This is a genomic window from Affinundibacterium amnicola, from assembly GCF_014284275.1.
Classification (GTDB): domain Bacteria; phylum Pseudomonadota; class Gammaproteobacteria; order Burkholderiales; family Burkholderiaceae_D; genus Undibacterium; species Undibacterium amnicola.
Window position 1 is genome coordinate 114324 of the sequence record NZ_JACOFU010000006.1, and the last position, 115343, is coordinate 229666.

At 45.4% G+C, this 115343-nt stretch carries 96 protein-coding genes, 1 tRNA gene and 1 riboswitch (1 of these 98 only partly in view); of the genes, 49 read left to right on the forward strand and 48 right to left on the reverse strand.

The window, feature by feature from the left end; translation table 11 throughout:
* Nucleotides 1-266: 266 nt before the first annotated feature.
* The 3 genes from H8K33_RS14720 to H8K33_RS14730 all read left to right on the forward strand — a co-directional run bounded on the left by H8K33_RS14720 (nucleotide 267) and on the right by H8K33_RS14730 (nucleotide 3055).
* A complete protein-coding gene (locus H8K33_RS14720; RefSeq protein WP_186891809.1) occupies nucleotides 267-503 on the forward strand; it encodes a type II toxin-antitoxin system Phd/YefM family antitoxin in 237 nt (78 codons plus the stop codon).
* Nucleotides 503-880: a type II toxin-antitoxin system VapC family toxin gene (locus H8K33_RS14725; protein WP_186891810.1), complete on the forward strand. Its 378-nt coding sequence runs from the start codon at nucleotides 503-505 to the stop codon at nucleotides 878-880. Before H8K33_RS14720 ends, H8K33_RS14725 begins: the two co-directional genes overlap by 1 nt.
* Nucleotides 881-1078: 198 nt before the next feature.
* Nucleotides 1079-3055 (forward strand): AAA family ATPase, encoded by a 1977-nt coding sequence (locus H8K33_RS14730; protein ID WP_186891811.1) that lies wholly within the window; start codon nucleotides 1079-1081, stop codon nucleotides 3053-3055.
* Nucleotides 3056-3286: 231 nt separating this feature from the next.
* Here the strand turns inward: H8K33_RS14730 and H8K33_RS14735 are convergent, their stop codons facing one another.
* Nucleotides 3287-6106, reverse strand: a complete 2820-nt coding sequence (locus H8K33_RS14735) for a valine--tRNA ligase (RefSeq protein ID WP_186891812.1) — start codon at nucleotides 6104-6106, stop codon at nucleotides 3287-3289.
* Nucleotides 6107-6651: 545 nt separating this feature from the next.
* On the opposite strand from H8K33_RS14735, the gene H8K33_RS14740 reads away from it, so the two are divergent.
* From H8K33_RS14740 to H8K33_RS14790, 11 genes are all read left to right on the forward strand, one after another.
* Nucleotides 6652-8811: a tetratricopeptide repeat-containing diguanylate cyclase gene (locus tag H8K33_RS14740; protein ID WP_186891813.1), complete on the forward strand. Its 2160-nt coding sequence runs from the start codon at nucleotides 6652-6654 to the stop codon at nucleotides 8809-8811.
* A gap of 71 nt (nucleotides 8812-8882) precedes the next feature.
* Nucleotides 8883-8984: riboswitch (TPP riboswitch) on the forward strand.
* A gap of 84 nt (nucleotides 8985-9068) precedes the next feature.
* Nucleotides 9069-10982 (forward strand): phosphomethylpyrimidine synthase ThiC, encoded by a 1914-nt coding sequence (gene thiC / locus H8K33_RS14745; protein ID WP_186891814.1) that lies wholly within the window; start codon nucleotides 9069-9071, stop codon nucleotides 10980-10982.
* Between the two features lie 20 nt (nucleotides 10983-11002).
* Nucleotides 11003-11203 carry a sulfur carrier protein ThiS gene (gene thiS, locus H8K33_RS14750; protein ID WP_186891815.1) on the forward strand — a complete coding sequence of 67 codons (201 nt, stop codon included), beginning with the start codon at nucleotides 11003-11005 and terminating at the stop codon, nucleotides 11201-11203.
* Nucleotides 11204-11208: 5 nt separating this feature from the next.
* Complete coding sequence (locus tag H8K33_RS14755; RefSeq protein WP_186891816.1) at nucleotides 11209-11574, forward strand: endonuclease domain-containing protein; 366 nt, start codon at nucleotides 11209-11211, stop codon at nucleotides 11572-11574.
* Nucleotides 11575-11741: 167 nt separating this feature from the next.
* Nucleotides 11742-12530 (forward strand): thiazole synthase, encoded by a 789-nt coding sequence (locus H8K33_RS14760; RefSeq protein WP_186891817.1) that lies wholly within the window; start codon nucleotides 11742-11744, stop codon nucleotides 12528-12530.
* On the forward strand, nucleotides 12530-13378 hold the full coding sequence (gene thiD, locus H8K33_RS14765) for a bifunctional hydroxymethylpyrimidine kinase/phosphomethylpyrimidine kinase (RefSeq protein ID WP_186891818.1): 849 nt from the start codon (nucleotides 12530-12532) through the stop codon (nucleotides 13376-13378). The genes H8K33_RS14760 and thiD overlap by 1 nt, the downstream gene beginning before the upstream one ends.
* Nucleotides 13375-14013: a thiamine phosphate synthase gene (thiE, locus tag H8K33_RS14770; protein ID WP_246443637.1), complete on the forward strand. Its 639-nt coding sequence runs from the start codon at nucleotides 13375-13377 to the stop codon at nucleotides 14011-14013. Before thiD ends, thiE begins: the two co-directional genes overlap by 4 nt.
* 178 nt (nucleotides 14014-14191) lie before the next feature.
* Nucleotides 14192-15067, forward strand: coding sequence for a response regulator (locus H8K33_RS14775; RefSeq protein WP_186891819.1), 876 nt, complete (start codon nucleotides 14192-14194; stop codon nucleotides 15065-15067).
* A gap of 332 nt (nucleotides 15068-15399) precedes the next feature.
* Entirely contained in the window at nucleotides 15400-16515 is a 1116-nt protein-coding gene (locus H8K33_RS14780; protein WP_186891820.1) for an aromatic ring-hydroxylating oxygenase subunit alpha, read from the forward strand.
* A 91-nt stretch (nucleotides 16516-16606) separates the two neighbouring features.
* Nucleotides 16607-17536: a DMT family transporter gene (locus H8K33_RS14785; protein WP_186891821.1), complete on the forward strand. Its 930-nt coding sequence runs from the start codon at nucleotides 16607-16609 to the stop codon at nucleotides 17534-17536.
* A 6-nt stretch (nucleotides 17537-17542) separates the two neighbouring features.
* Nucleotides 17543-18409, forward strand: a complete 867-nt coding sequence (locus H8K33_RS14790; RefSeq protein WP_246443639.1) for a sulfurtransferase — start codon at nucleotides 17543-17545, stop codon at nucleotides 18407-18409.
* A gap of 76 nt (nucleotides 18410-18485) precedes the next feature.
* Here H8K33_RS14790 and H8K33_RS14795 read toward each other — a convergent pair whose 3' ends face one another.
* Both H8K33_RS14795 and H8K33_RS14800 read right to left on the reverse strand, forming a co-directional pair.
* Nucleotides 18486-19274 carry a ZIP family metal transporter gene (locus H8K33_RS14795; protein ID WP_222613441.1) on the reverse strand — a complete coding sequence of 263 codons (789 nt, stop codon included), beginning with the start codon at nucleotides 19272-19274 and terminating at the stop codon, nucleotides 18486-18488.
* Nucleotides 19275-19381: 107 nt separating this feature from the next.
* Entirely contained in the window at nucleotides 19382-19855 is a 474-nt protein-coding gene (locus tag H8K33_RS14800; protein WP_186891823.1) for a DUF4124 domain-containing protein, read from the reverse strand.
* Nucleotides 19856-19934: 79 nt separating this feature from the next.
* On the opposite strand from H8K33_RS14800, the gene H8K33_RS14805 reads away from it, so the two are divergent.
* Nucleotides 19935-20438 (forward strand): hypothetical protein, encoded by a 504-nt coding sequence (locus H8K33_RS14805; RefSeq protein WP_186891824.1) that lies wholly within the window; start codon nucleotides 19935-19937, stop codon nucleotides 20436-20438.
* A gap of 14 nt (nucleotides 20439-20452) precedes the next feature.
* On the opposite strand, the gene H8K33_RS14810 is transcribed toward H8K33_RS14805, so the two are convergent.
* The 3 genes from H8K33_RS14810 to H8K33_RS14820 are packed head-to-tail and all read right to left on the reverse strand — an operon-like array spanning nucleotide 20453 to nucleotide 23164.
* Entirely contained in the window at nucleotides 20453-20935 is a 483-nt protein-coding gene (locus H8K33_RS14810) for a glutathione peroxidase (RefSeq protein WP_186891825.1), read from the reverse strand.
* Nucleotides 20932-22068: a PilT/PilU family type 4a pilus ATPase gene (locus tag H8K33_RS14815; protein ID WP_186891826.1), complete on the reverse strand. Its 1137-nt coding sequence runs from the start codon at nucleotides 22066-22068 to the stop codon at nucleotides 20932-20934. The genes H8K33_RS14810 and H8K33_RS14815 overlap by 4 nt, the downstream gene beginning before the upstream one ends.
* Before the next feature lie 52 nt (nucleotides 22069-22120).
* Nucleotides 22121-23164, reverse strand: coding sequence for a type IV pilus twitching motility protein PilT (locus H8K33_RS14820; protein WP_186891827.1), 1044 nt, complete (start codon nucleotides 23162-23164; stop codon nucleotides 22121-22123).
* A gap of 126 nt (nucleotides 23165-23290) precedes the next feature.
* On the opposite strand from H8K33_RS14820, the gene H8K33_RS14825 reads away from it, so the two are divergent.
* The 3 genes from H8K33_RS14825 (at nucleotide 23291) to H8K33_RS14835 (ending at nucleotide 25745) form a co-directional block, all read left to right on the forward strand.
* On the forward strand, nucleotides 23291-24007 hold the full coding sequence (locus H8K33_RS14825) for a YggS family pyridoxal phosphate-dependent enzyme (protein ID WP_186891828.1): 717 nt from the start codon (nucleotides 23291-23293) through the stop codon (nucleotides 24005-24007).
* Nucleotides 23997-24821 carry a pyrroline-5-carboxylate reductase gene (gene proC, locus H8K33_RS14830; protein WP_186891829.1) on the forward strand — a complete coding sequence of 275 codons (825 nt, stop codon included), beginning with the start codon at nucleotides 23997-23999 and terminating at the stop codon, nucleotides 24819-24821. The genes H8K33_RS14825 and proC overlap by 11 nt, the downstream gene beginning before the upstream one ends.
* A 69-nt stretch (nucleotides 24822-24890) precedes the next feature.
* Nucleotides 24891-25745, forward strand: a complete 855-nt coding sequence (locus H8K33_RS14835) for a PA4780 family RIO1-like protein kinase (protein ID WP_186891830.1) — start codon at nucleotides 24891-24893, stop codon at nucleotides 25743-25745.
* A 19-nt stretch (nucleotides 25746-25764) separates the two neighbouring features.
* On the opposite strand, the gene H8K33_RS14840 is transcribed toward H8K33_RS14835, so the two are convergent.
* From H8K33_RS14840 to H8K33_RS14870, 7 genes are all read right to left on the reverse strand, one after another.
* Nucleotides 25765-26115 carry a YqjK family protein gene (locus tag H8K33_RS14840; RefSeq protein WP_186891831.1) on the reverse strand — a complete coding sequence of 117 codons (351 nt, stop codon included), beginning with the start codon at nucleotides 26113-26115 and terminating at the stop codon, nucleotides 25765-25767.
* 3 nt (nucleotides 26116-26118) lie between these two features.
* Nucleotides 26119-26556, reverse strand: a complete 438-nt coding sequence (locus H8K33_RS14845; RefSeq protein WP_186891832.1) for a phage holin family protein — start codon at nucleotides 26554-26556, stop codon at nucleotides 26119-26121.
* A gap of 5 nt (nucleotides 26557-26561) precedes the next feature.
* Nucleotides 26562-26873, reverse strand: coding sequence for an ElaB/YgaM/YqjD family protein (locus H8K33_RS14850; protein WP_186891833.1), 312 nt, complete (start codon nucleotides 26871-26873; stop codon nucleotides 26562-26564).
* Nucleotides 26874-27063: 190 nt separating this feature from the next.
* Nucleotides 27064-27930, reverse strand: a complete 867-nt coding sequence (ubiA, locus tag H8K33_RS14855; protein ID WP_186891834.1) for a 4-hydroxybenzoate octaprenyltransferase — start codon at nucleotides 27928-27930, stop codon at nucleotides 27064-27066.
* 81 nt (nucleotides 27931-28011) lie between these two features.
* The gene (locus tag H8K33_RS14860; RefSeq protein WP_186891835.1) at nucleotides 28012-28956 is read right to left on the reverse strand and encodes a hydrogen peroxide-inducible genes activator; all 945 of its coding nucleotides are present in this window, start codon (nucleotides 28954-28956) and stop codon (nucleotides 28012-28014) included.
* Between the two features lie 295 nt (nucleotides 28957-29251).
* The gene (locus H8K33_RS14865; RefSeq protein WP_186891836.1) at nucleotides 29252-30010 is read right to left on the reverse strand and encodes a LytR/AlgR family response regulator transcription factor; all 759 of its coding nucleotides are present in this window, start codon (nucleotides 30008-30010) and stop codon (nucleotides 29252-29254) included.
* A gap of 10 nt (nucleotides 30011-30020) precedes the next feature.
* Nucleotides 30021-31349, reverse strand: a complete 1329-nt coding sequence (locus H8K33_RS14870) for a sensor histidine kinase (RefSeq protein WP_186891837.1) — start codon at nucleotides 31347-31349, stop codon at nucleotides 30021-30023.
* A gap of 358 nt (nucleotides 31350-31707) precedes the next feature.
* Between H8K33_RS14870 and H8K33_RS14875 the strand changes: the two genes are divergently transcribed.
* Nucleotides 31708-32601, forward strand: a complete 894-nt coding sequence (locus tag H8K33_RS14875) for an ABC transporter ATP-binding protein (RefSeq protein WP_186891838.1) — start codon at nucleotides 31708-31710, stop codon at nucleotides 32599-32601.
* Between the two features lie 10 nt (nucleotides 32602-32611).
* Nucleotides 32612-36202: an ABC transporter permease/M1 family aminopeptidase gene (locus tag H8K33_RS14880; protein WP_186891839.1), complete on the forward strand. Its 3591-nt coding sequence runs from the start codon at nucleotides 32612-32614 to the stop codon at nucleotides 36200-36202.
* A 59-nt stretch (nucleotides 36203-36261) separates the two neighbouring features.
* Here the strand turns inward: H8K33_RS14880 and H8K33_RS14885 are convergent, their stop codons facing one another.
* A complete protein-coding gene (locus tag H8K33_RS14885) occupies nucleotides 36262-36753 on the reverse strand; it encodes a GNAT family N-acetyltransferase (RefSeq protein WP_186891840.1) in 492 nt (163 codons plus the stop codon).
* 157 nt (nucleotides 36754-36910) lie between these two features.
* Entirely contained in the window at nucleotides 36911-37423 is a 513-nt protein-coding gene (locus H8K33_RS14890) for a peptidylprolyl isomerase (protein ID WP_186891841.1), read from the reverse strand.
* Between the two features lie 473 nt (nucleotides 37424-37896).
* On the opposite strand from H8K33_RS14890, the gene H8K33_RS14895 reads away from it, so the two are divergent.
* From H8K33_RS14895 to H8K33_RS14905, 3 genes are all read left to right on the forward strand, one after another.
* Nucleotides 37897-39255, forward strand: coding sequence for a DUF3422 family protein (locus tag H8K33_RS14895; RefSeq protein ID WP_186891842.1), 1359 nt, complete (start codon nucleotides 37897-37899; stop codon nucleotides 39253-39255).
* Nucleotides 39256-39457: 202 nt separating this feature from the next.
* Complete coding sequence (locus H8K33_RS14900) at nucleotides 39458-40393, forward strand: histone deacetylase family protein (RefSeq protein WP_186891843.1); 936 nt, start codon at nucleotides 39458-39460, stop codon at nucleotides 40391-40393.
* 161 nt (nucleotides 40394-40554) lie between these two features.
* Nucleotides 40555-43233, forward strand: a complete 2679-nt coding sequence (locus H8K33_RS14905; RefSeq protein WP_186891844.1) for a bifunctional acetate--CoA ligase family protein/GNAT family N-acetyltransferase — start codon at nucleotides 40555-40557, stop codon at nucleotides 43231-43233.
* A 22-nt stretch (nucleotides 43234-43255) separates the two neighbouring features.
* Here the strand turns inward: H8K33_RS14905 and H8K33_RS14910 are convergent, their stop codons facing one another.
* The gene (locus tag H8K33_RS14910) at nucleotides 43256-44026 is read right to left on the reverse strand and encodes a helix-turn-helix domain-containing protein (protein ID WP_186891845.1); all 771 of its coding nucleotides are present in this window, start codon (nucleotides 44024-44026) and stop codon (nucleotides 43256-43258) included.
* Between the two features lie 104 nt (nucleotides 44027-44130).
* On the opposite strand from H8K33_RS14910, the gene msrA reads away from it, so the two are divergent.
* A complete protein-coding gene (gene msrA / locus H8K33_RS14915) occupies nucleotides 44131-44838 on the forward strand; it encodes a peptide-methionine (S)-S-oxide reductase MsrA (protein WP_222613436.1) in 708 nt (235 codons plus the stop codon).
* Between the two features lie 109 nt (nucleotides 44839-44947).
* On the opposite strand, the gene pdxH is transcribed toward msrA, so the two are convergent.
* Entirely contained in the window at nucleotides 44948-45583 is a 636-nt protein-coding gene (pdxH, locus tag H8K33_RS14920; RefSeq protein ID WP_186891846.1) for a pyridoxamine 5'-phosphate oxidase, read from the reverse strand.
* Nucleotides 45584-45666: 83 nt separating this feature from the next.
* Nucleotides 45667-46203 carry a hemerythrin domain-containing protein gene (locus tag H8K33_RS14925; RefSeq protein ID WP_186891847.1) on the reverse strand — a complete coding sequence of 179 codons (537 nt, stop codon included), beginning with the start codon at nucleotides 46201-46203 and terminating at the stop codon, nucleotides 45667-45669.
* A gap of 209 nt (nucleotides 46204-46412) precedes the next feature.
* On the opposite strand from H8K33_RS14925, the gene tcdA reads away from it, so the two are divergent.
* Nucleotides 46413-47231: a tRNA cyclic N6-threonylcarbamoyladenosine(37) synthase TcdA gene (tcdA, locus tag H8K33_RS14930; RefSeq protein ID WP_186891848.1), complete on the forward strand. Its 819-nt coding sequence runs from the start codon at nucleotides 46413-46415 to the stop codon at nucleotides 47229-47231.
* A 106-nt stretch (nucleotides 47232-47337) separates the two neighbouring features.
* Here tcdA and H8K33_RS14935 read toward each other — a convergent pair whose 3' ends face one another.
* From H8K33_RS14935 to H8K33_RS14960, 6 genes are all read right to left on the reverse strand, one after another.
* Nucleotides 47338-48237, reverse strand: coding sequence for a DMT family transporter (locus H8K33_RS14935; RefSeq protein WP_186891849.1), 900 nt, complete (start codon nucleotides 48235-48237; stop codon nucleotides 47338-47340).
* Nucleotides 48238-48505: 268 nt separating this feature from the next.
* Entirely contained in the window at nucleotides 48506-49372 is an 867-nt protein-coding gene (locus H8K33_RS14940) for a metallophosphoesterase family protein (RefSeq protein WP_246443641.1), read from the reverse strand.
* Between the two features lie 165 nt (nucleotides 49373-49537).
* A complete protein-coding gene (locus tag H8K33_RS14945) occupies nucleotides 49538-49747 on the reverse strand; it encodes a hypothetical protein (RefSeq protein ID WP_186891850.1) in 210 nt (69 codons plus the stop codon).
* 199 nt (nucleotides 49748-49946) lie between these two features.
* On the reverse strand, nucleotides 49947-52757 hold the full coding sequence (locus H8K33_RS14950; RefSeq protein ID WP_186891851.1) for an insulinase family protein: 2811 nt from the start codon (nucleotides 52755-52757) through the stop codon (nucleotides 49947-49949).
* A 212-nt stretch (nucleotides 52758-52969) separates the two neighbouring features.
* The gene (locus tag H8K33_RS14955) at nucleotides 52970-53677 is read right to left on the reverse strand and encodes an SOS response-associated peptidase (RefSeq protein WP_186891852.1); all 708 of its coding nucleotides are present in this window, start codon (nucleotides 53675-53677) and stop codon (nucleotides 52970-52972) included.
* Between the two features lie 49 nt (nucleotides 53678-53726).
* Nucleotides 53727-54311, reverse strand: coding sequence for a 5-formyltetrahydrofolate cyclo-ligase (locus H8K33_RS14960; protein WP_186891853.1), 585 nt, complete (start codon nucleotides 54309-54311; stop codon nucleotides 53727-53729).
* A 33-nt stretch (nucleotides 54312-54344) separates the two neighbouring features.
* On the opposite strand from H8K33_RS14960, the gene H8K33_RS14965 reads away from it, so the two are divergent.
* The 5 genes from H8K33_RS14965 to H8K33_RS14985 all read left to right on the forward strand — a co-directional run bounded on the left by H8K33_RS14965 (nucleotide 54345) and on the right by H8K33_RS14985 (nucleotide 60414).
* Complete coding sequence (locus H8K33_RS14965; protein WP_186891854.1) at nucleotides 54345-56396, forward strand: lytic transglycosylase domain-containing protein; 2052 nt, start codon at nucleotides 54345-54347, stop codon at nucleotides 56394-56396.
* Nucleotides 56397-56405: 9 nt separating this feature from the next.
* Nucleotides 56406-57125 carry a glutathione S-transferase family protein gene (locus tag H8K33_RS14970; RefSeq protein WP_390318593.1) on the forward strand — a complete coding sequence of 240 codons (720 nt, stop codon included), beginning with the start codon at nucleotides 56406-56408 and terminating at the stop codon, nucleotides 57123-57125.
* An 18-nt stretch (nucleotides 57126-57143) separates the two neighbouring features.
* Nucleotides 57144-58379: a multifunctional CCA addition/repair protein gene (locus tag H8K33_RS14975; protein ID WP_186891855.1), complete on the forward strand. Its 1236-nt coding sequence runs from the start codon at nucleotides 57144-57146 to the stop codon at nucleotides 58377-58379.
* Nucleotides 58380-58510: 131 nt separating this feature from the next.
* The gene (locus H8K33_RS14980; RefSeq protein WP_222613437.1) at nucleotides 58511-59338 is read left to right on the forward strand and encodes a hypothetical protein; all 828 of its coding nucleotides are present in this window, start codon (nucleotides 58511-58513) and stop codon (nucleotides 59336-59338) included.
* Between the two features lie 59 nt (nucleotides 59339-59397).
* Nucleotides 59398-60414, forward strand: a complete 1017-nt coding sequence (locus H8K33_RS14985; RefSeq protein ID WP_186891857.1) for a PstS family phosphate ABC transporter substrate-binding protein — start codon at nucleotides 59398-59400, stop codon at nucleotides 60412-60414.
* 71 nt (nucleotides 60415-60485) lie between these two features.
* Here H8K33_RS14985 and H8K33_RS14990 read toward each other — a convergent pair whose 3' ends face one another.
* Nucleotides 60486-60986 carry an Lrp/AsnC family transcriptional regulator gene (locus H8K33_RS14990; RefSeq protein ID WP_186891858.1) on the reverse strand — a complete coding sequence of 167 codons (501 nt, stop codon included), beginning with the start codon at nucleotides 60984-60986 and terminating at the stop codon, nucleotides 60486-60488.
* A 206-nt stretch (nucleotides 60987-61192) separates the two neighbouring features.
* Here H8K33_RS14990 and hppD point away from each other — a divergent pair, with 206 nt between their 5' ends.
* From hppD to H8K33_RS15005, 3 genes are all read left to right on the forward strand, one after another.
* Nucleotides 61193-62311 carry a 4-hydroxyphenylpyruvate dioxygenase gene (hppD, locus tag H8K33_RS14995; protein ID WP_186891859.1) on the forward strand — a complete coding sequence of 373 codons (1119 nt, stop codon included), beginning with the start codon at nucleotides 61193-61195 and terminating at the stop codon, nucleotides 62309-62311.
* A 73-nt stretch (nucleotides 62312-62384) separates the two neighbouring features.
* On the forward strand, nucleotides 62385-63269 hold the full coding sequence (phhA, locus tag H8K33_RS15000; RefSeq protein WP_186891860.1) for a phenylalanine 4-monooxygenase: 885 nt from the start codon (nucleotides 62385-62387) through the stop codon (nucleotides 63267-63269).
* A 196-nt stretch (nucleotides 63270-63465) separates the two neighbouring features.
* Nucleotides 63466-64260: a type IV pili methyl-accepting chemotaxis transducer N-terminal domain-containing protein gene (locus tag H8K33_RS15005; RefSeq protein WP_186891861.1), complete on the forward strand. Its 795-nt coding sequence runs from the start codon at nucleotides 63466-63468 to the stop codon at nucleotides 64258-64260.
* A gap of 92 nt (nucleotides 64261-64352) precedes the next feature.
* On the opposite strand, the gene H8K33_RS15010 is transcribed toward H8K33_RS15005, so the two are convergent.
* The gene (locus H8K33_RS15010; RefSeq protein WP_186891862.1) at nucleotides 64353-65249 is read right to left on the reverse strand and encodes an LpxL/LpxP family acyltransferase; all 897 of its coding nucleotides are present in this window, start codon (nucleotides 65247-65249) and stop codon (nucleotides 64353-64355) included.
* Nucleotides 65246-66106 carry a lysophospholipid acyltransferase family protein gene (locus H8K33_RS15015; RefSeq protein WP_186891863.1) on the reverse strand — a complete coding sequence of 287 codons (861 nt, stop codon included), beginning with the start codon at nucleotides 66104-66106 and terminating at the stop codon, nucleotides 65246-65248. Before H8K33_RS15015 ends, H8K33_RS15010 begins: the two co-directional genes overlap by 4 nt.
* 314 nt (nucleotides 66107-66420) lie before the next feature.
* Between H8K33_RS15015 and metK the strand changes: the two genes are divergently transcribed.
* The 5 genes from metK (at nucleotide 66421) to H8K33_RS15040 (ending at nucleotide 74399) form a co-directional block, all read left to right on the forward strand.
* The gene (gene metK, locus H8K33_RS15020) at nucleotides 66421-67599 is read left to right on the forward strand and encodes a methionine adenosyltransferase (protein ID WP_186891864.1); all 1179 of its coding nucleotides are present in this window, start codon (nucleotides 66421-66423) and stop codon (nucleotides 67597-67599) included.
* Between the two features lie 19 nt (nucleotides 67600-67618).
* Nucleotides 67619-68563, forward strand: a complete 945-nt coding sequence (locus tag H8K33_RS15025; RefSeq protein ID WP_246443644.1) for a M14 family zinc carboxypeptidase — start codon at nucleotides 67619-67621, stop codon at nucleotides 68561-68563.
* Between the two features lie 145 nt (nucleotides 68564-68708).
* Nucleotides 68709-70793 carry a prolyl oligopeptidase family serine peptidase gene (locus tag H8K33_RS15030; RefSeq protein WP_186891865.1) on the forward strand — a complete coding sequence of 695 codons (2085 nt, stop codon included), beginning with the start codon at nucleotides 68709-68711 and terminating at the stop codon, nucleotides 70791-70793.
* A 98-nt stretch (nucleotides 70794-70891) separates the two neighbouring features.
* Nucleotides 70892-72643: an ABC transporter ATP-binding protein gene (locus tag H8K33_RS15035; RefSeq protein WP_186891866.1), complete on the forward strand. Its 1752-nt coding sequence runs from the start codon at nucleotides 70892-70894 to the stop codon at nucleotides 72641-72643.
* Nucleotides 72633-74399: an ABC transporter ATP-binding protein gene (locus H8K33_RS15040; RefSeq protein ID WP_186891867.1), complete on the forward strand. Its 1767-nt coding sequence runs from the start codon at nucleotides 72633-72635 to the stop codon at nucleotides 74397-74399. The genes H8K33_RS15035 and H8K33_RS15040 overlap by 11 nt, the downstream gene beginning before the upstream one ends.
* 22 nt (nucleotides 74400-74421) lie before the next feature.
* On the opposite strand, the gene H8K33_RS15045 is transcribed toward H8K33_RS15040, so the two are convergent.
* Nucleotides 74422-74967, reverse strand: coding sequence for a hypothetical protein (locus H8K33_RS15045; protein WP_186891868.1), 546 nt, complete (start codon nucleotides 74965-74967; stop codon nucleotides 74422-74424).
* 368 nt (nucleotides 74968-75335) lie between these two features.
* On the opposite strand from H8K33_RS15045, the gene H8K33_RS15050 reads away from it, so the two are divergent.
* Complete coding sequence (locus H8K33_RS15050; protein ID WP_186891869.1) at nucleotides 75336-77579, forward strand: penicillin-binding protein 1A; 2244 nt, start codon at nucleotides 75336-75338, stop codon at nucleotides 77577-77579.
* Nucleotides 77580-77748: 169 nt separating this feature from the next.
* Here the strand turns inward: H8K33_RS15050 and H8K33_RS15055 are convergent, their stop codons facing one another.
* Both H8K33_RS15055 and H8K33_RS15060 read right to left on the reverse strand, forming a co-directional pair.
* On the reverse strand, nucleotides 77749-78354 hold the full coding sequence (locus tag H8K33_RS15055; RefSeq protein WP_186891870.1) for a DUF2242 domain-containing protein: 606 nt from the start codon (nucleotides 78352-78354) through the stop codon (nucleotides 77749-77751).
* A 130-nt stretch (nucleotides 78355-78484) separates the two neighbouring features.
* Nucleotides 78485-79549, reverse strand: coding sequence for a 3-deoxy-7-phosphoheptulonate synthase (locus H8K33_RS15060; RefSeq protein WP_186891871.1), 1065 nt, complete (start codon nucleotides 79547-79549; stop codon nucleotides 78485-78487).
* Between the two features lie 314 nt (nucleotides 79550-79863).
* Between H8K33_RS15060 and H8K33_RS15065 the strand changes: the two genes are divergently transcribed.
* Nucleotides 79864-80382: a GIY-YIG nuclease family protein gene (locus tag H8K33_RS15065; protein ID WP_222613438.1), complete on the forward strand. Its 519-nt coding sequence runs from the start codon at nucleotides 79864-79866 to the stop codon at nucleotides 80380-80382.
* Nucleotides 80383-80443: 61 nt separating this feature from the next.
* Here H8K33_RS15065 and H8K33_RS15070 read toward each other — a convergent pair whose 3' ends face one another.
* From H8K33_RS15070 to H8K33_RS20195, 5 genes are all read right to left on the reverse strand, one after another.
* Entirely contained in the window at nucleotides 80444-82180 is a 1737-nt protein-coding gene (locus H8K33_RS15070) for a CocE/NonD family hydrolase (RefSeq protein ID WP_186891873.1), read from the reverse strand.
* 110 nt (nucleotides 82181-82290) lie between these two features.
* Nucleotides 82291-83418, reverse strand: coding sequence for a S41 family peptidase (locus H8K33_RS15075; RefSeq protein WP_186891874.1), 1128 nt, complete (start codon nucleotides 83416-83418; stop codon nucleotides 82291-82293).
* An 82-nt stretch (nucleotides 83419-83500) separates the two neighbouring features.
* Nucleotides 83501-83902: a hypothetical protein gene (locus H8K33_RS15080; protein ID WP_186891875.1), complete on the reverse strand. Its 402-nt coding sequence runs from the start codon at nucleotides 83900-83902 to the stop codon at nucleotides 83501-83503.
* Between the two features lie 157 nt (nucleotides 83903-84059).
* Nucleotides 84060-84785: a response regulator gene (locus H8K33_RS15085; protein WP_186891876.1), complete on the reverse strand. Its 726-nt coding sequence runs from the start codon at nucleotides 84783-84785 to the stop codon at nucleotides 84060-84062.
* Nucleotides 84786-84830: 45 nt separating this feature from the next.
* Complete coding sequence (locus tag H8K33_RS20195) at nucleotides 84831-86447, reverse strand: ATP-binding protein (protein ID WP_186891877.1); 1617 nt, start codon at nucleotides 86445-86447, stop codon at nucleotides 84831-84833.
* A gap of 264 nt (nucleotides 86448-86711) precedes the next feature.
* On the opposite strand from H8K33_RS20195, the gene H8K33_RS15095 reads away from it, so the two are divergent.
* Nucleotides 86712-88457 (forward strand): cation:proton antiporter domain-containing protein, encoded by a 1746-nt coding sequence (locus H8K33_RS15095; protein ID WP_186891878.1) that lies wholly within the window; start codon nucleotides 86712-86714, stop codon nucleotides 88455-88457.
* A 74-nt stretch (nucleotides 88458-88531) separates the two neighbouring features.
* On the opposite strand, the gene H8K33_RS15100 is transcribed toward H8K33_RS15095, so the two are convergent.
* Together H8K33_RS15100 and ggt are read right to left on the reverse strand one after the other, a co-directional pair.
* The gene (locus H8K33_RS15100) at nucleotides 88532-89323 is read right to left on the reverse strand and encodes an oxygen-binding di-iron domain-containing protein (protein ID WP_343043833.1); all 792 of its coding nucleotides are present in this window, start codon (nucleotides 89321-89323) and stop codon (nucleotides 88532-88534) included.
* 223 nt (nucleotides 89324-89546) lie between these two features.
* On the reverse strand, nucleotides 89547-91334 hold the full coding sequence (ggt, locus tag H8K33_RS15105; RefSeq protein WP_186891879.1) for a gamma-glutamyltransferase: 1788 nt from the start codon (nucleotides 91332-91334) through the stop codon (nucleotides 89547-89549).
* Between the two features lie 262 nt (nucleotides 91335-91596).
* On the opposite strand from ggt, the gene H8K33_RS15110 reads away from it, so the two are divergent.
* Nucleotides 91597-94032 carry a GspE/PulE family protein gene (locus tag H8K33_RS15110; RefSeq protein ID WP_186891880.1) on the forward strand — a complete coding sequence of 812 codons (2436 nt, stop codon included), beginning with the start codon at nucleotides 91597-91599 and terminating at the stop codon, nucleotides 94030-94032.
* A 216-nt stretch (nucleotides 94033-94248) separates the two neighbouring features.
* On the opposite strand, the gene H8K33_RS15115 is transcribed toward H8K33_RS15110, so the two are convergent.
* The 6 genes from H8K33_RS15115 to H8K33_RS15140 form a co-directional block, all read right to left on the reverse strand.
* Entirely contained in the window at nucleotides 94249-94836 is a 588-nt protein-coding gene (locus tag H8K33_RS15115; RefSeq protein ID WP_186891881.1) for a 50S ribosomal protein L25/general stress protein Ctc, read from the reverse strand.
* 145 nt (nucleotides 94837-94981) lie between these two features.
* Complete coding sequence (locus H8K33_RS15120; RefSeq protein WP_186891882.1) at nucleotides 94982-95938, reverse strand: ribose-phosphate pyrophosphokinase; 957 nt, start codon at nucleotides 95936-95938, stop codon at nucleotides 94982-94984.
* Nucleotides 95939-96097: 159 nt separating this feature from the next.
* Nucleotides 96098-96174: transfer RNA gene (locus H8K33_RS15125), tRNA-Gln, on the reverse strand.
* 101 nt (nucleotides 96175-96275) lie between these two features.
* On the reverse strand, nucleotides 96276-97145 hold the full coding sequence (ispE, locus tag H8K33_RS15130) for a 4-(cytidine 5'-diphospho)-2-C-methyl-D-erythritol kinase (RefSeq protein WP_186891883.1): 870 nt from the start codon (nucleotides 97143-97145) through the stop codon (nucleotides 96276-96278).
* A gap of 7 nt (nucleotides 97146-97152) precedes the next feature.
* Entirely contained in the window at nucleotides 97153-97791 is a 639-nt protein-coding gene (gene lolB / locus H8K33_RS15135; RefSeq protein WP_186891884.1) for a lipoprotein insertase outer membrane protein LolB, read from the reverse strand.
* A gap of 66 nt (nucleotides 97792-97857) precedes the next feature.
* Nucleotides 97858-99693 carry a tetratricopeptide repeat protein gene (locus H8K33_RS15140; RefSeq protein ID WP_186891885.1) on the reverse strand — a complete coding sequence of 612 codons (1836 nt, stop codon included), beginning with the start codon at nucleotides 99691-99693 and terminating at the stop codon, nucleotides 97858-97860.
* A 152-nt stretch (nucleotides 99694-99845) separates the two neighbouring features.
* Here H8K33_RS15140 and mutM point away from each other — a divergent pair, with 152 nt between their 5' ends.
* From mutM to H8K33_RS15175, 7 genes are all read left to right on the forward strand, one after another.
* Nucleotides 99846-100667, forward strand: coding sequence for a bifunctional DNA-formamidopyrimidine glycosylase/DNA-(apurinic or apyrimidinic site) lyase (gene mutM / locus H8K33_RS15145; RefSeq protein WP_186891886.1), 822 nt, complete (start codon nucleotides 99846-99848; stop codon nucleotides 100665-100667).
* A gap of 81 nt (nucleotides 100668-100748) precedes the next feature.
* On the forward strand, nucleotides 100749-102674 hold the full coding sequence (locus H8K33_RS15150) for a dynamin family protein (RefSeq protein WP_186891887.1): 1926 nt from the start codon (nucleotides 100749-100751) through the stop codon (nucleotides 102672-102674).
* 119 nt (nucleotides 102675-102793) lie between these two features.
* The gene (locus tag H8K33_RS15155; protein WP_186891888.1) at nucleotides 102794-103906 is read left to right on the forward strand and encodes a WD40/YVTN/BNR-like repeat-containing protein; all 1113 of its coding nucleotides are present in this window, start codon (nucleotides 102794-102796) and stop codon (nucleotides 103904-103906) included.
* 100 nt (nucleotides 103907-104006) lie between these two features.
* Nucleotides 104007-105191 (forward strand): A/G-specific adenine glycosylase, encoded by a 1185-nt coding sequence (gene mutY / locus H8K33_RS15160; RefSeq protein ID WP_186891889.1) that lies wholly within the window; start codon nucleotides 104007-104009, stop codon nucleotides 105189-105191.
* 347 nt (nucleotides 105192-105538) lie between these two features.
* Nucleotides 105539-107005 (forward strand): alpha/beta hydrolase, encoded by a 1467-nt coding sequence (locus H8K33_RS15165; RefSeq protein ID WP_186891890.1) that lies wholly within the window; start codon nucleotides 105539-105541, stop codon nucleotides 107003-107005.
* Between the two features lies 1 nt (nucleotide 107006).
* On the forward strand, nucleotides 107007-107837 hold the full coding sequence (locus H8K33_RS15170; RefSeq protein ID WP_186891891.1) for an ABC transporter ATP-binding protein: 831 nt from the start codon (nucleotides 107007-107009) through the stop codon (nucleotides 107835-107837).
* Nucleotides 107834-108997 (forward strand): ABC transporter permease, encoded by a 1164-nt coding sequence (locus H8K33_RS15175; RefSeq protein WP_186891892.1) that lies wholly within the window; start codon nucleotides 107834-107836, stop codon nucleotides 108995-108997. The genes H8K33_RS15170 and H8K33_RS15175 overlap by 4 nt, the downstream gene beginning before the upstream one ends.
* 107 nt (nucleotides 108998-109104) lie before the next feature.
* Here H8K33_RS15175 and rapZ read toward each other — a convergent pair whose 3' ends face one another.
* The 5 genes from rapZ to queF form a co-directional block, all read right to left on the reverse strand.
* Nucleotides 109105-109968, reverse strand: coding sequence for an RNase adapter RapZ (gene rapZ, locus H8K33_RS15180; RefSeq protein WP_186891893.1), 864 nt, complete (start codon nucleotides 109966-109968; stop codon nucleotides 109105-109107).
* A gap of 6 nt (nucleotides 109969-109974) precedes the next feature.
* The gene (gene hprK / locus H8K33_RS15185; RefSeq protein ID WP_186891894.1) at nucleotides 109975-110919 is read right to left on the reverse strand and encodes an HPr(Ser) kinase/phosphatase; all 945 of its coding nucleotides are present in this window, start codon (nucleotides 110917-110919) and stop codon (nucleotides 109975-109977) included.
* A gap of 316 nt (nucleotides 110920-111235) precedes the next feature.
* Nucleotides 111236-111700 (reverse strand): PTS sugar transporter subunit IIA, encoded by a 465-nt coding sequence (locus H8K33_RS15190; RefSeq protein ID WP_186891895.1) that lies wholly within the window; start codon nucleotides 111698-111700, stop codon nucleotides 111236-111238.
* A gap of 173 nt (nucleotides 111701-111873) precedes the next feature.
* Entirely contained in the window at nucleotides 111874-114531 is a 2658-nt protein-coding gene (locus tag H8K33_RS15195) for a sensor domain-containing phosphodiesterase (RefSeq protein WP_222613439.1), read from the reverse strand.
* 392 nt (nucleotides 114532-114923) lie between these two features.
* Nucleotides 114924-115343 carry the final stretch of an NADPH-dependent 7-cyano-7-deazaguanine reductase QueF gene (gene queF, locus H8K33_RS15200; RefSeq protein ID WP_186891897.1) on the reverse strand. The gene runs 441 nt beyond the window's last position, so only the last 420 of its 861 coding nucleotides appear in the window; the start codon falls outside the window, past its right edge; it ends in the stop codon at nucleotides 114924-114926.

Genomic DNA, 115343 nt, shown 5'->3' on the forward strand with positions numbered 1-115343 from the left:
TGCGTAGGGTGTGAGGCGAAGCCGTATTACACCGTCCGATGGTATTTTGAAAAACGGCAAAACAATTTATTTGCATGTCTAACATATCAAAAGAAATGATATATGGCCATGATCAACGTTCATGCAGCGCAATACGCCTGCGGCTATTGGCGCCCAACGAAAAGTATACGCCTTACCTGACTGCGCTCGTCAATAAAGGCAATCACTTGCTTTTCAAATTTGCATGGACTAAACTGGACTAACTTTAAGTTCTAAAGAGGTACACCATGCAAGTCATCAATATTCACGATGCAAAAACACAGTTTTCCAAGCTAGTCGAAGCAGTTTCCCAAGGTGATGAAATTGTGATTGCGCGCGCGGGTAAGCCTGCTGCGAGATTGGTTCCAATTAACGCTAAAAAAACTGTTCGTCAGCCTGGCGCCTTGAAGGGGAAATTGCAGATTGCGGACGACTTCGATGCCCCGTTGCCCAGTGATATTCAATCGGCATTTGAAGGTGATTAATGAAATTACTCATTGATACCCATGTCTATCTTTGGTGGCTACAAGATAGTCCCAAACTTTCCGAAAAAGCCCGCACACAAATTCAAGATGCCAATGAGGTTTATGTCAGTAGCGCATCCATTTGGGAAGCAACGATTAAGGCATCGATTGGTAAGTTAAGTGTGGATGTTGATCAGCTCGTCGCAGAGATCAGCAGAAGCGGCTTTCAAGAATTGCCGATCACAGCAGCGCACGCCGCCACGGTCGCGGGTTTGCCTGACATTCATAAAGATCCCTTTGATCGCATTTTGATTGCGCAAGCGATGAGTGAGCCACTTCGATTTTTGACGGCGGATGCGATCTTGAGTGGGTATTCGGAATTGGTGGAGATTGTTTAGTGTGTAGGGCGGGTGCAACCCGCGCGGTAGAGAGGTCAATCAACTATGTACATAGGATAGGCGGCGCGGGTTGCACCCGCCCTACAATGCTGTCTTGCATAGTTATCACAAATGTTGGATGGTAATAGTCTGATCTTATTGTTCTGTAATAATTTAACTCCACAAAACGAACAGTTCGCGCTAGGAGAAATAATTTTCATGAAAATAACTAAGTTGTATTTACGAAATTTCGGGCCTATCTCGAATGTCACTATTGAACCAAGATTTTCGGATGATGGTCACCCGATTCCAATTGCGATAGTTGGACAAAATGGCGCTGGGAAATCATTGGCGTTATCAGTGATATTAGATGCAATGACGGAAGCAAGGCGATCTTCTTTTTCGGAAATACAAGAGATTGAAGCAAATCAGTTTTTGAAAAATTCGTCTCAGAACTATGTTCAACACGCCTCAGCCTATAGCCATACAAGTGTAACGATTTCAGTAGGAGATGGCGAAATCGTATTCAACGAAGTTGTATCGAGAATTCCACCTAGTGAATTTTTGACTAAAAATTTAATTCCCTCGCTCTTGACTGTCTTGCAAGGTAGTGAGTTCGCAAATTCCGGGTTCTTTAAAAATATTTCAGTAGGTGAACATCAGAAGGTTCACATAAGAGGCTCGGAATTTTTGTACTTTCCTTACTTTCGTTACGAGTCCCCTTACTGGATGAATGAAACAGCGAAGGTTAATTTCGTGAAGGATCAAAATCATTACGGAAAATCAAAGCTAAACCCTATTCGCACAAATATTATTGAAGAAACGAAGCGGTGGATTCTGAACGTCCTCCTAGATAGGGAATTGTATGAAAAGAAAATAGAAACGCCGATTTACGGCACTAGCTCGTATCCATACTTCCAAGGATACGCTGGTCCAAATACTCAGTTATTCAGCCTCGTGAATGAGATTGTTTCAACTATGCTTATCGCAAAGAATTCCCAGATCAGTTCCGCGAGAATCGGGATCGGCCCCAAAGGAAATCGAGAGATAACAGTTTTTGCGACCAAGAAGGGCAAACAAGAGGAAATAGTAGCGCCTGATATTTCTCAAATGTCTTCTGGAGAGTTAATGACACTTGGATTGGCGACAGAAATAATTCGAGCGTACGAGATCGTTAAAGGTGCACCTCCGCAAAGCTTGAATGACGTCACAGGAATTGTTCTTGTAGATGAAATTGACCTACATCTGCATGTTAGTTTTCAAAAAGAGGTGCTTCCAAAAATAATTAGAAAATTTCCTAACGTACAATTTATATTTTCAACGCACTCGCCATTTTTTCTTCTCGGGATGGCGGATAGCGGCGAATTAGATATATACAATTTTCCGATAGGTTGTAAGATTGCGCCTCACGAGTTTGATGAATTTCAATCCAGTTATGATCTATTTATTAGCGAAAACGATCAGTTTCGAAAACGATACGAAGAACTTAAAAATATGTCTCAGTCTGAGACCAAACCTCTGATAATTACGGAGGGGAAAACTGATTGGAAGCATCTTAAGTTCGCACTTAAAACGCTCGCGTCGAGGGGGCAGTTCGAATCGATTGATATTGACTTCTTCGAGTATGAAAATGAAGTCAATATGGGAGACACACGACTCAGCCAAATGTGCGAGCACATGGCCACACTTCCCCAAAAACGAAAAATGATATTTGTATTCGATCGAGATAATCCGACGATTACAAAATCGATGTCCGGTGCGCCGAACGCCTTCAAGGATTGGGGTAATAATGTCTACTCGGTTTGCTTGCCTATTCCTAAGCATCGCTCTGAATATAAGAATTTGAGTATCGAGCTGTACTATACCGACGACACACTGCGTACGGTCGACCCCGCCTCAGGGAAGCGCTTGTGGTTTTCGAACGAAATAGAAATAATAACACGACCGACTACAGGACAAAGAATCTATCGAGCACAAGATTTCCCCAATGTAGATGACGAGCTGGCGAAAAAAGTATTTGATCAGCCAGCGGATCAAATAGTTGATGGTGATGGGAATACTGTTGGCCTGTCTAAATCAGCCTTCACTGAAGTAATCACGAACACTCCGTATGAAACTAACGCCATCGATTTGACAGCATTCGCTGTTTTTTTTGAGGTCATAAAAAATTTATGCGATATATCGGCAGCTACCTAGCTGAGGTATTGGACTCTAAAAACAACCATGTGGGCACGTTTTTTGTGCCCACGAAGATTTGGAAAACCTAGAGAGTGATTGTCTTGTGGTTTATGCTTTTCACCTTTATCGACCATTACGTGTGGGCACGATGAAACTGCGCACACCCTAGGAATTTTCTCGGTCCAAAAAAAAAGCGCTTCGAAAAAATCGAAGCGCTTTTTGCATTTACAACTCAACCAAAAAATCAAATCACCCCAATTTCGCAAACGACTCCTGCATCTTACTCAAAGTCGCAGAGAAGCCAGCAACGCGTTCTTTCTCTTGCTCGACAACGGCAGCTGGAGCACGTGCCACAAAACTTTCGTTGCTGAGTTTGGCTTGTGCTTTGTTGATTTCGGCTTCGAGTTTTGCCATTTCTTTCGAGAGGCGTTCGCGTTCTGCGGCGACGTCGATTTCTACTTTCAACATCAGCTTGGTTTCACCGACGATGGAGACAGGTGCTGGTGAGTCTGGTAAGACATCGACGATCTGCACCTCAGACAATTTCGCTAAGGCTGCCATGTAAGGTGCGTAACTTTCCATGCGTGCTTTGTCTTCTGCGTTTGCTGGTTGTAGCAACAACGGCACGCGTACTGCTGGCGATAATTGCATTTCACCACGCAAGTTACGGCATGCATCGATGGCGGCTTTGAGGCCTGTCATCCAATGTTCTGCGGCTTCGTCGATCGCTTCTGCATTCACCAACGGGTAAGCTTGCATCATGATGGAGTCGCCCGCCGGATTCAGCGTTTTGCCTGCCAATGGGGCGACGGTTTGCCACAAGGCTTCGGTGACGAATGGGATCACTGGGTGTGCCATGCGTAAGGTGACTTCTAATACGCGTAACAAGGTGCGACGAGTGGCGCGTTGTTGCGCTTCGTTGCCTTGTTGTACTTGGACTTTCGCCACTTCCAAATACCAATCGCAGTATTCATCCCACACGAATTTGTAGATGGCGGATGCGATGTTGTCGAAGCGGTAGTCGGCAAAACCTTTTTCTAGCTCTGCTTCAGTGCGTTGCAGCGTCGAGATGATCCATTTATCGGCTTGTGAATAATCGAGATCATTGTCTGTTGCTGTACCTGTGAAACCGCAATCCTGACCTTCGGTATTCATTAGTACAAAGCGCGTCGCGTTCCAGAGTTTATTGCAGAAATTACGGTAACCATCGCAGCGACCTAAATCGAAATTGATGTTGCGACCGAGGGAAGCGTAGCTTGCCATCGTGAAGCGCAAAGCATCTGTGCCGTAAGCTGGAATGCCATCAGCGAATTCTTTGCGCGTTGCTTTGTCGATGCTGGTCGCTTGTTTTGGGTTCATCAAACCAACTGTACGTTTCGCTGCCAAGTCATCGACGCTGATACCGTCGATCAAGTCGATAGGGTCGAGCGTATTGCCTTTGGACTTAGACATTTTTTGGCCGCTAGAATCGCGCACCAAGCCGTGTACATAGACGGTGTGGAAAGGCACCTTGCCTGTGAAGTGCGCGGTCATCATGACCATACGCGCTACCCAGAAGAAGATGATGTCAAAGCCTGTGACCAATACAGAAGATGGCAGGAACAGTTTGCTATCGACTGTTAATTCTGGCCAGCCCATAGTTGAGAATGGAACAAGGGCAGAAGAGAACCAAGTGTCGAGCACGTCGTTGTCACGGTTCAAGGCGCCAGTGTAGCCAGCGGCTGCTGCCTTGGCTTGCGCTTCAGCTTCATCGCGGGCGACGAAGATTTCTCCGTTATCGCCATACCATGCTGGGATTTGATGACCCCACCACAATTGGCGAGAGATACACCAATCTTGAATATTATTCAGCCATTGGTTGTAAGTCGTGCTCCAGTTTTCTGGTACGAATTTCACTTCACCATTCGCCACTTTTTCTAGCGCGACTTCGGCAATCGATTTGCCTGGGAAGTGGGTGCCTTCAGGTGCTGGTTTGCTCATGGCCATAAACCATTGATCCGTCAACATCGGTTCGATCACGACGTTCGTACGGTCGCCACGTGGCACCATGAGTTTATGTGGCTTAACGGATTCGAGCAAACCTTGCGCATCGAGATCGGCGACCATTTGCTTACGTGCGACGAAGCGGTCCATACCTTGGTAAGCGGCTGGTCCGTTCTCATTAATCTTCGCATCTAAAGTTAATATGCTGATCAATGCTAAACTGTGACGTTGGCCAACGGCGTAATCGTTGAAGTCATGTGCTGGTGTGATCTTCACACAGCCAGTGCCGAATTCTTTGTCGACATAGCTATCAGCGATCACAGGAATCTCGCGATCCGTCAAAGGCAATTTCAACATCTTGCCAACAAAAGCGGTGTAGCGCTCGTCGGTTGGATCAACCGCAACGGCGACGTCACCGAGCAAGGTTTCCGGACGTGTCGTCGCGACTGTTAGGTGACCGCTACCATCCGCGAATGGATAACGGATATGCCACATGGAGCCATCTTCTTCTTCGGACACCACTTCCAAATCGGACACCGCTGTGCCCAAGACTGGATCCCAGTTCACCAAACGTTTACCGCGATAGATCAAACCTTGTTCTACCAAACGTACAAACACTTCTGTGACCACTTTTGAGCGTTCTGCATCCATCGTGAAGTATTCGCGATTCCAATCGGCAGATGCGCCCATACGACGCATTTGACCCGTAATCGTGGAACCAGATTTTTCTTTCCATTCCCAGACTTTTTCTAAGAATTTTTCGCGACCTAAATCGTGGCGAGAAATTTTTTGTGCATCGAGTTGGCGTTCCACCACGATTTGCGTTGCGATACCGGCGTGATCGGTGCCTGGTACCCATGCCGTGTTATGGCCGCGCATACGGTAGTAACGCGTCAAGCCATCCATAATGGTTTGGTTAAACGCATGGCCCATGTGCAAAGTGCCAGTGACGTTGGGTGGTGGCAGTTGGATACTAAATGAAGGTTTGGATTCATCGGTAGACGCGGCGAAGTATCCGCGCTTTTCCCATTCGGTGCGCCAAAAGGATTCGATGTTGGCGGGTTCAAAAGACTTAGCTAATTCCATGATATGTGCAAACTCTCAGTTAGTACGAACGCAAGCCATGAAGAAGATGCCTAGGTTCGGATATTGGTATGGCGAAACCCTTGATTATAAATGAGTGTGTCGTGTTACCAGAAATAATCGCGCTGATTTTCTACTGCTGATGGGGCAATTTCTTGCTGGTGGTGTTGAATTGTGTGTTTTGTTTAGGTCAACACGCCCTAGTAGAAGATATTTTGCGATGAAGGATGTTGGAGATGGTTTTGAGCTGGAATATGCGTTTGATATGCGTTTGAAATAGGGAGTAAGTAATTTAAAAAGCAATATTGAAAATGGCTCTGAAAAAACTGTTAAAAATAGTTTAATAAGCAGCAGAAGTCGTGTAATCCCTCTAAATCTGTCGCATATTCGAGAGTGTCTAACAAAAAAAAGCAATGATGCTTTTGGGAAAATGCTAGCATAGATGCCTCTGCACATTAGAAAAACAGACAGGCAAACTGCGCCAGGTTCTTTGACCGCGAATGCATTTTTCGTGCGCACAAAAGTAACGTGATCGAGGTGATAAACGCATGAAACACTTTTTCCATCTATCTGCTGCACTCAGCAACAGACAATTAAGTGTTTTTAGTGGCTTAAAACATTACGTTTTATGGCAAATTTTTGCGATTATCGTATTGATGAGTCTGTCTTTCGCAGCGAAGGCTGACCAAGCCGGCGATCAAGCGATCATGCAAGAGCTTGATACGATACAAACTTTGTCCGATCGAAATAATGAAGAGGGTTTGCGTCAATTATTAGCGTTTAAGAACAAACTTCCAGCAGATACTTCGCCTGCAATTCGTCTCGAAATTTTATCCGTGTTGAGTAATTTGTATTTTGATGCGGGCAATACGAAACTGGGCAAGCAAACTATCAAAGAGTTGGAAGATCTTGCTAAACAGGTCAAGCTAAAAGATGCCTTATTAATTTTAGAGATTTACGAAGCCTATGATATTTTTGAAAAATCAGGTTTCGCAACCGCTGTTGCTCATTTAGAGAAGTTGGCCGATGTTGTTGCCAATAGTAACAACGTCAATGCACAGTTTCGTTATCGCGCCACCTTAGCGGGTTTTTATAGCAGTAACTTCCGCTTTGATCAGGCGCTCAAGCAGTATTTGGATATGCTCAAATTGAGCGATCAGCTTCCGCGTCGGCAAGTGCAGGCCAAAATGGCGACCTGGGGATTAATTTCAGGTTTATATCTGCAAATGAAAGATCCTGAAAAGGCCTTAACTGCCACGACCGAGGCGCTCTCGGTTTCTTCGGCCAGCCTTGCTCCAAAAGCTTTTGTTGAGATCTCGATTTCTCGTGGGGTTGCATTGAGCAGTCTGAAACGCAATGACGAAGCATTGAAAGAATATGAAAATGCTTTGAGAGTTGCGCAAGAAGAAAAGCTGCCATATTTTGTCGCGTTGGCTTTGTTCAATATCGCAGACCAATACCTGATTAAAAAAGATTTCAAGCGCGCAGAATCGTATGCCCGTGACGCGATGACAAAGTCAGAGGCCATGGAAGACAATTGGGGGATTGCTGGTGCTAAAGTTAATCTTGGGTTGGCGCTGGGCTATCAAGGCAAGACCAAGCCAGGTGGCGATTTGGTCAAAGAAAGTATCGCTTTTTTTGATAAGAATCACGCGAAGTCCGACGTGGAAATGATTATTGGTGAGCTCTCGCAGATGTACGAAGCGGCTGGCTTATATAAAGAAGCTTTGGAACAAGTGCGTCAGCAACAAAAGCTCAGTGACGAGATTTTTCAATCCGATCGCGCCAAAGCAGTTGCCGCTTTGCAGGAAGAATTTGATAGCGAACAAAGAAAACGGCAGATCGAGATTTTGGCGAAAGACAATGCCTTAAAAGATGCGGATATTAAAAACCACCGCTTGCAACATATGGTCGCTTTGCTTGCTTCGTTGGTCGGCATACTTGCAGGATGTTTTATCTATATGCTGTATCGTCGTAGCAAAAAGTTGAATGAGCAATTGCAAGAAGTGAATTCGCAGTTGGAATTCCATGCCGTACGCGATGCTTTAACTGGCTTACATAATCGTCGTTCATTTATTAATTTGATGGTGAACCGCACTGGACGGGTTGAGAATGAACGTCGAGAAGGTTCTTATCGGAATCCTGATTGCATGGTGTTGATGGATATCGATCACTTCAAAAATATCAATGATACTTGGGGGCACGCGGTTGGTGACGTCGTTTTAAAAGAGGTAGCTGCACGCTTGAAAGCTGTGGTGCGTGATGAAGATATGGTGATGCGGTGGGGTGGGGAAGAATTCTTAATTTATTCACCGAAATCTAATCCTGAACAAATTACGAGCTTGGTAGAACGTGTGTTACGTACCATAGGCGAAAAGCCATTTACACATGAGGCTTTGGTCATTCCTGTTACCGTTACCGCTGGATTCATTTCTGTGCCATTCTCAGATGTGCCAGAGGAGTTTTGTGATTGGGAACGTGCATTGCAAATTGCCGACATGGCTTTGTATCTGGGCAAAACACATGGTCGAAATCGCGCCTACGGCTTGGCGCGATTATTGGTGTCGCATGAAGATGCCCTGCCAACTTTAACTCATGATTTGGCTGCCGCGATCAAAGATAATATGGTGGAAATTATCGAGGTTCTCGGGCCGTTACAAGATTTGGCACCAATCACTGTGAGCGGCTATCAAGCTGCTACGCAATAAAAACGAAGTATTTGGTAATTTAATTCAATCGCAGATATAATGCGGCGGCAATATTACTATTGCTAATGATTTTTAAACGCTAGGGGTCCTGACAAGTTTGTTTTTGTCGGGTGAGAAATACCCTTGAACCTGATCTGGATAATGCCAGCGAAGGGAAGCAGCCAAAGCCGTGATGCCATCTGAATGTAAGGTGTGCCATCGCTCAAATTGGAAACTCCTTTGCTGGCTCCGCGCCATCAATAAAGCAAAGGAGCCAAATGAACGCCAACCCACAATTTTTGTCCGCTACCGCCAAGGTCGACGAAGCCGCCATTCAAGCCTTACCAAATTCTCGCAAAATCTACGTTTCTGGCAGTCGTCCTGACATTCGCGTGCCTATGCGTGAAATCTCGCAAGCCGATACACCTGCGATGTTTGGTGCAGAAAAAAATCCCCCGATTTACGTCTACGATACTTCAGGTCCCTACACCGACCCTGATGTGAAAATTGATATCCGCTCAGGTTTAGCGTCTGTGCGTGGCGCTTGGATAGCAGAACGCAATGACACTGAAGAATTAGCTGGACCAAGTTCAGAATATGGCATCGAACGCTTGCACGATCCTAAGCTGCACGAGCTGCGCTTTAATCTGCAACGCAAACCACGTCGCGCACTGCAAGGCAAAAACGTCACGCAAATGCATTACGCTAGACAAGGCATCGTCACACCAGAAATGGAATATGTAGCGATCCGTGAAAATATGCGCCGCCAAGAGTATTTGGAAAACCTGAAAAATTCCGGTCCTATGGGCGAAAAACTCGCAACCATGATGGGGCGTCAGCATCCGGGACAATCTTTCGGGGCTTCGATTCCCGCAACGATTACGCCAGAATTTGTACGCGATGAAATTGCCCGTGGCCGCGCCATTATTCCTGCGAATATCAATCATCCGGAAGTCGAACCGATGATTATCGGCCGCAATTTTTTAGTCAAAATCAATGCGAATATTGGGAACTCCGCCGTGACTTCCTCCATCGGTGAAGAAGTCGAAAAGATGACTTGGGCGATACGTTGGGGTGGCGATAATGTGATGGATTTGTCGACCGGAAAACACATCCACGAAACCCGCGAATGGATCATCCGTAACTCACCGGTGCCTATCGGTACTGTACCGATTTATCAGGCATTGGAAAAAGTAAATGGCAAGGCGGAAGATCTGACTTGGGAAATTTTCCGTGATACTTTGATCGAACAAGCGGAGCAAGGCGTGGATTACTTCACGATTCATGCTGGCGTGCGTTTGCAGTACGTACCCATGACGGCGAAACGCATGACCGGTATCGTTTCACGCGGTGGTTCCATCATGGCGAAATGGTGTCTCGCGCATCACAAAGAAAGTTTCTTATACGAGCATTTCGAAGATATCTGTCAAATTATGAAGGCCTACGACGTGTCCTTCTCCTTAGGCGATGGTTTGCGCCCGGGTTCCATTTACGATGCGAATGATGAAGCACAGTTGGGTGAATTGAAAACCTTGGGTGAGCTCACCCAGATTGCCTGGAAGCACGATGTACAAGTGATGATAGAAGGTCCAGGCCATGTTCCTATGCATCTGATTAAAGAGAATATGGATCTGCAATTAGAACAATGTCATGAAGCACCGTTCTATACGCTGGGACCACTCACGACCGACATCGCACCGGGTTACGACCACATCACTTCTGGTATCGGTGCTGCGCAAATCGGATGGTATGGCACGGCGATGTTGTGTTACGTCACGCCGAAAGAGCATCTGGGTTTGCCGAATAAAGTGGACGTGAAAGACGGCATCATTACGTACAAAATCGCAGCTCATGCCGCCGATCTGGCGAAGGGGCATCCGGGCGCACAAATTCGCGATAACGCCTTGTCGAAAGCGCGCTTTGAATTCCGTTGGGAAGATCAATTTAATATTGGCTTAGATCCAGACAAAGCGCGTGAATTCCATGACGAAACTTTGCCTAAAGATTCCGCTAAAGTCGCGCATTTTTGTTCCATGTGCGGCCCGCATTTCTGTTCTATGAAAATCACGCAAGAAGTACGCGATTATGCAGCGACGCAAGGTATTAGCGAAATCGACGCTTTGAAAAAAGGCATGGAAGTCAAAGCAATTGAGTTTGTGAAATCCGGCGCAGAAATCTATAAAAAATCTTAGGTGCTGCGATGGAAATTGTGATGAAAATTCAGCTCAATGGCGAGCCACGTGTTTTGTCTTCAGCCATCGATTTACATAGCCTGATTACTGAACTGCAATTAGGTAATCAGGCGATTGCTGTTGCCGTCAATCGTCAAGTGATACGTCGCGCGGAGTGGCAACAACACACGCTGCAAGCTGGCGATCAGGTGGATGTGGTGAGGGCGATTGGTGGTGGGTAAATTTCATGCGCAATTCCTCTAATTCACAAATCACGATAAATGCACGTTTGCTGCGTAAAGGTATGACAGATATCGAACGTCTGTTGTGGTCGCGATTGCGTGGTGAACAATTAGGCGTCAAGTTTCGACGACAACATCCATTGTTGAATTTTGTCTTGGATTTTGTCTGTCCTGAGTTGAAGTTAGTTGTTGAATTAGATGGTTCTCAACATGCTGATGCACAAAGTTACGATGATTACCGAACGAAGTGTTTGCACGATGCTGGTTATGTGGTTTTACGATTTTGGAATAATCAGGTGATTGAGGAGTTGGAGAATGTGCTGGAAGAGATCTATCGACAGGTGCAGTTGAGGAAGAGAGAATTTGAATAGTTGAGAGAAACCCATCCCCACCCTAACCCTCCCCTTGAAGGGGAGGGGATATCCGTCGCGCTGAATTTTCTTAGAACCGGAATACTCCTTCCCCTTCAAGGGGAAGGTTGGGATGGGGATGGGTTTTAGTCAGATGAATTATTGAACATAAATCAGAATAGAAAACCATGACAACACAAATAGACAGCCTGACCATAGCAGGCAAAACCTACAAATCACGCCTCTTAGTAGGCAGCGGAAAATACAAAGACCTAGACCAAACCAAACTCGCCACCGAAGCGAGCGGTGCAGAAATCATCACGGTCGCGATTCGTCGCGTGAACATAGGACAAGACCCCAACGCGCCAAGTTTGCTTGATGTCGTACCGATGTCGAAATACACTATCCTGCCCAACACCGCAGGTTGCTATAACGCGAAAGATGCGATCTACACTTTACAATTAGGTCGCGAATTACTCGGTGGTCATAAGCTGTGCAAGCTCGAAGTTTTGGGTGACGAAAAAACTTTATTCCCGAATATGCCTGAGACTTTGGAGGCTGCGAAAGTCTTGGTCAAAGATGGTTTTGATGTGATGGTGTATTGCAGCGATGATCCTATTCAAGCGCGTATGTTGGAAGATATAGGATGTGTCGCGGTGATGCCACTTGCATCCTTGATCGGTTCCGGTATGGGTATTTTGAATCCATGGAATCTTTCACTGATTATCGAACAGGCGAATGTACCTATCATCGTCGATGCAGGAGTCGGTACAGCATCCGATGCTGCAATTGCGATGGAGCTTGGTTGTGATGGCGTGTTGATGAATACCGCGATTGCCGGAGCGCGTGATCCGATTCGTATGGCACGTGCTATGGGCTTAGCCGTTGAAGCTGGACGTGAAGCCTTTTTGGCTGGGCGGATTCCGAAAAAGTTTGCAGCATCTCCCTCTTCGCCCATGGCGGGGCGTGTGATCTAATGCGCGAACGTCGTCAACGGCCTTGTGTGCTGGTGTTTGCCGGGCACGATCCTAGCGGTGGTGCTGGCATACAAGCAGATATCGAAGCAATTTCTGCCCAAGGCGCACACGCCTTGCCTATCGTGACGGCGCTGACCGTGCAAGATAATAATCGCGTGCAGGCAGTGTATCCGGTTGATGCGGGTGTGATGGGCGAACAGTTCGAGATGTTGCTGGACCGAATTCCGATTGCTGCGATTAAGCTTGGTATCGTTGGCTCAATCGAGAACGCGCAGTTGATTGCGCAATGCGTGAATCGTTTGCAAGCGCGCCAGCCAGCGATACCTGTCATTGTTGATCCGGTCTTGGGAAGTGGTGGTGGTGACGCTCTATCGATTCAAGATGCGCTGCTAGCAGTTCAACCTGTCTTGCATTGTGCTACCTTGATTACGCCGAATCTTCCAGAGCTAGGACGCTTGGTGAGTGGAACTGATTCTGATGATGTCAAAGCAAAAAAACTCACAGCGCAATTTGCTTGCGATGTGCTACTCAAAGGTGGGCATGGTGCGACGCGTGAGTTTATGTCTGAAGTGATTAATCACTGGTTTGAATGGCAGCAGGAGCAGCAGGTGGCTAGCCTTGCCAGATCTTGGATTTGGCCACGGATCTCTGATGCGTTTCATGGCACTGGTTGTACGTTGGCGGCGGCAATTGCAGCACGGTTGGCGTTGGGAGAAAGCGTGGGAACTAGTTTGACGGTAGCGCAATCTTATGTGCAACGATGCTTAGAGCAAGCTTATGTCGTTGCTCCAGGACAGTTAATTCCGGCAAGGTATTTTGGTAAAACACTAAACAAGGAAATCGTATGAGTGCAAGCAAGCAAGAGTTGCGAGTGTTGCGAGGTTTGTATCTGGTGACACCAAATTGGGATGATACGCAACGCTTATTAGACGTGACCGAAAGTGCGTTGGCTGCTGGTGTTAGTTTGTTGCAGTACCGGCATAAGACGGCGAATATTGAATTGCGTTATGCGCAGGCGAGTGCTTTACAAAGTTTGTGTAAGAAGTATGCGGTGCCGTTCATCATCAATGATTTCGTTAACCTAAGTTTGCAGTTGAATGCAGATGGCGTGCATGTGGGTGGTAGTGATGTATCCGTTGCGCAAGCGCGAGCGTCTTTAGGTGCGGATAAGATCGTCGGTGCATCTTGCTATGGTGACTTAGGATTAGCGCATCTGGCGCAATTGCAAGGCGCTAGCTACATGGCATTCGGCGGCTTCTATCCATCTGCGGTTAAGCAATATCCTGTTACAACTTGTCCTAGTATTGTTGACGCAGCAAATGCGCAATTGACTTTGCCACAAGTGGTTATTGGTGGCATGACAGTGGATCTGGCGCGTCCTTTGGTAGCTCGCGGTGCACATATGGTGGCGGCGATCAGTAGCGTGTACAACGCGAATAAACCAGCGCAAGTTGTTAAAGATTTTATTGCCCTATTTCAATAATTAAATATATCCATTCATATCCAAAGCGATTGCGTGTTGTGTAATTTTCTCAAATAGAGAGTAGGTGATTAATTCTCCTGATAAACACGGTGTTTTATGACGCTTTTCACTTATGCTCGTGTGCTTTATTGTATGATCGAAACACTGATAGTCAAAAATCGAAACCAGGTATTAAGTAATGACTCAATCCTCTTCCATGGTCGCAGCTTCGAAAGCTAGTCGTCGTTTTATATTAGAAATGCGTGGTTTTTCGAATGCTGAGAAAAGCATGCTGACTTCCACTTTTCGCCTCACTAGTCGTCGCGATATGTGCTACGTTGAAGCTGGTGAAAGTGATGGACGTGCAGATATTTATTTGATTAATGCCGATAATCCAGAAGCGATAGAAGAACTATTAAGCCGCGACATTGGGGTGCCTAACGCCCATTCGCCAGCAGTGGTGATCGGCAGAACACCGATAGAAACACCATGGCCATTTGTCAGCAAACCTATCCATTGGATGCGTTTGTTTGAGAATCTGGATAGTGAAATGCAGCGCGCTTTATTGCACCGTAGCGCACGCGGTGCTTTGTCTGATCAATGGGATGGCGCGACGATGCGCCGTTCCAGCGATCAAAAGAGCATTGCGGTCGACGCGATCATTGAAACGCCTGCGCGTGAAACGGTGCTTGTTGTCGATGATAGTGCGACAGTGCGTGCTTTTATGCGGATCAAATTGTCGCCCTTTCAGTTTGATGTCGATTTTGCTGAAACCGGTGAACAAGCGATAGAAAAAGCGAGCGCCAAAGCCGACGATAAAGCATACAACTGTATTTTCCTCGACATCATGATGCCCGGGATTGATGGTTATGAAGTATGTAAGCGGATTAAAGCCAATAACAAAACTAAATCTTCCGCTGTTGTCATGTTGACGAGTAAGTCTTCCATCATTGATAAGCTGCGTGCAAATTGGTCGGGTTGTGATGCATTTTTGAGTAAACCCGTGGCCGAAGATGATTTATTGGCGACAATTGCTAAATTCTTACCGAGCGTACGTGATTCTGCTAAGTTATAGCTGAAAGCTGAATTTAATCCGACGATTTTCCAAAATGGACTCCATGACTTATTCGCAATTTGTCATGGAAAAATTCTCTAAATCATCCAACTTGCTCTGCCAGCTTATTTTAGATTTACGCTGGTAAGACCCGCCCAGAAAAATATTTCTCAAGTAAAAACAAGACCTTAGAAATGCTTTCGGGTATAATCCCGCGTTCTGTCCAAAATTTCCTCATCAAGTGCCTATTGTTGTCTCTTGTTTGAATTTTCGACGCTGCATGATCGCTCGAAAAAAGGTATTTGTGGATTCTTTCTCTCTTAGGTTGGTGCAAATTAATTTGGGGGGTGGGGATGTCCGATCTGGCTTCTTTGTCTACATTAGCGCGTTCTGACGCGCAACTTCCGGTGCATGTTTATTTTGATCAAGCCTTGTTAGCGCGCGAGATCAAACAATTATTTCAATCTGGCCCACGCTATGTCGGTCACGAGTTGATGGTTCCTAACGTCGGCGATTACGCGACGCTCGCTTCTGAAAATGAAGGGCGTATGCTGGTGCGTGGCAAAGATGGAATCGAATTACTCTCGAATGTTTGTCGTCATCGTCAGGCTTTAATGTTTGGCGGTCCCGGCACGACCGGCCGCGGTAATACGAATCACATCGTCTGTCCTTTACATCGCTGGACCTATGATTTGAAAGGCGAGCTGATAGGCGCGCCACATTTCAAAGATACGCCTTGCCTGAATCTGTCACGTACACCCATTCAAAATTGGAACGGTTTGCTGTTTGAACAAAATGGCTACAACGTGATGGAGAAAATGGGAACCTTATCCGTGACTAAGGATTTGGATTTTACTGGTTACATGCTTGATCACGTTGAAGTGCATGAATGCGATTACAACTGGAAAACTTTCATTGAAGTTTATCTGGAAGACTATCACGTTGAGCCTTTTCATCCTGGCCTCGGGAGTTTCGTCACTTGCGATGATTTGAAATGGGAATTCGGCGAAGACTACAGCGTGCAAACCGTCGGTGTGCATAAAGGCTTGTTGAAGTCTGGCTCGACCAAATATCAGGCGTGGCAAGAGCAAGTCTTGAAATTCCGTGGTGGCGAGCCGCCAAAATATGGCGCAATTTGGCTGACTTTGTATCCGAACATTATGGTGGAATGGTATCCGCACGTGTTGGTGGTATCGACTTTGTGGCCAACCGCAACTGGTAAAACCAAGAATGTGGTGGAGTTTTACTATCCAGAAGAAATCGTTTTGTTTGAGCGTGAATTCATCGAAGCGGAACGTGCCGCGTATATGGAAACCTGTATCGAAGATGATGAGATCGGTGCACGCATGGATGCAGGACGTAAAATTTTACTGGATCGCGGCGAGAATGAAGTAGGCCCTTACCAGTCGCCGATGGAAGACGGCATGCAGCACTTCCATGAATGGTATCGACGTAAGATGACGTTCTAAGTAATGCAAACATGGGGAAGCAATGCTTCCCCATACTTTTTTCTGTGGATCATTTGTCAAAACAAATAACAAATTAAGTTAAAGAAGATTTATGCAAGCTCTCTGGATGTTGGTCGCGACCTTCTTATTTTCTCTGATGGGTGTCTGCGTTAAGCTCGCTTCTGAAACCTATAACACTGCCGAGATCGTGACTTATCGCGGTGCTATTGGTGTGATTGGGATTTACTTGTTAATGCGCTGGCAAAACGGCAGCTTGCGTAGCAGCATGATCAAGGGCCACATCTGGCGCGGAGTTTTTGGCGTGACCTCTTTGTGGTTATGGTTCTATTCGATTTCTAAGCTTCCACTATCTTTGTCTGTGACGCTCAGTTATATGTCATCGATTTGGGTGGCGTTGATTTTGTTTGCGACTTCTTGGTGGAAAAATCGCGGCAAAGATGTCGTGCATTTGCCACCGCATTTGGTATGGTCGATTTTGTTGGGATTCGTCGGTGTCGTCATGTTGTTGCGGCCGACTATTCGTGTCGATCAATTGCCCGATAGCTTAATCGCATTGTGTTCGGGTTTTATTGCGGCACTCGCTTATATTCAGGTGCGTCAAATGGGCGTGGCGGGCGAACCTGAATATCGCGTGGTGTTTTATTTTTCCTTGGTCTGTACCGCACTGGGTTTGATTGGGCAATTTTGGCATTTCAATACTTTCTCCGAGTCACAGTTAGCCGCGCATGTGAATCATCAATTATTGAACCCCAAAGGAATTGCGCTTCTGCTTGGAGTAGGTATCTTCGCCATGATTGCGCAGTTAGCAATGACACGATCCTATCGCTTGGGAAATCCTTTGGTGGCGGCGAATTTGCAATACGTAGGAATTGTGTTCACCAGCGCTTTGGATGTCATGATTTGGAAGCTGAGTTTGAGCTGGATCAGTTGGTTAGGAATTGCAGTTATTTTATCTAGCGGTATGATAGCGTCTTCGTTCAATAGTAATTCTGGTACTGATAATTCCAGTAAAGACAATTAAGGGAAAATGATGTTTACTACTTTGATCAATGCAGAGCAGCTAGTTGAACAACGCACCAAGCATCACACTGTGATCATCGATTGTCGCCATGATTTGATGGATCCACTTGCCGGCAAAAAAGCTTACGATGCTGGCCATTTCGAGGGCGCTGTCTTCGCTAATCTGGATACTGATTTGTCTGGTTCTAAATTCGATGAGCATGGCATATTTTTAGGACGGCATCCATTACCCAAGACAGAAGATTTACTCGCTGCTTTGCGTCGGTTTGGTATCAACGATGATACGCAAGTGGTCGCTTACGATGCGCATGGCGGAATGTTTGCTGCACGTCTATGGTGGTTGTTGCGTTCAATTGGCCACGCGCAAGTTGCAGTTTTAGATGGCGGCATCGCTGCTTGGACCGCAGGTGGGCAGACTTTGCACACCGAAGCTGTTAGTCCTATTTCAGGAAATATCGAGGTGAAAAGCAGTTTGACGAAACAGGTCAACGTGCAAACGGTTCTGCAAAATCTGCAAGCTGAAGCTGGTACGCAATTACAAGTGATTGATGCGCGAGCCGCGGATCGTTTCCGCGGTGAAAATGAAACGATCGACCCTGTCGGTGGGCATATTCCTGGTGCGAAGAATCGTTTTTTTAAAGACAATTTGCAAGCCGATGGTCAATTCAAATCTGCACAAGCACTGCGTGAAGAGTGGTTGGCTTTGATCGATGCGCCATCTAATGCGATCATGCAATGTGGGTCTGGCGTGACTGCCTGCCACAATTTACTCGCATTAGAAGTGGCTGGATTGCGTGGTGCAGCTTTATATCCTGGCTCGTGGAGTGAGTGGTGTTCTGATGCTAGCCGTCCAGTCGCGACTGGCAGTGTTTGATGTTGGTGGCAATGGCAATTGATGATAAGTTTAATTGCCTGACTATTTCTTCAACTTGACGACGGCAAGTGCTACTTTAATGTTGATGCTGGGTGACGAATAAGACCAAGAGCACACCGCAACTGACCAAGATGATTTGCGGTATGGTTTCTTTCAAGCTTGCGCGACGCTGCATTTGCGGCATTAAATCGCTGACCGCGATATAGATGAATCCAGAAGACGCCAGTACTAATACATAAGGGATTAAAGAGCTGGCTTTCTCTAAGGTGTAGTAGCCAACAACGCCACCGAGTACCGCCATCAAACTACACAACAGATTATAAATATACGCACGTCTGCGTGAAAAACCTGCATTAAGTAAAACGATGAAGTCGCCCACTTCTTGCGGGATTTCATGCGCAATAATCGCTAATGCAGTGACCACACCCAAGCTAGGGTCGGCTAAAAATGCAGCCGCGATTAAGATACCATCGGTGAAGTTATGCATGCCATCGCCAATTAAAATCATCCAACCAGCTTTGCCTGCTTCATGGGCATCATGTCCATGTTCATGATGATGACCATCGCCTTCGTGATGATGTGAATGACGTAGGATCGCAAATTTTTCTAATAAGAAGAAAGCCAACAAGCCGCCCAATAAGCAGGCAAACAGCGAACGTGGATCGGTGCCTGACTCAAACGCACTAGGTAAGGCATGCAATAAAGAAGTCGAGAGCATAATCCCTACCGACAAGCTCACCATGCGGTCGACTAATCTGGACAGCAAGGAAAACGAAAAGATTGCGGCAAAGCTGATACTCAGTACGCCAGCAATTGCGGTCGTTAATATGATGGAGGTAAGCGTGGAGTGAATTTTGAGCCTCAGAGCGGGAAGGGTGCAACTAAGTTGCAATTAGACCACAAATCGAGAGATTCTGCAATTTGTGATGCCTTCAGGCTAGCTTGTAAGCCCATCACAATCTAGTAAGAAAGTTAATCTTCTCGACAGCCTTTGAGTTTTTCATTGATTTTTTTTATCTCTTCTTGCCGCTTGTCGTCTTCCATGAAAATCGGTTCGCCTTGTTGATTTTCGCCAATGATCAAAGGCAAGCCATTTTCTAAGGTGATCAAACGCTTCCTATTTTGATAGCATTTTTCCCCATCGGCTCTTTGCTTGTCGCGTGCTAAAGCTGCCTGATCTTCTTTTTGTTTTTGTCTTTCTTTGAATTCGATTTCTTTTGCCCATAAACTTTGGGTCGGTTTTTTCGTCGTGGGCTGAGTACCCAGGCCGTTTGATACCGGAGTGACTTCTACTTCTTTTACGATCGTGCTGCCAATCGGACAGCGACTGGCCATAATCTTGCGACCTTGTGCATCTTTGCATTCATAAATCTGGGCTTGTGCTAGCTGTGTTAGTCCGCACAATACGATGCTCGCCAGCATATATTTTTTATATTTGAGGTACATAGGGTATTCTCTCGTCAGATATGAATTGCCATGTTAGCAGGCGATGAAAAGCCAGCGTTTCTTGTTTTTGGAATTGAATATGAATGATAGTCTGAAATACCAACAAGTGATGTGTGATTTTATTGAGAATTTAGGAATCTCGGTGATTCATAAGCGCCTGACGCATGAGACTTTTTTACCCGGCTTAGATTTAGGGCCGAATTGCATTTATCTTGATCCCGAAAAGCTGTTATATCCGGGCGATCTATTGCATGAAGCGGGGCATTTAGCGGTAACGACAGCCGCGCAGCGAGTAGCTGTTGGCAGTGATGCACTAGAACTGCCTTGGCCCACAGATGGCGAAGAAATTGCTGCGGTCTTATGGTCGTATGCGGCAGCCCGTCACCTAGGCGTTCCGCTCGATGTGGTGTTTCACCCCAATGGCTATAAAAATGATGCGAATTGGCTTATTGATAGCTTTAGACAAGGTCAATTTGTCGGCTTGCCTCTATTGCAGTGGATGGGTTTATGTTTTGATGAAAGCAACGCTGCCTTGCATCAAACGCAGCCATTTCCGGTGATGCAAAAATGGCTGCGTGATTAGTGAGCGTTGATAATCTAAGGTTTTAATAACTGCAAAATATCTTCGCGGATTTCTAATGGCGTGGTTTGCGGTGCATAGCGTTTGAAGACGCTTCCATCACGTTGAATCAGAAATTTTGTGAAATTCCACTTGATCATTTCGGTGCCCATCACGCCAGGCGCATGACTTTTTAGATATTGAAATAAGGGATGCGCATTGTCACCATTCACATCGACTTTTTCAAACATCGGAAAGCTCACACCATAGTTTTTCTCACAGAAAGCGCCGATGTCATTGGCATCACCGGGCTCTTGCTGACCAAATTGATTGCAGGGAAATCCTAATACGCTGAAACCCTGTGCCTGAAATTCTTTATAGAGCGCTTCCAAACCCTTGTATTGCGGCGTATAGCCGCAATCACTGGCGGTATTGACGACTAGCACGACTTGTCCTGCATACTCCATTAGATCAGCATTGTCGCCATTCAGACGTTTGGCATGAAATCCTAGTGCGCTCATACGATGCCCAGATGTTGTGTGCCAGCTGAAAGATCTCGATTGCTGGCATCTTTGCCACGCAGTTTAATCGCTAAACGTAACTCATTGACTGAGTCGGCATTGCGTAAAGCATCTTCATAAGTGATCAAATCAGCTTCGTGCAAATCGAACAGCGATTTATCAAAGGTAATCATGCCGAGTTCTTCAGATTTCTTCATGATCTCTTTGATTTCATGCACATCTCCCTTAAAAATCAAATCCGAAATCAATGGTGTATTGAGCATAATTTCAATCGCCGCAATTCGGCCTTTTTTACCGCGCAAGGGCACCAAACGCTGTGAAATCACGGCTTTTAAGTTCAAAGATAGATCCATCAATAATTGCGGACGACGTTCTTCGGGGAAGAAGTTAATCATACGATCCAAAGCTTGATTCGCACTATTCGCATGCAGTGTGGCTAAGCACAAGTGACCGGTTTCAGCAAAGGCAATTGCCAGATCCATCGTTTCGCGTGAACGGATTTCACCAATCTGAATCACATCAGGTGCCTGACGTAGGGTATTTTTTAAAGCGACTTCCCAATCATCGGTGTCGATACCAATTTCACGTTGTGTAATGATGCAATTGCCATGTGGGTGCACATACTCAATCGGGTCTTCAATGGTGATGATGTGACCGTAACTATTCGCGTTACGATGACCGACCATTGCCGCCAAAGTGGTCGATTTACCAGAACCAGTTGCGCCGACCATGATCACCAAGCCGCGTTTAGTCATGCCGATTTCTTTGAGTTGATTCGGTAGACCTAACTCTTCAAACGTAGGAATCGCTGAGGTAATCGTCCGCAACACCATGCCAACCCGACCTTGTTGTAAAAAGGCGGAAACACGGAAACGTCCCAGCCCCGGTGGGTTGATTGCGAAGTTACATTCTTTCGTCGATTCAAATTCAGATGCTTGTCTATCGTTCATGATAGCGCGTGCTAAATCGACGGTATGCGCTGGTGATAACACTTGATTTGAGACGGGTGTTACCTTGCCATCAATTTTGAAAGCTGGTGGGAATTCAGCGGTAATAAAAAGATCTGAACCATTTTTGCTCAACATCAGTTTGAGCAAATCGTTCATAAACTTGGTGGCCTGGTCGCGTTCCATGAAACTTCCTTTTTCGATGTTTATTTATTGTGAATTGATTTTTGGGGCGGCATCAGCCAGGGAAGTTTTCCGGGATTTTCGCAGCTGCTCGGGCCGTCGCAGCTGAAATAACGTTACGGCGTAATAAATCCGATAAATTTTGATCCAATGTTTGCATGCCAACATTACTACCTGTTTGAATCGCAGAATACATTTGAGCGATTTTCGCTTCACGAATTAAGTTACGAATCGCAGGAGTACCCACCATAATTTCATGAGCAGCTACGCGACCAGAGCCGTCTTTGGTTTTTAATAAAGTTTGCGAAATAACAGCCTGTAAGGATTCGGATAACATAGACCTCACCATTTCTTTTTCTTCCGCCGGGAAAACGTCAACAATACGATCAATGGTTTTTGCGGCAGAGGAGGTATGGAGCGTTCCAAATACTAAGTGACCTGTTTCTGCGGCAGTTAATGCCAGTCGAATAGTTTCCAAATCACGTAATTCACCAACCAGAATCACGTCTGGATCTTCACGCAAAGCAGAGCGTAAAGCATTTGAAAAAGAATGTGTGTGTGGACCAACTTCACGTTGATTAATCAGACATTTTTTAGAGTCATGGACAAATTCAATTGGATCCTCAACGGTTAGAATATGTCCGTACTCACTTTCATTGACGTGATTTACCATGCCAGCCAATGTAGTTGATTTACCGGAGCCAGTCGGTCCGGTTACCAGCACTAAGCCACGTGCTTTTAGTGCAAATTCAGCAAAGCACTTCGGCGCATTGAGTTGTTCCAGTGTCAGAATCTTTGATGGAATGGTACGCATAACCGCTGCGGCGCCACGTTCTTGATTAAACGCGTTAACACGGAAACGCGCCAGACCCGGAATCGCGAAAGAAAAGTCACACTCCAGATTTTCTTCAAAATGTTTGCGCTGACCATCATTCATGATGTCGTAAATCAGCGCATGCACATCTTTGTGTTCTAATGGCGGTAAATTAATCCGGCGCACATCGCCGTGTACGCGGATCATTGGCGGTAGGCCGGAAGATAGATGCAAATCGGATGCGTTATTCTTAACTGAGAATGCGAGAAGTTCTGAGATATCCATTTATAATCCGATACGAAATAATTGAAGGTGTGTTGATGTTGTTGTGTGAATCATGCAATCCACATACCTGAGTGATTCATTTGACTGCTGCCTGATATTCTTTAATGCTGTTTTACGTCCTTGATTATGTCCTCAATCCCCCAAAACTTGCAAGCCGTGCATGAGGCAATTGCACTAAGTGCAGCTCGCTATGACAGGAATCCAACTGAAATTGCCTTATTGGCAGTATCTAAAACCTTTGGTGCAGAACAGGTACTACAAGCCTGGCAGGCTGGACAGCGTGCATTTGGTGAAAATTATGTGCAAGAAGGTGTCGATAAAATTGCAGAAGTTCGACGCTTGTTAGCAGATGATGGCGGCGCTGAACAATTAGTCTGGCATTTTATCGGACCAATTCAAAGCAATAAAACACGTCAGATTGCGGAAAATTTCTCATGGGTGCATTCGATCGACAGAGAAAAAATCGCAACACGTTTATCTGAGCAACGTCCGTCAAGCGCGGGAAAGTTACAAGTCTGTTTGCAAGTGAATATCAGCGGTGAAGCGAGTAAGAGTGGCGTGACGCCAGATCAAGTGGACTCATTGGCAAAACATGTCGTTCAGTTGCCGAATTTATGTTTGCGTGGTCTGATGTGCGTGCCAGAGGCAAGCGAAGACGAAGCTGTGCAAAGACAGGCATTTCGTCAGTTAGCGGTGTTGCAGCGACAATTACAGACACAAGGAATTGCGGTGGATACTTTGTCGATGGGGATGAGCGCGGATATGCAGGCGGCAATCGCGGAAGGCAGCACCATAGTTCGAATTGGCAGTGCAATTTTTGGGAAGCGAGATTATGCAGTCTAGTTTGCGAATAGCTTTTATCGGTGGCGGCAATATGGCCAGTGCCATGATCAGTGGTTTGGTCAAACAAGTCGCATCACCTGCACAGATTTATGTGATTGATGTCAATGCAGAAAATTTGCAAAATCTGTCTGATCGTTATCGGGTCAGTACCAGCAGTGTAATGGATGCGCGATTGCTAGAGATGGATGTCATTGTGCTGGCAGTGAAGCCACAGCAATTGCATGCGGTGGCTGCGAGTTTGCGTGTTTTTGTAAAAACGCAGTTGATTTTGTCCGTGGCAGCAGGCATTCGAGCCGCTGATTTGTCACGCTGGTTAGGCGGTCATAGCAAGATTGTCAGGGCGATGCCTAATACTCCCGCTATGATCGGTCTTGGCATGACAGGACTGTATGCCATGGATGCAGTGATAGACGAAGAACGGAAATTGGCAGAGACGATGATGCAAGCCGTCGGCGACAGTTTGTGGGTTGATAATGAATCGATGATAGATGCCGTGACTGCGGTATCTGGTAGCGGTCCGGCATATGTATTTTATTTTATCGAAGCAATGCAAGAAGCTGCGATGCAACTGGGTTTTGACGCAAGCCAGGCGCGCCAATTAGCCTTATCCACCTTCAACGGTGCAGCGCAGCTAGCGAAACAATCAGAAGAGCCAGTGTCAAGCTTACGTGAACGCGTCACGTCGAAAGGCGGAACAACTTATGCTGCCTTGTGTAGTATGGACGATAGCGCAGTTAAAGCCGCGATTCATCAAGCAGTACAAGCTGCAGCGCTACGCGGTAAAGAATTGGGTGACGAGTTTGGACGACATTAATTGGCGACGATGCCGTGCTCTTAGAATGACCCGCATCAACGACCTTACCACAGCAAGGATTTGCAGCTTATGAAAACACCTAAGCGCTTACAGCCCTTAGTCGATGAAGGAATGATCGATGAAGTCTTGCGTCAATTGATGAGTGGCAAAGAGGCGACCGTCTTTGTAGTGCGTTGCGGTGATCAGATACGCTGCGCCAAAATGTATAAAGAAGCTGGACAGCGTAGCTTCAAACAGGCCGCTGCTTATCAAGAAGGGCGCACGGTGAAAAACAGCCGACAAGCGCGTGCTATGCAAAAAGGTTCTAAGTATGGTCGCAAGATGCAGGAAGAGGTTTGGCAAAATGCCGAGGTTGATGCGCTGTATAAATTAGCCGATGCTGGGGTGCGAGTGCCAACACCGTACATCTGTTTTGAAGGCGTCTTGCTGATGGATCTGGTCAGTACGGCTGATGGTCAAGTCGCACCGCGTTTGAATGATGTTAGTCTGAGTTATGCGCAAGCTTTGGTGTACCACGAAGAGTTGATTCAGCAAGTGGTTTTGATGTTATGTGCTGGCATTATTCATGGTGACTTATCTGAATTCAATATTCTTTTGAATGAACAAGGCCCAGTGATTATTGACTTGCCACAAGCAATTAATGCTGCTGGCAATATGGGTGCGGCAGCCATGTTGTACCGTGATGTGGATAATCTGAAAAACTACTTTAGTCAGTTCGCGCCAGAGTTAGCTAAGACGCAGTATGGTAAAGAAATCTGGAATCTTTACGTCGCAGGTTTATTACGACCTGATACCGTGTTGACTGGCATCGTGGCGGAAGACAAACGTCCTGTGGATGTGGGCGCGGTGATAGAAGAAATCGAATTGGCCCGCATGGAAGCAGAGGAAGAAGCGCAACGACGTTTGGCGAATTCTACTTTGTAGTAGATTCGATTGCATCCTACTATTGTGGTTCATTAGTGCCAGTTTTCCAACGTCGCAGCAATGGAATTAAGGGCATCAGCACTGGTGCAAGTCTGAGCCATAAACGCCAACTGGATACGCCAGTTTTCAATAACCACAAAATACGTTTGGGTTTGATGATCGTGAGCCCGGCAGCCAGTGCTGCGATTAAGATCGGTGATGCGCGAAGTGCTTTTGCGGTGCGCAGGCCAAGTTCGATGAATCGCAAATCATGCTGTAATTGTGCGCTTTGCCAAATCAGTTCTTGCCTTTGCTGATGACAACGCTCAACTAATGCCAAGCGTTTGGCTTGTAACTGTTGCTGACGGTTGCCTAGAGCAATTTTTGGCATCGCTTAAAAGCCCTCGTTATCTTCAGCAGACTTGTTTCTCTTGGACGCAGCTTGAATAGAATCCTGTGCTAGGTTTGCTGAGCTTTGGCGTAGCGTTTGCAAATCGTTTTGTAGCTCGTTCAAACTTGCGCTGAATAAGCGTGGTTTGTTTTTTATCGCTGATTTAAGATAAAGCACGATAGACAAAGTGGCGACTCCAAATAGCGCGATCAAACCACATAAAGCCAATTCACGGTGGCTATCCCAAAACAGAATCAGCACCAATAGAATGATGAGTAAGATGCTCACGATACCGCAAAACAGGACAAGCAAAGATAGAAGAAGATAGCCAGCATAGCGGCCAAATTCTTCTTCGATTTCGACCGAGGCCAATTCTAATCGCGTGTGTAGCGTCTCAATTAGACTGGTACCCAGTCGAACGATGGAATCCGTGATTGCCATCTGGTTTATTTATTTCTGGCGATGAGTAAGCCTACCAATAAGCCGACACCAGCAGCGATCCCCGCCGTTTTCCAAGGGTTATCATGGACATAGGCATCGGTGGCGTGCGCCGCGTCTTTGGTTTTTTGTACGACGACTTCTTCAATCCGGTGGATTTCTTGTTTGGCGTTTTTCAAGGTCGCTTCGAGTTTATCTTTGGCACTTTGAAAACCATCACCCGCTTGTTGTTCTGAATTCTTAATCAGTTCTTCGGCGTCTTTCAGAACTTGTGTGAGTTCGCGCATCAGGTTGGCTTTGTGTTGATCGGCTGAATTCATGGTATTTCCCTTTTTCAAAATGAGCTAACAAAGAACATAGAGTAGAACAAGAACAAAGTACATCGAAAATCAGTCTAGAACTAAAAGCAGGTTTTGTTTTGCGTTAGCGCAAAATAGTGGCATTTATATTGATATTGATGGCGACATTGATTGTGAAATTGAATAGGAACAAGCTAGGCGATGATTTCACTTAGCGCATTAAGTAGTCAATGACAATACCAGAGAAAACCGCCGCGCCCAACCAATTATTATGACGGAAGGCAGCAAAGCATTTTGCCCGGTCACGCTCTTTGATTAAGCTGTAGTGATAAATTGCGATTAATCCAGCAAGCACAACGCCAATGATAAACGGCCAGCTTAATCCAAATTGTAGACCGCAGATGAGAATAAGCAATAAAGAAATGAGGTAGCTGAGCATGATTGCCAGCACATCCCAGTTCCCGAAAGTGATGGCCGAGGTTTTAATGCCGATTTTTAAATCATCTTCCCTATCCACCATTGCATACTCAGTGTCATAGGCAATTGCCCAAAATACATTGGCGACTAAGAGCCACCATGCCTGAGTTGGAATCGCATCATTCACGGTAGCAAAGGCCATTGGTATGCCGAAGCCGAAAGCGATTCCAAGGTAAGCTTGCGGGATGGCAAAAAAACGTTTGAAATAGGGATAAGAAGCCGCCACGATCACTGCGACTACTGATAATTGTTTGGTCAGCGCATTGAGTGGCAAAATCAGTGCGAAAGATAGCAGTGCCAAGACTACGGCTAGCATGACTGCTTCCCATGATTTGATCTTGCCGCTGGTGAGTGGACGTTCTGCCGTGCGCTGCACATGCTTGTCGAAATCGCGATCTGCGTAATCATTGATTGCGCAACCAGCCGAACGCATCAAGGCGGTACCTAAACAGAAAATCACTAAATGCTGCCATGATGGCTGACCGTCAGACGCGATCCATAATGCGCTTAGTGTTGGCCATAGCAATAGCAAAATGCCGATAGGTTTATCCAAACGTACCAGTTTGAAATAGAGGGCTAAACGAGTGGTGAAGAAATTCATGAGATGCGCAGGTTCATAGACTTATGAAGAATGCGCATTATAGAGTTATTCTGGAACAGTCGGTGCGTGCGAGTAGGTGCTTTATTGCGCGACCGCGTCAACATCTAGCATGGTTACCCCGGCTAAATTACAGTCTAAGACTGCTTGCCGGATGGCTTCAATTGCTGCATGGCGCGTAAAGCTCTTGCGCCAGGCAATGACCACGCGACGATCTGGAGCGCGGTTGCTGAAAGGAACATAGCGCAACATGCTGTCTTTTGCGTGCAAATCCGAGACGGATGCCATGGGGAGGACGGTGATCCCGATTCCAGACGCGACCATGTGGCGTATAGTTTCTAGTGACGATCCTTCAAAAGTGCGGGCAATGCCATCGCTAGCAGTGGAAAAACGCGCCATCTCTGGGCAAACCTCCAAAACCTGGTCTCGGAAGCAATGACCACTGCCAAGTAATAACATGGTTTCGGATTTTAATTCTTCTGCAGAGACAGATGAGCGATTTGCCCACGGATGGTCTTTTGGCATGGCAACTACAAAAGGCTCATCATATAAGGGCTGCACCATCATCCCGTGATCTGGCAAAGGCAGAGCCATAATCGCTGCATCAAGCTCACCTTGACGTAATAATTCCATCAATTTGACGGTAAAATTTTCCTGCAAGATCAGTGGCATTTGCGGCACTTTAGCGATCATGCTTTTTACTAAGCCAGGTAACAGATAAGGACCGATCGTGTAAATAATACCAAGTCGGAAAGGGCCGTTTAAGGGATCCTTGTTTTGCTTCGCGATTTCCTTGATTACTGCGGTTTGTTCTAACACGCGCTCTGCCTGTGCGACGATCTGTGCACCTAAAGGCGTGGTAGAAACTTCTGTACCACCACGTTCGAATATGGTCACGCCTAATTCATCTTCGAGTTTTTTAATTGCTACAGATAATGTTGGCTGAGCGACAAAACAAGCCTCCGCCGCGTGTCCAAAATGCTTTTGGCGGGCAACTGCAACAATGTATTTTAATTCGGTGAGTGTCATGTAATCAGTGTGGCACAGACTGAGGCTTTAGTCAGTAGGTGCTTTTGCATTTTTTTAGAAAAAATTAAAAATATTGCCTAAGCGTTTTTTAGGCTTTTGATTCGCAACTCATCGGCATAGTAGCTGATACATCATTAAAGTGGCCTCTGTACAAGCTACTGCGCGGCCGAATATTGAATCTTTGACCGCTCATGACAGTTGTGTAGCGGTCTCTTCAATGGAGAAGTGTATTGAAAATCAATTGTTCTTGAGTTAACTCGTCTATTTTTTAGTTCACATTTCCTCTCAATCCTACTCACATACCCTTGAAGCGCCAAGCATAAGTTTGGCTAACTTTCAGTTGCTCTGCATGGTTTTTTAACTCGACCAGAATATTTCCCATCTCATCGCGACGCGCGCGGGCGATTGCATGTGGATTCACCATCGTGCTGCGATGAATTTGCCAAAATTGATCTGGTGCTAAACCTTTTTGTAACTCTTTGATGGAGGTGCGAATATGGCCTTCATCATCGGCGCTGACCACGCGGGTGTAGCGCAAATCGGATTCGAAGAATAAGACTTCCTCAATCGGAAATAGCTTGATGGTATTGCCAGAGCTGGCGCTAATCCAACGTATTTTTTCGGTTTCTTGTGGCGCCCGCAGTCGTTGATCTAATGCCGCCATCACTTGGATTAAATCTTTTGGCGTGGTACCAGCGCTGAGTTGTTCCTTGATGCGCAAAACTGTGTGCTGCAAACGTTCCTCTGTGATTGGTTTGAGCAAGTAATCAATTGCACCGAGTTTAAACGCTTCAATCGCATGATTGTCGTATGCGGTCGTAAACACAACCCGGCATTTGCCATCACTGGCACGGGCAACATCAAGACCACTTAATTCTGGCATACGGATATCTAAGAAGGCGATATCGGCTTGCAGCTTGGCAATCGCATCTAAGGCATCGCCGCCATCTTCGCAAGTGGCGATTATTTCGAGCTCAGGCCAGACCAGTTGTAACATGCGTTGCAGATCTAAGCGTTGCAGGTCTTCGTCGTCGGCAATAATGGCAGTTGGCATGCGAGTTCTCTCAAATTGTATTGTTTGGCTCAGACGAATATTTGTCGTAGCGACTGATTGGTAATAATATGCGCGCTTCTATGCCACCTTCTTCACGCATGCTTAATTCAAGACTAGCATCGCCAGCATATAAATGTTTTAGTCGCTCGCGGATATTACTTAATCCTATGCCGGAGCCAGAATTGCTGTGACCAAAACCGACACCATTGTCTTCCACACTTAAACACAATTGCTCAGTATTGGCTTGATCAGGCGTATTGATTTTTCTCGCCCTGACGGTAATTTGCACCGCCCCTTTTTTAGGTTCTATGCCATGTTTCACCGCATTTTCGACTAGGCTGATCAACATTAATGGCGGTACCGCACAATCCAATAATTCTGTTGGACATTCCACGTTAAAACTTAAACGTGGAATTCGCATGTGAATGACGCCTAAATAGGCACGTACAGAATCAAATTGATTGCCTACACTGGTTAACATTAAGTTGCCATCGCTGCGCATTTGCGGGATGGTCGAACGTAGATAATCGACCAAATGGTCAATGATAGCGACGCCGCGTGCCGGATCACTGAGCATCGCCGCGCGTACGCCTGACAATGTATTGAATAAAAAGTGTGGTTCGACTTGGCTGGCGAGAACCGATAAGCGCATCTGCGCTTGATTGCGTTCGTTTTTATATTGATCGAGTTTTTCTTGTGTACTGGCCTCTTCGAGTTCTCGACTTTGCTTAAGATAAGTGCGAAAGTCGAGTACGCCGCCCCACCAACTTAATAATACAATCCACAGCATGATATTGGCGATATTGACATCGTGCTCCTGTTCATCTGTGATAATTATTCCCATTTTTACCTCATTGCTTTTGCTGAGCTCATGAAGTTTTTCCTTGGTTTCAGGACTGGTTTTTTTCATTTTTTTGTCGACTAATCGATCTGCTGACTCGACAATCACGAGTGAAAGGGCAATGCCTAAGATAAGGCCAGTGGCAATACCTAACATTTCATTTTTCTTTTGCCACTGCCTCTTTTTGACTTGTGTTGCGAGCCAGCGTCCTCCTAGTAAATTCAAGGCGATTCCTAAATAGAGCACAAGAAACATCAGGAAAGGTCTTTCCGCTTCGGGAGACTGTATTTTCTCGTTCGCAACGATGACCGAAATGACTAGCATGATCAATGCCAATACGCCCAAGGGCGCAGTAAAACCCAGCGCACGATAGCGGAACCAAGTTTGACTAAAAACTGGGTAATGCTGCGCCTTCACCGACCAGCTACCAAGCTTGTCGATCAATTTTCCAGGTAAGGGCTGGTCAGATGTGACCGGTTTTTTTTCTAAGCTTGACATAGAAGTAGGTGCAGGTTGGTTCAACATAATGCAATGTGCAGGAAGAACTTGCACTATTCCAGTTTTTAGAGGTAGCCGGAGGATTTGCGATGGAGCGGATAAAACGAGACATCAGTTTACAGTTTTCGGTCATGAAAGCGAAAGTAGTTTGGTGTAAATGCAACCTGTATGCAAGTGGATGAGAAGCACGTAAACCTACTTCATGTCGGATTTCTGGCTTTGATGCCTAAATTTGCCTACTTGATCGCATTTGAAATGATTTGTGCCGATGTCATGTATATTTTGTACGGTATGTCATAGAAAAATTATCCTCGCTACATTATTGATTATTGAAGTCTTACACGAAGGAGCTTACCTCATGCTGTCGATTAAAAATTTAAATAAAACTTACGCCAATGGCGTGCATGCAACGAATAATGTGAATTTGGAAATCCCGAATGGATTATTTGGTTTATTAGGCCCTAATGGCGCGGGTAAATCGTCCTTGATGCGAACTATAGCGACTTTGCAAGAACCTGATAGCGGCTCGATTCACTTTAATGGTTTGGACGTCTTAAAAAATAAAGAAGAACTTCGACGTCAATTGGGCTACCTTCCACAAGACTTTGGTGTTTACCCAAAAGTATCCGCAGAAGATTTATTGAATCATTTCGCTGTCTTGAAAGGCATTACCAATAAAGCTGACCGTAAACAATCGGTTGAAGGCTTACTACGTCAAACGAATTTGTGGGATGCGCGCAAGCGTGCTCTGGGAACCTACTCTGGTGGTATGCGTCAACGTTTTGGCATTGCGCAAGCTCTGTTGGGATCACCAAAGTTGGTGATCGTAGACGAGCCAACAGCAGGACTTGATCCCGATGAGCGTAATCGCTTTCTGAATTTGTTGTCGGAAATTGGTGAACAGGTAGTCGTGATTTTGTCTACTCACATCGTTGAAGATGTTACTGACCTATGTCCACGTATGGCGATGATCGCGAAAGGCCAGGTCTTGGTACAAGGTGAGCCGCAGGTAGCGATTGATTCACTGCAAAACAAAGTTTGGCGTTGCAGTGTCAGTAAAGAAGCGCTGCCAACTTATCAAGAAAAGTTCACAGTACTGACGACCCGTCTGGTTGCTGGCAAACCGCAAATCAATGTGTATTCAGAAACCCAGCCGGACGACGGCTTCCGTCAAGTGGAAGCGAACTTAGAAGACGTGTATTTCCTGCAATTACGCAAATCACAAAATAGCGCTCCTGCGCTTGCTGTTTAAGGAGCCTGCTATGTGGTTAGAATTCTTTAAGTTTGACTTACGTTTTCAACTTAAGCAGCCATTGCTGTGGGTGATTGCTTTAATCTTTGGCGCACTCGCATTCGGTGCGGCTAGCAGTGATGCGATTACCGTCGGTGGTGCCGTAGGCAATGTAAATCGTAATGCCCCAACGGTAATTGCACAGTTTCTCGGCGTGTTTAGTGTGCTATCGATGTTCGTCGTTACCATCTTTATCGCTGGTGCCGTCTTGCGCGATGCTGAAATTGGTATCTCAGATATGTTGTTCGCGACACCGATGCGCAAACATGATTATTTGATTGGTCGATTCGTCGCTGGCTTGGTTGCTTGCTTGGTGATTTTCCTGTTTGTGATTTTGGGTCTTCTGGTTGGTCCCTATATGCCTTGGGTGGACACCGCCCGAGTCGGTGCATTCACGCTGAAGCCCTTTGTTTGGGGATTGATGGTTTTCGTCATTCCTAATCTTTTATTTATCGGCGCTTTGTTGATGTTATTGGCAGCAACAACCCGTTCTATGATGATGGTGTATGTTGGTGTGATCGGCTTCTTTGTGCTGTGGCTTGTTGCTGGCGCTTTTACTCGTGACATTAGTAATGAATGGAGCGCAGTTTTGCTGGATCCATTTGGTCTACGTGCGTATGGCCGTATGGTTCGTTATTTTTCGACCGCTGAATCGAATTCTATTTTGCCAGCACTTGACGGCTATTTGTTGGCGAATCGCCTGTTGTGGACAACCATTGGGCTAACGATGTTTGCGTCGACATTAGTCCTATTTAAACCACAACGCGCCGGTACCGGACGTCGTTGGTTTGGTAAAGCAAAAATGGAGATTGCGAGCCAAGCGCCAACACCGCAATTGGCCAAAGTGAGTTTGCCAAAAGTTTCACAAGACAGTGGCACTGCAACAGCTTGGAAGCAGTTCTGGAGTGTTTTGAAATTTGACGTGCATGCAGTGTTTAAGAGTGTGCCGTTTCTGGTCATGCTGTTGTTCGGTTTGGTGAATTTTTTCGGTAGCGCTAGCCAATCGGGTGCGATGTTTGGTACCACGGTGTATCCAGTCACTACCAATATGCTGTCGATTATGGCAGGCAGCTTCAATTTTATGTTGATTATCATCGTCACCTTCTATGCAGGTGAACTGATTTTCAAAGAGCGTCAAGTCAAAATCGCTGATGTGGTTGACGCCATGCCCGTACCGAATTGGGTCCCTTTGCTGGCAAAATCTGCTGCTTTGATTGCTGTGATTTTAAGCTTCTTGAGTGCAGGAGCAATCGCTGGAATACTCATGCAGATGATTAAGGGCGGTGCTCCTATCGAATTGTCCTTGTATGTGAAAGGCGTTTTGCTCGGTGCCAGTGGCTTTATTTTATTGGGTTTACTCGCCTTAGTCCTTCAAGTACTAACGAACAATAAGTTTATTGGCTATTTGATGATGATCTTGGTATTGATTTCCCAAATCGTTTTCGGCACTCTGGATCTTGATCACAATTTATATAATTTTGCTGGCAGTTCGGCGACACCGTATTCGGATATGAATGGCTATGGTCATTTTTTAAATGGTTGGTCTTGGTTCACCTTGTATTGGAGTTTATTCACCGTTGCTTTGCTGATTTTGGCACAGGCATTCTGGGTGCGCGGTTTGTCACAAGAGTGGCGTATTCGTGCACGGCTGGCGATGTCGAAACTCAATAGCAAAGCTGGCCTTGCTTTGGCGCTGAGTATGATGGCCTTTGCGCTCACTGGTGGCTGGATTTTCTACAACACTAATGTATTGAATCAGTATCAGACCAAGACGGCGGCTTTGGATGAAACTGCTGAGTACGAGAAAAACTACAAACAATACAAACACTTTCCACATCCACGTTTGACCGATGTGAAAGCGAATGTTGACATCTATCCAGAGCAACGCAAAGTCCTTATCAATGGGCATTATGTATTGCAGAATAAATCGGCATTGCCACAAGATACTTTGCTTGTTCAGATAAACACCTCGGTAAAAACGGAATGGAAGAATTTACCTGCACATGAGCTTGTCTTGGATGATAAAAAATTGGGCTTTAGTGTTCTCAAACTCAAACAAGCGCTCGCCGCTGGTGAGAGTATAGCGCTGGATTTTGTTACGACTGTTGAGAATCCAGGATTTACCAATAGCGGAGCTGCAAACACGGTCAATCTGAACGGAACTTTTTTTAATGATCGTGCGTTTTTTCCACAGTTCGGTTATGCCTCCAATTTGGAATTACGCGACCGTAATGAACGTAGAAAGCGTGGCTTAGGTGAGCCAGAACGTATGCCGAAACTGGAAGATGAATCGGCGCGTGCTTACCATGCTTTAGGTAGTGAAGCGGATTGGATAAATTTTGAGACCACGATATCAACTAGCTCGGATCAAATCGCGGTAGCACCAGGCTATTTGCAGAAAACTTGGGATGATAATGGACGTCGTTACTTCCACTATAAAATGGATAGACCGATGATGCCATTCTTCGCCTTCTTATCTGCTCGCTGGGAAGTGAAAAAGGGTGATTGGAAAGGTATTCCGATTGAGATTTATTATGACAAGAAGCATACCTACAATATTGACCGCATGATTGAAAGTACAAAGAAATCTTTGGATTACTTTACCGCTAATTTCACCCCATATCAGCATCAACAAGTGCGAATTTTAGAGTTCCCGAGCTATGCGAGTTTTGCACAATCGTTTGCGAATACGATACCGTATTCTGAAGCGATTGGTTTCATTGCCGATTTGCGCGATAAGGATGATATTGACTATGTATTTTATGTGACTGCACATGAAATGGCGCATCAATGGTGGGGGCATCAGGTGATCGGTGCGAATATGCAAGGTTCGACTGTATTGATGGAATCCTTATCGCAATACTTCGCTCTGATGGTGATGGAAAAGGAATACGGACAGGATAAAATGCGTCGTTTCTTGAAGTATGAATTAGATGCCTATTTGCGCGGTCGTGGTGGTGAGTTGATTGAAGAATTGCCATTAGCACGCGTGGAAGGACAGCAATACATTCACTATCGAAAAGGCAGTTTGATTTTCTATCGCTTGCGTGATGAAATTGGCGAGGATGCTCTGAACCGTGCTTTGAAACGCTTCTTGCAAGATAAGGCGTATCAACAAGCACCGTACACGACGACCAAGGAGTTATTGACTTACATTCGTGAAGAAGCGCCGCAAGAAAAACATGCTTTGATCACGGATATGTTTGAAAAGATTGTGTTCTACGACAATCGCGTGACCGAAGCAAAAGCAGTGAAGCGCGCCGATGGTCAATGGGATGTGACGATGAAATTACATCTGGCAAAAATTGAGGTCGATGGCAAAGGTAAAGAAACGCCACGAGTTTATGATGAGCCAGTGGAAATCGCGATTTTCTCTCGTGCTGCAGGCGCTAAGGAAAAGGATGAAAAAGTTCTCTTTATAGAAAAACGCGTATTGCAGGGTAATACACCGAGCATCACGATGACGGTGAAAGACAAACCATTTGAGATTGGTGTTGATCCTTACAATAAATTGATCGATAGAGTTTCTAAAGACAACCGTAAGGAAATCAGTATTGAGTAGCGTAAAAATGCATTGATCGATACTACCGCTAATCAGTTTTGGTTAGCGGTTTTTTTTATTTATTCAGCCAAGCATTTATACATCACCAATGCATCCACATAGCCTAGTTGCGGGTGGAGAAATGCTTGCGGTAAACGACCAACGGTGGCGAAACCTAATTTTGTCCAGAGTTGCACAGCGACTTGATTGCTGGCAACGACAAAGTTAAATTGCATCGCTTGATACCCGTACTGTTTAGCGATTTCTTGCGAATGCTCACACATCAATCGCGCCAAGCCAAGACCACGTGCTTTCGGACTGACCATGTAGCCACAATTACATACATGTTTTCCACCGCCAGTTTGATTCGTTTTGATAAAGTAGCTGCCTAAAATCTCGCCATTGTCTTCTGCAACAAAAGTTTGTCTTGGGGTCTCCATCCACAGCTGAAAGGCTTGCTGTTGATCAGTGTCTTGTGGATAGGTATAGGTTTCACCAGCGGCCACAATGGTATGAAAGATCGGCCAGATTTGTTCGAAGTCTGAGGGTGTGGCAGGACGTATTTGAATCATAGCGAAAAGGCTCAATGATACGTGCAGCGGCAAGCTGCGGAGGTTGGTATCAGTGTGCGCATTTGAAGACGATCACACTGATTTTACTGACTACATTTCACTGATTACATGCAGTGAAATGCATTCAGTGAAATGCCGTCAGAAAGGATGCAATAAATTAAGCGCGAGAATCTAAAACTTCATTCCACTTCGCCAGCAATTCGGCTTGCTGTGCCAGCAGTTCAGTTGCGTCGCCTTCGATCGTCAATTTCTCAATCACATCACCGCGCACGATACTATTGACGACTTTTTGATCGTCCGCACTCACTACAACACCAAACACAGTATGTTTGCCGTTCAAATGTGGCGTTGCGCCGTGGGTGATGAAGAATTGGCTACCGTTGGTACCTGGACCCGCATTAGCCATAGACAAAATGCCTGCTTTGTCATGACGCAATTCGCTGTTGCATTCATCTTTAAAACGATAGCCAGGACCGCCCATGCCGGTACCGTCAGGGCAACCACCTTGGATCATGAAGTCATTGATTACGCGGTGAAAATTCAATCCGTCGTAGTAGCCACGTTGTGCCAGATTGACAAAGCTTGCACAGGTAACTGGAGTTTGATCTGCGAACAGATTCAAGTTAATCGTACCTTTATTGGTTTGCATGATGGCTTTGAGTTGAGTCATAGTTTCCTCTTGTTGATGAACATTAAACAAGGCTGAGCATGATCGTCAGCCAGACAGGGCTGCATTTTACCAGTACATCGTGTTTACTACGCCCACAAGTTTTGTGAAGCAGATTGATGGTATTAATCATGGAGCTACTCATAGTGATACTGCTAGTGGACGGCTTCTTTGCTACAATCAACGATGCATAGAGATTTGCGCATTTCTATTTACCGTATAGAAGTGTCCGCCTTTCTCAGGCTTATTATCTCCGGCTTATCAAAGCCAAAACGGTGATTCAAGGTTCCCACAAAGACGGCTTAGACTTTTGTTTTCCTAAGCAGACTCCCGCTTATTTTGTACGCAGAATTCGCAAGCTCATGCATGCACATATTGATACATTCTTTGTACATTCATTTGAGTACTTGTTCGTATGCCGTAATTTTCGGCAGTCGTTTTAAAAATCTTATTGATCACTTCTTGCGATATTAGCTATGCACTTTTTTGAATTAAATCATCATGCTCGGATTTCTTTAGCAGCAGAAATCCATTCGCGTCCGTTCTTAAATTTGAATGCGCCGGAGCTATTGACGCATCTGGCGGTTTATCCCGATTTTCAGTCCAACCAAGACTTGTCAATACAAGTCCAGCAGCATGATTTGTTGTTTGCCTTATGCCGCCATTTTGGTGTGAGTCCACCAGCCGTGGAAGCGAAGTATTTCTATTTTGATTTTGGTCCTTTCCGTTTGAAGTGGGAATGTCACACCGAATTTGCAACCTACACCTTTGCGCAGCACGCGGACGCTGGTTTGAGTTTGGAACAGGCTTTTAGTCAGATGCCGATCGCGCGGATTCCTGAAGCTTGGTTGCATCGCCTGCAAGGTAAATTGTTGGTAGCAGCACATTTGGTGTTGGATAACCGGCGTTTGCCAGTGAATGAATTCGTGCATGAGGTTCAGCATCTGTTTAAAGGCCATACGCTGGCGGGCAGCAGGGTCATGCAAGGTGGTGAATTCTGGTCCGATTTTGTGGTGCATGCAGATGGCTTTAGTCGTTTTGTCATTCGCGATGTTGATATGCGTGCACAGCAAGCAGGGCGATTAGCGCAACGTATTTTTGAGATTGAAACCTATCGTATGATGGCCTTGTTGGGTTTGCCAATTGCCCAAGCGACCACACCGCAACTGAATGCGATTGAAAGTGAGTTGGTTGATTTGGCGACCGCGATGGTGGCATCCGATCATGCCTTGAATGAATTGAATCTGGATAAAGATACAGATTCTGAGCGGCACTTATTAGAAAAAATTACCCACCTGGCCGCACGGATTGAGAAATTATCGCTAGAAAATAATTATCGCTTTTCTGCTTCGAAGGCGTATTTTGGATTGGTACACGCACGAATAGAAGAATTGCGTGAACAACGCGTTGAAGGCTTGCCCATGGTGGCAGAGTTTATGGATAGACGCTTAACACCTGCGATGAATACTTGTGATGCAGTCGCGAATCGACAAGAGGCATTGGCGCGAAGAATTGCGAATTCGAATGACTTATTACGTACGCGGGTTGGAATCGTGCAGGAAATGCAAAATAGAAAAATCTTGCAATCTTTGAACGCGCGCGCAGCTCAGCAATTGCATTTGCAGCAGGCAGTGGAGGGTTTGTCTGTTGCAGCGATTTCATATTACGTGATCGGTTTATTTGGTTATGTGGCGAAAGCCGCCAAAGAATTTGGCTGGATCGCCCACACAGAAAGTGCGGTTGGCGTTGCGGTGCCCTTGGTACTGGCGAGTGTCTGGTTAGGATTGCGTCATATGCATCGCCGTTTACATGCGAAGCGCATAGAGAAAGATTAGGTTAAAGCCGTTGTTTTTTTCATTCGCGTATTCACCTGCCACCGTCTCGACCAGCGCATGCCTTCTGATTTGCAACAGAACTTCCTAGCTTGGCTTTGATACAGCGCAAACCATGCTGGCTATTGCTTTACTGCCAGCATGCATCGGTCTAGAATCAGTTAGTCTATTTCTTCATCTCATATCTCATATTTGGAGCAAACACTTGTTAGCCGCCTATATTACCCATATCGATTGTCAAAAACACGAGATGGGGAATCATCATCCCGAATGCCCCGAACGTTTGGGAGCGGTGAATGATCAACTGTTGATCAAAGGTTTACTCGATTACATGGAGCAATTGGACGCACCTTTGGCAACCCAAGAGCAGTTAGCGAGAGCGCATAGTCCTAGTTATCTGAATGAATTTGCAGAAATAGCGCAACAGGTTCCTGAAAATCGGCACGTACAGATTGATCCTGATACCAGCATTAATGAATTCTCATATCAAGCGGCCTTACGTGCCGCTGGCGCTGCGGTGTTGGCGGCTAACTTGGTGGCATCAGGCCAGGCACCCGTCGCATTTTGTAATATTCGCCCGCCAGGGCACCATGCAGAGCGCAGTAATGCCGGTGGATTCTGTTTTTTTAATAATGTGGCGGTTGGTATTCGGCATGCTATCGCTCATCATGGAATAGAACGGATCGCCTTAATTGATTTTGATGTCCATCATGGTAATGGCAGTGAAGATATTTTGTTTGATGATCCCCATGTGTTGATGTGTTCTATTTTCGAAAAAAATCTCTACCCATTTTGCGGTGATGTTCCGATGGGCGCCAATATGGTGAACGTAGGTTTACCGACGCGTTCTGGAAGCGAAGCATTTCGTCAGGCCGTGAGCGAGGTGTGGATGCCAGCTTTAGAAAAATTTCAGCCAGAAATGATTTTTATATCAGCTGGATTTGACGCGCATCGTGAAGACGATATGGGTAATCTGGCACTGGTCGAAGCCGATTATGAATGGGTCACAAAACAAATCGTCATGATCGCGCAACGTTATTCACATGGTCGCATCGTTTCATGTTTAGAAGGTGGCTATGATTTATCGTCCTTAGGTCGAAGTGTTGCTGCACATGTGCGCGTGTTGATCGGCGCTGATTAATCTGCGGATTCTTGGGCAAATTATTTAGCGTATTCATTTTGAATGCTGATTGTTTAGTTAGATGCATAGAGTGAATTGCGTGTTGCTAAATGAGCCTGCCCATATCGCTGATGAATTGAGAATTTTGGTATCAATATGATTTTCCTGAAAATGAGAAAACTATGAACAAGCATTATTTGACATCCTTGTTTTCCCCTCGCTCAGTAGTCGTGTTTGCGGGTGATTTACATGCGCCTGAATTACAGACCTCAGTGACGCGAGTATTTTTGCAGCATTTAGAAAGCAAGGATTTTCAGGGAAGCGTTACTTATCTTGATAGTCGGGTAAAAGGCACCTTAGGCGACTTAGCAACCTCACGTGCTGATTTGGCGATTTTGGCTTTGCCGAATCAAGAGCTGAGCGCTGCGTTAGAGGTGGTTGGCCGAATTCAATGCCGTGCTGCTTTGATTTTATCGATTGGTGTGGATGCTGCTTTGGCAAAGAATTTACATAAAATCGCCAAGCAACACGGGATCTCTTTACTGGGGCCAAATAGCTTAGGATTTCAACGCCCCAAGGCCCATTTGAACGCGAGTGCGCTGGGTAAATTGGCACAGCCAGGTTCCTTGGCAGTCGTTTCGCAGTCTGGCGCCTTGACTAGTTCGATTTTGGATTGGGCTGCGAAGAACGGCGTCGGTTTTTCCGCCGTGGTTTCACTGGGCGTAAATACCGCAGTGGATTTGGCACAGGTGCTGGATTTTTTAGCCGACGACGCAGCGACGCAAACCATTGTGGTGTATATCGAAGGGATAAAAAATGCCCGACGCTTCATGAGCTCACTGCGTGCTGCTGCGAATTCTAAGCCCGTGATTGTTTTAAAGTCTGGACGTAAGCCCGATGGCTCAAAAGCGGCTCTAACGCATTCTGGCAACATCGTCGGTAGTGATGCGATTTTCGATGCGGCACTTCAACGCGCTGGTGCTGTGCGCGTGCATTCCATGGTGCAGTTGTTTGCTGCGGCTAAGTGTTTATCGGCGCGCTATTTACCCGTTGGACGGCGTTTGGCGATTATTTCGAATGGCGGTGGCCCAGCGGTACTGGCAGCAGATTTTGTCAATGAAGTCAGTTTAGAGATGGCAAAATTGCCCGCTGAGGTGGTGAAAAATTTGTACAAAAAGATCTCGCCATATGCTGCGCTGGATGAGTTGATCGATCTATCTCAGGATGCGAATGCGGAGCATTATCGTGCGGCAGTGACTGCGTGTGCACACTGCAACGAAGTGGATGGCATTTTGGTGATCTTGTCACCCATTGCTGGTGTTGATACAGGCGCAATCGCCCAGGTTTTGGCAGACTTGCAGGCAACAGTTGGAAAGCCCTTGATCAGCTGCTGGATGGGTGATGAAAAAGTCACGGCCGCGCGCACGATTTTGTTTAAGGCGGGCATTCCTAGTTTCAGAACACCGGAAGCTGCGGTGGACGCGTTCAATCATGTATCCTTGTTTCATCGCAATCAGCAATTATTACGTCAAGTACCACCACCGCTTTCTCAATTAGCCAAGCCCGATTTGGAAGGCGCACGTATTTTGATTGAAAGCGTGTTGGCTGAACGTCGTAAAGTATTGACGGAGATGGAATCAAAAGCGCTGCTTTCTGCCTTCCACATTCCAGTGACCAAAACCATGTTAGCCCGTAGTTCGACCGAGGCAATGTTGGTGGCGAATCAACTTGGTTATCCTGTTGCTTTGAAAATCGATTCTGCAGATATTTCCCATAAATCGGATGTGCAAGGTGTGTTGCTAAACGTCAGTAATGCGACAGGTGTACGAGACGGCTGGCAAAACATGTTGCAACGCGTTGGACAGTTACGCCCAGAGGCAAAGATCAATGGCGTGACTGTGCAAAATATGTCAGGTAAGCCAGAAGGCCGTGAGTTGTTTATTGGTGTTTCGACAGATGAATTATTTGGCCCGGTTATTTCGTTTGGTGCAGGTGGCGTGATGATAGAGTTAATTGCGGATCGCGCTATTGAATTACCACCGCTGAATCAATTCTTGGCACATCGGCTGATTGATCGTGTCCGCTGTGTAGAAATGCTGGGGCCGTGGCGAGGCACACCACCAGTGCATCGTGAGGCACTGGAGCAAATTTTGCTGCGCGTTTCTGAAATGGTCTGCGCTTTGCCACAACTACGTGAGATGGATATTAATCCCCTGATCGTGGACCAATATGGCGCTTTAGCTGTCGATGCGCGGGTTGTGGTCGATCATTCACCCGCAGAGCCAGGTAACTATGAACATCTGGCGATTTCTCCCTATCCATCGGATAAAGAAACTGAATGGCCGTTGCGTGATGGACGTATGTACATAGTCAGACCCTTGCATCCACATGACGCCGAAATGCTGCAAGACTTAGTACGTCGATTGTCGCCGGAAAGTCGTTACTTCCGATTTGTCTCGTCGATGCGGGAACTTTCTGATCGCATGTTGGCAAAATTTACTTTGATCGATTACGACAGAGAAATGGCCTTGGTCGCCATTTACAATCAACGCCAACCACAAGCCGATGGGAGCTTTATTGAGACCGAGAGAATTATTGGTGTTTCGCGTTATGTCACGAATCCAGATAAAAGCACTTGCGAGTTTTCATTACTCATCGCGGATGATTTTGCGGGGCAGGGCTTGGGAACCCGTCTGATGCAATCGATTATCGAAGTTGCACGTAGTCGTGGCTTGGCCTACATCGAAGGTTTAGTGTTGACGAATAATGCGAATATGTTAAAGCTGATGCGTAGTTTGGAATTTGACGTGAAGTCCTATCCAGAAGATCCTGATTTCCGTTTATGCGTCAAAGCGCTGTAGTCGCTAAGGCTTATTGAGCGTCTTACTTTTTCTGTTTTTGTGCATAGTATTGTGCAATGTATTCAGGACGTATTAATTGTTGAAAATAAGCTGGAATCCATGGGCGCGCAGAGAGCATAAAGCTCATCCTGTGTTTTTCTTCAAACGGCAAATTGGCATCAGCATGGTGTTGATCTGAAATATCACGTGCCAATTGCCGCATGCGGGTCAACAAAATCGCGCTCGATTGTTTGGATAACATGACGGTAATGAACTGCATCATGTCATGTTTTCCATCAAAGCTGGCGTCAAGATAATCTGCGAACGATTCTCGACGGTGCAGCTGTTGAATTGGGCCATTTGGAATCCAACGAAAGATACGCGACAATAAAAGCTTGATGCGATTATTTGGCATCAATTCGATAATGCCTAAATGATCAAGGCGCAGCAGATAAGCAATCACCTCGGTTTCACTGATCGCATAGATGTCGACAATTTGTTGCAAGGTCAGATAATTCATCGCCGATACCGCGACGATAAACTTTTTCGGATCGCTGATTAATTCTTCTTCCTGCTCGTAACTGAGTTCATCAATTAAGGATTCCTCATAGCTGCGCGAAGTTAGTTCGTGCAAACTGATTTGTGCCGCGTCTAGTATTTGATCAAGACGATGCAAGCTCAAATTCTTGGATGCAAACATGCGTTTAACACTGGATTCTGATACCCCAATTTTCTGGGCTAATTCTAAATAAGTAATACGACGGGACTTGAGTTCACGTTTCAGAACGTCGATCAGGGTGGAAGCTTTTGTCATAATATTAAATCGCTTGCATAAAAGTATCGAAAAATGATACAGCAAGCTACAAATTCTGCAACTTTCTGATTAGCAGTTGTCGGTATTCGCTACTTACATTGATAATGCGTGGCGATTTTTCGCTGTCAGGCCGCGCATCCATTGCTCAAGCTACGTGGTTTATGCGTTCTTGCCTGATGCAAAAAATCAGTAACAGCAAAATACGAGCTTTTTGCAAGATCCCACTGCAGCTCAATAATAAAATCAATGACAAGATTCAAACAAACGCGAGGATGACAGGCATGGCTTTGGAAACTACAACTTTAGGCGGTGGTCGTTTTTGGGATTTAGAAGCGGTGTTTCAACAATTGAGGGGCGTTAAAACTGTTCAATGTGGTTATGCAGGGGGACATGCAGAATCCCCCAATTATGAAGCAGTTTGTGGCGGGGACACCGGACATGCTGAAGTTGTCAGAGTCCAATTTGATAATGAGATTCTGTCATTTGAAGAAATCCTTGAAGTGTTTTTCAAGATACATGATCCCTACTCACCCGCTAATGTCGGCGGACAGTTAGCCTCGCCGTTGCGCTCGGTCATTTATGTACATACGTACGAACAAAGAACAATTGCACATGAGGCTGTGAAAAGATTTGGACGCTTTGCACACGCGATGGTGATGACAGAAATCGCCATCTGCCCAGAGTTCTTTCCTGCCGAGCCAGAACATCAGAATTTCTATCGCAATCACAAAGACGACACTTATTGCACAGAATTTATTCTGCCAAAAATCATGCGTTCTCGTGAGATTTTTAAGAAGAAACTGGCAGCTTGATTGACCGCTGATGTACTTTAGAAAAAAGTACAGACTGATTGAAACAAAGGCTTGGACTACATGAGTAATCCAAGCCTTTTGTATTAGGGCTACAAAATAAGGCTACAAATTAGGGCTGCAAACGTGAAATTACCCAAGTATCGTCGGCTTGACGTGTGTAGGCAATTCGGTCATGTAAGCGCGAACTGCGACCTTGCCAGAATTCGATAAAATCGGGAACTAAACGATAACCACCCCAATGCTCGGGACGAGGTGGGTTATCGCCAAACTTTGCAACGACTTCTGCGAGCTTATCTTCTAACTGCTGACGGTTGGCAACTGGCTGGCTTTGACTTGAGGCGCATGCACTTTGTCGACTACCAAGCGGGCGGCTATGAAAATACGCATCATTATCTTCTTCTGAGATCTTGTGAATCTTGCCTTCTATGCGCACCTGACGCTCAAGTGCCGTCCAAAAGAATAATAGCGCTGCATGGCGGTTTTGAGATAATTCTTGTCCCTTGCGGCTATCGTAATTGGTAAACCATGAAAAGCCGCGCGAATCAAACTCTTTGATTAATACAATGCGTGAAGACGGTCTGCCTTCGGCATTGACTGTCGATAAACTCATCGCATTGGCTTCTGCCACTTCGGCTTTTAAAGCTTGTTCAAACCAATGGGCAAATTGTGTGAATGGATCGTGAGCGACATCGCTTTCAGCGAGGCTGGCGAGTTGATAATCTTTTCTGAGGCTGGCAATTGACATACTTCTTCCTTGAAATTGAAACTTCGTCTTGAACAGAGCAAAGTCTAAAATAAATTGACTTGTTCGTCAGCGCTTCTAGGCCATCACACGGCATTGATACCGCGTCGTGCCTGCATCGCTTGACCTAATTTATGCATTTGACCAGGATTAAATAAACGCATCGCCATCGGTGCGATCTGCGTTTCTTCTATTTGCATGTGTTCTTGATAGATTGCTTGAAATTCGCTCACGTCATTCGCATTCAATGCAGACGAACTTCCGTTGGCGATGCCGCTTAATTGACCTTCCAAGCGACGCCATTGATCTGCCATTTGCTGGTGTTGCTGCAAGATTTTCGGCAGCGTATTCGCGAGTAATTCCGCATCTTCGCCTTGTGCGGTTTGTTTCAGCTCAGGCAGTAAATCGATTTCTTCATCATCGTGATGCAGGGGAGCCGCATTCTGGAAATATTTTAAAACCGCCAGAACTGCTTTTTGTGCTTCAGCATCTGCGCCATTTTTTTCTAAATGCGGTAATAATTTTTCTAAAGTGGCTAATTGTTTACGAATCCGATCATGGCAATGCTTGAGAACTGCCAAGGGCTGATCGAAGCCAGGGGCGCTTGCAAATAGAATATCCATGATAAGTTTTATTTTAGTAAAGATTAGACGAACAAACAGTAAGGAAAATTATCCACCATTCTAGCGAACCGCGCTCAATTCTCGCTAGCCAAACTTGCGTAAGATCAAGTCAAAAATGCTTAATTGGCGTGAAGCTTGTAAAATAGCGCCAACTCCAGCCTCGATGGCTAATTGACACCTCCCATTAAAGATACAAAGATACATTTCCCATGCAGCAAGCCACTTCCCCATTTGATGATATTGATTATGAACGCCGATTTGCTGGTGTTGCTCGCCTGTATGGTGCGCAAGGCCTAGCCCGCTTCCAGCAAGCGCATATTTGTGTTGTTGGGGTTGGTGGCGTCGGGTCGTGGGTAGTGGAAGCCTTGGCACGCAGTGCAATCGGCAGTATTACTATGATCGATCTGGATAATGTCGCAGAGTCGAATGTGAATCGACAAATTCAAGCGACTAGCTTAACTTTAGGTAAAGCTAAAGTGACTGCTTTAGCAGAGCGTATCGCAACGATTAATCCGTACTGCAAAGTGCTTGAAGTAGAAGAGTTTGTTGAGCCAGACAATTTATCGCAAATGATAGGGCAACATGGTTTTGACTATGTGATCGATGCGATTGATAGCGTCAAAGCGAAAACTGCTCTAATCGCCTACTGTCGTGAACAGAAAATCCCATTAATCACGATAGGTGCAGCTGGTGGTCAGACTGATCCTTGTAAAATCGAAATCCGCGATTTATCGCGTACTGAGCAAGAACCTTTATTAGCCTTGGTGCGCAAGCGCTTACGCCAGAATTTTGGTTTTCCGCGGGGTAGTAAAAGTAAGTTTGGGATTGATGCGGTGTTTTCGATGGAAGCATTGACGATGCCAGAGACTGCAGAAACCGCAGAGGCCTGTGCAGTCGACGGCAGTAACGGTATCTCAGGCTTAAATTGTGCGGGCTTTGGTTCTTCGATCGTGGTTACCGCTTCATTTGGTTTAGCGGCTGCTGCACATGTGTTGCGTAAATTAGCGTTCGAGAAAAATGTGGACTAATTTAGCTTAATTCACACTTTGTCAGGTGCTTGACTGGGCTTGTAATCAAGCATGTAAACAAGCATGCAAACAAGCATGCAAATCTGCCTGCAATGAAGGTAATTTTCTAAGTCCTTTTGGGTTCGCCACGTAAAGCCCAAACTACACCGCCGAGGCACAGAACCATGCCCGACCATTCTATCCATCCAGGATGATAATTTTCTAGCTGTATCGACAGCAGCACAGAAATAATCGGCGTGATCACACCGATGAAGACCGTCTTCTGTGCCCCGATTCTGTGGATCAAAGTGAAGTAACAAGCAAATGCGATCACTGAACCAAACAGCGATAAGTAAATCAAGGATAGCCAATAGTTGATACCAGAAGGGAGTGTCCATTGCTCGCCATTGGCAATCGCAAACAGACTAACCCAAACCGTCCCCCAAGCCATCGCCCATGCCATCGTCAATAAAACGTTTTGACTGTATTGTCTGACTTTGACAACGACCACATTACCGAAGGTGCTGGCAAGTGTTGCGGTTAAGGCCAATCCTAATCCCAGCAAGAAGTGCGTGTCGTGACCAGAATGGGTATCTTCCCAATTACTTTTGAGTGCAGGGAAAAATAATAAAATCACCCCAGTAATCGAAATAAGTGCTGCACTCCAGATACGCCAGCTGAGCGGTTTTTTGAAAAATATTCTCTCGGTGATCGGCGACCATATGACCATCAGTGCAAATAACACGGCAACCAGTGCAGAGACCAGATATTGCTCTGAGGAATAGGTACATAAGTAGCTGAGCGAAAAAGTGAAAAAGCCTTGTAACGCCATCCAGCCGTGCAGTTTCCAAGGTAAGCGTAAAGAATCTTTGCGCCATAAACACCAAATGAACAAGCAAATGGAAGCCAGCCCGAAGCGGTAGGCAACCGAGACGGATGGCGCAACTTCACCGAGTTGTTGTGTGATGGCCCAAAAGGTCGAGCCCCAAATTAATGAGGCAATAATGAAAAGTAGAGAAGATGGCATAGCTCGCTAGTGTAACTTTTTTTACGCGAGCTTGCCTGTACTTCCTTATTCTGCTGCTTGTCTAAACCGCTGAATCCGTTTTTCTGTCATCGGGTGGCTAGACAGATAATCTTCCATTTGCTCTTCTAACCAGCTAGATTGACGTTTCTTCTTCCCTGCGCCTTTGCCAGCTGGCGTGTATTGATCTCAAGGTTTCGGTAACATTGTGTATGCTATTACGAAGTGCTATGTGCGCGATTTCATGTGCTAGAACGCGAGCCAATAAGTCTTATTGGCAGTTCGCTTGCCCTTTATCCAGCACTTGATTGTTTTCTGCTGAGATAAATTCCCATGTATAGCGATTGTTGGCGAGATTTAATTTCAGTGCGCCGTGATGATCGTTCTGACGAAGTTCGCTACCATCTTTGACCAAGAAGATCGGCGATAACTTTGCGCCGCCCGTGCCAACTACAAAGCTACGCATGCCATTCTCAGGATGAGGTAATCCATCTCTATCCATGGTGGCAAAACGTTCGTAGTGATGATCGTGGCTGCTTAAAATAATATCTGCTTTGGCATCCGCCAAAATCTTCCAGGCCTCTTGCATGGTTTTGATGTTGCCATGGCCACCGGAGGAATACACAGGGTGATGCCAAAAAGCGAGTGTGCAAGTGGCTGGATTTTCTTTTAGTGTGGTTTTGAGCCAGTCTAATTGCGCCTGCATTGCTTGATCTTTGATATTGCTGTTGAGCGATAAAATCAACCAGTTGCCGAGTAGCTTCTTGTAATAGCCTCGTCGCTGGGCGCCGGCTAGTTCGTCAAAATAATTATAGTAACCGGCGGCCAATGGAACGCCATAGTCGTGATTGCCGGGCGAGGGTAGGGTGCGGGCTTTAAATTGTCCCCAGGTTTTATCGTAGCAGTCATTAAATTCTTCAGGCTTTCCGATTGGATAGGTGTTATCGCCCAAAGTAACTGCATAAGCATTTCTGTCTTTTTGCAAGTTCGCAGCAATCAACGCCGCCGTTTTTGCCGCCTTTGTATCTGCCGCGCTTAATTTTCGACAGTCAGCGATATCACCAGCGGCGTACAAGGTGAAAGCAATGGATTTTGTTTTCGTTGATTTCTTTGTTTGCGCATCAACTGTTTGATTCAAAAAAATTGATGACAAAGCGAATACAGCACTTAGGCTTACACTAGTCGCACGAAAAGATAATCCAGAGAGAGCAAGCTTGAGCATCGGCATTGATGACGTGAGATAAAACGATATTTTACTCGCTTATCCTGAGTTGGCGTTCTCTGAATGATATCTTGGTCTGTGTCAGGATGGATCGGCACTGGTATCACAAAATCCGCAGCATGTTGTGCCAGATTTTTCTGTGTTGATGATTGTTTGAGCAATGTCTGTTGCCTGGTTGATGGATGCTGGTTTTAAATTGTGCGCGGATGCTGCAGCGGCATCGTATTTTTTTGTAGTACTCATCGTTGCATTGTTATTCGAATCTGCTGCAGTATTTACTGGCGTACACATCGCTACTCTCCTGAAAAATTTACGTGCTGCAAAGTGTAGTAGGAAGATGCGGTAGTCTGTATGTTTCTAGATCAGCGCTCGCACATTTCTTGATCGCAAACAATAAACAGTTATCCAAAATCGATCACCAAAAAAGAAAGGGCAAAATTCCGAATGGAATTTTGCCCTCATTAACTACACTTAAGACGATTTTGCTGTCTTACTTTGCAAGCTTAGCTTGATCGCCTGCATTAATGATAGAAATCACTTCCGGCTTGATGATTTGACGTAGTGCTTCGTTTACTTGTGTCAGGCTCAAAGCTGCGACTTTTGCTTCGAAGTCTTGGTCAAATTTCATGGTGCGATTAATCGCTAAGTAAGTAGCCAATTGCCCAGCCAAACCAGCATCTTGTGTGCGATTAACTTCTTCACCTTGTTTCCAGCCTTTTTTCGCTTCAACTAATTCCGCTTCGGTGAAGCCTTCGCTTAACGCTTTTTGTACTTCTTCACGTAATGCGGCTTCGACTTTCGCCGTATTTTGTGGCGCACTTAAAGCATACGCACCCCAGAATCCGCTTGGATCTTGACTAGGCACATTTAAGAAAGAACCAACGCCATACGATAGACCTTCTTTTTGACGAATACGATCAGCCAGACGACTGCGTAAAGCGCCACCACCGAGCATGTGATTCGCCATCAATAATGCGGGATAGACTGCAGCATCATCTTTGATCGCCACTGGATGTACAGCCAGCAAGAAGCTGCTGGCTTTGTCAGGTGTATTCAAGATGATTTTTTCACCAGCAACGGCCTTCATATTACGTGCAATACGCGTATAACTTTGCTTTGCTTTCCAGCTACCAAACAAATTGTTTAATTGCGTTTTCAATTCCGCAGTATCGAAGTCACCAACCGCTGCAAAGCTGGCGTTGTCCGCACCAAAGTAATTTTGATGGAAAGCTTTGACGTCTTCTAATTTGACCGCTTTCGCTGCAACCACCTGTTCAGGCAAAGTCTTCGCATGCAAGACATGCCCAGCTGGCGTAGCATCAGTTAGGCGCGCCAAGGCATTGCTTGCTTGTGCTTGCGGTTCTGGGATGGATTGCTCAATCCGGCCAACGATTGCCAGCTTGAATTCTTCAAATTCATTCGTTGGGAATGCAGGTTTTTTCAACACTTCAGCCAGCAATTCAAGAGCCGCAGGTAATTTGTCGCGAGTTGCTGTGACGTTGGCAGTAATGCCTTCTGCACTGCCACCGATGGTGACTTGTGCGTTCAATTTATCAAAACTATCTTTGATTTCTTGACGAGATAAGCGCTCTGTTCCTTTGTTCAATAAACTTGCTGTGAATTGACCAATTTCAGCTTTGCCTTGCAAACTAGCTTCAGTTCCCATGCGCAAACGCAAGCTGACACTGACTGTTGCACCTTTGGTTTTCTTTGGTAACAAGGCGAGTTTCATGCCATTGGATAAGCTTGAACGTTGCGTGCGTTTTTCGATATTGTCTGGACTAGGATCAAAAGCCTCACCTTGCGCTACAACAGCTTGGCCTTTGTAATCTTTCACGATGTTCAATACATCTGGTGTACCCGGAACTTCGGTACGATCCGCGGTTTCAGTTGGAATGAAACGACCCAAGGTGCGGTTAGTCGCTTTCAAATACTTTTCTGCTGCGGCTTGCACTTCCTTGACGGTCATTTTTTCGATTTGGTCACGTTCGATGAAGAACAAACGCCAATCACCCGCTGCCATGGATTCGGTTAATGCAATGGTCAATTGCGCGGTGTCATTCAATGCCAATTGGATTTGCTTGCGTGCTGCTTGCTTAGCGCGCTCTAATTCTTCTGGCGTGATCGGCGTGGTTTTTAAGTTCTCTAATACTTTTAACAGTGCATCTTGTGCCGCATCCAAATTACTTTCTTTTGGAACGATCGCACCAAAGATACCGTAGCTTGGCTCTAAATTGCTGACGGTGTTGTAGTTGATCGCCGTGGCTAATTTAGTTTCGACCAAGGCTTTGTGTAAGCGTCCACTGGGCGCGTTGGTCAGAATATTGGCAAGCAAACTTAGTGCTGCCGAATCGATATGCGCTGATGGCGCCATATGATAACCAGCGCCTACAAACTGCGTACCACCAGTGCGGCGTACGGTCACAGCGCGTTCGCCATCTTGTGTTGGTTCGGCTGTGTAAGTTGGATCGATAACGCGGCTTGGTTTAGGAATGCGACCAAATAATTCATTGACTTGTTTGAGAATTTTCGCATCATCAAACTTACCAGCGATCATCAAAATCGCATTATCTGGTTGGTAGTATTTTTTATAGAATGCGCGCAAGCGAGGAATGTTCACTTGTTCAATATCAGAACGCGCGCCGATGGTGGATTTGCCGTAATTGTGCCAGTCGTAGGCGACAGCTTGAATTCTTTCCGTGGTGACACCGATAGGATCGCTTTCGCCAATTTCAAATTCATTGCGAACGACAGTCATTTCACCTTTTTGCGTTTTCGGATTCCACAAATCGTTTTGATCAATAGCGGCATTGATCATGCGATCGGCTTCCATTGCCAGCATTTGCTTTAGATTATCTTCGTTTGCTGGAAATGTTGCGTAGTAGTTGGTACGGTCATACCAAGTCGTGCCATTAAATTCCGCTCCAGTGGCGTTCAATACTTCGACTGGTGATTTCGTGCCTTTTTTGATACCGAAGTTGGCGCTAGGTTTGAATAACAAATGTTCGAGTAAATGTGCCATACCGGTTTCGCCATAATTCTCGTGGCGTGAACCCACCATGTAAACTAAGTTTGTGGTCAGGGTAGGCTTGCTGGCATCGGGGAATAACACCACACGCATGCCGTTTGCTAGTTTGTACTCCGTGATGCCTTCAACCGAAGTCACCTTGACTGGTGCAGCGAGTTGTTTTGATTTTGCTGCGCTGACGGCGCTTGCCGCAGGTTCGATGGGCGTAGTTGACAATGCTAAGCCAGGTGTCAAGATGCCAGCACTTAGCATCAATAAAGTAATTAATTTCACAGAGAATCCTTAAAAAAACCAACGAGACGAGCAACATAGTTGATTTGCTAATTATTTGCAATTAGCTACAAGTAATTATGCTAATTTTTCTTGGTTTTGCTGCGAAAAAGTTGTGCGTGGTAATGTAAAGTAAATTGTTTTGTTTATTTTAAATATCTGTTCTTGATCGTTTTGATTAGGTTGTGAGTAGGTTATGAGTAGGATGAAAATGATTACTCGTCAAATAAGGATTTTTGAATCGGCAGTGCGACAAGTTGTGCCGCGTTAGATTTTGTTTGCGGCTTGCTTAACACTGCGGCTTGCGCCCACATATCTTCAGCAGGAAACAGCTTTAGAAAACTGCGTGCAAGATCGGGTGTAGTGCAAGTTAACCATGCGTCATAGTCTTGTTCGTGCAAAATCACCAGCGAACGTTTTTCATCTTCAGGTTTTTGAAAGCGACGCATCAGTGCGTGCTGATCGGCATTGATGGTGATTTGCGTGAACGAAAAACTTTGCTGACCATCATTGTCTTGCCAGCCTTGGTATAAGCCAGCGACAGCAAAATCGCTGTTGTTCCTTACGCCAATTTGCCAGCGTTCGGCTTTACCCGTTTCGTAATTTGGCTCGAAGAAATTTTGTAATGGGATCAGGCAACGTTGTCCATCACGCCAGGCCTGCGCGAAACTGCGTAATTCGCTGATGGTTTCCGCGCGTGCATTCATGGTGCTAAAGCGTTTTACGCCAGCAGGGATTTTGGTTTTTGGCACCATGCCGTAGCTGCCCAATTGAGCGCGCCGGCGCTTCAAGTGATCATGAGTGATGAAAGGCGCATTGTAGTCTTGCCAGATTTCAGGCCGCCAGTCTTCTCCGGTTTGATCAATCGCCGCAAATTTTGGAGCCAGTTGGTCTCTGCGAGTTGGAGTGTAATTGACGCACATGATGGTGTTTCGTTGTTCTTTGAATGATGAAAAGATCGTTTAAGTTTGACTAGGATGCCGGGTGATCGAATTCGGTAATCATGCGATCAAGTGGCACATCATACTTTTCTGGCGGGAAGCTGGTGCGCGATTGCTGATAGGCGATGCCCACGGTTTTTGCTCGGGGGAGTTCAGCTAAGCTGCGGTCATAAAAGCCACCACCATACCCAAGTCGAAAATTTTGTTCTGTGAATCCAACGCAAGGAATCAGTAACATATCGGGACTAAGCACTTGCTCCTGATGGCGTGGAATTGGTATGCCAAAGCGATCTAAATCCATCGCATCACCGGGTGCCCAACGAATGAATTTGAGCGCTTGTCCCTTGGCGATAACGATGGGCAGCGCTAGTGCTACGCCGAGTTGTTGTAGTTCTTGGTAACAAGGTAGTAAATTAGGCTCAGCCTGAATCGGCCAATAGACCGCTAGGCTCTGTGGTGCGGCTTGGCGGATATAGGCAATGACTTGCTGAGCGATTTCAAGATCCCATTGTTGGCGCAAAGCGAGTGGTGTTTCTTTGCGCGTAGCCAGTAAATCACGGCGCAATTGCGCGCGGTTTGGTATTTGTTCTTTTACGCTATGGTGTGGCTGTGTCATACTGTTAACAGGTTTTAGAAGGATATGCTTGAAATGTCAGAACAACAATTACATCGTGGCTTCATTCGTCTTGCATTACGTGGCGTTTTTAGCACCAGCTTTGCTATGTTAGCAGCTTTGCCTGCTGTTGCAGGGAACTCCTTCAGCCCAAATGTGGCTGAAAATTTCACTAATGCATCAGTGAGCACAGCAATGAGTGCTCCAATGAGCGCACCAATGAATGGGGTGATCAATGATGATGATCGGTTTATGGCTTTGCGCGATGCAGCGATGCATGATGATGCCAAGGCCGCGCAAATGCATGCTTCACAACTGACGCAATATGCGATTCCTTCGTATGTCGATTATTACGTTTTGCGTACGCGAATTCGTTCCATATCTGCGGCAGAGATTCAAACATTTTTCAAAAAATACGAGGGAAGTGCGATTGCCGATCGTTTGCGTAATGATTGGCTATTGGTTCTCGGTTATCGTGGTGATTGGACCAATTTTGATCAGCAATTACCTTTGTATGTCGTGAATGATGATCATCAAGTTAAGTGCTATGCCTTGTTATCTAAAGCGCTCAAGCAGCAAAGAGTGGCGGTCGAAGCGCGTAGTTTGATCACCTCTCCTAAGCAATATGGTGATGGTTGCTATCAACTGATTAATACGCTGTATGAGCAAGGGCAATTTACCGATGCTGACTTGTGGGCGCAAATGCGTATCGCCGCCGAGTCTTCAGCGATGCCTTTGGCAAAACGTCTTGGAAAGATGTTAGATATTCCAGAAAAGCGTTTGATTGAGGCAATGGAGAAGCCAAATAATTTGCTCAAGAAGGCTCCGGCGAATGACCGACTTAGTCGTGAGCTATTTTTGATGGCTTTAGGTCGTGCCGCGAAACAAGACCCAGAAAAATCTGTCACCGCTTTGCAGAAATTTGGCGACAAACTGAGTGCCAATGACAAAGCACAAGCCTGGGCCAATATCGCTTTACCTTCCTCGCAAAAACTACAAGCAGAAGCAACGACCTATTGGAAGCGTGCAGACTCTGCACATTTGAGTATCGAAGCCTATCAGTGGCGAGTGCGTATGGCCTTGCGTGAGGGCGATTGGAAAATGGTCAAGAGTGCGATTGCAGCTATGCCAATTAGTCTAAAAAATCAACCGACTTGGGTGTACTGGCATGGACGTGCGATACAGAGTGAAGGTAAGAAAGAAGAGGCGCAAGCAATTTTCGCTAGTATTTCAGATCAGATGCATTTCTATGGACAGCTTGCTTTAGAAGAACGTGGGCAAAAGATAGGTGTACCTGCTTTGGTAAAAGCAGTCAGCCCAGAAGAATTGACGCCGATTGCGCAAAACCCAAACTTACAACGTGCGTTGAAATTTTATGCGATGAATTTGCGTTTTGAAGGTACGCGTGAATGGAACTGGGCCTTGCGCAGTATGAACGAGCGTGAACTTATTGTCGCTGCCGAGTTTGCACGTCAGAACGAATTATTAGACAGAATGGTTAACACCTCGGATAAAACCAAATCAGACGTTGATATTCATCAGCGCTTTCCGACGCCGTTTAACGATAGTATGTATAAAGCGACACAGGCGGTAGGTGTGGATATGGCTTGGGTCTATGGTTTGATTCGTCAGGAATCACGCTTTGCCACGGCAGCAAAATCACATGTGGGCGCTTCTGGATTAATGCAGGTGATGCCAAAAACAGCGAAGTGGGTCGCCAAGAAAATTGGCATGGCTAACTATGTTCCGCATCAGGTGAATGATGTTGAAACCAATTTGGCATTGGGTACTAATTATTTGAATATGGTATTGACGGATCTTGGTGGTTCTCAGGCTTTAGCGTCTGCTGCATATAATGCAGGGCCGGGGCGACCACGCGCATGGCGATCAACGCTGACGCGACCAGTTGAAGGAGCGATTTTTGCAGAGACCATTCCGTTTTTGGAAACCCGTGATTACGTCAAAAACGTTTTGTCGAACGCGACATATTACGCAGCGATTTTTGAGAAAAAACCACAATCCCTGAAGGCACGATTAGGCACGGTGATACCAAAAGGTATGAGTGCTGATGAGCCCGAATATCAGTAGGAGTCTGTTATGCAAACGAATGAACAAAGTCTGGATCTGCAAACGACCTTAGCACCGCTGCAGCATGCTATGCGTAAAAGTAATTATCGCTTGGTCATCGGAAATAAAAATTATTCTTCATGGTCGATGCGGCCTTGGTTGGTCATGAAAACCTTTGGTATTCCATTTGAAGAAATCAAGGTGCTGTTGGACAGGCCAGATACCACACAGAAAATCTCTGAGTATTCTTTGTCTGGTCGAGTGCCCGTTTTACTGGGCGATGATTTGGTGATTTGGGATTCACTGGCAATTTGTGAATATTTGGCAGAGCGCTTTCCGACTTATCATTTATGGCCAGAAAATGTCGCTGCACGCGCAACAGCACGTAGTGTTTGCGCAGAGATGCATTCGGGATTTAGTCAGTTGCGTAACGCGATGCCTATGAATATTCGTGCGACTTTTCCAGGTAAAGGTCGTACTGCTGGTTCGCAAGCCGATATTGGTCGTATCAGCGAGATCTGGGAAGATTGTTTATCGACTTATGGCGCACATCGTTTCTTGTTTGGAGATTTCTCGATTGCTGATGCGTTCTTCGCCCCTGTTGTGATGCGCTTTAAAACTTATGGTGTTTCCTTGGCGCCAGCTTTGCAAGCTTATTGCGAGAGAATTGAAGCCCATCCAGCGGTAACGCAATGGGTGCTTGGAGCGCTCGATGAACGTGATGATTTACCTAAGTATGATTTTCCTTGATTTGAATTTGGTTGATAAATGAAAACCTATGTTGTCGGTGGCGCGGTACGTGATGCATTGCTGGGTTTGCCAGTGCAAGACCGTGATCATGTGGTGATTGGCGCGACACCAGAGCAAATGTTGGCGCAAGGCTTCGTTCCTGTCGGCAAAGACTTTCCCGTATTTTTACACCCAAAAACCCATGAAGAATATGCGCTCGCACGCACCGAGCGCAAGACTGCTGCTGGCTACAAAGGTTTTGTGTTTCATACTGACCCTAGCGTCACTTTAGAACAAGACTTAATTCGTCGTGATTTGACCATTAACGCCATTGCACGTGATGAACACGGTGTGTTAACCGATCCATTTAATGGGCAGGCCGATTTACAGAAGGGCGTGTTTCGCCATGTCTCAACCGCGTTTGAAGAAGATCCAGTACGGATACTTCGGTTGGCACGCTTCGCTGCGCGATTCTCAGTCGCACCACACGCGTTCGAGGTTGCTACCGAAACCATGACGCTGATGAAGGCCATGGTTGCGGCTGGTGAAGTTGATGCCTTAGTACCTGAACGCGTATGGCAAGAAATATCACGTGGATTGATGGAGCAAAAACCTTCACGTATGTTTGAAGTCTTGCGTGAATGTGGTGCCTTGGCACGCTTAATTCCTGAATTAGATGCCTTGTGGGGTGTGCCACAGCCAGCGAAGTTTCATCCGGAAATTGATACCGGTGTGCATATTATGTTAGTGGTCGATTACGCCGCACAGCAGGGGCTCTCTTTGCCAATTCGATTTGCAGCTTTATTGCATGATCTTGGTAAAGGTACAACCGATCCTGCCATTTGGCCACGCCATCATGGACACGAAGAACGCGGTATCGCCTTAGTAAAAAAAGTTTGTGAACGCTTGAAGGTACCCACCGATTGCCGCGATCTGGCGATCATGACCGCTCGCGACCATGGCAATGTGGGGCGCAGTCAAGAAATGCGTGCCGCAACTTTACAAGATATGTTGGAACGTAATGATGCTTTCCGTAAGCCGCAGCGTTTTTTGGATATGTTGAAGGCGGCTGAGTGTGATTGCTTTGGTCGTTCAGGTTTAGAAGATATCCAATTTCCCCAAGTCGCATTTTTAAGTGCGGTTTTAAATGCTGCTCTATCGGTAAATGCCGGTGAGGTGGCGCAAAAATTCTTAGGACAAGCACAAAAAATTGCTGAAGCGGTGCGCATCGCGCGTATCGATGCGATTCGATCAGTGATTCAGGAATTGAGTTAGACGCAAAAGCTTTGGGCTTGTAATCAACTCGTCATATCCTTTCATTAAAATTTAAACACAAAATAAGAGCGCCGTTTATTTTTCATTAGCGACGCCGGGTATTGGTTGTTTAATTCCAGATGATAGAGAGAATGATGTTACATAAGTCCCTTCGATTTGCGGTAGCTTCCATGTTTTTTTGTGGTGCCGCTGCCAGCGCTGATTATCGCCCCGTGCCTGCGACAACTTTGGCACCACCGCCATTGCTGACTGCTGGTATGTTCCGCTTGGAATCTGAACGCAGCTATAAACTTAGCTTGCAAATGGCGCTGGGCATCTTGAGCGGCCATACCGAGGTACAACGTTCTCGCTCCTTAGAAAATATCGTCCGCTTCCGAAAAGACTTGTCACGCCAAGTGCGTTCTGAAAAAACTGGAAAAGCTTTTAATCGTGTCAATCTGGCTTTGAATGATCAAGTTGAATCTCTGCCTCGCCTAAATGCTAAAACCGCGGCAGCGATGTATGACGTCAACGAAGATATTCTGATTAAGATGAACTTCTTATCGTTTGCGCTTGAAGCGGAATCGAATGATGCAAGTTCGCGTGTTACAGGGCTCGCATTGCGTCAGGCGTCATTGGCGCAGCGTATGGCTAAGATCGTTTTACTGCGTTCCATGGATAAAAACATGCAAGCCAAACAGGGCTTGCAGGTGGATCTTGCGCAATCAAGAATTGAGTTTGTCAATGGCATGAATTTATTGGCGGAAGAAGCGCAATCCGACAAGGCTTTGAAAGATCGCTTGAATTTAGCACAGCAACAATGGATCTTTTATGAGAAGGCTTTAAGTTCACCGCAGTTTAAAGCCGAAGACTTGCGCAATATCTCTTCTACTAGCGACAGGATCGCACAAATGATGGTGGAAATTGTGCGGCTTGGCTATGGCTTACCGCCAGATCCTAGCATCATCGCACAGCAGTAATCGACAAAAATCGTCATCAATTGATCGTTTTCATCAAACAAGATTCTCTAGGAAATTTTATGAAATTTACTCCACAGAAAAAATTACATGCCTCAATCGCCTTGTTTATTGTTGGTGCGGTTTTGTCTATGCAGGCCACAAAGGCACAAGCACAAGCGATGATTAAGATTGACGGTTCCAGTACCGTTTTTCCGATTACCGAAGCAGTATCAGAAAAATTTCGCGAAAAAAATAGTGCAGTGAAATTCACCATCGGCATTGCTGGCACCGGCGGTGGTTTTAAAAAATTCTGTAAAGGTGAAACCGATATTTCTAACGCATCACGCCCCATTCTTAAAAAAGAAATGGCGGAGTGTAGTAAAAATGGCGTGTACTACATGGAGTTGCCTGTTGCGTTTGATGCCGTCACAGTTGTGATCCATCCTAAGAATAAATTTCTCAGCAAGATTACTGTCGATGAACTCAAAAAAATTTGGGAGCCAGCTGCGCAGGGCGTGATTACCACTTGGAATCAGGTCAATCCCGCATGGCCTAAGACACCGATTAAATTGTATGGTCCAGGTGCGGATTCAGGCACATTTGATTACTTCACAGAAGCGATCAATGGCAAGGCGAAATTAAGCCGCACCGACTTCACAACGTCAGAAGATGATAACGTGATTGTGCAAGCGGTATCACGTGATGTGAATGCGATGGGTTATCTTGGTTTCGCGTACTACTCTGAAAACAATAAGCAATTAAAAGCGGCGGCGATTGTTGCTAAAGATGTCAAATCTGCCGTTTTGCCATCGGTAAAAACGGTGATGGATGCGAGCTACAAGCCATTGGCACGCCCACTATTTATTTACGTCAATGCAAAAGCGGATCAACGTCCAGAGGTAAACGCATTTGTTGATTATTACCTCAACAACGCAGATGTGATTGCCAAGCAAGTCAAGTATGTGCCTTTGTCGATGAAAGACTATCGTCACACGATGGTTAACTACAAAGTGAAAAAGACCGGAACGGCTTTTGGCGGTGAAGCTGAAGTTGGCGTCACCATTGAAGAGCTATTAAAACGCGAGCCTAAAAACTAATTCAGATTTATCGCCCCAAAAAGCCAGCAGATTTGTTGGCTTTTTTTGTTAATTTTTCTAATTTCTTTGTATTAACTCGCTCCGACCGGCAAGGCTGTCGTGTCTTTAATCTGCTGTAAAGCAAAACTGGATTTCACATCCAATACAGCGGGATGTTTTAGTAAGGTCTCCATCATAAAGCGTGAAAAATGATTCATGTCTTCGACGCGCACGCGTAGCAAGTAATCCATTTCTCCTGTCATCGCATAGCAGGCAACTACTTCTGGCCACTGTTCAACCGAGGCAGCGAAGTCGATGCGTGGTGAGCGAGAATTGCCTTTCGCAGGCGTGTCAGTATGTTTTTCTAATCGAACATTGATATAGGCGAGTAAGCCTAGACCGATTTTTTCTGCTTCTATTAGCGCAACGTACTTGCGTATTACGCCCGCGTCTTCTAGTCTTTTGATACGACGTAAGCATGGCGACGGTGATAGATTGACTCGTTCAGCAACTTCCTGATTCGTCAGTCGGCCATCTGCTTGCAAAATAGCTAAAATTTTGCGATCAATTTTGTCGAGTTCGATTTGAGGCATATTCTGCTTTCTATTGAATTTTTATGGCAATATTATTGCTTAAATAGTCGATTATGTGCAGTATTTTGGAATTTTATGGCGTATTAGAGGCTTTATACTTGCGGATTGATTTGGCGCAAAGAATGTTTGCTCTGACAGCGATAGCTAAGGATTGATTGTCAGACAGCACTTGCATCATGAAAATTGATTGTTAACCGGAGATAATAATGACATTCCAAACTTGGGAAAACCCGATGGGGACAGATGGCTTCGAATTTATCGAGTACGCCGCACCAGAGCCAAAAGAACTTGAAAAGCTGTTCATTGAAATGGGCTTTACCGCGATTGCTAAGCATCGCACCAAGAACGTCACTTTGTATCGCCAAGGCGATGTGAATTTCATTATTAATGCCGAGCCAGATTCATTTGCTCAACGCTTTGCACGTAAGCACGGCCCTTCTGTTTGCGCATTCGCGATTCGTGTGAAAGATGCAAACTTTGCTTATAAACGCGCTTTGGAATTAGGCGCATGGGGCTTTGATAATCAAACTGGTCCTATGGAATTGAATATTCCAGCGATCAAAGGCATTGGCGATTCCTTGATTTACTTCGTTGATCGTTGGCAAGGTAAAGATGGCGCCGAAAAAGGGGCGATCGGAAACATCAGTATTTATGATGCTGACTTTGTGGCGATTCCAGGTGTTGATCCAAATCCAAAAGGACACGGCTTAACTTATATTGATCATTTAACGCATAATGTACACCGCGGTCGTATGGCGGAATGGTCTGATTTCTACGAGTCTTTGTTTAATTTCCGTGAGATTCGTTATTTCGATATCGCTGGTAAATTAACTGGCTTGAAATCAAAAGCGATGACTTCGCCATGCGGCAAGATTCGTATTCCTATTAACGAATCTTCTGATGATAAATCTCAAATCTCTGAATACCTCGATCTGTATCACGGCGAAGGTGTACAGCATATTGCGATGGGTACTGACAATGTGTATCAGACCATTATCGATATGAAAGCGGCGGGCGTCAGTTTCCAAGACACGATTGATACTTATTATGATTTGATCGATCGTCGTTTGCCAGGTCATGGCGAGAATGTGGATGAGTTGCGCAAATTGCGCATTTTGGTTGACGGTAAGAGCACCGAAACAACACGTGAATTGTTATTGCAAATCTTTACAACCACCGTAATCGGCCCAATTTTCTTTGAAGTGATTCAGCGCAAAGGCGATCAAGGCTTTGGTGAAGGTAACTTCCGTGCCTTATTTGAATCGATTGAATTGGATCAAATCCGTCGTGGTGTGTTGAAAGACGATACAACGACAACAGCGTAATTTGCCATCAGCAAATTACAGCGTATAAAAATAAAAAAGCTAACCATACGTTAGCTTTTTTTTGGAGACAAGTATGGATACATCCGTTTCAAACGAAGACTTTTTGGCGACGGTTGCTGAGAAGTCGAACGGTGCTGCACTGCGCGGCGATTATGAACACATGGATGCGCACTACGTTGTGCAACAGAATTGGGATAACTATACTGAGCAAGAGCATGAACTCTGGCGCAAATTGTACCAGCGTCAATCAGCCTTGTTGCCAGGACGTGCTTGCGATGAATTTATCGAAGCCTTGGCGAAGATGGATATCAGTGCAGGAATTCCAGTGTTTGAAAAGACGTCTAAGGAATTGTTTGCGGCAACTGGCTGGACCATCGTTGCTGTACCAGGTTTGATTCCTGAGCTGACCTTCTTTGATCATCTCGCGAACCGTCGATTCCCGGTCACAGTCTGGTTGCGTAAGCCTGAAGAATTTAATTACATTGTGGAGCCAGATGTATTCCATGATTTTTTTGGACATGTACCTTTGTTATTCAACCCTGTGTTTGCTGATTATATGCAGCGTTATGGTCAGGGCGGTTTAAAGGCGATGCGACTTGGTGGTTTGGATGAGCTGGCGCGTTTGTACTGGTACACCGTAGAATTTGGTTTAATCAACACACCTGCTGGTGTACGTATTTACGGTGCTGGCATTTTGTCGTCAGGTGGTGAAGTGGAATATTGTCTGACGCGTGGTACGAAGTCGCGCCATATTCGTTTAGACATCGAACGTTGCTTGCGGACTTTATATAAAATTGATTCTTATCAAGAGACTTATTTTGTCATCGACAGCTATCAACAATTATTTGATGGCACCGCACCTGACTTTACCCCTATCTATCAAAAACTAAAATCAATGGATGTCCTGACAGCGAATACTTTGCTGGCAGATGAAATTGAATTATTGCCAGCTCTTTGAGTAATGGTGGTGCGTGACTGCGCATGCGGTCGCGCTCTGGGTGCATCTGCAGCTCTGCATTTCGCAGCTATTCTTGAATTTTCTTTTTACTCCTTCGGAAGCTAGTTCATAAGTTTGCCATCCGTAGTTCGATTGGCGAATGGTTTGCGTTGCGCTTCGGTTTTACTATCTTCCATTATTTTCCGGGAGTGTAAATATGCAACGCAGAGATATCTTGAAACTTGGGTGCATGCTAGGTATGGGCTGGAGCTTGAATTCAGTTTGTATCGCACAAGTACAAAATCTAAATGACGCAATTAATAAGTCCGGGCGGCAGCGTATGCTGACTCAGCGTTTGGCCAAGGCTTATTTGCAAATTGGGATGGGTGTTGATCTTGATCAATCTCGAAAAATTTTGGATTCCTCTGCCTCTTTGTTTGATCGTCAATTGATTGAGCTAAAAAACTTTAAAACCACGGCAGAAATAAAAGATGGCGTATTGAGAACAGAGAAGACCTGGCTTACCTACAAAGATTTACTGTTGGGCAAAGCAGCAAATCCTGGCGATGCGAAACAAGTCTTGTTGTTGAGCGATTCCCTGCTGGCTATGGCAGATCAAGTGACGCAGCAATTGGAAAAACATGCTAATTCTGTTGCTGGTAAATTGGTCAATATGGCAGGGCGCCAACGCATGCTTTCACAACGCATGGCAAAGATGTATCAGGCAATTCAATGGGAAGTTGCCGATGCTTCGATGCTTGGATCGTTAGAACTGGCGCGTAAAGAATTTAATGGCAATATGCGCATATTGGAATCGCATGCAGATACGACCAAGCAGATTCAAACAGAGCTTAAATTTGCACGACAACAATGGGCTTATTTCGATCATGCGATACAGCAGTCGCCAGACGTGCGCACCCGTCAACAATACGCAAACACAGTTGCGACCACCAGCGAACGCATTTTGCAACAGATGGATATCGTGACAGGTTTATATCAGGTGCTAAGCTAAGTTTTTTGAACGGAGAAAATTCACTGCTTCAATACGCTAACTGCTTACATTTAATACGTCTGAGAGAATTAGCCTGTCTTACTTTTGGATGTTTATTGATGGGTATCTTGAAATTGTTTGGTGTTTTTATAGACACCAGGTTCGCCTTCTGGACGCGTTTTGAAACGGCGATGTGTCCAAAAATATTCTGCGGGCATCTTGAGAATTTCTGACTCGATGTAGGCGTTCATAAAACGGGTGGAGCTAACAATGTCTTGATGCGGATAGTCTTCCCAAGCTTGGTCAAATTTCACATCCCAGCCGTCATAACCCGGACGTATGCTGGCGATCACAGGAATGACTTTGGCGTGGGTTGCCGCAGCAATCCGTGGTAGTGCGGTCAGTGTTGCCGCCGGTACGCCGAAGAAAGAAACAAATTCCGCATCTTTAGCGCCAAAGTCCATGTCGGGTAACATGAAGAAGGGCAGATTTTCTTTCATCGCGCGGATGATAGGTTTGACACCTTCGGCACGAGAAAAAAGCTTTACAGGACGAAAGCGTGAACGTCCTTTGCGTAAAGCTTTATCAAAGCTTTTATTTCTTTGGGTTGTATAAATTGAGCACAGAGATGATTCCAGCATGACAGCAACACCAGCCACGTCCAGACTAACAAAGTGCGGGCACATAAAGATGGTGGGTGAGTTCGTCATTTCTGCCATTGGCACGGCGTACTCAACATGAATTAATTTTCGCAGACGGCGCTCTGACGACCACCATAAAATGCCCCGCTCTAACACACTGCGGACATACACTTGGAAATGGCGTCGCGTGATCTTCTTTCTTTCTGATTCGGGCATTTGTGGAAAACATAAACGCAGATTCGTTAAGCAGATATGGCGCCGGCGACTTAATAATAAATACAAAAGGCTACCTATGCCTTCACCAATACGCGCTAAGATCGGCAGCGGCAACCAGTGCAGCAACCACATTATCAGTACGGCAAATCTCATGCGTTTTCCTGTGAATTAATTTCGTCTGGACCACTTACGCCATCAGGCTTTTTGTAGCGGTGATAACTCCAGAAATACTGACTTGGTGCATTCGCGATGAGTTTTTCCATTGCCCTGTTAATTGCCAGAGCTTGCTGAGCGGCATCGCCATCCAAAGACTCTGTGAATGGCACAAAGCGTTGTACGAAGCCACGTCCAAAAGCTAAGCGCTCTGCATAAGTCAAAATAATCGGTGCTCCGGTCATTGCCGCGAGCTTTGCCGATAAAGTCATGGTGTATGCAGGCTTGCCAAAAAAATCAGCCCACACACCTTCGCCTTCTTGCGGCACTTGATCGGGTAAAAGACCAATTGCCTCGCCTTTTTTTAAGGCTTTTGCTAATGCTCGAACGCCGGATAAATTGGCTGGTGCCAACAACATACCGCTGGATGCACGTGCGTCTTCAAGCAGAGGTTTCAAAGCATCTTTTTTCGGTTGACGATATAACACTGTCATTTTGGTGCGCAAGGCAATAGATTTTCCTGACAACTCAAAACAACCTAAGTGGGGTGTTAAAAAGATGACGCCTTTTTTTGCATCAATTGCCGCTTGTGCGATTTCCCAGTTTTCCAAACGCACTTTTGCTGCTAATCGTTCAGGCTTGCCTAACCAGATTAACGGCAATTCCATAATGTTTTTACCTGCTTCGCGCAATGCAATCCCAAGTTGTGGTTCATACGATGCCAGTGCCATATTGCTGCGCATACGCTTGCGATAGGTAGGTGACAGCGCATACACCAAGTATCCGAGAACGACTCCGATAAAGTGTAAAACAGGAAGCGGAAAGACCGATAAAAAGCGGAACAGACGAATTAGCATGAGTCTGAAAATGATGGTGAATTACTAAAAATGATGGATTCTTTCATATTGATACACCTCAAAAATCTAAGGCAATTCGACATGAATCCTGTAAGAGGCGTAAAATAGCACATATTGGCATCCGAAAGAAATGACGCAGAGCTATCTGTGAGCAAATCTGAAAACAATCTAAGCAATACGCCAGATTACGGAATATGCCCCCGCCGAGTTAAACAGACAACTTGCGAAGCGGGTAATAAATTTCGCTAAAGCGTCGCAGGATCTCTTTTTTGACTGCGGCTTAATGTCACTTACGCCACTTATAGGAGCCTGCGATGGCAAATGATTTTCTTTTCACTTCAGAATCAGTTTCTGAAGGTCACCCAGACAAAGTTGCGGATCAGATTTCTGATGCGATTTTGGATGCCATTTTTGAACAAGACCCACGTTCTCGTGTTGCTGCTGAAACTTTAGTCAATACTGGCTTAGTTGTACTCGCTGGTGAAATCACCACTAACGCTCACGTAGACTATATTCAAGTCGCGCGCGATACGATCAAGCGTATTGGTTACGACAATACCGAATACGGTATCGATTACAAAGGTTGCGCGGTTTTAGTCGCTTACGACAAGCAATCTAACGATATCGCACAAGGTGTCGATCACGCCTCTGATGATCATTTAAATACTGGTGCTGGGGATCAGGGTTTGATGTTTGGTTACGCTTGTGATGAAACGCCGGAACTCATGCCTGCGCCGATTTACTACGCACACCGCTTGGTGGAACGTCAGGCACAGCTGCGCAAGGATGGTCGTTTGCCATTCTTACGTCCAGACGCTAAAGGCCAGGTCACGATGCGCTATGTCGATGGCAAACCGCACAGTATCGATACGGTCGTTTTGTCCACGCAGCATAGCCCGGATCAAAGCGATGGCAATAAGATGAAGCCATCCTTCATCGAAGCGGTGGTTGAGGAAATCATCCGTCCGGTATTGCCTGCAGAATGGTTGAAAGATACGAAGTTTTTGATCAATCCTACAGGTCGCTTTGTCATCGGTGGTCCACAAGGCGATTGCGGTTTGACTGGTCGTAAGATTATTGTTGATACTTATGGCGGTGCTTGCCCACATGGTGGCGGCGCATTCTCTGGTAAAGATCCTACTAAAGTCGATCGTTCTGCAGCGTATGCAGCACGTTATGTGGCGAAGAATATTGTGGCGGCTGGTTTGGCGAAGCAATGTCAGATTCAGGTGGCGTATGCGATTGGTGTTGCACGTCCTATGAATGTCACGGTCTACACTGAAGGCACAGGCGTGATACCTGATGAGCAAATCGCTGCTTTGGTAAATGAGATGTTTGATCTGCGTCCACGCGGCATCATCCAAATGTTAGATTTGCTGCGTCCTATCTACCAAAAAACAGCGGCTTATGGCCACTTCGGACGTGAAGAGCCAGAGTTCACTTGGGAACGTACAGACAAGGCGCAAGCCCTGCGCGCTGCGGCTGGTTTGTAATTTGTTGGGTTCATTCTTCATGTTGAAACAGCCGTTGGTTTTGTCGGACATGAAGAAGCTTCAAGCAAGAGCGATGCGACTATTGAGCGCATCGCTCTTTTTATTTGGCGCGCTGACATTTGCATCTGTTCGTGCTGAAACATCAGCTATTCCGACCACTGCGGTTACCGCTAAAGTAGCTGCGAATACAGGCAAGCTACATCAGTGGTGTAAGCAAGTGACACCGCGCTTGCCTAAAGTATCTTTGAACGAATGTTTGAACAGTAAATTAGTACCTGGTGGTGGTCGTTCGATCAAAGGCCTGCCTTTGATGACACGTGATTTTGCGGTCGATCTGCGTGCAAAAAAAGTGCAACGCGTATTGCTGATCGGCGGCATCCATGGCGATGAAAAAACGGCGACCGCGGTGGTTTTTAAATGGCTGGCGGCGATGAGTAAATCCAGTGCACAAGAGTTCCAATGGAAAGTCGCGCCACTAGTCAATCCTGATGGTTTGCTTGCTGCTAAATCGACGCGTGTGAATGCCAGAGGCGTTGATTTAAACCGTAATTTCCCAACACCTGACTGGGACAAAGAAGCCTTGCAATACTGGGCAAAGAAAACTAAGAGCGATCCTCGTCGTTTTCCTGGAAAAAAGCCAGTTTCTGAGCCAGAAAGTAAGTGGATTTTCGATACGATTAAATCCTTTCAGCCCGATGTGATTATTTCTGTGCATGCCCCATTTGGCGTCCTTGATTTAGATGGTCCGGCTCAGCCACCCACCCGTTTCGGGCGCCTACACTATAATCGGGTGGGGGTGTATCCCGGCTCTTTGGGAAACTATAGCGGCATCCATCAAGATATTCCCGTGCTCACGATAGAATTACCTCATGCCTTAACCATGCCTAGTCCAAGTGAAATTTCACGGATCTGGCACGATATGCAGGTATGGATACGTCAACATATTTCAGCTCGCAAAAATTGATTTAATTTCGCTGCACTTTTTTGCTTATTCGCTGTCCAAGCACATTGCGTTTATACTTCACTATTCTTTTTTGTAATAAAAAGAATGCGTTTCATTAAATGATCAATTCATCATTTCACTAAGAAAAATTTAATCGATAAAAATCATGAAAACAAAATTCAAATTATTAGTGCTAGCTGCGATGCTATTCAATGCGCATAGTGTCATGGCGCAAACAGAAGATAAACATCAATGGCTAGAAGATGTGGGTGGCGAAAAAGCCTTAGATTGGGTGAAGGCGCGCAATCAAGAGACGCGCAATAAACTCGATAATGATGCGGGTTTTCTCAAGCTGCGTAGCGATCTGCAAGTCATACTTGATTCCAAAGACCGTATTCCTGGCATACAAAAAATTGGTAATGCTGTTTATAATTTCTGGATGGATGCTGAGCATCCGCGTGGAGTTTGGCGCAAGACCAGTTTAGCGGAGTATCGTAAGCCATCACCAAAATGGGAAGTCGTGATGGATTTGGATGCGCTTGCCAAAGCGGAAAATGAAAACTGGGTTTTTAAAGGCAGCCAATGTCGCGAACCCGCCTATGATCGTTGCATTATTAATTTATCGCGCGGTGGCGCTGATGCGGTGACGATACGTGAATTTGATTTGAAGACGAAGCAGTTTGTGAAAGACGGTTTTAGCTTGCCAGAATCCAAAATGAATGTGGCTTGGCGTGATAAAAATACGCTGTTTGTTGGCACCGACTTTGGCGCAGGTTCGATGACGGATTCTGGCTATCCACGCATCGTCAAAGAGTGGACGCGTGGTACACCGATCAGCACAGCAAAAACGATTTTCGAAGGGAAGAAAGAAGATATTAGTGTATCTGCTGGTCGTGCTAGTCATCGTGGCATCACACACGAAATCGTGAATCGCGCGGTGACTTTTTACACCTCCGAAGTCTTTTTAATGCGTGGTAGTAAATTGTTGAAGCTCGATATCCCAGCGCAAACTGGTTATGAATTTTTCGGCACACAATTTATCGTGACCCCGAATGAAAGTTGGACAACGGGTGGCAAAACTTATCCGCAAGGTAGTGTGTTGGCGATTGATTTTGAAGCCTTTTTGAAAGGTGATAGAAATTTCACTGTGTTGTTTCAACCAACCGATAATGCCTCGTTCACTGGTGTCACTGCGACAAAGAATTATCTCTTGATGCAATTGCTGCAAGATGTCAAAAGCAGTTTGATTGAACTGCAATTTAGTCAAGGTAAATGGATAGCGCGCAATGTGAGTTTGCCGACGATGGGCGCGGTCGGCGTTAGCCCTTTAGATGCGGAGAAGTCTGACGAATATTTGCTCAGTTACTCTGATTACTTGACACCTAGTGTTTTGCAACTAGCCAAAGCAGGCACAGATCAACGTGCTTTGTTGAAATCAGCGCCTAGTTTTTTTGATGCTGGCCCATATCAAGCCGTGCAGAAATTCGCGACATCGAAAGATGGCAGCAAAATACCTTACTTCATGGTGCATAAAAAAGATATCAAACTGGATGGCACGAATCCGACTTTGTTATACGCGTATGGTGGCTTCCAAGTGTCTTTAACGCCGTCGTATTCTGGCGGCATCGGTAAAGCTTGGTTAGAAAAAGGCGGTGTGTATGTGGTGGCGAATATTCGTGGCGGTGGTGAGTATGGTCCACGTTGGCATCAAGCTGCACTAAAACAAAATCGTCAACGTGCTTATGATGATTTCGCCGCAGTCGCCGAGGATTTGATCGCTAGCAAAATCACTAGCGCAAAACATTTAGGAGCGATGGGTGGCAGTAATGGTGGCTTGTTAGCGGGCGTCGCATTAACCCAGCGTTCTGAGTTGTTTAATGCCGTGGTAAGCCAAGTTCCTTTGCTCGACATGCAGCGCTATAACAAGTTATTAGCAGGTGCTTCTTGGATGGGGGAATATGGCAATCCTGATGTGCCAGCAGAATGGGAATACATCAAGCAATATTCTCCCTATCACAATGTTAAAGCGGAAGTGAAATATCCGAATGTCTTGTTCATTACCTCGACCCGCGATGATCGCGTACATCCAGGTCATGCACGTAAGATGGCAGCGAAGATGTTAGACCAAGGTCATCAACATGTCTGGTATTACGAGAACATCGAAGGTGGACATGGTGGCGCTGCGAATAATGCGCAACGCGCGGATATGAGCGCGATTACGTATTCGTTTTTGTGGAATATGTTGAAGTAAAAAAGTATGAGCCGCAGAGGCGCAGAGGACGCAGAGATTGTCTTTAGATATTTCCTCTGTGCCCCTGCGGCAAGAGTTCCTAAATTGAAAGCCCCAGCATGACCCTGTACCAACTCCTAGCCCAATTTATTCGTCAACATTGGCGCTCTTACATTGCGGCTGCCGTCATGTTGTTGATGGTTGCTACGCTGACCGTGTTGATACCTCGTAAGATTGGTCAAATCATTGACGCGATGGTGGAGCACAACTTGGCGGGCGAAGCTTTGATTTGGGAATTGGCGACGGTGTTGTTGATGGGCGTCGCGATTTATTTTCTACGAGTTGGATGGCGCTTGCAGTTGTTTGCTGCGTCGTATCGTTTAGGTGCGCAGTTGCGGCTGCGTTTGTATCAGCGTTTGAGTATGCAAGGACCAGCATTTTTCCAGCAACAGCGTACCGGTGATTTGATGGCGCTGGGAACCAATGATGCGGATGCGATCGAGTTGGCGGCTGGTGAAGCGGCGTTGGCCGGCTTTGATGGCGCGATGACTTTTGTGTTGGTGATCGGCATGATGACCTTGGGCGTCGATTGGCGTTTAGCACTGGCGACCTTGTTGCCATTTCCTTTTATGGCGTGGGCGTTTAAACGGATTACCCATCATGTGCATGACGCTTCCAAAGATTCTTTAGAGCGTTTTAGTCAACTGAATGATCACGTGCAGGAAACCATTTCTGGTGTACGCACTTTACGTGTGCTGGGATTAGAACAACGTAACGCCGAGCAATTCGCCGAGATGGCAGAACAGGCTGCTGCTGCTAGTTTAAGTGCGCAAAAATGGGAAGCCGCTTACGAGCCGGCGGTCGGTATTGCATTGACAGCGGCAGGCGCGTTAACCCTGGGTGTTGGCGCCTATCTGGTATGGCAGAATGAAATGAGCATCGGTAATCTGACCGCATTTAGTATGTATCTGGGGCAGTTGATTTGGCCGATGTTCGCGGCGGGTTGGGTGCTGTCCTTGTTGGAACGGGGTAAAGCGGCATGGGGACGTTTGCGGCCCGTGCTGGAAGCGGATTTAGTGATTCAAGATTTGGGGAAATTACAGACCCAACCTGAAGGCGCGATACGGTTTGATAATCTGAGTTTTTCTTATCCCGGACAGGCGAATCTGGCTTTGAATCATTTGAGTTTTAACTTGGCTGCTGGTCAAACGCTAGGCATTGTTGGTGCGACCGGTGCTGGAAAATCGAGTGTACTTAGATTGATATTGCGTCAATTTGAGACCACGCAAGGTCAGGTGTTGTGGGGTGAGCATCGTATCGCTGCGTATCCTTTAGAACGCTTGCGCAATGCTATCAATTGGGTGGCGCAAGAGCCATTTTTATTTTCTGCATCGATTGCCAGCAATATCGCTTTATCGAATCCACAAGCTAGTCGTGGGCAAATTATGCATGCTGCTGAGTTGGCGGCAATCCATGAAGATATCCTGCGTTTTCCAGAGGGCTATGACACGCCAGTTGGCGAGCGTGGTGTGACTTTATCGGGCGGACAAAAGCAACGCGTTGCGATTGCGCGCGCTTTGTTAACAGAAAGCCCCTTATTGTTATTAGACGATGCTTTATCCGCAGTCGATACCGATACGGAAACTCGCATACTCAGGCATCTCGCCGAGTTACGTTTGGCACGACCCGAGCGTAGTGCGATTATTGTTAGTCACCGCTTAAGTGCAGTGGCTGAAGCCGATCATATTTTGGTTTTGCGCGAGGGCGCACTGATAGAACAAGGCACACATCAACAGCTATTGGCCTTAGATGGCTGGTATGCAAGTCAGTGGAAATATCAACAGTTGGAGGCAGATTTAAATGCAGCCTAAAAATCCGCCTGAAATTGTGAAAGTATCAGAAAAAAAATTGGCTGTGCAACTCTTGGTGCAAGCAGCGAAACCAGAAAAACGTCATGTCATCTTGGGCATCGTATTTCTATTTTTAGCTTCAGGGCTTGAAGCCTTGGGACCGATCTTAGGCAAGGCTTTCATCGACCATTATTTGCTTCCTCGGAATAAGGATATTTGGATGATGGCAGGTTTGCTGCTCGCCTTCGTTCTGACTGGCTGGTGGGCGACTTGGCTGCGCTATTTGCAGTTGACGCGATTGGCTGGTGTGGCGATGCGCTCGGTGCGTCGTTTGCGTGAGCAGGTGTATGCACATGTGTTGCGATTGCCGATGGCCTTCTTTGATAAAGCCATCACTGGACAATTAGTTAGTCGTGTGACTAACGACACCGAGGCGGTGAAAAATCTGTACGTGCAAGTCTTGTTCGTGATGTTGGATAGTTCTATCGTGGTACTTGGTGCTTTGATTGCGATGGCGTGGCTCGATTGGCGTTTGATGTTGATCGTCTTGATGTTGGTGCCAGCAGTCGTGGTGATCGTTTGGTTTTATCAACGCTGGAGTGCGCCAGCCGTGACTCGTGCGCGGCAGATGCGTAGCGAGATCAATGCCCAGGTAGCTGAAAGTATTAACGGCATGAGTGCGCTGCAGGCCTGCAATGCGGAACGCGGTTTTGGTGAACGTTTTGAAGCGACCAATCAAAAACATTATGTGGCGCGTGTTGATGAGTTACGTGCAAATGCTTGGTTACTGCGACCCGCCTTAGATTTACTTAATTCCTTGTTGCTGGTGATCGTGATTTTTGTCTTTGGACAACGCAGTTTTTCTGGCTTAGAGATCGGTATCTTGTACGCATTTGTCAGTTATATCGCGCGCGTGGTTGATCCCTTGATACAAATTACTTTGCAGTTCGGACAAATTCAGCAAGCGGTGGTGTCAGCAGCGCGGGTGAATACCTTGTTACAAGAATCGACGGCCGTAAGCAAACAAAACGATGCCGAAATCAGTGAGGGCGCTTTGCACTTGTCCAAGGTGCGTTTTGGCTACGATCCAGCACAAGTGATCTTGCATGAAATTGATTTGGATATTCCTGCAGGCAGTTTTTATGGCATCGTCGGGCATACGGGTAGTGGTAAATCGACACTGCTAAGTTTGTTATTGCGGTTTTATACGGCACAGAGTGGAAAGATTTTGATCGACAATCTTGACCTGCAAGAATTGAGCGACGAACGCTTCCGTGCCAGTGTCGGTTTGGTTCCGCAAGAACCGTTTTTATTAGCCGCCAATGCACGCGAGAATATTGCGATGGGGCGTGATATCAGTGAAGCCGATATTATTGCTGCGGCGAAGGCTGCGCGCGCCCATGATTTTATTTTGCAGCTAGAACACGGTTATCTGACGCCTTTGGGTGAAGGTGGTGCCAAGTTATCGACTGGTCAAAAGCAATTGATTGCGATTGCGCGTGCACTTGCAGGACAACCTAAAATTTTATTTTTAGATGAAGCGACGTCGCATATTGATAGTGAAACTGAACAAATTGTGCAGGTGGCATTAAACGAATTAAGAGGGCAAGTAACGATCGTAGCAATTGCGCACAGGCTTTCTACCATTCGTGATGCCGATAACATTATTGTCCTCAATCATGGCCGAATTGCCGAGCAAGGGCAACATGCTGACTTGATGGCAGTGGAAAACGGACTCTATCAAAAGCTGTATTTGTTGCAGACTTTGGAAGAGTAAGTTTTGACTGTGATTGCGGGTATTAGCGCGGACAAATGACCGGCCGTGCTTCTGCCTGATGCAGATAGGTGCGTCCTGGGTCAGGTGCCTTAAAGCAGGAATTGCCTATTTTAGTGATTTGCGTACCATCTGCTGCCTTAAAAGTTTCCATCTGCAAGCCACGTGGTTTGCCAGCTTTCTCTATCTTGTGGGCGAGTTCTTCCCACTTATCTTTATACGGGTAATTTTGTTTCTGCCAATATTCTCTGGCAATTTGATTCGGCGGTTTTGCTGCTTCGATTTTTTGTTGCTCGAATCTGAGATCACGCTCTAGGGATTTGGTGATGCTATTGAGATCCCGGTTTACGGGAGCGTTCGGACTGTTTTCAACAGGTGCATTGGCGACAGCAGGATCGGCTAAAGTATTGCTTGCATCGGTCGATTGGGCTGAGATCGCTTCTGGAGTATTTTTCTTAAGCTGACTTTGCTTGCTCAGCTGGGAATTATTCTTTTGTTTGTTATTAGTGCTGTTGTCTTTTTCTGGTCGCTGAATCTTAACCACAGGAAGCTTGATAAAAACCATAGACATAGGTTGGTATTTATCCAATCTGTTGGATACTGGGCTTGGATTTGATTGGTTTGATTGGTTTGATCGGTTTGATGAGTTAAGCATGAGGCTGTACAAAATGGCCAGATGCAAAATCAATACGATTAGGAGACGCAGTGATTTTGAACTGGTTTGTGAGCGTAAACGCATAGGGTGACAGCCAATTTGTGGAAAACAATCGGCTAGTGTAGTTGAAACCGCTGCTAGCAAAGATGGCAGATTAGAGCGACGCAGAACATGCTCTAAATGGTACTGGATCGTAGTACCAGACAAAGAAAACGCTTGCAGCACGAGATAGTCCGTTTACACTGTGCGTTTTCATTCTACGCCAAGCTTCTTGGCCGCCTTCTATGAAATGGTTACTCGCCTTAGCCGCCGCTAGCGTGGTGTTTATTCTAGGTCTGCTCGCGTACATATTTCTGATTTTGGCTCCTGGTCTGCCCGAATTAACGGCGGTGACCGATTACAAGCCTAAGATTCCTTTACGAATTTACACAGCCGACAATAATTTGATCGGTGAGTTTGGCGAAGAGCACAGGGATTTTGTCCCAATCAAAGATATCCCGGAGAAGATGAAAAAAGCGGTGCTGTCGATTGAGGATGCACGCTTTTATGAACATAGCGGGGTTGATTACATTGGTGTGGCACGTGCGGTGGTGGCGACCGCCACTGGTGGCGTACAACAAGGCGCATCGACGATTACCATGCAAGTAGCGCGTAATTTCTTTTTAACCCGTGAAAAGTCTTTGACGCGTAAATTGCGTGAAATGATGTTGGCAAAGCGAATTGAAGATGCCTTGTCGAAAGATCAGATTTTAGAGTTGTATATGAATCAGATTTATCTCGGTCAACGTACCCACGGTTTTTCTAGCGCGGCGCGTACTTACTTCAATAAAACCTTAACGGAATTGACGATAGCGGAAACCGCAATGTTAGCGGGCATTCCACAAAATCCGGCACGACATAATCCAGCAGTGAATTTTGAACGCGCAAAAAAGCGTCAACTCTTAGTTTTAAAGAGCATGTTGAAACATGCCGCCATCACACAGACGCAATTCGATGTTGCCAGCAAAGAGCAACTACGTGTGACCAAAGTCGCTAAGTTTGAATCACATGCAGCGCACGTTGCAGAAATGGTGCGTCAACAAATCTATGCGCAATTTAAAGAAGATACCTATACGCTTGGCATTAAGGTGATTACGACTATCGATAGTGACGAACAAGATGCTGCTTATGAATCTTTGCGTCGCAATGTCTTGACTTACGATCAGCGGCATGGCTACCGTGGCCCCGAGGCGTTTATTGAATTGCCTACCGAGGAAAATTTGCGAGATGAAGCGATTGATGAGTTTCTACAAAAATTTCCATCCAGTGAAGGTTTGATTTCTGCTGTTGTGACTGCGGTATCGCCGAAACTGATTAAGGCAGATTTGGCTACTGGCGAATCCGTAGAAATCAGCGGCGAAGGCTTGCGTTTGGCGGCCTCTGCATTGCAAGCGAAAGCAAATCGCGATTTGAAGATTCGCGTTGGTGCTTTGATTCGTGTGATGCAAGATCGCAAAGGAAAATGGTCGGTTACACAAACGCCTGAAGTCGAAGCGGCTTATGTTTCTTTGAATGCGAATAATGGTGCTTATCGCGCTTTGGTCGGTGGCTTTGATTTTAATCGCAAGAAATTTAATCACGTCACCAGTGGGTGGCGTCAACCTGGTTCCTCGATCAAGCCTTTCGTTTATTCTGCTGCCTTAGAAAAAGGCTTTTCACCAGAAACTTTGATTAACGATGTGCCACTGTCTGAGACCACGGATGAGTTGTTGACTTGGGACCCTCGTAATGACGACGGTCAATACGATGGACCGATTGAAATGCAACAAGCCTTGGCGCAATCAAAGAACGTAGTATCCGTTCGAATTTTGAAGGCAATTGGTGCCAGCTACGGTAAAGATTTTCTCAGCCGATTTGGTTTTGATGCCAATAAACATCCACTTAATTTAACCATGGCCTTGGGGACTGGCAGTGTGACGCCATTGCAGTTGGCAGGTGCATATGCTGTGTTTGCAAATGGCGGTTATCAAGTGAAGCCATGGTTAATTCAAAAAGTCATCGATGCAAAAGGCGCGGTTCTATTCGAAGCAAAAGTCGATGATTTTCCTAACGAAGAAGCGCGGGTTTTGGACAGTCGGAATGCCTTCGTTGTCGATAGTATGATGCGAGAAGTGGTGCGTTCAGGTACCGGTGCCGCGGCGATGCAAAAATTAGGGCGACGTGATTTGGCAGGTAAGACGGGAACCACAAATGATGCGATTGATGGCTGGTTCGCTGGATATTCCGGCAATATTGTTGCGGTTTCTTGGATGGGATTTGATGATCCAAAATCTTTAGGTGGTAGGGAATTTGGTTCTACCGTTGCGTTACCAATCTGGATTGATGCGATGCGACATGCATTGAAAGGCAAACCGGAATTTATTCGTCAGACACCTGAAAATCTGATCTTTTCAAATGGTAAATGGATGTATGCCGAATATGAAAATGGTGCAGGTGTCAAAACTCTGGACATTGAAGAACCACTAGGGACGATACAGCAAGAACAATAACCCAAGAATAATGCCGAGCAAAAAAAGAGCCCGCAAATCATTGCGGGCTAAATCCACACCCTTGGAGGAGTAGTCAGATGAGACTTCATCATAGTCAGATATTATGACGAGGTGATGACGTGGATTTTCTTTTTAATTGAAGTGAATAGGCGTTGATGAAGCTTGACGCTTAGGTTTCTTCTTGCTGTGTTGCCGAGACTGGTGCTGCTGTCGTTGGTTTCTCTAATACTTCCTCATCTGGTTTCACGTCGTCGAGATAACGTTCGACCAAGTCAAAGAAACGACCATAGAGTTTGGCATCTGAAATCGTTTCACTCGCCACCTTCACCATAGAGTCATTGCTGGCACCAAATGGCAGTGAGATTGATCCAATGCCACCGACACCAAGACTGGCGCTATTGGTGTTTTTCTTTAAAGAATAACGATCACGCACGGCATTGGCAAAAATTGTGGTGCTATTGCTGCCTTTGCTATTCGGTGCACAAACGACATTGAATTCAATTTCCACATGGGTTTCGTCATCAGACTGAAATTTTCGACGAGCTTTGACATTGTTCTCGTTAGCACCGCTAATAATATAGCCTTGGCTAAGTAAAGCACGTCTTGATGCTTCGCAAGCTTCTTTTTCCGCACCAGGCACCGCGTAGGTGAACATTTCTGCCGTGCCAAATTCATCTTTGTGCAAAACTGTTTTCTTGGGCGTAGTGCAAGCAGCCAAGCTAAACACGCACAGCATAGAACTGATGAGGATGATGCGATTTTTCTGATCAAGCATGGAATAGAAGATTCAAATTGGTATTTGGGTAAATGTCTTAGTGCCAGATTGTCTGTATAAATTTTAACATTGCAGACCTCATTTTGTATGTGGATTATCACAATCTGAGGTCTGATTTTACCAGTAACTTTTATTGCGTTGGACGATGACGCAGACGCGCCGCGGCATCACGTATCATCGTCTCGGTGGTCTGCCAATCAACGCAGGCATCAGTGACAGAACATCCATAAGTTAATTGCGACAAATCTTCAGGAATTTTCTGATTTCCAGCGACGATATTCGACTCTATCATGACACCAACTAAGGCCTGATTGCCATTCACAACTTGATTAATCACATCGGCCATCACCAAGGGTTGCAGCTCAGGTTTTTTGTAGCTATTGGCATGTGAACAATCGACGATGATGTTTGCCGCTAACTTAGCTTTCTTTAAGGCTTGTTCTGCCATCGCGACAGACACCGTATCGTAGTTAGGACGACCGTCACCACCACGTAATACAACATGACCATATTGATTGCCACGCGTGCGCACCACTGATACTTTGCCTTGCCCATTTAAGCCTAAGAATGAATGCGGATGAGAGGCAGAAAGAATCGCATTGATGGCAATACTAATATCGCCATCTGTACCATTTTTAAAACCAACCGGGGTCGAAAGGCCAGACGACATTTCTCTATGGGTTTGTGATTCAGTTGTGCGTGCGCCTATCGCAGTCCAGCTAATCAAGTCACCTAAATATTGCGGTGAAATTGGGTCGAGTGCTTCGGTTGCTGTCGGTAAACCAAGTTCACCAATATCTAATAAAAATTGACGCGCTTTCTCCATGCCGAGATCGACCTTGAATGAATCATCCATCAAAGGATCATTGATGTAGCCCTTCCAGCCTGTGGTGGTTCTTGGTTTTTCAAAATACACACGCATCACCAACAACATGCTGTCTTTGACTTCTTCTTGTAAGCTTTTTAAACGGTGTGCATAGTCAAGCCCGGCGATGGGATCATGCATTGAGCACGGTCCCACGACAACGATAAAGCGTGGATCTTTGCGATCTAAGATATTTTTTAAGGCCTCACGGCCTGCATCGACGACCGCTGCTGCATGCTCGGACAAAGGTAATTTCGCATGCAATTCTTCTGGTGTCGGCATCGGTGCAAAGGAGCTGACGTTAATGTTTTCTAAATCTTGGCTGTTCATAATGGCAATCGCAAAGTAAATAAAGAGTAAAGAGTAAAAAGACTGGCGTTATTTGATGATGTCTATTATAGGGCAGTCGTCGGTTTTGGTTTGTGCCGAGAACCCATGCTTCCATGCAGAAATCGCCTGCTGTCATGATTCTTCATGCGGATTGCTTGTGTTCATCATTTCAAAAATGCACGAACCTATTTGACGATATTTGCACTATAGAGAGGAAATAGGCGGTTTTCGTGCACTTATTCGGCGGATTGTGATGCTGTGATATTTCTTACACTAAGCACTTCTACTTTGTTCGATAATTTTTGGGGTGCTTTATGATGTCAACGTCGACTGCGCAGCAACGCGGAAAATACAGTGAGCAGAACCGCTTGCATGGCGTGCCAGGCAATGTGTATGTGTTGCGCAATTCTGGCTTGAAAGAAGGCCTTGTGCAAATTGGCTTAAGTCGCCGATCTGGTTGGGCTAAGGCTTTGGAATTGAATCGTGATAAAGCCAACATCATTCCAGGCAGTTTTGAGTGCGTTTTTGAACTACGCGCGCAAGACGGTGGCGGTGCAATTGAAGCGATTATGCAAGCATTGCAAAATGCGCGCTGCGGTCGTCGCGAACAAGATTTTTTTGAAATTGATTTGCATCGTGCGGAGGCCATTATCACCCAATGTGTCCGTGATGCCGATTTGAAATTTCAGAATCGCTATCGCCAGGAATCCGCCTTACGTGAATATTTGGAAAAAGAACAAACACAAAACGCATCAGTCGAGCCAACTGAACCCGTCGTCCAGAATGGCATCTTCAAGAAGGCATTTTCTTGGGTGTCAAAAGCGATCAATTGAATGCCTCTTGTCGTTCGATAATTGATGTGATCGACTAAGTTTTATGTAGCTTGGTCTTTGATCAGGACTTGGGTGTCGAACGCAGCACCGGAATCCGGATCACACTCTGCGCATACCACTTGACGATCAATTTTTCATTTGCGTCGAGTAGGGTTTCATCACTGACATCTTTGCCGCTCCCATAATTGAGCTGCGCAAACGCGTTCTTATTGATATTCAGATACGCCACAATACGGCTACCTTTTTTGAGTTGTTTGCTGACCATGCGTGTTGACGGCAATGTTAGTCGTGTTATTTCATGTGGTTCGAGTAAATGTCTTTGACTGCGATCCTTGCTAAAACTAGCGCGATCAATCACATAAGATAAATGAAAATACTCGCCTTTGGAATTTAGCTCATACAAGGTAATGCCAAAATCCATATCGCGTCGATTGATGCTGGCGACAATTTCACCAGTAAAAGCACCGTTGATAATCATGTCTTCTTTCAGCGGCTCGCTGAAAAAGATCAAACCATTACTTGTGTCGATTTTCTTGCGAATGATAGGCGATGGATAATAATCGTTATTGCTGGTTTGTCGATCTTTGAAATCAACCGTCTGCGTTAAGTATTGCTCTGCTGAGGGAAGTTTATCTTGTAAGCGATACTTGCTATTTTTCTTCGATGTGCTCAGATAAAATTGTAATTGCCCATTCGCCATGCCTGCTAAAGAAGCAGCGTGCCGCCATTGATTTTCTCCCATGACGAAGTAATTGATTTTGTCTTTGAGTATTTCAGGTTTCTTGGCATTTTTGAGGACGTAATCGAACCAATCGTAGGTAATTTTTTTGGTGTCGATCAGCGCATTCGATGGAACTTCCATCTCATTTAATATCTTCTCACCACCACGTTGCGCACCGAAATGTCCATACGGGCCGATGATTAAATAATGCTCCGCGTTGGGCAGATATTTTGTATGCTCTCTCAGATAATAGAGGCCAGAAATTTGACTGTCATTGTAGTAGCCGTCGATCGATAAAACTGGGATTTTAATTTGCGCAAAATCTGTTTGATAAGGCACCATGTTTTGCCAATAACTATCATAGGCAGGATGTTGCAACCATTTCTGTAATAAGGGATTGGGTGTGCCATCGATCTGATCAATTTCGCGATAGGCGCGACCTGAGTACCACCAGTCAAATTGCATTTTACGGAAGCGTTGACGATCATTATTGACTGCATCATCAAGCGTTTTATTATTGCTCACATAGAAGGTCCACTGATAATTAGGATTGATGAAGATATTGTTCTCCATCGGCAGCCCCATGCCAGGGCCGCCAGCAACATAAGGCACGATGGTCTTTAAAGCTGGGTGCAAATTCTTTGTCGCGGCCCATTGAGTGAATCCATTGTAACTTCCACCGTACATCCCCACTGCGCCATTACTCCAGCTTTGTTTGCTGATCCAGTCGATGACGGCATTCGCATCTTTGCCATCATATTCATAAGGTGTGATTGGGTCTGTGCTCAGATACTTGCCTCGACTGTAGGCCATGACGCCAACATAGCCATGATCTGCGGCTTCTTTCAAACTCAATAAATCGCGATCACGCACATAGATCGTGAACTGCAATATGGTTGGCAAGGCTTGAGATAGATTTTTTTTGCGCACCATGATTGCCGAAATGTTAGCGCCATCACTGGTTTTGATGAGTACCTTGTCATTGACTTCGTATTCGGCACCGAGGTCTGGTTTTTGCGCGTGTGCATGGCAGATGCATAGACTGAGTGTGAAGGTGATGAATAGTCGTATCAGCATACAATACCTTTTGGTTTTTAATGGAAATGTGATTAATCAAAAAAAAGATTGGAGAATGGTGAAGTGAGCGAAGCAGGAGCGCCACCATTTTAGGCATGACGAAGATGTAGTTATTTCACGCTGGCACTCTTCTCGTTCATGAGTTTATCTAAAGAGCGTTGGATATCCGCTTTTTTACCTGGATGTTTTTCTTTTGTCAGTAAATTTTCTAATGCTTTACGATGTGCGATGCCTAAGGCATCATTTGCATTCGTCAGAATATCTGGTTTTACACCCGTGCCTTCCCAATTGGTTTTGGTGATGGGATTAATCGAACGTCCAAAAGGAATGCTCGCCATGAAGTGTGGATGCAATCGCTGCCCGTCAACCGGATGAGCACCGCCGCCAGTGACTTCGCCGACTGTGATGCTACGCTTTAAACTCTGTAAGGTGTAGGTCAGATCTTCAGCAGCAGAAAAAGTGCGTTGACTCGTCAAGATATAGACTTGTTTGTGCTTATCGTAGCGCGGACCTGCTGTGTATGGCGTGCTCCAGATTTGCGTTGTTTTGTTTTCTGCCCGGTTATAAATATCGTTGAGGTGGACTTCAGGATCGGTGAAATAACTCGCGATGAGTGCTACGGTTTGTGGTGAACCACCACCATTTTTTCTTAAATCAATAATCAGCGCATCGCTAGCATGTAACAGCGTCATCGCTGCACTGATCGCGTGCCCTACAATTTCAGTCGTGCCGAAGCCACGTAATTCGAAGTAACCGACGTTGCCACCCAAACGCTCAATTTTTTCAACACCGTAATTCACCGCTTGCATGAATTGACGTTCCTCTGCATCCAAACGGATTTTCTCTTCGGGGCTAGGTTCGCCATTCGCGTTACCAACGGGAATTTCATTGAGCTCGACATGAATATTCAAATGCTTGTCTTTGGTTTGCAGTTGTAAATGTTCTGTCAGAGTTTTGGCGAATTCGCGAGCACTGGTGATTTGATCGTATTCACCATTTTTTTGCCTTTGATTGAGCATGACATTGACCTTATCAGCGACTTCAGGGAACACGTATTTTTTCGACATGCTTTGCTGGAGTTCTTGAATGACAATCTGCTTATCTTTCGCGCTGATGTTTAGGTCTTTTTTTGTATTGGGCATTTGCGCTAGTGCATTAGCTGAAATGAAAAAGAGGCCGCTGATGGCGACGGATAAAGGCTTGAGGAAGTGCAGGGGCGAAGTGTTAAACGTGTGCATAAGATTCCTTACTTAAATTGGATGTTGGATCTCCTACCCTGATCTGAGTAGGGGATCATTTTTTGTGATTTGGTGGCCAGGATTAGGATTGTTTGCGCTGGCGAATATGATCAATGTCGAGAATTATTTTCCCGTCACGTTTGATGCAAGTGCCACTGAATTGTGTCGAATCACTTTGTTGTGCTTTGATCCTTGTACCCGCGGCTTTATCTGCGCAAATGGCATGAAGTGCTTCAGGAATATAGATTTCTGGCAGTGACGGCAATTCTGGAGCTGGAGGTGGTGGGGGCGGTGCCGGTGGTGCTGGCGGTGCCGGTGGAGCAGGGACTTTCAGGCATCGATTGCTTATCGATTTTTCTTCACATTGAATGGTGATGACAGTGCTGTCCTTACTGCTGTCAGCCGATTTGATTTTGGATTGTGCAACACTCAGCCCGGCCGCGCCGACAGTAGCGAGTAAGAGTACGATAGCTACAGGTTTCATGATTTCTCCTAGTGCGTTGTATGGATGAATTGGCGATGTTCCGTTAGCCAACGATGTCATCTTGAGGTGCAATTGTGGAGAAATAATGGCGAATATTGATGGTGGGTAGGAAAGCTTTATGAAGTTTGCTGCGGAGGTGAAATCATTGAATCGTATCCTAATTGCTGAAACCATCAAAACGATAACCTAGCCCATAGATCGCATGGATAGGATTGTCGTCCGGCCGTATTTGTGCAATCTTCTTGCGGATATTTTTAACATGACTGTCAATCGCACGATCTGTTACTTCTAGATTATCTTGTGTGACGAAATCGAGTAATTGTGAGCGTGAAAAGACCTGGCCAGGGTGCGCGATGAAATGCTGAAGCAGCAAAAATTCGCTACGGGTTAATTCCAATAATTGCTGATGCAAATAAATTTGAAAGGCCGCAGCATCGATTTGAACGACAGTCGGCTTTTCATCGTGTGTAGCCATCACTGCTGTAGTAGATACGCGGCGTAAAATAACTTTGATGCGAGCCATTAATTCTCTTGGACTAAATGGTTTGCACATGTAGTCATCGGCACCAATTTCTAAACCTAGCAAGCGATCAATTTCTTCGACTTTTGCCGTGACCATGATAATTGGCACTTGCGAAAAAGTTCTGACTGCGCGGCACAAACTGATGCCATCTAATTCCGGTAGCATTAGATCGAGCACGATCAAATCCGGTTCATGCTGCTTTATCTGCTCAAGTGCTAATCGACCATTGCCAATAATACTGCTTTGATAAGCCGAGGCGTGTGCGTAGTCTGCGATCAAAGACGCTAAATCGGGTTCATCTTCAATAATCAAGATTTGAGGAATATGAGTAGGCTTGTAGTTCGACTTATAGTTCTGCATATAGTTTGTGGTCTATTCTATTGACATAGGTCTTTGCGACAAAAATCAAGCTAACTTAAAACGGAGTTTGACGTGCAAACCACCTAGTTCCGACGCTGAAAATTCAATGTCGGCGTGATGTGCTTCCATAATTCGACAGCATAAAGATAGACCTAAGCCTGAACCGCCATGTTCACGACTGCGCGAACTGTCTAGTCGATAGAAGCGCTGGCCTAATTTCGATAAAGCGTCTGCAGGAACCTCTGGTGCGCTGTCTTCAATGTGCATAATGAGAAATTGTTGATCGCTGTGAGCCTGAATTCGAATATGTCCACCTTGCGTCGTGTAGCGCACAGCGTTTTCTAGTAAATTGTGAATGACTTGGCGCATGCGTTCGATATCACCCTCGATACGCCTATCTTGTGGTGCCGCAGCTACCGTCAGATGTAAGCCTGCTTTGTGAATTCTTTCTTGAAAATGCGCACTTTCTTCGACGAGCAAAGTCCAAATATCCATGTCTTGCATCTGATATTGCAAAGTGCCGATATCTGCCTTCGCTAAGACATATAGTTCGTCAATCAATTTATTGAGGGATAAGACCTGCCGTAACATCAAGGCCAAACTGTCAGAATTGAGCGGGCGCACGCCGTCTTGTAGCGCTTCTAGCTGCGCTCGTAACACCGCAATAGGTGTGCGTAATTCGTGCGAAGTATCTGCCACCCATTGACGTCGGCTTTGTTCCGCTTGTGCTAGTTTCTCTGCCAGTTGATTAAAACTTGTTGCTAGCTCGCCTAATTCATCGCTACGTTGCACCGCCAACCGCGTTTCAAAGTGACCTTGCTCTAATGCGCGTGCGCCGTCAACGAGTTTATGGATTGGTCGTCGGAAGTGCAAGGCAAGCAGTAACGCGGCTAAGCCACTTAGGCTGATACTAATCATGATAATTATCACGATCATATCGGCTTGCTCTTGTAAGAAATCTTTTGCCATCTCATCACTTGGTATGCGCGACTTCTGTACCGATAGATACCCGACGATTTTACCTTGATGATAAAGCGCACGTAATCCACTGGGGTGGTGTTGTAGCGGTCGTCCCGCCAAATAAGCTTGTCCTTCGTTAATCAGGCTGATACGGCTGTGTAAGCTCTGCAATTGGTCATCTTGCGAGACAGATGTGTCTGCATTACTAGGATTAAGTGCTTGCTCAGGTTTGGCTCCCAGTGGTGGCGGTAAAGGTGGCGGGGGTGGCAAAGGCGGCAGTGGTGGTGGTTTGGCTGCAACGGGTTTTGCTGGCGCAACTGGGTTGGCGGGCGCAGCATTCTTAGCCTGACTGATTTTGTGGTCTGTTCTGTGCTGAGTGGCCGCTGTTGCTTTTGCTGATATTGTGGTTTCAGTTGCTACAGAGGTGTTAGTCTTGATTTGATACAGGCGTATTAACTCCTGATTAATCCACAGTTTTTTTTGTGCTGGATCTGTTGGCAGAAATGACCAATCTCCATGCTGCTCGTATTGCTCTTGTATGGATTCGCTGATTTCTTGCAGCCTGTCTAATTCAATCTTGAGTGCATAGTCGGCAAAGCTGCTACTGACTTTTTCGCGCATCAACAGTAAAGCCACAATCACGATGGTGATGAGCGATAATAAAACAGCGAAAAATAAGCGCCAGCCAATAGAGAGTTTCACGATGCAGGTCGTTGAGGTAAAGCTGGCAGTGTAGAGCGAAGGATACATTGCGCCAAGCGCTTTTTTTGTGGCCTTCAGCTTTTGTTGTGAACGCGGGGATTTATTTCATTTTATGATATGACTCCATCATTTATCCATGATTAAGTGAGTAGGTGCAGCAGACTTTTGTTGTTAATCTCAATTGTAATTGCGTTGCGGCAATACCTTAATCTTGCTTGCACTTATAATTTAGGATTGAAAATCTTATCTATTCTGGAGTCCTGCATGGAACATCAAGCTGGCTTGCCTTTTCTCAGGGAGACTTTACTCTTTCTGACCCTTGCTGGCATTTTGATCCCTTTGTTGCAGCGCTTTAAAATCAATCAAGTACTTGGGTTTTTAACGATAGGCGTGATCCTCGGGCCGTTCGGGCTCGCACATTTTTCTGAGCAATTGCCGTGGTTGAAAGTCATCGCATTTTCTGGTGATGCAGAAGTGCAGTCACTTGCCGAACTAGGGGTGATGTTTCTGATGTTTTTGATTGGCCTTGAATTATCGGCAGAACGATTGTGGAGTTTGCGGCGTTGGGTGTTTTTGGGTGGCAGTGCGCAAGTCATATTGACCGCGTTGACCATAGGTAGTGTCGCTTACTGGTTTGGTAATCGTTTAGAAATCGCTTTGCTTTTAGGCTTGGTGTTTTCATTGTCATCAACTGCGATTGTGATGCAACTATTAACGCAGCAAAGAGCGATGGCGACTCCGATGGGGCAGGCCAGCTTTTCAATGTTGATGCTGCAGGATTTTGCTGTTGTGCCGCTCTTGATTCTTGTTGATTTATTGGGGCAAAAAACGACGGATGATTTGAGCGTTGTGGTTGGCATCACACTACTAAAATCTTTGGGTGCCGTGTTGTTAATCTTTTTAGCTGGGCGCCGCGTGGTGGCTCCAGTGTTTCGCTATTTTGCCCAACAAAGACAACCAGAAGTGTTCATGGCGCTGACTTTGCTAGTGACGCTAGGTATTGCCGGAGCGACCGCAGCAGCAGGATTGTCTTTGGCCTTAGGTGCTTTTTTGGCCGGTTTATTACTCGCTGAAACCGAATATCGGCATGAAGTTGAAGTCACGATAGAACCCTTCAAAGGCTTATTGATGGGATTGTTTTTTATGTCGGTTGGAATGGGAATTAATCTCGGTGCATTCGCGCAGAACTACATTTGGATTTTAAGCTCGGTATTTGGTTTGGTATTAATTAAGACGACGGTTATTTGCCTGATTATGCGTAAGGGAAGTTTGAGCTGGGGTAAATCTATAGAGGGCGGTTTTTTGTTGAGTCAGGGTGGTGAGTTTGCATTTGTGATTATTGGCGTCGCAGCGACTACCAGTATTTTTCCACGTGATCTTGCACAGTTTATGTTGTTGGTCGTTAGTATCAGTTTGTTGCTCACACCATTTTTTGCCAAGGCCGGACATTTCCTCGGTCAATATGTAGAGAAAAAATTCTGTTCGCAGCAAGTACATGAGCAGGAAAATTTACCTGATGCCTTGAGCGGGCATGTGGTGATCGCGGGCTTCGGTCGTGTTGGACAATTACTCGCGGATATTTTAGAAAAGCAGGGTGTAACTTATGTCGCAGTAGAACATGACGCTCACGTGGTTGCTAATTTACGGAAGCAGGGACGTAAAGTCTTTTATGGCAATGCATCGCGTCCCGAATTATTGCGTAAGATGCATATGCAAGATGCTGCAGCTTTATTGATAACCATGGATCAACCGGCTGCGGCGATGCATGCTGTGTTAGCGGCACGTAGTGAATATCCGAAACTGCCGATTTATGTGCGCTCCCGTGACGAAATTCACGCTCTCGAATTACGCACTGCGGGAGCGACAGCGGTGGTGCCCGAAACTCTAGAAGCAGGATTGCAGTTATCGTTTTTTGCGTTGAATGCGCTCTCGATTCCTGAAGGGGAAATCAATCATATTCTTGATCAGGAGCGAGAGCTTAGAGTATCAAATCAGCGTCCAGCACGTTGAATTTATTGTCGCATTTGCTTGCTGAAGTCGGCCGTTGGATTGCAGTTCTCTTAAAGCTACTGCCAGGTGATTATTTATTTGCCTGGCAATGGACGAAAACGATAATGTTCTTGCGAAAATAAATCGATGCCACACTGCAGATTTTCTATCCAATCGAGAAATGCAGAAATGGCCTCGCCGGTTAAATAACGACCATGCTGAGGAACGAGCATGGCGACATCCATTTGACGCACCATATTGACCCAGAAACGACAAACCTTATTTGACACCATATAGCGCTTATGAAAACCGCTCATGGTATGAAGTTGTTCATAGAATTCGGCTTTGGTCGTGATTGGTTTTGTGATGCTTTGCGCCTCAACCAGAGATGCTCCCATATCACCAGAAAACAGAATTTTCGAAGTGCTGTCATAAAATTGAAAATTGCCTTCTGCGTGCAGAAAGTGCGCGGGAACAGCATATAAAGTTGAACCTAGCATAGGTACAGGCATACCCTCGTCTGGAATCCCGATGATACGACCATCAGCACGATTGAGATTGCAAAAATGTGGAACAAAGCGTGCCCATAGTTGCGATACATAGAGATGACATTCTGTGCTGTACAGCCACTTATCCAGAGCACCGATAATGTCTGGATCTTGATGTGACGCAAACAAAAATTCCAGATTCTTTTTTGGCAGATATTTTTGCATCGCCAAGGTTAGTGCGTTGTAAGTGATATTGCCCGAAGGGTCGATCAAAGCGCCTTGTCCATGCGAGACGATCAGAAATTGGTTAGCCTGTACCGCATCTTCGGCAGAGCCTGTGACCAGATCATTGAACATGATGCAACTATGTTTGCCATTATTGAATAGTTCAATTGCCACGAAGACTCCTGTTATTGGTCACTAAAAACTTATTTTAGATCAAGCAATAAAGGGAAATTTGATATGGATTAAGTTTGCGCTGCGATTGCACAAAAAATAGTCTGTAAAAACAGACAGTTAGTGACGATATGACAAAGTTATTGCGATCGTATGTAGTGGGCAAAGATACAGTGCAAGTATCGAGCTGCGTGTTTGCACTGTATCTGCGTTAGCGACATAAAACTTAGTAAGCTAATGCGCGTCCATCTGGATTGCGTGGATCAGCAAAAGCTTCTAAACCTTCGGCGGTGATTTTGATAGTCTGGGTGCGGCCCATTGAGCGACCAATTGAAAATTTATGGCCTTTCTGTTTTAAGATTTCTAATGTGTCAGCGTTAAAACCGCGTTCCATACGAATCACGTCAGGTTCCCATTGGTGGTGTAAACGCGGCGCGATAGTCGCTTCTGCTGGATTTAATTGATGATCGATAACATTCAGAATAATTTGCAAAGTAGTGGTAATGATGCGGCTGCCACCAGGACTGCCAGTGACTAAGAATGGTTTGCCGTCTTTCAATACCATGGTTGGTGTCATCGAGCTAAGTGGTCTTTTCTTTGCGGCCACTGAGTTCGCCTCGCCGCCAACCAAACCAAATGCGTTTGGAACGCCTGCTTTCACTGAGAAATCATCCATTTCATTGTTCAAGGTAATGCCAGTTCCTGTGGCGACGATGCCGCTACCAAATAGCAAATTGAGTGTATAGGTTGTCGCTACCACATTGCCAAACTTGTCTGCGACTGAGTAGTGCGTAGTTTGATCACTTTCATATGGCAAGGGTTTGCCAGGTTTGATTTGTGCAGAGGGTGTTGCGCGATCGGGATTGATATTGCGAACTAATTCATCCGCATATCTTTTTGAGGTTAAACCAGTCACCGGCACTTTGACAAAATCTGGATCGCCTAAATATTCAGCTCGATCAGCGTACGCTAGCTTCATTACTTCGGTTAATGTATGGATGTTTTGGGCGCTATTTAAACCTTGTTTGGCGATTGGAAAGTGTTCCAGCATATTCAGCATCTGTATGACATGTACACCGCCAGAGCTCGGTGGTGGCATTGAAACGACTTGATAGCCACGATAATTTCCGCTAACAGGCAAGCGTTCAATGGCTTTGTAATTCTTCATGTCGTCGGCACTAATCATGCCGCCATGCTTTTTCATTTCGGCGACAATTTTTTGTGCAATAGCACCCTCATAAAATGCCTTTGGGCCTTGCTGTGCGATCAAGCGCAAAGAATTCGCTAAATCTTTTTGCACCAATTTCTCACCTGCACGCAAAGGACGATCACCGTTAAAGAAAATGGCGCGGCTAGATTCCCATTTGCCTAATTGATTGCGACTTGCTTCTAATAATTGCGCAAGATAGGGTGTCACTTCAAACCCTTGTTCGGCCAGTTTGATCGATGGTGTAATTAATTCTTTTAATGACATCGTGCCATATTGGCGTAAGGCTAGATCAAGACCAGCAACAGTGCCGGGAACACCAACCGCAAGATGAGAAGAGGTTGAACTACCAGGAATGATTTTCCCATTGGTATCGAGAAACATATCGCGATGAGCGAGAGCCGGCGCTAGCTCGCGAAAATCTAAGGCAATATTTTTACCACTTTTAGCGTCGTGAATCAGCATAAAACCACCACCACCGATATTGCCCGCGTGAGGCAATACCACGGCAAGTGCAAAACCAACAGCAACCGCGGCATCGACAGCATTTCCTCCACGTTTTAAAACATCTAGGCCGACTTGGCTAGCTAACACCTGCTCGCTTGAAACGATGCCATTTTTTGCTCTGACTGGGCTGAGAATATCGTAGCTGGTGTCGTACTGAATCTGCGCACCGGTACCTTGTGCGTGGCTGAGATGAACAACACCAATTTGTGCGGCAGTGAAGACGGTTGCGAATAATGCGAGACGAATTTTTTTGAATGAAGACACAACTAGTTTCCTTATACGAACGAGGTAAGTCTGCATCTAGACAATGGAAATGCAAATGCATGCCAGTCTTTGTAAGATTTTTACTTTGCAGAAACTTGATTGTCGCTAACTATGCTGAATATGTCGAGATTTGATTGGAAATAGTGTCTTAAGTAAAAGAGAAGAAAGTTCATTACCTATCCTTGTTTTTGATTTTTATCGCAATTTATTTGTCTATTCGCACTGGTATTTTTCCTTCGAGAAACTACAATTCATTTCATATCGCCTCGTTGTTTCCTTCTTTTTGAAAGAAAATACAATGAATAACGTATCTCAGAATTTGGCTCAGGCTCCTGCTGCCAGTTATCCCAATCTTAGCCGTGCACTTGCGCTATATGGTGTCGAAGCAAAGCAATTGGCGGCTCAATACCCACGCATTGTGACTATCATTGATAGTACTTGGGGAAGTGTCGATTGCCTGCATTATTTAGATAGTCTCTTATTTTCTGAACGTCCCGGCAGACAAGGTTTTCCTACCGATGTGTTAGATGAAATTGTTTTTATTAAAAACATTTTTGAATTTAGTCATCCGCAGTTTGCTGTTAGCCGGAACGATCCTATTAGTAAAAACAAGATTGAAGAGATTCGTGGGCACATACAAGAAATAGTCAGTGGTGTAGAAAGTGTGCCGGAAATTGCCAGCTTTTCTGATATGCACGCTAAGTTAAAAGGGCGCGTGTTGAATGAAAAGAAGCCTCAACATGAAATCGACTCGCATCAAACTTTACGCAATAACGTGTCGATGATGGAAAACAATGCTTATCCCAAAGGCGCCAAGCGTGAATTATTGGGACAGTATTTTTTAGAAAGCAATTTGTTGAGCGATTCTACTTTGGCTGATGCACTTAATTTGCAAAGTAAATTACGCACCAGACATTTGTTAGGTGAGATTCTTATTGCAGATCACAGCATTACCGAAATGCAGCTCAATTGGGCGCTAAGCAGACAACGTGGAATTCCTATCGTGGATGTTTCAAATTTGGAGATTTCTGCTGAAGCAGTGCGCCTTATTCCGCTGAAAATCGCTCATGCGAAACATGCTATGCCGATCACTATTTTTGATAATCGTATCGTGGTGGCAGTCGCCAATCCATTTGATTCGGAAGTACAGCGTTATTTCTCATTCTTGTCTGGATATCGCACCATTCTGGTGTATTCCAGCTATGAACAAATTGAGACAGCTTTAAGTCGTTACACCGAATCGAAGCGTGGTGTCGTGAATCATACTGAATTGAATGGTACGAAGAAAGATCATCGATTGGCTGGTAACGGTGCCGCCTCAGCAACCGAACTTGTCGCTAGTAAAAAAAGAATCAACGAATCAAATGGTATCGAAAAATCAGATCGTCACGATCAAGCGCTCAACCAAACTGAAGACGACGATGCCGATGAACAAACAGATGACTTTTCGACTGCGATAAATGAGAGTCCCTTACTGAAAAAAATTGATGAGAACGATGAAACTGTCATTGGTTTGATTAATAAAACAATTAATGATGCGATACGTTTAGGTGCATCGGACATTCACTTCGAGGCATTCCCACGTACCAGAAATTCGCAAATTCGTTTTCGTAAAGATGGCAAATTAGAAGTCAGTGCGACTTATCCTATTAACTTTCATCCCGCTGTGGTGTCACGCATCAAAATCATGGCTTCCTTGGATATTTCTGAAAAGAGAAAAGCCCAAGATGGGAAAATAACTTTTGGTTATGCGAATAAAAAACTTGATCTCAGAGTGTCTAGCATTCCAACCTCGAATGCGCTGGAAGTCGTCACTGTCAGGATACTCGGTGCTGGCAAACCACTTCCCTTGTCAAAAATTAGTATGCATCCAGAGTTACTAGAAAAATTCAAACTGCAGATTAATAAGCCACATGGCTTGATCTTGGTATGTGGGCCAACCGGTAGTGGCAAAACAACGACTTTGCATTCGGTTTTGAGAGAGTTAAATAGTAGCGACAAGAAGATCTGGACTGCAGAAGATCCGGTGGAAATCGTACAAAAAAATATTTCACAAGTGCAGGTGTTACCTAAAATAGGTTGGACTTTCGCGAAGGCCTTGCGCTCTTTTCTTAGAGCGGATCCTGATGTCATTATGGTGGGAGAAATTCGTGACTCGGAGACAGCGAAAGTGGCAGTTGAAGCTTCAATGACCGGACATTTGGTGCTCTCGACTTTACATACGAATTCTGCGGCAGAAACATTGATGCGTATGATGGATCTTGATGTGCCAGCATTTAATCTGGCAGACGCAACTCAAGCGATCTTATCGCAACGCTTAGCCCGACGTGTCTGTACTGAATGCGCAGAGCGCTTTGAGTTTAGCGCGGAAGAATTGGAGCAATTGGTGAATGAATATACGTTGAACACGATGGAGAAGTCTCTGAGCAAACAAGAGCGGCAAAAGATGATAACGCGCTGGCAGACAGAATTCGGTGAAAATTCCTGTATTTATGGCCGACGCGGCTTAGGATGCGCGGTTTGTCATGGTACTGGCTATAACGGTCGCATGGGAATACATGAGTTATTGGTGATGAGCACCGAAATGCGGCGCTTGATCAGTTGTGGTGCCAGTAGTGCAGATATTTTCAAGTTAGCGGTAAAAGAGGGAATGAAAACTTTGCGTCAGGATGCGATTGAAAAAGTATTACAAGGAACAACAGATCTAGCGGAAATCCGTATGGTTTGTATTTAAGACTTCTGCATAATCGTAGCGAGCGGTCGAAGTTTGCATTGAGGAACGGACCTGCGCTCGAGTACAGCGAGCACCGGAAATTCAAAAACCGGTCGCGCAGTTGCTTGCGCAGAGGGCTTTATTTAGCACGATGAAATCAAGGCAAGCCCTGAAAAAGGTATAAAAAAAGCCACCTGCGAGGGTGGCTTTCGATTTAAAAGAGTAAGCTCTTTTAAATTATTTTGCGTCAGCTTCTGCAGAAGTTGCGCCAGCTGGTTTAACAGCGATAGCAACAGTTGCGTCATCACCGTGTACTACAGCAGAAACGCCTTTTGGCAATTTCAATGCAGATACGTGTACGGATTGACCAGCTTCAACTTTAGACAAATCAACTTCGATGAATTCTGGCAAGTCTGCTGGCAAGCATTCTACGTCCAATTCAACAGCAACATGGCTGATCACTGCAGCAGACAATTTCACTGCTGGAGAAACTTCAGCGTTGATGAAGTGCAAAGGTACTTTAACGTGGATCTTTTTGTTTGCATCGACGCGTTGGAAATCAGCGTGCAAAACTAATTGTTTAAACGCGTGCATCTGGAAATCACGCAACAATACTTTTTCTACTTTACCATCAACATCCATGTCGAGAATGGAAGAGTGGAATACTTCTTTTTTCAATGCATGGAACAATGCATTGTGATCCAATGAGATGTTCACTGCTGGCTCTGTACCACCGTAGATGATGCCAGGTGTTTGACCAGCATTACGCAGGCGGCGGCTCGCTCCGGTGCCCTGTTCTTTACGTGCAAATGCGACTACTTTCATTTTAATACTCCAAAATAAGCAAACTATTCATGATCATCACGAGCTAGCTTGCGTTGACTTTCCCGCGACCAGGAAAGTGAAAATGACCGATACGTACTTTGTACGCATCAGCCGAAAACAATACCGATTCTTTGTTCGCGATTGATTAATCTGAAAACAAAGAAATAACCGATTCGCCTTTAGTAATACGACGGAAGGTCTCCGCCAGCAAACTATCACAAGACAATTGACGAATCTTGGAACACGCCTGCGCAGCGGCTGACAAAGGAATCGTATCTGTCACTACCAACTCATCGAGCGGAGAATTATTGATACGATCAATCGCCGGGCCAGACAAAACAGCATGCGTACAATACGCTAATACTTTTTTCGCGCCGCGCTCTTTCAATACTTCCGCCGCCTTGGTCAAAGTGCCTGCTGTATCAACCATGTCATCCATGATCACGCAGTTACGGCCTTCAACTTCACCAATAATATTCATCACTTCAGATACATTGGCTTTTGGACGACGCTTGTCGATAATGGCCAAATCGCATCCTAAACGTTTTGCCAAAGCACGGGCACGTACTACGCCACCAACGTCAGGAGAAACAACTAATAAATCTTCGTAATTTTTCGCTACCAAATCACCCAACAAAATCGGCGATGCATAGATATTATCAACTGGGATATCGAAGAAACCTTGGATTTGATCTGCATGCAAATCCATAATCAAAACACGACCAACACCAGCTTCTTCCAACATATTCGCTACCACTTTGGCAGAAATCGCAACACGCGCAGAGCGCGGGCGGCGATCTTGACGTGCATAACCAAAATACGGAATAGCTGCGGTGATACGTCCAGCTGAAGCGCGCTTTAAGGCATCAACCATCAACATGATTTCCATCAAGTTGTCATTGGTTGGCGCACAAGTTGATTGCAAAACAAAAACGTCTTTACCACGCACGTTTTCGTTGATTTCAACCATCACCTCGCCGTCAGAAAACTTGGATACGTCAGCCTTACCGAGACGAATGCCGAGTTGCTTTGCAACGCCTGCCGCTAAAGCAGGATTGGCATTACCAGTAAAGACCATCATGTTGTCGAGAGCGTGTGCCATGAGATCACCTAAGGGAATAAAAAAGCCACTTCAAGAGAACAATACTCAGCATCACGGTTCAAATTCTTGTTGTAATGATTACTGAAAATACTGCCGTAAAAAACCGAAAAGCCGCCGCATCATTTTGTATGCGGCGGCTTGTAATCGGTTTGTATCTTATGGCAGGGGAAGAAGGATTCGAACCTTCGCATGCCGGAATCAAAATCCGGTGCCTTAACCAGCTTGGCGATTCCCCTACACAACCGTTTATCAATTGCTTACTTCATTTTCGTTTGATAATCAGCGAAGCCGCTATTTTATCTTGAAATCAGCAATCAACCAAATTTTTTGTGATGCACTATAAATTAACTTTCAAATTTATAGGATGTTGTTGCAATGCTTTAGCAATCCATGATGTCCATTGGCTGGGTACTTGTTTGAATACTTTTTTTGCCGCTTCTTCGTTTGGAAAAGCACAAAAAACACAAGAGCCCGATCCCGTCATCTTGGCATCACCCTGATGAAGCTCAAATTGTTTTAGCCAATGAATGACCGCTGCAATTTCTGGGTGTAAAGCACAAGCAACAGCTTGCATATCATTTTTCCACTCAACTTTCGCTGCATTGGAAAAGTCCGTTATTCTGACGGGCTTCGTGTTTCTTGTCAACTCTTTGGCGGAAAAAATTGTTGGTGTCGGTACATGGACACCTGGCTCTATCACGATAAACCATTGATCTGATGTCGACACAGCTTGCATCTGTTCGCCTATTCCTTCGACAAAGGCATTTTGACCATAAATAAAGAAGGGAACATCTGCACCAAGCTGTAAGCCTAATTGCATAAGTGTTTGTCGATTCAAATTGCACTTCCATAAATGATTAAGTGCAATTAATGTTGTTGCCGCATCAGATGAACCGCCACCAAGGCCACCACCCATCGGTAGATTTTTATGCAGATGGATTTCAGCACCTTGAAGAGTCCCTGTATAGCTTTGCAATAAACGCGCAGCTTTGATGACCAAATCATCTTGTTCCGGTACGCCATGAACTTGGTTTAAACGATGTATCTCACCATCCTGGCGAACATAAAAATCTAAGCTGTCGCAGCGATCAATTAATTGAAATACGCTTTGTAGCAGATGATAACCATCTGCACGACGACCAGTAATGTGTAGAAAAAGGTTTAGTTTGGCTGGTGCTGGGCAGTTTAGAAGTTGAGGTTGATGCATTTCTCGATCACTTCCATTCGTCAATCACAATGCGAATTTTTACTTCGCCTAACTCTTCAGTGTAACGCTGTAAATCGATACGCTTCGGATGAACAACACCAGCGTCTTCCTGCCAGCTTACAAACTGCAATTGCCAGCCTTGTGCTTGCAATTGGAAATAGTCTTGAACTGGCACTGCGACTGTTTTTCCGTTCGCTTGCACATCAAATCCTTGCAACCATCTTTTTAGTCCAATGACAGGAATAGACCACCCCAAACTGTCTGCGAGTAATTGTTCAATATCCGCAGCGGTACGTGGTTCTTGCTTGGCTTGTTCTAATTTGGCGCCCATCGGCGTTTGTTGAATTGTGGCGATGGTTTGTCCCAATGGGGAGCTTAGACTGATATGCAAGTCATGAGCAGCCTGTTGCCATTCAAAGCCAGCACTGATTGTTTCTGCTTGTTCTCGCTGTTGATATTGAATAGAAATGCGTCCAGTTAATTGCACTTGTTCTTGCCATACACGTGGTTTGCTAATTTGCGCACTGCTGATGGTTGGCGTCGTACTACAAGCATTCAGTAGTGTGCTGAATGCAGCGAGTAGAAATAACTTAAGGTAAGTTGATTGCCTGAAGAAAGAGAGTAATTGCTGCCCGTTTTTTAGCATGGAAGATAATCGTCGTTTAGAAACAAAAGTACAAGGTAAAAGTTGCTTGGGTAAGCACAAGTTTGACTAAGGTAAATTGAGTTCCAATCTTTGCAGCGTGCTTTTTAATAGCGCGTTGTCGGGATCTCGTTTGCGGGCTTCTGCAAATAATTGAAGCGCTTCTTCTTTTTTACTTTGTACCCATAAGATCTCGGCCAGATGTACGGAGACGTCAGCATCTTGTCGCATGCCTAATGATAGACGTAAATACTGTTCCGCATCGGCAAACTGTTTTAATCGATATTTTACCCAACCTAAGCTATCTAAAATATAAGGATCGTTTGGATTTAATTGATTCGCTGCTTCGATTAAAGATAATGCCTCATCTAATTGCACATTGCGATCTGCGTATGAATAACCGAGTGCGTTATAGGCCAAGGCATTGTTAGGCGCAATTTGAATTAATTGTTTCAGCGCCATTTCCATATCGGGATACTGCTTCAATGATTCTGCCAACATGGCGAAATCGTATAAAAGCTCCGCACTTCGCGGAAACTCAGATAATGCCATTTGTAGCAGGACGAAGGCTTCTGTACTTTGTCCTGCATCGCGCATGATTTGCGCTTCTGTTTGTAATAGCAGAACTTGTTCGGAGTCAGCATTTGCCTTTACCGTTTGTAAGAACTGACGTGCCTCTAAAAATTTACGATCACTTGCTAGCAACATGGCGCGCCGCATTTGTATCGTGAACCAAGCGGGATTTTTACCTTCATTTGATTCGATTTTACTGAGCCAAAAATCTGCTGTTTGTTTATCTTTTCTTTGCAAGGCAATTTGTGCCAGGCTGATATACGCGGTGCTATTGTCTTCGTCCTTGGCAACAGCACCCAAGACTTGTTTAAAGTAGCTTTCCGCCACATCAAGTTGCCCCATTTCTAGTTCGATACTGCCTAGGGTATGTAAGGTTTGCGCTTTTGAAAGTGGTGATTTATCGGGGTCTTGCAGAAAGCTGAGAAACGTTGCTTTGGCTAATGGCAGTTGTTTACTATCCATCAGCATGGTCGCATAAGCTAGTCTTACTTCTTTCGCGTTTGGATTGTTTTTTAGAAATTCTGCAACCAGCTCAAACGCTGCTGATTTTTCAGAGGCGTTGGCAAGCGTCAGGATGCCAAGTTCAGAGTTCGGATCGAGCGCTAAAGCGGCTTTCGCTTCTTGTTGTGCACGTTCGACGTCATTGGCTCGGTAAGCCGCTCGGGACAAAGCAATATGACCGTCAATACTATTTTTTTCGTCCCTTAGAATTTTTTCTAAACTAAGAAAAGCTGCTTGCTTATTACTGGTTCGATTTAAGCTTCGTTGCGCTTGATGAACGACACCGGGCTTTTCCTCAGGCGTGCTCTTTTTCAGCCATTCAGAATAAAATTTTTCTATCGCAGGGTAATCATTTTTAACTACCACCAAGCTTAAATAGTATTGATCTGCCTCTTGTGAATTTGGTGCTAACTCCCGCCACAAATGTACCGCGGACATGGATTCATCAATTTGCTGCGCAGACATCGCGATCTCAGCCGCGCGTTTTGCTAATCGAGGATCACGAGTCTGTTGTGCCAGTCCCATAATGGTAACAAACGGCCCTTGCCATTCTCCACGTTGAAGTGCGATGTCAGACGCTGTTAGTTTATATAGAATTTCTTTTGATAGTCCCGTCTCGCCTGCCTTACTTTGCGGATCTTGTGCTACGGCTGATTTTTCTTCAGTAAGAATCAGCTTAGGGCTGCCTGATGTTGCCTTTGTCTTGACTGGCTTGCTGTAAGGGATTTTTTCTGTCTTATTCGATGATTGTGCTAACGCTGGGTGAATAGAGATGCCGATCAGGCAAAGTGTTACCAGCAGTGGACTTGTGTAGTAATTGGTTATTTTCATTCGATTCTGGGATAAATGAGAGAATTGCTGAAGCTAGGTACAATAGTCCGTTAAGAAGATCTTGATGCAAATGATTTTACGCTGAAATGTAACGCGATTTGTGTCAACTTGTATATGCCCTGTAACGCTAAGTTTGCCGATGAGAGAGTTTTATGCCGGAATTGCCCGAGGTTGAGGTCACACGATTGGGAGTGCAACCCCATGTTGATGGGAAAAAAGTGAGTGAGGTGGTGCTAAGGCGAGATGGTCTGCGTTGGCCATTCCCTGCTAACTTAAGGGAACTGATTCTGCATCAAACGATCTTAGCAACCGGTCGCCGTGGGAAATATTTACTACTGCATTTTGCACACGGTAGTTTATTAATCCATTTAGGGATGTCTGGAAACTTGCGGATTATGCCTTCCAAAACGCCGCCGCAAAAGCATGATCATGTCGATATTTTGCTGGGTGAGCAAATGCTGCGTCTAACTGATCCGCGTCGATTTGGTGCCGTGCTTTGGCATGATAATGCGGATGGTTCGTTGGAAGAGCATTTATTGTTGCGTCGTTTAGGCGTGGAACCATTAACCGATCATTTCACCGCTGAATTCTTGTTTCAGCAGGCAAGGCAGCGCAATGCGGCTATTAAGCAAGTGCTATTAGCGGGCGATATTGTGGTCGGAGTTGGTAATATTTATGCATCAGAAAGCTTGTTTAGAGCGGGTATTAACCCAAAAACCGCAGCAAATCGTATCAGTCTAAAACGTTATCAGGCCCTGACTATTGCGATTCGAGAGGTGCTGGCATTAGCGATTAGTCGCGGAGGTAGTAGCCTGAAGGATTTCGTCGGTGCCGATGGTAAAACCGGGTATTTTCAGCAATCTTATTTTGTTTATGACCGCGCAGGTGAGCCTTGCCGTGTTTGTCAAGGGACAATTAGACACATTGTACAAGGCCAACGTAGCAGCTTTTATTGTGTAAATTGTCAAAAATGAGCCAGAATGTCGTATTGTTGAGTTTCTAGAAGAAAACAATCTGCCACTCGACGGCGCTAGAAGAATAATTTTGAGGATGCTATGAGTAATTTGGTTCAGAACTTTGAAGAATACAGTGGTTGGCGCTCAGGTGTTGCACAGGCGATTGAGCAATATCGTGCCTGGATTGCTGGTTCTGATTTTGCTGATGGCATTCTCGACCAGCGCATTATGCGTTTGAAAGAACGTCTGGTTGACGATAAATTGACGATTGCGTTTGTGGCAGAGTTCTCTCGTGGTAAATCAGAGTTAATTAATGCGATTTTCTTTGCAGAGTATGGTCAACGTATCTTGCCATCTTCGGCTGGTCGTACCACCATGTGCCCGACTGAATTATTGTATGACGAGGGCATGCCACCTTGTATTCGCCTATTGCCAATTGAAACGCGTAGCGAGACTTTAAGCACTACAGAATATAAAGGTCACCAGCATGTGTGGACGGTGCTGCCGCTTGATACGAAATCTGGCGACGGTATGCTGGAAGCGTTTAAGCAAGTCAGCCTGACTAAGAAGGTGAGTAAAGAAGTTGCCAAGTCATATGGCTTGTATGACGAAAGCGATCCTGATGCGGCTTTGGAAGTGGATGAAGACGGCTTGGTTGAAATTTCTCAATGGCGTCATGCAATTGTGAATTTTCCACATCCATTATTAAAGCAAGGCTTGATCATTGTCGATACGCCGGGCCTAAACGCGATTGGTACCGAGCCAGAATTGACGTTGAATTTGATTCCGAATGCGCATGCTGTGTTGTTTATTTTGGCGGCAGATACCGGTGTAACGAAGAGCGATATTGAAGTGTGGCGCGATCATATCGGCAGTGGTGCTGGTCGTATGGTGGTCTTGAATAAGATTGACAGCATGTGGGATGAGCTGCGTACACCGGAAGAAATCGAAGCGCAAATTCAGCATCAGATTACCTCCGTTGCGCACACTTTGAGTTTAGAAGAGAAACAGATATTTCCTATCTCTGCGCAAAAAGGTTTGGTCGCAAAAATTAATAAGGATGCACCTTTGCTCGCCAAGAGCCGTTTGCCCAAGCTTGAATATGCGCTCTCTAAAGAACTGATCCCGTCTAAGAAAAATATTATTCGCGCTCAGTTAGCAAGTGATATCCAAGAGATTACCGATGGCCAATATGCAGTCATTAATGCGCGCGGCCGCGGCGTTAACGAACAACTACATGAATTAAAAAGTTTGCGCGGGAAAAATCAAAATGTGATCGAACACATGATGAAACGCGTGACTTTAGAGAAGCAAGAGTTTGATGCCAGCCTGATGAAGATGCAGGGCACGCGTGCCGTATTTACGCGTTTATCCACAGAGGTTTATACCAGCTTAGGCATGGATATTCTGAAGGAAGAAATTAAGACCGCCAGAGAAGATATGGAATCGAGCAGGTTTTCATTAGGCTTGAAAGAAGCGATTAAAAATTTCTTCACCCAGATTAAATTGAATTTGGAAGCGTCGAATCGTAAAACCGATGAAATTTCGGAGATGATGGCGATTATGTATCGTAAATTTTCGACAGAGCATGGCTTAGCGCTGACTGCACCGATGCCATTTTCTCTCGATAAGTATATGCAAGAAATCACGGCGATTGAGTCTGTGTTTCAAAGGCAATTTAGCACCATTACTTTAATGACGACTTCGCAAAAAGTCTTGATGCAAAAGTTTTTTGATTCGATTTCTGCGCGCGTCAAACAAAGTTTTTCGCAAGCAAATCGTGATGTGGAAGCTTGGCAAAAAGTGGTCATGGCACCAATTGAAGCGCAGATTCGTGAGCATAAAAATCAATTGAAGAACCGTATGCAATCGATACAGAGAATTCACGTCGCAACAGACAGCTTGGAAGAAAAAATTTCTAGCTTTGAAGCGATGATGACGGAAGTGGATGCACAGAAAAAAACTTTAGAAGAATTGCGTCACAATATTCATAAAGCTTTGTCTGCTGAATTAAGCGCGGTGTAATTAGATTTGCTCTGCATATTAACTTGTTAAAGTAAGATCGCTGAAGTGATTTGTACGCGATTGATATCTCAAACGCTGATAAAGTTTTTATCAGCGTTTTTCTATTGAGGAGAAGAAAAATGAAAAACCGTCACCCTGTTTATCTTCGTACGGTAACTCTCAGCAAAGGCATTTGCTTGGCGCTGAGTGGTTTTTTAGTGTCAGCATCAGTGTCGATGTCAGCATTTGCACAAGATGCTTGGAAAAAAATCGATGCAGGAATAACTGCTGAGTTACGTGGCTTGTCGGTGGTGAATCGTCATGTAGCTTGGGCGAGCGGCGCGAAAGGTACGGTGATTCGTACCGTCGACGGAGAAAATTGGCAAAACGTGTCGATTAGTTTGAAATTGCCAGAAGCGAGTCAACTTGATTTTCGTGATATTCAGGGGATTGATAAATTCACTGCGATTGCCATGAGTGCAGGACCAGGTAAAGCTTCGACCATTTATAAAACGATCGATGGCGGCGCCACTTGGGAACTGATGATAGTCAATGGCGAAGCCAGTGGTTTTTGGGATGCAATTGATTTTTGGGATGCGAAAAATGGTGTGATTTTTGGTGATCCGATTGCAGGACAGTTCCAAGTGCTGATCACCAATGACGGTGGCAAGACTTGGAAAAATGCCGCAGCAGATTTAACTCAGTTAACGGCATTACCAAATGAGGGGGCATTTGCGGCGAGTGGTACTTGCGTTTCTGTGACTGGGAAAAATGATGTTTGGTTTGCGACCGGCGGTGCGGATAAGACACGCGTGTTTCATTCCGCAGATCGTGGTCAAAACTGGACTTTTTCAGAAACAGCAGTGGCCGCCGGTGCACCACCAAAAGGTTTGTTCTCGGTAGCCTTTAACCATGAAGGATTGGGTTTTGCGGTCGGTGGTGATTATCAAAAAGCGAAGGGTGATGGATTAAATGCGGTGATTAGTCGAGATAAAGGCAAAACTTGGATAGCCGCACCTGCCTTACCTTTAGGCTTCTTATCTGTAGTCGTGACAGTGCCAGGCCAGGCGAAGACCTTTGTGGTGGGTGGATTAGCCGGATCTGGTGTGACCCGAAATGGCGGTCAGTCTTGGGAAGTGTTAAGTGAAACGCCTTTAAATGCGATGGGATTCGCTGATGCCTTACATGGCTGGGCTGTTGGTCCAAAAGGTTTAGTCATGAAATATGCGGGTAAGCGCTTGATCAGTGAATGATCTCGTACCAAGTTCGGAGGTGGCTTCTGAAGTCGAACGATTTAGGATCAGAACGACCTAGAATCAGAACCACCTTTTATTTTGCTTTGAATCGATATTCATGAATAAAAAAATAGCGGTAAACTCGCAACTTCGTCCACGTAAAACGCCCGAGGACTCGATTTATTTTGATCCAGAATTTTCTGCCGCATTAATTACCTGGCAAAAGCAGCATGGTCGCCATAGCTTGCCTTGGCAAAACACCAGTGATGCGTATCGTGTCTGGTTGTCTGAAATCATGTTGCAGCAAACTCAGGTAACTGCAGTTATTCCTTACTACTTACGGTTTCTTGAAAACTTCCCAACTGTGCATGATTTAGCCGCTGCACCCGTTGAGGAAGTAATGGCATTGTGGGCCGGTTTGGGTTATTACACCCGTGCGCGCAATTTGCATCAATGTGCGAAGCAAGTCGTGGAAAAGTATCAGGGTATTTTTCCTAGTGACCCACAATTGCTGCAAGCCTTGCCTGGAATTGGTCGATCGACCGCGGCGGCAGTCGCTGCATTTTCTTACGGAACAGTAGCAGCAATTTTGGACGGTAATGTAAAACGTGTATTCGCTCGTGTCTTTGGTATTAATGCCTATCCCGGACTAAAACCAGTCGAAGACGATTTATGGTTACGTGCCGAAGCCTTATTACCTAAAGCTGGCATCGCTGCCTACACCCAAGGTTTGATGGACTTGGGCGCTACCCTTTGCACGCGTAGTAAACCCGATTGTTTGCGTTGTCCGTTTCAGCAACGATGTGTGGCTTTCGCTGAAGGGCGTACCGCTGAATTGCCAGTGCGTAAGCCAAAGAGTAAGCAAAAGGAAAAACATGTCATTATGCTTTTGCTAGAACATCAGGGAGAGGTCTTACTAGAGCAACGTCCGATGACCGGAATCTGGGGCGGCTTAGTTTCCTTGCCAGAATTAGATGGCATGCAAGAAGCGCGTGTGATCGCGACGGAGTCGCTTGAATCAATGACCATGTCGACCACCATATCGTCGCACGATCAGGTGCGTGCCCAGAGTATGGTAAATAATTTCGGTGAAATTAAATCGGCCATCGCGCTATCACCATTTATGCATACTTTTACGCATTTTAAATTGCACATTCGTGTAATTCATTTCATAATTTCACGCAGGTTTGAGTTCGTTGGTGAGAGCAATTTACGTTGGACTGATCTCAAGCAAGTGGAGCAACTCGCTTTACCCGCACCAGTGAAAACACTTTTACAAACCTTGACCGCCAATTTGATTTAGTTTGACTTAGTTTGACTTAAGGCGTCAGATGAAGATTAAATTTCATCCGTGATGATTCGTGTTTCATCGCGGATGACGGGTTTTTCATCACATCGTGGTTTACATCGTTTTATGCGTAAGCCACACTTGTTTCATCGTATGTTGTTGATGTTATTCAATTGCCGATGTTTTGCTTTGTTATGTTTTCGAATTAATTCGGCTTAATTCGGTTTAATTCGATTGAATCCAGATTTCTCAATAGGATTTGTGATGATGGACAAGCAGCCGCTGTCGTCACACAAATTGCACCGCAAGTGTGCCTAAGAAAAAATCTGGAATTTAAAAGAACCCAATGAAAGGAGTTCATTTTGATTAGTCCTATTCTCGCTCGTTTACTCGGAATTGCTGCGCTTAGTATGCCTGCAATCGCACTTGCCGATACCAAACCCTGTCGTATTCCTAGCTTTCCACAGGAAGTAAAGTGTGGGCAGGTTCAAAGAGCACTTGATCCTGCAAAACCAGATGGTAAGAAAATTGATGTGCACTATGTTGTGCTTCCATCGAAAGATAGAAATAAATTACCTGATGCTGTGTTTTTATTAGCTGGCGGTCCCGGCCAAAGTGCAGTGGAAGCTGCGTCCTTTGGCGATTCGATATTAGGTAAATTAAATCGTCGTCGTGATTTGGTTTTTGTGGATCAACGAGGAACGGGAAAAAGCGCTTCATTGAAATGTGCAGAACTTGAAGTAACTGACAAAATTCTCGATAAAGAAAGTGCTTTTAAAGCGACATTGGATTGTATGCAGAGTTTGCAAAAGTTGCCGCATGGCGATTTGCAATTTTATAGCACCAGCATCGCGGTACAGGATTTAGAAGCGATTCGTGTTGCGCAGAATTACGGTGCAATTAATTTGGTCGGCGTTTCTTATGGTACGCGTGTTGGCTTGGAGTATTTGCGTCAATATCCACAATCGGTACGCCGTTTGGTGATTGATGGCGTAGTACCGCCGGACTTGAGCCTACTTGCATCGGATGCGCAAGTTGCCTTGGATGGCGTGTTCAATGATTGTGCAAAAAATACGCGTTGTAACACGGCGTATCCAGATTTGGCGGGTACTTGGAAGCGTTTGTTAAATAACACACCGCGCCAATTTACTTTTACCAATTCTCGTTTGCTCACGACGATTAGTACAAAAATTATGCGTGAAGACTTGATTGGTATGGTGTTCAAGGCTTTGTATTCGCCCGCAATGACTTCGGTATTACCTTACGCGATTACGCAAGCAGAGAAAGGAAAATTAGATCCTTTGCTCAGCTTGAGCGGTAGTTTTAATCAACCAGGTCCTGGTGGTTTGACCTTGGGTATGCATTATTCAGTATGGTGTGGTGAAGCCTATGCTAAACCGCGTCCGGCAAGTGCAACGACCGATGAATTCACTGCCAGAACCGCGGAGATGTACGACAAAATTTGTGCAAGCTGGCCACGTGCAGAAATACCGAAAGAATTCTATACCGTGCCAGCATCGAAATCACCTGTGTTATTGCTGAGTGGTGGAATCGATCCAGTGACGCCAACCCGTAATGGTGATCAAGTTGCGAAGGCGTTGGGAGCGAAAGCACGTCACATTAGTATCGACAATGCTAGCCATGGTGTGTTGACACAAGGCTGCGTTCGTGAAGTCGCAAACAAATTTTTGGCGGCAAAAACCGATGAAGAAGCACTAGCGGTGGATGCGAGTTGTGTGCGTCAAATTCCTCGTCCCTTGGTATGGTTGCCTCCTGTGACTAAAACAGATAATGCGGTAAGCGCCGACGTAAAGAAAGCAGGAGAATAAGATGATTATTGTTGAAGATCTACACAAAGAATTCGTAAAGCTCGGCAAGCCAAAGTTTGGTATTGGTATGCGCACCGCAGAAAAAGTGAAGGCGGTCAATGGCGTTAGCTTTACGGCTCAAGACGGCGCAATTTTAGGTTTGTTAGGTGCCAATGGCGCTGGTAAAACTACTAGCTTGCGTATGGTGGCATCCATGTTAAAGATGGATAGCGGTTCGATTCAGATTGATGATGCGCAAGTGAAAGAAGGTCAAACAGCTTCGCAAGCGCGTCTGGGGATTTTGTCCGATGCACGTGGTTTGTATCCACGTTTAACTGCCCGCGAAAATATTCAGTACTACGGCAAATTACATGGCATGGATAAAACCACGATAGAAAAGCGTATCGATCAATTAGCACACTGGCTAGAAATAAAAAACTTGCTGGATCGCCGCACTGAAGGTTTTAGTCAGGGTGAACGTATGAAGATTGCCTTAGCACGCGCCTTAATTCACGATCCTAAGAATATTATTTTGGATGAACCAACCAATGGTTTAGATGTGGTCGCCACACGTGCCTTAAGAGAATTTTTGCGTTGGTTACGAAGCCCCGAGGGCGGTGGTAAATGCATCGTTTTTTCTACGCACATTATGCAAGAAGTAGAGCGCTTGTGCGATACCGTAGTGATTGTCGCGCAAGGCAGAACAGTGACATCGGGTACGGTCGCTGAATTAATGGCGCAGGCACAAGAAGCCGATTTCGAAGATGCATTTGTGAAGCTGGCATTTTTGGATAAGCCTGCTGCATCTAATACGAGTCATCACTCAACATTGAATCAAGGGAGTGTCGCATGAGAGAAGTATTTGCAATTTACTGGAAAGAAATTTCAGATGCGATGCGCGATCGTCGTACTTTATTGATGGTCTTAACTAGCTCGCTATTGTTAGTTCCGGTGCTGTTATTTGTTTTTTCCACCGTGATGTCGCAGGTCGAATCGCAAGCGGTTGATCGTAGTGTGATGGCTGTGAACATGAAAGATGCACCAGGTCTGGAAAATTACATTTTGCGCCAAGGTTACGAAATCAAATCTGCACCCGTTGATTATGAAGAAAAATCACGCAGTAAAGAATTGATCAAGCCAGTCTTATTGGTTCCTGAAAATTTCGAACAAGATTTGTCATCAGCCAAACGCGTTGAATTGGAAATTGCTTACGACACGTCGAATCGTCAGGCAGAAATGGGACTTGGTCCGTTACGTCAATTGTTGAATGGTTACGTTCGTGAGCGTACCGGTTTAGATTTAATGATGCGCGGAATTTCGCCTGATCTGTTGCAGTCAATTTCTGTAAAAGAACGTCATATTAGTCGCCCCGATGAACGTCGTGTCACGATTACTGCGATGCTACCTTTGGTCTTGATCATGGCCATTGTGATGGGCGGTATGTTTGCGGCAATTGACAGCACGGCTGGTGAGCGTGAGCGTGGCTCTTTGGAACCATTGATGATGAATCCAGTGTCAGGATTCCAATTGGCAATCGGTAAAACTGCTGCGGTTGCTTCCGTGAGCGTGTTAATTGTGATTTTGACCGTCAGTAGTTTTTTTCCGGCGCAATCGATTATTGCAAACGAAGCCTTACGCGCTGAGTTTCAGTTTGGAATCAAAGATGCGCTTGCATTTATGATTGTGTTGATTCCACTCGCTGCCGCGCTATCTTCTTTGCAAGTGGCGTTGTCATTAACTTGTAAATCATTCAAAGAAGCTAATGTGCGTAATCAGTTATTAAGCTTGGCTGTATCATTTATGCCGATGTTTTTTGTGATCAATCCCGGTAAAGAACCAGCTTGGTTGGGATGGGTTCCCGTCATGGCGCAAACACAGATGATGAACCAGGTTTTGAAAGGTGAGTTAGTGAGTTTGAACGCAATCGGTATTGCCTTACTGGTGTGCTGTGCCATCGTTGCTGCCAGCTTGTTGTTTGTCTCTCGCAAGATGCGTGAAGTTGTGATGGAATAATAGACTTCAATCATTGATGAACAAAAAAACCGTTGATCGAAAGTTCAACGGTTTTTTTATGCATTCATTTTTAGCAGAGCAAGCTTGGTTTGTTGATCTTTGAGGGATCAGTGGTTTTGTCTGTGACGGATCAAAACCCGTTCTTGTTGCTGAAAATTTTTGGCTAGTTTTTCTACCATGTAAACTGAACGATGTTGCCCGCCGGTACAGCCTATTCCTATCGTCAGATAGCTGCGATTGTCTCGTTTGAATGATGGCAACCATTTGTCGATAAAGTTTTTGATGTCGTCAAATAACTCTAAGGCCATGGCTTGCGCTTCGAGGAAATCGACGACCGCCTGATCACGGCCAGTTAAGGGGCGCAAGGCGTGATCATAATGTGGGTTGGGTAAAATACGGACGTCAAAGACAAAGTCAACGTCAAGCGGCACACCTACTTTGAAGGCGAAGGACTCGAACATGAGAATCAGCGAAGCGTGTTCTACCGCGATCTCATCTTTAATCCAATTACGCAAATGGTTTGCGCTTAAATTTGACGTGTCTAGCACGTGTCCGAGAAATTGCAAGGGCGAGAGTAGTTCGCGTTCGGCTTGTATGCATTCGGTCAAGCTCAATGTGCAATCGGATATGCGCTCTGTTTGCAAATGATGTGACAGTGGGTGACTACGTCGGGTTTCGGAAAAGCGGGCGATTAAGGTTTCTGAGCTCGCTGTTAAAAACAGCACCTTCACTTCATGACCAAGTGCGCGTAATTTATCGATGGTAGCGGCGACACTTTGTAACTGATGTGCACTACGTGAATCAATCGCCATTGCTGCGTTTTTCACGCCTTCTAGTTCCAGTGTTTTTACCAGGTCAATCAATAAACTCGGTGGTAAATTATCGACGCAATAGTAACCCGCGTCTTCAATCACGTTTAATGCCACCGATTTGCCGGAGCCTGAGATGCCTGATATTAATAGAATCCGCATGATGCTTTATCCCAGCGTTTCATCCATAGCACGGCGTTGTCTGTCCATGAACTCTTCTAGAGTATTGATGCCGCGCAATTGCAAGATAGTATTGCGTACTGCAGCTTCCAATAGCACCGCGATATTGCGACCCGCAGCAACAGGAATCACGACTTTTTTGATTTGTAAACCAAGCACATCTTCGGATTGAGAATCGATAGGCAGACGTTCGTAGTTTTCTTCCAAAGTGCTGCGACGGACTAAATGCACAATTAATTTCAAGCGCATTTTACGACGCACGGAAGTTTCGCCAAAGATCGCTTTGATATCAAGTAGACCAAGACCACGCACTTCTAGCAGATTTTGTAAAATGGGCGGGCATCGGCCCTCAATCATGTTGGGTGCGATACGAGAAAACTCCACAGCATCGTCGGCAACCAGACCATGGCTACGTGAAATCAATTCCAAACCAAGTTCACTTTTACCCAAACCAGATTCGCCAGTGATGAGAACACCAACGCCTAGTACATCCATAAAGACGCCATGCATCGTGACTTGTGGTGCAAGTTTTTTGGATAAATAGACACGTAAATAGTCAATTACTTGCGCGGCTGGTAGTGGTGTTGAAAACAGCGGAATATTATTGTCATCACAAATGCTTAAAAAACTTTGTGGTGATTCCAGACCTTGTGCGACGATTAAAGCTGGTGGATTACCTGCGACCAGTTCTTTAATTAAATTCGCGCGGGAACCTGGAGATAAACGGTGAAAGTAATCAAGCTCTTGATGCCCAAGAACTTGTATGCGCCCCGGATGAATCAGATTTAAGTGACCTACCTGATCGGAAGATGCTGTTGCATCATCAGTAATTTGTTTGTCACCACCGGAGAATCCAGCGAACCAGCCAAGTTGCAGCGTATCGCGATTATCATCAAAAATCTTTTGTATGGTTAATTCTGTGGTCAGTGGCATGAAGGTAGTTCCGATGTTGGTAAGATAGGAATCAAAGATCGATTACGATCAGTTTAACCCAGAATTTCCATGAAGATTTGAGACGATGGCGGATACACTTTTCGAGGCAGTTTTTACGTGAATGAGGCGAAAATAGCGAGCTATTTGCAACGAAGAACGAAAAAATGACCGAAAATGCGCCGCCAGCACTCAAATAGCGTCGAAGACGCGTCTAATGAACAATCTGAGTTTATTCAGCAAGATCTATCTTAGCGCATTACCGTACAGAATTTAAGCATATACCTGACGAGAACCGAATGAATGAGCAGGATAAGCGCTAAATAATTTTCGGTTCCCAACTAGTGATATGTTGGTAGACCAGATTAGCGTCTGCTTCGATTTGCAAGTTGCTACGAAATTCATCATCAGACAACATTTCTGCAATTTCAGACAAAATCTCTAAGTGCTGCTGCGTGACGTTATCTGGCATCAACAAGAAAATCAGTAAGCTGACCGCTTGACCATCTGGCGATTCAAAAGGAATCGCTTCTTGTAAGCGCACGAAGGCGGCAATCGGATTTTTTAAGCCTTTGATGCGACCATGCGGCACGGCGACACCATGACCGAGACCAGTTGAGCCTAAACGCTCGCGGGCAAAAAGATTTTCAGAAACAGTAGAGCGGGCAATGCCGCAATTGTTTTCAAATAAGAGTCCAGCTTGTTCAAATGCCCGTTTTTTACTCGATACATCTAAATCTAATAAAACATTTTCTTGGGGCAGAATTTTTGCAATATTTGTCATATGGCGGAAAGGCCTGTGCTCGTTGACTTAAATTTCTTCCAGCTGTGGTATTGACGCGTCTGTGTAGACGGTTTTCCCTGCCGCTGTCGATCTCAGAGCGCGATTATAGGCTTCTTTTGTAGACGAAGCGAATTTCAGTGCAGGTTTGTGGCGGTTCCTGCCAGATTCAGGACTTAGTGAGAAGCTTGGCTTAAAGCATGTTGCTTTAATAACTGAGAAAACTGCTCAACTGAAATTGGTTTGCTGAAATAAAAACCTTGAATTTCGTCGCAGCCAGCATCTTTTAAGAAATCCATTTGCTCAAGGTTTTCAACGCCTTCCGCGGTCACACTCATGCCTAGCGCGCTCGACATCGCAATAATTGCCTTGGTGAGCACCACGGAATCTTGGTTCTCTGGAATCTCACGGATAAATGAACGATCTATTTTCAAATTATCTATCGGGAATCGTTGCAGATATGACAGTGAAGAAAAGCCAGTGCCAAAATCATCGAGAGAAATACTGATTCCCAAAGTTTTAATCGCATCAAATACAGAGCTTAGATGTTCTGCTTCAACCATCAAAAGACCTTCAGTAATCTCTAATTGCAGGGCATGTGCTGGTAAGCCAGAAGCCAATAAGACTTCCAAAATGAATTGCGGTAATTTGGGATCTTGAAATTGTTTAGGTGAAATATTGACGCTGATTTTAAAGTCGGTATTAAATTCTTGGCGCCATTTCTGCGCTTGTTCGCAGGCTTTCGTCAATACCCAACGCCCCATTGGTACGATTAAGCCGATTTCTTCCGCAAATGGAATAAATTCATTTGGTGCGATTAATCCCATCTCTGGCATTTGCCAACGGATCAAAGCCTCTGCACCGACGATGCTTCCATCACTTAAACTTAATTTTGGCTGGTAATACAGCAGAAATTCATCATCGACTAAGGCGCGACGTAGGTTTCTTTCTAAGGTATAACGATGTTGCGCTCGGATCATTAGATCGGACGTAAAAAACTGATAATTATTACGTCCAAGTTCCTTGGCCAGATACATCGCCGAGTCGGCACATCGTAACAAGGTCGGACCATCTGTACCATCATGCGGAAACACGCTAATGCCAATCGATGTACCTAGATGATACTGGTGCTGATCAATGACAAACGGCTCACGCATTTTCGTCAAAATGCGGTCAGCCAATTCTTTCAAATGCTGCGCTGTTTCAAATTCTTCGACCACGATCACAAATTCGTCACCACCTAAACGCGCCAGCATATCTGTGGCGCGAATACAAGAGCTGAGACGTTTCGCGACATCGCAAAGCAAGCCATCACCAGCAGCGTGGCCAGCTGTATCGTTGACGTTCTTAAAGTGATCCAGATCTAAAAAAATTACCGCCACTTTTTGATCATAGGCATGTGCCAAGGCATTTGCTAGACGATGTTGTAACTGGTGACGATTCGCCAACCCAGTTAAAGCGTCGTGCGTTGCGATGTATTGCAATTGACGTTCGGTTTCCCTGACTTCTGTGGTGTCGGTAAAGGAAATGAGTACGGCCTCTGTTTTACTGTGACGTGAATGTTGAATCGGCTGAACATTAACTAACAACCAAACGGTTGAATTGTCATGTAACTGCATGCCTATCGATAAGTTAGAAATCGCTTCGCCAGTTCTTAAAACAATCGATGCAGGATCGTCACCAATTTGGATTTCACTATTATCTTCACGGAAAATACGTTTGAAATAACGGTGACGTCGTCCTGTCGCCTCGATATCGTAAATTTTTAGAATACGCTTAGCACTTGGATTGCAGGTTAAGATTTTGCCACCTGGCGCAATCACCATAATTCCTTCGGTCAAATTGTTGACCACGGAGCGATAGCGATCTTCACTAGTCGCCAGGCTGTGCTCCATATTCTTTTTATCGATCGCCAATGCAATGACATGCATTGCATCCATGATCAAGGTTTGTTCGTCATCGTTCGGTTGGCGTTGATCGCGATGGTACAAATCGACAGTGCCCAATAAGGTATTAAAGGCAGTTTTGATTGGCACTGACCAACATGAATGCATGCCATAACGCAAAGGAGTTTGACGATGCAGTTGCCAGATATCGCTGTTAGCAATGTCATCTACGATTTTGATTTTTTCTGTTTTAATCGCTACGCCGCACGACCAATTGCCTAAACCAATTTCCAGATGATCCATTTCATTCAGAAATTCGGCCTCCATACTGGGCGCAGCGGCCATTCGGAGTTTTTGGGTGTCATGATCAAACAACATAATCGCGCACATAGAACCATTATCGAGCAAGCGTTCCATGCGGTCACAAACGTCTTGCAAAATCTGTGTCAATGGATTGTCTAGCGCAATCATTTCCAAAATTTCTTTTTCATGATGCAGGGCTTCATGGCTCAAGCTATTTTTGGGGATATTACTATGTGCGAGTTGACCTTGAAATGGCTTGGCAATGGGCTGAGTTTGCAAATGACGTAAGCGCAGCACGTACGCCGTGTTACGCAGCACTGGAAAGCTGTGCAGTCTGAGTTCTACTTCAGTCAATTCGCCCTGACGCGTTCTTAGTTGGCAGAACTCGGCGATCGCGTTGGGTAATAAGCTACTTCCCGCCTGTAAATGGGTTTTGATTTGATTAGGATGACTAAACTCAAGAAACGCGTTCCAACGTAATCCCGTAATTTCATTGAGGTTTTTTGCCTGCAATAAGCCGATACCAAGTTGATTTGCGTGAACAATTGTTCCATCAACCAGAACGATGACAGCATCTTGCGTGTGCTGCTCTATGAGCATTTGCCAATTTACAGAATACATAAGGCCAATAAAATTAATAGACAAATAAAACAGCTAAACGGCAAAAATCACAGATAAGCTAATTAATCCCAGATTTTCCATTAGGCGCGCCTTCGATACTATTTGAGCGCTGGCGGCGTATTTTCGGTCATTTTTTTTCGTTCTTCGTTGCAAATAGCTCGCTATTTGCGCCTCATTTACGTAAAAACTGCATCCACCATCGTCTCAAATCCTTGTGGAAGTTCTGGGTTGAAAAAAAGTAAATGTACTCTATGCTAAGTGACTGAGCAAGTCTGAATTTGTATTCGCTTGCTGAGCTTAGGATAATTACCTATTGGCTTATTTTAGTTTAGGACATCGCAGACATCGGACTTTGTTCTATCTCAGTAGTTGTCCCTTATCGAATAAGTAGTCTTTTTCTGTAAACTTTTATTCGCTTATTGGCGGGCGTTGCGTAAATTACTGGGCATTTTCCCCGTCGAGAAATTAGTCCGCCAAGGATTGATATCAAGCCCACCTCGACGGGTATACCGCGCATACACAGCAAGCTTTTGCGGTTTGCAATAGTGCATGATGTCGCAAAAAATTCTTTCCACACATTGTTCATGAAATTCATTGTGATTTCTAAAACCAATCAGATAACGTAACAAAGCTTCCTGATCAATCGGCGCCCCGACGTAGCGAATTTGCACGCTAGCCCAATCGGGTTGACCTGTTACCAGACAATTGGATTTGAGTAAGTGCGATACTAAGGTTTCTTCGATTGCAGGCTGGCTGTGATCAGCACGTAGAATTTCTGGAATAGGGGAGTATTGGTCAACTTCTATATCCAAGCGATCTAGCAACATGCCATCGAG

Coding starts and splice junctions, on each gene's coding strand:
- hprK (WP_186891894.1), bottom strand. CDS start 110,919: ATGCCACTGACCACAGAATTAACCATACAAAAGATTTTTGATGATAAT.
- H8K33_RS15010 (WP_186891862.1), bottom strand. CDS start 65,249: ATGAGATTTGCCGTACTGATAATGTGGTTGCTGCACTGGTTGCCGCTG.
- H8K33_RS14835 (WP_186891830.1), top strand. CDS start 24,891: ATGAAAACACCTAAGCGCTTACAGCCCTTAGTCGATGAAGGAATGATC.
- H8K33_RS14780 (WP_186891820.1), top strand. CDS start 15,400: ATGTCCGATCTGGCTTCTTTGTCTACATTAGCGCGTTCTGACGCGCAA.
- H8K33_RS14875 (WP_186891838.1), top strand. CDS start 31,708: ATGCTGTCGATTAAAAATTTAAATAAAACTTACGCCAATGGCGTGCAT.
- lolB (WP_186891884.1), bottom strand. CDS start 97,791: ATGCTAAAAAACGGGCAGCAATTACTCTCTTTCTTCAGGCAATCAACT.
- rapZ (WP_186891893.1), bottom strand. CDS start 109,968: ATGCGGATTCTATTAATATCAGGCATCTCAGGCTCCGGCAAATCGGTG.
- thiE (WP_246443637.1), top strand. CDS start 13,375: ATGAGTGCAAGCAAGCAAGAGTTGCGAGTGTTGCGAGGTTTGTATCTG.
- H8K33_RS14850 (WP_186891833.1), bottom strand. CDS start 26,873: ATGAATTCAGCCGATCAACACAAAGCCAACCTGATGCGCGAACTCACA.
- ggt (WP_186891879.1), bottom strand. CDS start 91,334: ATGCAGACTTACCTCGTTCGTATAAGGAAACTAGTTGTGTCTTCATTC.
- H8K33_RS14815 (WP_186891826.1), bottom strand. CDS start 22,068: ATGGAACGCGACCAGGCCACCAAGTTTATGAACGATTTGCTCAAACTG.
- H8K33_RS14870 (WP_186891837.1), bottom strand. CDS start 31,349: ATGTCAAGCTTAGAAAAAAAACCGGTCACATCTGACCAGCCCTTACCT.
- H8K33_RS15075 (WP_186891874.1), bottom strand. CDS start 83,418: ATGCACACGTTTAACACTTCGCCCCTGCACTTCCTCAAGCCTTTATCC.
- hppD (WP_186891859.1), top strand. CDS start 61,193: ATGACATTCCAAACTTGGGAAAACCCGATGGGGACAGATGGCTTCGAA.
- mutY (WP_186891889.1), top strand. CDS start 104,007: ATGAATAAAAAAATAGCGGTAAACTCGCAACTTCGTCCACGTAAAACG.
- H8K33_RS14865 (WP_186891836.1), bottom strand. CDS start 30,010: ATGCCAACTGCCATTATTGCCGACGACGAAGACCTGCAACGCTTAGAT.
- ispE (WP_186891883.1), bottom strand. CDS start 97,145: ATGCATCAACCTCAACTTCTAAACTGCCCAGCACCAGCCAAACTAAAC.
- H8K33_RS14890 (WP_186891841.1), bottom strand. CDS start 37,423: ATGACTCAACTCAAAGCCATCATGCAAACCAATAAAGGTACGATTAAC.
- H8K33_RS14970 (WP_390318593.1), top strand. CDS start 56,406: ATGCAAACGAATGAACAAAGTCTGGATCTGCAAACGACCTTAGCACCG.
- H8K33_RS14755 (WP_186891816.1), top strand. CDS start 11,209: ATGCGCAATTCCTCTAATTCACAAATCACGATAAATGCACGTTTGCTG.
- H8K33_RS14860 (WP_186891835.1), bottom strand. CDS start 28,956: ATGACACTCACCGAATTAAAATACATTGTTGCAGTTGCCCGCCAAAAG.
- H8K33_RS15085 (WP_186891876.1), bottom strand. CDS start 84,785: ATGCAGAACTATAAGTCGAACTACAAGCCTACTCATATTCCTCAAATC.
- H8K33_RS15115 (WP_186891881.1), bottom strand. CDS start 94,836: ATGAAAGTAGTCGCATTTGCACGTAAAGAACAGGGCACCGGAGCGAGC.
- H8K33_RS14825 (WP_186891828.1), top strand. CDS start 23,291: ATGTCCTCAATCCCCCAAAACTTGCAAGCCGTGCATGAGGCAATTGCA.
- H8K33_RS15140 (WP_186891885.1), bottom strand. CDS start 99,693: ATGAAAATAACCAATTACTACACAAGTCCACTGCTGGTAACACTTTGC.
- H8K33_RS14935 (WP_186891849.1), bottom strand. CDS start 48,237: ATGCCATCTTCTCTACTTTTCATTATTGCCTCATTAATTTGGGGCTCG.
- H8K33_RS15150 (WP_186891887.1), top strand. CDS start 100,749: ATGAGTAATTTGGTTCAGAACTTTGAAGAATACAGTGGTTGGCGCTCA.
- H8K33_RS15050 (WP_186891869.1), top strand. CDS start 75,336: ATGAAATGGTTACTCGCCTTAGCCGCCGCTAGCGTGGTGTTTATTCTA.
- H8K33_RS14945 (WP_186891850.1), bottom strand. CDS start 49,747: ATGTGTACGCCAGTAAATACTGCAGCAGATTCGAATAACAATGCAACG.
- thiS (WP_186891815.1), top strand. CDS start 11,003: ATGAAAATTCAGCTCAATGGCGAGCCACGTGTTTTGTCTTCAGCCATC.
- H8K33_RS15155 (WP_186891888.1), top strand. CDS start 102,794: ATGAAAAACCGTCACCCTGTTTATCTTCGTACGGTAACTCTCAGCAAA.
- H8K33_RS15030 (WP_186891865.1), top strand. CDS start 68,709: ATGAAAACAAAATTCAAATTATTAGTGCTAGCTGCGATGCTATTCAAT.
- H8K33_RS14790 (WP_246443639.1), top strand. CDS start 17,543: ATGATGTTTACTACTTTGATCAATGCAGAGCAGCTAGTTGAACAACGC.
- H8K33_RS14735 (WP_186891812.1), bottom strand. CDS start 6,106: ATGGAATTAGCTAAGTCTTTTGAACCCGCCAACATCGAATCCTTTTGG.
- H8K33_RS15095 (WP_186891878.1), top strand. CDS start 86,712: ATGGAACATCAAGCTGGCTTGCCTTTTCTCAGGGAGACTTTACTCTTT.
- pdxH (WP_186891846.1), bottom strand. CDS start 45,583: ATGTCAATTGCCAGCCTCAGAAAAGATTATCAACTCGCCAGCCTCGCT.
- H8K33_RS15055 (WP_186891870.1), bottom strand. CDS start 78,354: ATGCTTGATCAGAAAAATCGCATCATCCTCATCAGTTCTATGCTGTGC.
- H8K33_RS14955 (WP_186891852.1), bottom strand. CDS start 53,677: ATGTGCGTCAATTACACTCCAACTCGCAGAGACCAACTGGCTCCAAAA.
- H8K33_RS14985 (WP_186891857.1), top strand. CDS start 59,398: ATGAAATTTACTCCACAGAAAAAATTACATGCCTCAATCGCCTTGTTT.
- H8K33_RS14725 (WP_186891810.1), top strand. CDS start 503: ATGAAATTACTCATTGATACCCATGTCTATCTTTGGTGGCTACAAGAT.
- H8K33_RS15120 (WP_186891882.1), bottom strand. CDS start 95,938: ATGGCACACGCTCTCGACAACATGATGGTCTTTACTGGTAATGCCAAT.
- H8K33_RS15025 (WP_246443644.1), top strand. CDS start 67,619: ATGTTGAAACAGCCGTTGGTTTTGTCGGACATGAAGAAGCTTCAAGCA.
- H8K33_RS14960 (WP_186891853.1), bottom strand. CDS start 54,311: ATGACACAGCCACACCATAGCGTAAAAGAACAAATACCAAACCGCGCG.
- H8K33_RS14845 (WP_186891832.1), bottom strand. CDS start 26,556: ATGGCAATCACGGATTCCATCGTTCGACTGGGTACCAGTCTAATTGAG.
- H8K33_RS14925 (WP_186891847.1), bottom strand. CDS start 46,203: ATGGATATTCTATTTGCAAGCGCCCCTGGCTTCGATCAGCCCTTGGCA.
- msrA (WP_222613436.1), top strand. CDS start 44,131: ATGCGTGGCGATTTTTCGCTGTCAGGCCGCGCATCCATTGCTCAAGCT.
- tcdA (WP_186891848.1), top strand. CDS start 46,413: ATGCAGCAAGCCACTTCCCCATTTGATGATATTGATTATGAACGCCGA.
- H8K33_RS15040 (WP_186891867.1), top strand. CDS start 72,633: ATGCAGCCTAAAAATCCGCCTGAAATTGTGAAAGTATCAGAAAAAAAA.
- H8K33_RS14800 (WP_186891823.1), bottom strand. CDS start 19,855: ATGTACCTCAAATATAAAAAATATATGCTGGCGAGCATCGTATTGTGC.
- H8K33_RS14975 (WP_186891855.1), top strand. CDS start 57,144: ATGAAAACCTATGTTGTCGGTGGCGCGGTACGTGATGCATTGCTGGGT.
- H8K33_RS14785 (WP_186891821.1), top strand. CDS start 16,607: ATGCAAGCTCTCTGGATGTTGGTCGCGACCTTCTTATTTTCTCTGATG.
- H8K33_RS14810 (WP_186891825.1), bottom strand. CDS start 20,935: ATGAGCGCACTAGGATTTCATGCCAAACGTCTGAATGGCGACAATGCT.
- H8K33_RS14840 (WP_186891831.1), bottom strand. CDS start 26,115: ATGCCAAAAATTGCTCTAGGCAACCGTCAGCAACAGTTACAAGCCAAA.
- ubiA (WP_186891834.1), bottom strand. CDS start 27,930: ATGAATTTCTTCACCACTCGTTTAGCCCTCTATTTCAAACTGGTACGT.
- H8K33_RS15045 (WP_186891868.1), bottom strand. CDS start 74,967: ATGTCTATGGTTTTTATCAAGCTTCCTGTGGTTAAGATTCAGCGACCA.
- H8K33_RS15190 (WP_186891895.1), bottom strand. CDS start 111,700: ATGACAAATATTGCAAAAATTCTGCCCCAAGAAAATGTTTTATTAGAT.
- H8K33_RS14905 (WP_186891844.1), top strand. CDS start 40,555: ATGAACAAGCATTATTTGACATCCTTGTTTTCCCCTCGCTCAGTAGTC.
- H8K33_RS14880 (WP_186891839.1), top strand. CDS start 32,612: ATGTGGTTAGAATTCTTTAAGTTTGACTTACGTTTTCAACTTAAGCAG.
- H8K33_RS15110 (WP_186891880.1), top strand. CDS start 91,597: ATGAATAACGTATCTCAGAATTTGGCTCAGGCTCCTGCTGCCAGTTAT.
- H8K33_RS15015 (WP_186891863.1), bottom strand. CDS start 66,106: ATGCTAATTCGTCTGTTCCGCTTTTTATCGGTCTTTCCGCTTCCTGTT.
- H8K33_RS14775 (WP_186891819.1), top strand. CDS start 14,192: ATGACTCAATCCTCTTCCATGGTCGCAGCTTCGAAAGCTAGTCGTCGT.
- H8K33_RS14965 (WP_186891854.1), top strand. CDS start 54,345: ATGTCAGAACAACAATTACATCGTGGCTTCATTCGTCTTGCATTACGT.
- thiD (WP_186891818.1), top strand. CDS start 12,530: ATGCGCGAACGTCGTCAACGGCCTTGTGTGCTGGTGTTTGCCGGGCAC.
- H8K33_RS14805 (WP_186891824.1), top strand. CDS start 19,935: ATGAATGATAGTCTGAAATACCAACAAGTGATGTGTGATTTTATTGAG.
- H8K33_RS14895 (WP_186891842.1), top strand. CDS start 37,897: ATGCACTTTTTTGAATTAAATCATCATGCTCGGATTTCTTTAGCAGCA.
- mutM (WP_186891886.1), top strand. CDS start 99,846: ATGCCGGAATTGCCCGAGGTTGAGGTCACACGATTGGGAGTGCAACCC.
- H8K33_RS15070 (WP_186891873.1), bottom strand. CDS start 82,180: ATGCTGATACGACTATTCATCACCTTCACACTCAGTCTATGCATCTGC.
- H8K33_RS14720 (WP_186891809.1), top strand. CDS start 267: ATGCAAGTCATCAATATTCACGATGCAAAAACACAGTTTTCCAAGCTA.
- proC (WP_186891829.1), top strand. CDS start 23,997: ATGCAGTCTAGTTTGCGAATAGCTTTTATCGGTGGCGGCAATATGGCC.
- H8K33_RS14820 (WP_186891827.1), bottom strand. CDS start 23,164: ATGGATATCTCAGAACTTCTCGCATTCTCAGTTAAGAATAACGCATCC.
- H8K33_RS15065 (WP_222613438.1), top strand. CDS start 79,864: ATGATGTCAACGTCGACTGCGCAGCAACGCGGAAAATACAGTGAGCAG.
- H8K33_RS15005 (WP_186891861.1), top strand. CDS start 63,466: ATGCAACGCAGAGATATCTTGAAACTTGGGTGCATGCTAGGTATGGGC.
- H8K33_RS14730 (WP_186891811.1), top strand. CDS start 1,079: ATGAAAATAACTAAGTTGTATTTACGAAATTTCGGGCCTATCTCGAAT.
- metK (WP_186891864.1), top strand. CDS start 66,421: ATGGCAAATGATTTTCTTTTCACTTCAGAATCAGTTTCTGAAGGTCAC.
- thiC (WP_186891814.1), top strand. CDS start 9,069: ATGAACGCCAACCCACAATTTTTGTCCGCTACCGCCAAGGTCGACGAA.
- phhA (WP_186891860.1), top strand. CDS start 62,385: ATGGATACATCCGTTTCAAACGAAGACTTTTTGGCGACGGTTGCTGAG.
- H8K33_RS14760 (WP_186891817.1), top strand. CDS start 11,742: ATGACAACACAAATAGACAGCCTGACCATAGCAGGCAAAACCTACAAA.
- H8K33_RS14990 (WP_186891858.1), bottom strand. CDS start 60,986: ATGCCTCAAATCGAACTCGACAAAATTGATCGCAAAATTTTAGCTATT.
- H8K33_RS14885 (WP_186891840.1), bottom strand. CDS start 36,753: ATGATTCAAATACGTCCTGCCACACCCTCAGACTTCGAACAAATCTGG.
- H8K33_RS15170 (WP_186891891.1), top strand. CDS start 107,007: ATGATTATTGTTGAAGATCTACACAAAGAATTCGTAAAGCTCGGCAAG.
- H8K33_RS14980 (WP_222613437.1), top strand. CDS start 58,511: ATGATGTTACATAAGTCCCTTCGATTTGCGGTAGCTTCCATGTTTTTT.
- H8K33_RS15035 (WP_186891866.1), top strand. CDS start 70,892: ATGACCCTGTACCAACTCCTAGCCCAATTTATTCGTCAACATTGGCGC.
- H8K33_RS15175 (WP_186891892.1), top strand. CDS start 107,834: ATGAGAGAAGTATTTGCAATTTACTGGAAAGAAATTTCAGATGCGATG.
- H8K33_RS14910 (WP_186891845.1), bottom strand. CDS start 44,026: ATGACAAAAGCTTCCACCCTGATCGACGTTCTGAAACGTGAACTCAAG.
- H8K33_RS15060 (WP_186891871.1), bottom strand. CDS start 79,549: ATGAACAGCCAAGATTTAGAAAACATTAACGTCAGCTCCTTTGCACCG.
- H8K33_RS14740 (WP_186891813.1), top strand. CDS start 6,652: ATGAAACACTTTTTCCATCTATCTGCTGCACTCAGCAACAGACAATTA.
- H8K33_RS15080 (WP_186891875.1), bottom strand. CDS start 83,902: ATGAAACCTGTAGCTATCGTACTCTTACTCGCTACTGTCGGCGCGGCC.